Genomic DNA, 114442 nt, shown 5'->3' with positions numbered 1-114442 from the left:
ATATTGAGCCTACGGCAACATTTCCAGTAGCACGGTCGACTTTGACAGCTTCGCGCCAACTGCCGACATCATCGCCAACCTTGATGCTGAAATTATTGTCGCCATTGAGTCCCATCTCTGCATGCCCGGTCCAGCCTGACTGGAATAAAAGACTTGCCGTATTTGTGGCCGCCTGTTTGTTGACTTTGATCTGATGACCGGCGCCCGCATTGTTAAAGAGGCTTGCTTCTGACGAAATTGCAAAACGGTTGATTGCATCCGCTGTGGCCTGCACACCAAGCATGGACAGCGACAGGTTATCAGGCACAGAACCTGTGACTTCCCACGCGGAGCCATTGAACACCAGCAATCTGCCTTCATCCTCGACATAGGCAAGCCAGCCTTTTGCGACTGCGACAAAGGACCAGCCGTCATCAATGAAGAAGGCTATCATTCCTTCTCGTCCCGCCCACTGTCCGGTAGCTTGGCTCGCAACAATATGCCGCTCCCCGGATAGAGGCGTGATCGGCGCGCCAGTCTGCACCCGCGACTTCACACTGAGATGTACGACCGCATCAAGCAATCGCAGTGCCTCATTATGCGTGACGTGCTTCTGCGCCTGACTGGGCATGATATAGGGAAGTTTGAGATTTGGTGTTTGATCCATAAAAAGCTCCTCGCGTTGGTAATGCGGGGAGCTTAATGGCTTTCAGGCAGAGGGGGATAAGTCAGCTTCCGCGATAGGTCGAATAAGACCAGGGACTGACCAGAAGTGGCACATGGTAATTACCGTCTTCATCCGCTATCGCGAAACGGATTGGTATCAGATCGAGGAAGGGAGGATTGGCAACGTCGGCGCCGCGCGCTTCAAAATATTCGGCAACATGAAAATGCAGCTCATAAATACCTTCCTGCATTTCATTACCGCTCAGCAACGGCTCATCTGTGCGACCATCGAGATTGGTCACAATACGTTTGATCAATTCCGTCTTTCCCAAAGCTCCAAGCCGATAAAGCTCAATCCGCATTGCTGCCGCCGGGCTACCGTGCGCAGTGTCGAGAACATGTGTGGATAGCTTGCCCATTTTGATCCTCAGATTTGCGTTTCGAAAGCCGGGATTGCCTCGATGCGATAGGCGACATCCGGAAGGAAATATTCCTCCAGATTACCCTCGTTGCCTGCACGGTCAACAATAAGAAAATCTGACGTCTGCTCAAGGGATACAAGCGGATGATGCCAGACATTACGCCAGTAGTTGACGCCCTGATCACCCCGCGCCAGAAACGCTTTCGGTCGCGCAGGCTTGCCTTCGACATCTTCTGCAACTACGACCAGAAACGGCCTGCCATTCAAGGGCACGAAAGCCTGCGATCCGAAAGGGTGTCGCTCCATCATCACGATGTCGACTGGAGCTGCGAAAGATTGTCCGCGAAAGATATTGATCAGAACACGCGCATCAGTACCGGTAGCCTCGACGCGGGCAAGATCGTGAAAGCGTTCCGTCGTGCCATTATTGATGAGACGCCGCTCAGCGCCGTCCACCTCTATAACATCCCCAAAAGGCGCAAAAGCCGCCTTTGTCAGCGGCTCAACTTCCAGCACTTCAAACTTCACGCTTTTCTCCCCACAAACCCATTTCACACGTTTCGAGACGCACTCTTACAAAGCTTTGCAGCCGACAGATTGTCAATCGCAAAGCAGTTTCAACAAAGTTATGAAAAAGGCCTAAGCCGTTCAAAGCATCAGAGCGGCCCAATTTAGAATGGACCGTTGTAGCCACTCTAATTGTTTGCTTTTTGCTCATCACCCCACACAAAACCGCTTCGCACTTTTGCTAAAAATGCTTTAAACCGAAGATGAACCGGCAAACCAAAACGAGTTGGATTATTCAATGGCGCTTGATTTCGACGGCAGCTTCTCCCCTGAATACGGGGAACCGGTTGCCTTGCGTGAAGACCTGCTCCGCCTGACTGCGAATAATCCGAGCGCTTTTACATTTCATGGCACAAACAGCTATATCTTAGGGACCGATACGCTCGCCGTTATCGATCCGGGTCCAGAGGACGAAACGCATTTTCAGGCTCTTCTCGCCGCAGTTGCCAAGCGTCCGGTAAGCCACATTTTTGTAAGCCATACCCATCGCGACCACTCCCCCCTTGCAAAGCGGCTGAAGGAACAAACCGGTGCTCTTGTCGTTGCCGAGGGTCCGCATCGCCCCGCCCGTCCTTATTATAGCGGCGAAGTGAACTTGCTTGAGGCGAGCGCTGATACCGACTTCGTACCCGATCTGGCATTATCAGATGGGGAGACGATAGACGGTGACGGTTGGGTGCTGCGGGGCATCCACACGCCCGGCCATGCAGCCAACCACATGGCTTTCGGCCTCGAAGGCACAGGCATCCTGTTTTCTGCCGATCACGTGATGGCATGGGCGACGTCCATCGTCGCGCCGCCAGACGGTTCGATGAGCGATTACATGGCTTCGCTTGAGAAGCTGCTTGAACGCGATGATCATATCTATCTGCCGGGCCACGGAGGTGCAGTCACCAAGCCAGCAGCGTTTGTGCGAGGATTGCGCGCACATCGTAAAATGCGCGAACGCGCAATATTGGAGCGGATTATTCAAGGCGATCGCACAATCCCGGACATGGTCAAAGCGATCTATCGCGATACCGATCCGCGTCTGCATGGCGCTGCGGCGCTTTCGGTACTGGCACATCTGGAAGATCTGGTCGGGCGCGGTGAAATTATCACTGATGGCAACCCATCCCTAAATGGTATCTATCAGCCGCGATGATCATTCAACATCGGCTGGTGCTTTATTGACCTCACCTTCGAGCGCGGACAAGAACTCGGTAATGAAAGCCGCATTCAGCCCCATGTCCCGCTTTCCATAACGTGACAAGGACCGCATATCGACGTAAGTGGTTTCGCCTTCATCAAGCAGACGGATAACCACATCGCTCTTCAAGCCAAGAAAAGGGCTGTGGGCCGTCGCAGCAAAACGCGTTGCATTCTGTTCCGGCAAAGGAATATCGCGACTAATTTGCGTCCAGCCAAAGGCTTTGAGGGTATTCTCAACCCCTTGCGCAACCCGATCTGGAGCTGCCGGATAGCGGCGTCCCATCACATCCGGATAAGCCGACATTTGCCCCAGCATATCGCCGTCGACGTCAACCAACAGCGGGTTCATACGTGGCAAGCGCGGCGGCATTGTCGATGGAAACTGCGGCGGCGTCTCAAAATCAGTTGTCAGATCATAAAGCCGTGGTGAGCCATACCAAAGAGAGCCTGCAAAACAGAGCGGCAGCAGCACCGCAAATGCCAGAAAACTGCCACAGAAAGAGCGCGCACCGCCCTTATCGCCATTGACCCACAAATTACGCAGCCCTTTTGCTGCACATAGCAGCGCGAGTATCGCAAGAGCACCACTGAGTGCAGCAACCAGAACAAAGTCAGGCGTTTCCAGCCTGCCGAACCTGTGCAGGATAAGCCCCAGTGCCAAAAGCACGGCCGCAAATACGCCAAATCGCAAAGCCCAAATGGCTGAGCGCGACTGTCGGCGTTGATAGCGAAGTTTTCTCATGCAGGGTCCCAACTGCGTTTCAGAGTGCTTCCATGCATAACAGAGACAGCTCAGCCGCAAAGGAAAAAGGCAGGGCGCGCACTGTCAATTCATCCAGTTACAAAGAGTGAGCGGGAAAAATAGAGTGAAATCAATATAAAAGCTATTGCAGCAACTTCTAACGAAGGGCATGATCGCGTATATGGGGGCTTTTTTCGGATTCGTCGGAGAGGACGACATGGATCGCACCCTTCATAATGGCCATGCGCCAGCTACATCCAGTGCTGTTGAAGCGGAACAGGATGTCATGACGCTGGAAGCAGTCGAGCTTGAATTCGCGCTCGGAGCCATCGACGTTCTGATCGAAGGATTTGACACTGCCCTTGCCAAGGCAGCAGAACGTGTAGGCGGAGAAGTTCTGTTCAACATGCCTGCACTCGACACCAGTGAAGCACAGCGCATTGGCGCAATTGCCATTGCAGGCCAGCCGCAGGATCAGGTTGTCTTTGTCACATTAGGCAATGACGGCACGACGCTTTCCGTTGCTCCACTGACTGGCGAGAATGCTTTGTTTGAAAGCCTTGGCCGCAACTATGCAGCAGTCATGAAAAGCCTGTCCCCAAAAGACAAGACTAACGGCGGTTGAGATCTCAAACCATCACTTGCTTGCGGGTGGCTTTGCAAGCGCCGCAGGCGCACCCGCATGCAGATTATGTGCAGGCACCGGGTTAAGCGTCATGGACGTCTCAACATCTCTTAGCTTCACAAACTTCATGCCCTTGGCCTGGAGTGCCAGAATGCCTTTGGCCACGCCCTCACCTGCCGAGCGCGTTGGCTGGTTGATATGCGAAATGATGACATCACCATCGCGTGCAGCCGAAATGCGCCGTGCAACGACAGGCGCGAGCAGTGATGCACCCTGATCGCCATTCAATGAATAACCGCCGATTTTGTAACCCATGCTTTCCGCGAGTTTAACCGCATCGGTCGAATAGCGGGCCGTTGCATCACGATACCATTGCGGTTTTGATCCACCTGACTTCGAAATTGCATCAGCACCACCATCAATCTCTGAACGAACGGCATCAAGTGAACCTGCCGTTTTGATATTATACATGGTCTGCACATTGGTTATGGCTGGCACATGCATATTGCCGTGGTTCTCGATGTCGAAGAGGTCAGGATGGGCCTTCATCACCGCAAAGGCTTCCGCATTCTGCTTCAGCCAGCGTCCAGTGACAAAGATCGTCGCTGGAATGCGGTTCTGCACCAGCATATCGAGAATACGGTGATCCGTTTTCCCCATACAGGCATCAAGTGTGAGCGCCACTTGCGGCGCAGCCGCCCCACCCTTTGCGATACGTAATTGTGGTTCCACAATACGGACTTTTTCGCTGTTTTCCGGCTGCGGCAGCGCGTCATATGCGCGGGCTGCAGTGCTGAAACAAATAAGCGCGACCCCCGCCGCAAATAACTGACGCAACATACCTGCCCCGATAAATAAAAGTTCTGGCGATAAGACTTACAGTCTACAGCGCCAGAACCAAAGCCGAATTATGGCAACTAATTTTAAGGCCCATCTGATTCAATCAGATGGGCCTTCTAAAGTCTTCACTTGACGCACATCTTATTCGAAAACTGTTTCACACTTTTCAGGATGCGCTATTGCGTGCTGCGGCTTGGGCTGCCGCCAGACGTGCAATCGGCACACGAAAAGGCGAGCAGGACACATAATCAAGGCCGGTCTTCTCGCAGAAAGCTATCGACGTCGGATCACCGCCATGTTCGCCACAGATACCGAGCTTGAGCTTGTCGCGTGTTTTACGTCCACGCTCTGCTGCGATCTGGATCAGTTCGCCCACACCGTCTAAATCAAGCGAGACGAACGGATCCTGCTCGATCACACCGCGGCTCTGATAAGTCGAAAGAAACGGAGCAGCATCATCGCGCGAAATTCCGAATGTCGTCTGCGTGAGATCGTTGGTGCCAAATGAGAAGAATTCTGCTGTCTCTGCAATCTCGGCAGCACGCAGAGCCGCACGTGGTAGTTCAATCATCGTGCCGACCATATAGTCGATCTGAACGCCAGCTTCGCTGATAACCTCTTTTGCCACAGCATCAATGCGTGCTTTGACAAAATCAAGCTCTGCCTTGAGGCCAACCAACGGCACCATGACTTCCGGCACGACTGGTTCACCCGTCTTTTTACCAGCTTCGACTGCCGCCTCAAAGATCGCCCGCGCCTGCATTTCCGCAATCTCTGGATAGGACACTGCCAAACGACAGCCGCGATGGCCCAGCATCGGATTGAATTCGTGCAGACTCTCGGAACGCTCGCGCAGCTTGTCGGCATCGACACCCATAGCACTTGCCACTTCCGCGACTTCTTCGTCCGTGCGTGGCAGGAACTCATGGAGCGGCGGATCGAGCAAGCGGATTGTAACCGGCAGCCCCTTCATGATCTCGAACAGTTCGACAAAGTCCGAGCGCTGCATCGGCAGAAGCTTGGCCAAAGCCACGCGTCGCCCCTCCTCTTTATCGGCAAGGATCATTTCGCGCATTGCGATAATGCGCTCGCCTTCGAAAAACATATGCTCGGTACGGCACAGTCCGATACCTTCCGCACCGAACGAACGTGCTGTGCGGGCATCTGCAGGTGTTTCCGCATTGGCCCGCACTTTCATGCGACGTGTCTTATCTGCCCATTGCATCAGCTGACCAAAGTCGCCGGAAAGCTCTGGCTGCAACATGGCGACCGCCCCCTTCAGCACCTGACCGCTGCCGCCATCAACAGTGATAATATCGCCTTTTTTGAACGTCTGACCTGCAGCCAGCATCGTGCCGTTGCGGTAATCGACACGCAGCGATCCTGCGCCAGAGACACATGGCTTGCCCATACCGCGCGCGACAACCGCCGCATGGCTGGTCATGCCCCCGCGTGTCGTCAGAATGCCTTCGGCCGCGTGCATGCCGTGAATGTCTTCCGGGCTCGTTTCAACGCGCACGAGAATAACATTGCGACCTTCAGACTTGGCCTGCTCCGCGTCTTCTGACGAGAACACGATCTCACCCGTCGCAGCCCCTGGCGATGCTGGCAGGCCTTGCCCGATGACAATACGCTCTGCGCGAGGATCGATGGTCGGATGCAAAAGCTGGTCAAGTGCTGCCGGATCAATGCGCAGCACGGCCTCTTCTTCTGTAATCAGCCCTTCGGCGGCCATTTCGACAGCCATTTTAAGGGCTGCTTTGGCCGTTCGCTTGCCTGAACGGGTTTGCAGCATCCAGAGCTTGCCCCGTTCAATCGTGAATTCGAGGTCCTGCATGTCACGATAGTGACGCTCAAGTCGATCAGCGACTTTCAGAAACTCGGCAAATGCTTCCGGCATTACCTTCTCAAGCGACGGCTTGTCGGAACCAGCGGCAATGCGCGCCTCTTCTGTGATATTCTGCGGCGTGCGAATGCCTGCAACAACGTCTTCGCCCTGCGCATTGACCAGAAACTCGCCATAGAGCTTCTTTTCGCCGGTGGAAGGATTACGGGTAAAGGCGACGCCGGTTGCAGAGGTCTCGCCCATATTGCCGAAAACCATCGCCTGAACATTGACCGCTGTCCCCCACTGAGCGGGGATATTGTGCAAACGGCGATAGGTGATGGCGCGCGCATTCATCCAGCTTGAAAAGACTGCACTGATCGCACCCCAAAGCTGTTCGCGCGGATCTTGCGGAAATGGCGCACCCAGTTCTTCTTCGACCTTAGCCTTATAAAGCCCGATGACTTCCTTCCAGTCATCCGCGCTCAACGCTGTATCGACTTCGACACCAAGGTCGGCCTTCTTGTCTTCCAGAATTTCTTCAAAGAAGCCATGATCGACGCCCAAAACCACATCTGAATACATCTGGATGAAGCGGCGATAGCTGTCATAAGCAAAACGCTCGTCGCCCGCCTCGCGCGCGATAGCCTGAACGGTCTCATCATTGAGGCCAAGGTTCAGAACCGTATCCATCATGCCCGGCATGGAGGCACGCGCACCGGAACGCACAGAAACCAGCAACGGCTTTTCCGTGCCGCCGAATGCGCGACCGGTCAGCTCTGCAACATGGTCCAGTGCTTTTTGAACTTGTTCGTCGAGTTCATCCGGATAGGAGCGTTCATGGTCGTAATAGGAGGTGCATACTTCAGTCGTGATTGTAAAACCGGGCGGCACTGGCAGACCAAGGCTGCTCATTTCAGCCAGGTTCGCTCCTTTGCCACCCAGAAGGTTGCGATCGCTCGCAGCACCCTCTGCCTTACCATCACCGAATGCGTACACCCACTTCGCCATGCTGGCCTCCCTTGCGCAGGTAATGGTCCGCAATGTCTGTGCTTTTTCCACAGGCCTGCAGAAACTATCTTCGTGCTTATGCGATCAAGTCGTTACCTGCCAATCAAAAAAGACAAAGCACCGTAATAGAATCGATTAGACCTCACAGGTTAGCCATGATGCGCAAATTTAATTGCAGAGCCAGACAAATAGGGATTGTTTTTTTGCAATGGCTGACTGCGTGTTGAGCGGTTAGGCTCCGGAACCGTATTCGTCGGAGGCCCCATGATTTCAGCACCAGTTTCACTCACGTTTCGCGCACCTCGCATAGAGGATGCAGAAGAAATATGCGCAATAACCAATATGCCCAAGTTTCGGGCGAGTACATCCCGTTTGCCGTTCACACGCGTTGAAAACACGCGCCAATGGCTTTCAAACCTCAAAGATCGACACACCGTCATATTGGCCATTCTCGACGGAAAAATTGTTGGATGCTGCGATATTTGTCGCGCGGACGGACGGCGAATACACGCAGGAACAGTTGGTATCGGCGTGCATGATGACTATCAGGGCCAAGGCATCGGTACTGGTCTTATGCACCAGATCATTGATGTGGCAGACAATTGGCTTAACCTCCACCGGCTGGATCTGACGGTCTTTGCTGACAATCATCATGCCATTCGGCTTTATGAAAACTTCGGCTTCGAACGTGAAGGCGTTTTACGGTCCGATGCCTTCCGAGACGGGGAGTTTGTCGATTGCATCATGATGGGGCGGCTGCGCTTTTAATAACCAAAACAGCCTGTTAATCGAAATCGGATATCACTTGACAAAGTGGCGCGTCTTCTCTCAATATAAGAACAAATATAGAACATTTGGAGTTAGACATGCGTATCACTGGCAAGCTTGATTATCTTGAAATGCCTGCGGCCAATGGGTCGCTCGACACCGCAAAAAGTTTCTATGCACGTGCCTTCGGCTGGTCGTTCGTAGACTATGGCCCAACCTATTCTGCATTTGCCGAAGGTTTGGATGGTGGCTTTGACGCTGACCCGCAAGCCACCTCAAAACCTTTGCCAGTGCTTTATTCGGCAAAGATTGAAGAAACGCTGGCTTCCGTGACCGAGGCTGGGGGAACGATTGTGAAACCCATTTTTGCCTTTCCCGGTGGGCGTCGCTTTCATTTCACCGATCCTGCGGGCAATGAGCTTGCTGTCTGGAGCGACAAGTAGCAACTTTCATTGTCACTGGTTGACAGCAGCGACCATATGGAAATGATGCCGCGTATCTTATTTAGTTCAACATAGAATTCGGTGACATGCGCTTCATCCTTCCAACTGTCCTGCTCTCCTTCGCCGCCACGTCAGCATTTGCTCAAACGACCGCGCCTGCACCCGACAGCGCACCGCTTAGCCGGTGCGAAGAATTTCTCAAGGGTATGAGTATTCTCAAGCCCGGCAAGGATTATACGGTCAGAGATATTCCTGATGGCTGCGTTGTTTCGAACGGCATTTATCAAGCCATGAGCATTATGGGGTGGACAGTCGAAAGAGCCGTTCTGGAAGTTGATCGCCTGCAGGACTATCTTTCTGAAGCCCCTGATTTGAGCAAAACTGCACCGCAGTGGGGGCGCTTAGCGGTGGATGGCGTGCGCATGACGCTGCAAAGCGGTAGCAAAGTATCGGATTACATCACTTCAATTCAGCAATGGCCGATGGATTTCGCAGCTTCTTATCGCTTCAATCCGGAAAGCGGATATCTGCACATTCAGAACGCAGAAATCAGCAGCATAAAGATGGGTAAGGCTTCAGTTTCTGCGGAAATCAACCTGCCCGTCGATTCATCCGTTGCGAGCCTTACGGTTAATCCAACTGCAACGCTTTCGCATCTGCGCTTGCGCCTTGATAATCAGGGACTGTGGGAGAGTATTGCCCTCCCCGTCCTTGCCAATTACGCCGCACTGCCATCTGAAACCGGTGAAAGCGACCCGGAAGTCGACATTGCGCGTCTGCGCGATATAGCAAGCAAAGGCATTGACGCCCTGCCCGACAGCCAGATCGATGCAGATTCCAGAAAAGCGCTGGCTCGTTTTGTTCAGGACATGCCAAATCCTACCGGCTTTTTCACAATGGATATACATTTCGACAAGCCGTTGCCAATCGGTCTCAAGGACCTGGAGCCGGGCAAACTTGCAGAACACGCGCTGACAGGCGCAAAGATCAGCGTAACCTATAAGGCTCGCTAATCAGACAAAACGCGAAGCGAGAGCATTTCCAGTTTTGATTTAAGTGTTGGAAATGCTCTATCTATCTGTTTTAGAGCGCGTTTCGATCTGATTGGATCAGATCGGCGCTCTAAATATTTGTTTTAACGCGCATCTTTGTCCGAAAACCGTTTCACACTTTTCGGGATGCGCTCTAAGCGCATCTTGCCAAACAAAGCAGTATCAACCGCCATGTCCACATCTCTATCATCACTTGAAGCCGCCGCTAAATATCTATCGCAATCAGACAAAGATCAATTCTTCAAAATTAAGCGCGAAATGGAAGCGTCAGGTGCATCCAGAGCAAGCATTGAAGAACGTCTTCATGCATTCATCTGGCAAGTCATTGAAGCCGATGATGATGACGAAAGCGAAAATGAAGAGTGATATTGTCACTCAGCAATTAGAGCACCAATCTGATTGGATCAGATCGGCGCTCTGACCATTTGTTTTAACGCGCATCATGTTCCGAAAACCGTTTCACACTTTTCGGGCTGCTCTCTAGCTTGCTTCGCGCAACTGCTCTGCGGTTTGAAGATCAACCGAGACAAGCTGGCTCACACCCTGCTCGCCCATGGTCACGCCGAACAGGCGGTTCATACGGGCCATGGTGATCGGATTATGCGTGATAACAACGAAACGTGTTTCGGTTGAAGCCGCCATTTCATCCATCAGATTGCAGTAGCGCTCGACATTATGATCGTCGAGCGGTGCATCCACTTCGTCCAGCACACAGATTGGCGCTGGGTTGGTCAGGAACACGGCAAAGATCAGCGCCATGGCGGTTAGGGCCTGCTCACCACCTGATAGAAGGGTCATGGTCTGCGGCTTCTTGCCGGGAGGCCGAGCAAGGATTTCCAGCCCGGCATCAAGCGGGTCATCGCTTTCGATCAGCTGCAACTCTGCCGTTCCGCCACCAAAAAGATGCGTAAACAGGCGCTGGAACTGCACATTCACCACATCGAAAGCAGCCAACAGGCGCTCGCGACCTTCGCGGTTGAGGCTCTGGATCGCCTGACGCAGCTTCTTGATCGCTTCAATGACGTCTTCGCGCTCGGAGATGATCGCCTCAAGGCGAGCAGAAAGTTCCTGACTTTCCTCTTCCGCGCGCAGGTTGACTGCACCCAACCGTTCGCGCTCAATCCTGAGCCGCTCAAGCTGGCGTTCGAGCTGATCGGGATCGGGCATGCGATCTTCAGGCTTGAGACCCGTATGACGGATGGCATCATGCGGCGCGCAGTTAAGTGCTTCTGTGATGCGCGCTTCCGTATCTTTGCGGCGCTCCTCGGCAGCAGTCAGACGCTCTTCAGCACGTGCGCGTTGCTCACGGCTGGTTGCAAGTTGCTGGATCGCCAGTGTCGCAGCCTTGTCGAGTTCAGCCTGCACCGCCTCCGCCTCGGCCAAAACGTCGGCGGCCTGTTTGCGGCGCTCATCAGCTTCAGAAAGCTCATTAAGCAATGCGCGGCGACGGCTTTCAATCTCTTCCGGAGCTTCGGCCAGAACTTCCGCTTCATCGGCGGTTTCTGCCCGGCGATCATTCAAAGCCGCGATTTGTTGCTCTGCATTTTGCGCGCGTGATGCCCAGCTGCGCCGTTCCATGCCGATCATCGCCAACCGTCTTGCACGATTGTCTGCTTCGCGTCGCTGACCTTCATAGGCCGCCCGCGCTTCTGCCAACGTCACACGATCCGATTGTACTTCTGAAGTCAGAGCCGAATGACGCTCGCCGATTGCGTCCATATCCGGCATTTCGTTGAGTCGATCTTCGGCCTCAACCACACGAATTTGTGCTTCTTCAAGGCTTTCCTCAAGGCGTGATTTGGCTTCTTCGAGGCCTGCACGTTTGGTTGCCAGTTGCCCGGCAGCACGTTCAACAGCAGCCAGTGCTTCACGCGCTTCATCGAGCTTGCGCTGATGGGCACGCCAGGCGTCGCGCGCGACACGCTCATGTTCAACGGCTTCGCGTACGGCCATTTCAAGACGCTGCACGGCTTGCTCAACATCCTGCACACGGCGGGCAGCAGTAATTGCCTCCTGCTCGAGTTCGGCTAGCCGGTTCTTCTGCGCAAGCCGCTGTGCAGCCGGCGTTGGCGCATCGGCACTCGCCGTATAACCATCCCAGCGCCACAGAGCACCGGCTTTGCTCACCAGTCGCTGGCCGGGACGCAGAGATGCCTGCAGACGCGGGCCATCAATGTCCGAAACGACGCCCACCTGTGCCAATCTGCGGCGTAATTGCTGCGGACCTTCCACCAGACGATCAAGCGGCGTTGCTCCTGCTGGCAATGCCGGGTCTGTTTCCGAGGCCGGATTATAAGCCCAATAGACAGGTGCGTGATCATCGCTGGCCGCATCAAGGTCTTCACCAAGTGCTGCGCCAAGGGCTATTTCATACCCCTTCTCAACCCGTAATTCCTCAACAACAGGTGGAAACTGGCCCGTCTCACCGGCATTGAGAATGCGCGCCAGCGTTTGTGCTTCGGTCTCGATACGATTGAGTTCCGTGCGAGCTGCGTTCAACGGCTGGCGGCTCGCCGCTTCCTGTTCACGTGCAGCAATCACGAGTTCTTCGGCGGCGACCACAGCCTCTTCGGCAGCAGCCAGCGCTTCAGTCGCTCCTTCAACGAGAAGTCGCTTTTCAGAAGGATCAAACAGCCCGCCGATCTGCTCGGCAACCGCTGCGATATCACGCTCGATCATTTCCATCTGGTTTGCCAAACGGTCACGACGGCTTTGCGTTTCCTGCAATCCCCGCTCGATCTGTGTGCGTTCTGCAGCCGCTTCCGCCCGTTCCGCAGTTACACGAGCCAGCGCGTTTTCGCTGTCCTGCAGTCGGACTTCTGCTTCCTCAAAGATCGCGCGCAATTCTTCATCGCGCTCGCCAGATGCTTCATTCGAAGCAATCAGTTCCTGCTCTTCCTCATCAAGACGCGCCAGAATATCGGCGTTCTCACGCACCATCTGCTCTTCGCGGGCAATGTCAGCGGTCAACTGTTCGAGACGCTTCATAAGCTCGGTGCGGCGGGCGCGAATACGACCGTCTTCTTCATCAAGCTGCGTGCGAGCGATGGACAGGCGCTGCAAAGCGGCGGCGGCTTTGGCTTCCGCCTCGCGCATTTCGGGCAGTTTATGCGCACCAACGGCTTGGTCGCGCGCAGCATTCATTTGCGCCTGCGCCATGTCGCCAACAACTGACGTTGCCTGTGCAAGTGCGCTTTGCGCTTCGCCTTCCTGCGCTTTCGCCTGCGACCAGCGCAGATGAAGCAACGACGCCTCGGCGCGGCGGATATCAGCAGAAAGCGCTTTAAAGCGATTGGCCTGACGCGCCTGACGTTTCAGGCTTTCTATCTGGCTTCCAAGTTCACCCACCACGTCTTCGAGGCGCTCAAGATTGCCTTCGGCAGCACGAAGGCGCAATTCCGCTTCGTGACGGCGGGTATGCAGGCCAGAAATACCTGCTGCTTCTTCGAGCAACGCACGCCGCGCCTGTGGCTTGGCCTGAATAAGTTCACCGATACGGCCCTGTCCAACCATGGATGGCGAACGAGCACCGGTTGATTGATCGGCGAAGAGCAGCTGCACATCCTTGGCGCGCGCTTCCTTACCATTGATCCGATAGACGGAACCGGCTTCACGTTCAATGCGGCGAGAAACCTGCAACTCGTCCTGATCATTATAGGCAGCGGGCGCTGTGCGGTCGGAATTATCCAGAAAAAGGGTGACTTCCGCCGTATTGCGCGCAGGCCGCGTGGCGGAACCAGAGAAGATCACATCATCCATGCCGGAAGCGCGCATGTTCTTGTATGAGTTTTCACCCATCACCCAGCGCAGCGCTTCAACAAGGTTGGACTTACCGCAGCCATTCGGCCCGACAACGCCCGTCAGCCCACCTTCAATGACGAACTCCATCGGTTCGACGAAGGACTTGAAACCGACAAGGCGCAGCTTGGAGAAGCGCATCAGCAGGCTCCTCTCTCAGAAACGCAAAAAGCGGACGCAATGAAGCGTCCGCTTTTCTTGCCGAAAGGCGGCTTAGAGCAGCTTGTCAATGATTGCCGACATCTCGTCAACCGAAAGGGCTCCAGCGTATTTCTGTCCGTTGATGAAGAATGTTGGCGTGGCGTTCACGCCAAATTCCGTCGATCCACGTTCCATGGTCGCATTCACATCACCGAGAACTTGCTGGTTCGTCAAGCAAGCCTTGAACGACTCCTGTGTAAAACCTGCAAGTTTCGCAATTTGAAGCAGTGCAGCTTCGCCATCTGCAGCGCCAGCCCATTGCTGTTGCTGTTTGAAGAACACTTCGATCATTGGGAAGTAGCGGTCTTCCGGGGCGCAACGAGCCAGCATGAAAGCCGCAGTTGCGCGTGGATCAAATGGGAACTCGCGGAAGATCAGCTTCGCCTTGCCGGTATCAATGTACTTTTCCTTGATGGTCGGAAAAGTATTGACCGCAAAATCAGCACAATGCGAACAGGTCAGCGATGCATACTCAACGATCGTAACAGGCGCATCGGCCTTGCCATAAACCATGTCCTTGAGCTTGCCAGGTTCTGCAACCTTGGCAGCATCGACAGTGGCTTCAGCGCTGCGTGACTGTGCGCTCGCATTGCCGGCAAAAGCAAGTCCTGCGGCAGCTGCGCCAGCAAGAGAAATAACATGTCTGCGGTTAAGCGGTGCAGGCATACGAATCATCCAGTCCTGTTTAAATGTTGACGTTTAAGCACAATTTAGGGTCGCGGATCACTAATCACCAGCCCTGTTGTGATCAAATGCAGTTCAGCACCAATCTTGAATCAAATTTAAGGCAGATCGCTCACTTCTTCGTGGACCGTTTCTCTGCAAGAATATTTTTGCCGAGCCGTGCGAGGGCAGCGCGCAACGCATCGTCTTCGATCCCGTCTGTTGCTTTGTCTATCCGGCGTTCCTCGGATGGAGCCAAAGCCGCCAAACGTTTGGGACGACGTTTGAAATCAAGTGCGGGAGGTTTCTGCTCGATCTTGATGCGACCGATAGCGGAAAAGCCAAGAAATCCGTTTACACGGCTGATGATTTCACCCGTCTCATGCTGTATCTGCAAGGCTGCGAAACCTTCGCATGCAATAATTAAGGTAGCAGGACTAAAAGGATCGTCTTCGTGCAGCCTTCTTGGCCATAATATGCGCAAGGGACGAGACGACGCTCCGATTGCTGGGCCGACAATATCCTCCCAGGATTGCAGCAGAGAAAGATTGATACCAGCACGCTTCTGCAACATCGGGTCCATCAGACGCGACGTCATGTCAGCCAGCGGGCGAAAGCCCCGTTTTGATTTTGGTTCGCTCATCGCGTCCCATTATAACCCCGAAACCACTCAACAAACAAAGGGATACCTTCATCGAGCGTGGTTTGAGGGCTAAAACCGAGATCGCGGGTCGCGAGCGCTATGTCAGCATAAGTGCGCGGGACATCGGCTGCGGGCATTGGCTCCAGCTTGCGGACTGCCTCTTTACCGCAAGCTTTTTCAATGGCCGCGATGAAATCATTAAGCATGACCGGGCGGTTATTGCCTAGGTTGTAGACTGGCGCAGTTTGTTCAGGGTGTTCAAGAATGCGCTTTACCGCACCCAGTACGCCGCTCACGATATCATTGATGAAGGTGAAGTCGCGCTGCATTTCGCCATTATTGAAAACGCGGATCGGCTCCCCCTTGAGGATCGCCGAGGTGAAGAGCCATGGCGCCATATCCGGACGCCCAAATGGCCCATAGACGGTGAAAAAACGCAGTCCAGTCGAGTGCAGGCCATGAACATGCTTATAGGAGGAGGCCAGAAGCTCGCCTGAGCGTTTGGTCGCCGCATAAACCGAAACTGGATGATCCACTGGATCACTTTCGGAAAACGGGATTTTCTCATTCGCGCCATAGACCGACGACGAGCTGGCATAAACGACCGGCGGGCGTTTTTCGAGCTTTAGCGCCGTCTCGAAAACAGTAACCTGCCCCATGACATTTGCCGAGACATAGGCTGCAGGATTTTCGATGGAATAACGCACTCCAGCCTGCGCCGCGAGATGCACAATTACATCGGCATCACGATCAGCACCTACAGCTGCATTGAATACATCGGAATCAGAAATATCGGCCTGTGCAAAACGGAAACCATTACGCGCATTCAGCTTGGCGAGACGGGTTTCCTTGAGATCCACCTGATAATAATCGTTGAGATTATCGATGCCAATGACTTGCCAGCCTTCATCCAAAAGGCGCGCCGCAGTGTGAAAGCCGATGAAACCAGCGGCACCCGTCACGATTGCTTTCATAAAACCTAATTCCCGCGAATATAGTTTGAGAGGCCTGCTCGACGCAAAGCCATGATGCGACGTGATGAAGCTGCGTTTAGTGCCGCAATGAAGAACATTACCGAAGAAATAGTCACTTCATGCAAGAGCGGATTATGCAGCATGCCATAGCTTCCGGACACCACAGCGAAGTAAATCAAGGCGCGCCGCATTCCCCAGCTATCCGAATTCCGCCAGAGGTGCACAAAAATCGAAAGAAAGGCCGCAAACATGAAAAACAATCCGATAATGCCGTCATTCAGCAGTTCATCAAGGATCGTATTGTGAACATGTCGGAAACCATCGAGCATGGATGCCTGTTCGCCAGCCTGCGCACGAACGACATCCATTTTTGAATAGGAGCCAACGCCCGCTATGGGATTATGTTCAATGACTTTTACAGCATTCTTCCACATAACCTCACGGATATCTGCTGAGATTTTGTCTTCCCACTTGGAACTATCACCGCTGTCATAATATTCGACCATACCTGCAAAACGTTTGGAGATGATATCTCCTACCGGCCCTACGATCACGAGGGCAGCAAGCGCAGCCACAACTGCAGCGTATGCTGCTCCCTGCTGTCGTATGCTGAAGCGTTTGAGAAAAAGAATAATCTCAATGGCTGCGAAAATGGGCAAAACGACGATCACAGCGCGTGTCTCTGATGCAAGAACAGCAACGAGACCCAGTATCAGCCAGTGTGGCCCATTTGGAAGATAACGCGGCGGTTTACTAATGGGAATGGCTGCTGAGATTGCTGAGACGCCAGCAACAAATGCGAACACTGCCTCGTTTCCACCAACACCTATGCGACCACCTTGCGTCAATACAAGGTAAAGCACAGCGAACACAGCCATCACAACACCGACGCGTGCACCCAATACGTAGGCTCGCAAAGGATTGCGCACCAAAAGCATGCCCGGACCTGCAAATGCAAATATCGCGATGAGTAACGTATAACCAATCTGGCGGTTATTGCTGAAAGGCTCTCCCCTAAACAGAATAAGTCCTAATGACCAAGCTGCATACAGTAGAATGAATATATAGAATTTCTTTGCAAAAAGGCGGGTCGCCGCATGGCGAGCCAAACTAAGATAGATTCCAATACATGAAAACACGAAAAGAATGATTGGGCCCAATCCTAATCGGATAGGCATAGCGGCAGAAGCGGCACCAAGAACCCAATGGTCTATTCGCCGCCGTACAAGAAATGATTTTTTGAGAAAAGCCACTTACACCTCTTTTAGGCCACTTCGCCTGAGAGCGTATGCGATTCGCCTGACATAGTCAGTTGATCGAAAGAAAAGAGTAGTTAGTCTTTTGTATGCTGGCAGGCGTGCTTTGGCGTACCCTTTTCTACCTTGTGCAATCGTAGAGATCGCCACGTCAGAAAGAGCTATCACCGGTTTGTCGGTCGTGAAAATTTCATAGCTGCCTGCCCAACCGCGCTCTAAAGCAACATCATAGGGAAGGCACATCGGCTTGATCCCTGCAAGAAGGCGCCTGGCACCGTCTAATGTGACAATATAGGCAGCAGAACTACCTGATGGCCCATGTAGGCAACGCCCAATGGAAAAGCGCTTATCGACAGGACTAAACCCTCGGAAAGCCGCCGTACGATGGTTGACGAGTTTAATGACGTCCCATCCTTTCAATCTGCTCGCTTCGGTAATAAATGGCGTGAACTCAGGTGTGAATTCGACATCGTCTTCCACAATAACCGCAAAAGGCTCATCCGCAGCGATAATTGCCTCCAGTGCCCTGATGTGACTGAAATAGCAGCCGATTTCGGCAGGCAGTGCAATTTTTCCATGTCTACGACGAAAGCCAGCCTCGTCAAAATCCGCCAACTCGTCATCGGTCAGTAATTTACCTTCGACTGCCTCAACACGACGGACATCAACTGAAAACTTATTGGCGCTCGCTCGCAAAGCATCCCATCTGTCCTGGGAGCGTGCGAGATTGATGACATATACCGGGACAGAACTAGCCACGGATTCTCCTTATTTCACATCTGCTTCCCGCCTCACTGCCGTGAGATTTATCGCATGCGCATAAAAGCACAAGAAAGCGATGCTATGCATTAATTTCTATCAATTCTAAACAAAGGTCTTTAATCAGATTAGAGACAGTTTCCCAACGTTTAAATCATACCGATCAAATGCTCCACACTCCCGATACTACCAGAACTGCACAAATTCTTGACTGGTATGACCGGCATCACCGAATTCTACCGTGGCGTGTATCACCAGTTGAGCAATCGCGCGGCATGAATTCAGATCCTTACCGGGTGTGGCTCTCAGAAATAATGCTTCAACAAACCACTGTTGAAGCGGTCAAATCCTATTTCAGCAAATTTGTCGAACGCTGGCCGAACGTAGCGTCTATGGCTAAGGCAAGCGAAGACGATATTCTACGTGCGTGGGCCGGGCTCGGTTACTATTCACGTGCGCGCAATCTCAAAAAATGCGCCGACCTTATTGTCGCAAATTATGGTGGAAAGTTTCCCTCTACTGCGGTCGGCCTGAAAGAGCTTCCGGGTATCGGTGATTACACTTCAGCAGCCATCGCAGCTATCGCTTTCGGCGAACCTGCAGCAGTGGTCGATGGCAATGTTGAACGCGTAATTTCAAGATTATTTGCGATCGACACACCTCTACCCGCTGCCAAGACTGAGATTCGTGCCCGCATGGGCGAAATGACACCCGCCGACAGGCCAGGCGATTTTGCGCAAGCCATGATGGATCTCGGCGCAACTATTTGTACGCCGCGTCGTCCCGCCTGCGCAATTTGCCCAGTGAATGACAATTGTGAAGCGCTCGCTACCCGCGACCCGGAAGAGTTTCCCGTCAAGGCACCGAAGGCTCAAAAGCCAATAAGAACGGGTGCCGCTTTTATCGCAGTCGCAGACGACGGTTCAGTTTTGTTGCGTAAACGGCAACGCGAAGGCCTGCTTGCCGGAATGACGGAAGTACCGGGAAGCAGCTGGACCGCGCGCATCGACGGCGATTCCAGCATAGACGCCGCCCCATTTATCGCCCCTTGGGTGCCATCAGGCAGCATCACGCATGTGTTCACACATTTCGAATTGCGCCTCTCTGTCTATTCAGTCAGCAATATTGCCAAACACACGACCAATGATAGCTGGTGGTCCTCTCCTTCAGAATTAGAGGATGAAGCACTGCCAACCGTCATGAAAAAGGCCATCTCGGCCGCCATTCCAGATGCTTTCAAACGGGGGAGGAAAAGCCGTTGACCAGACCAGTCCAACACGTCGTCTTCGATATCGGCAAAGTGCTGCTGCATTATGATCCGGAGCTCGCTTACCTTGATGTGATCCCTGATGCCACCGAGCGCCGCTGGTTCCTGGAGAATATCTGCACCGGTGCCTGGAATATTGAGCAGGATCGCGGTCGCAGTTGGGAAGATGCCGAAGCACTGTTGATCTATGCCCATCCTGACCGCAGCGACCACATCCGTGCATTCCGCCAAAACTGGAACTTGATGGTACCGCATTCCTACGATGACAGCGTTGCGATCCTGCGAGGGCTTATTGCACAAGGCAATGACGTGACCATGCTCACAAATTTTGCTTCCGATACGCTGCGCGAAGCGCAAAGCCGCTTTCCGTTCCTCACTGAAAGCCGCGGCGTGACCGTTTCCGGCGATATTCACATGTTGAAACCGGACCGCGAAATCTACGACCATCATGTCGCGAGCTTTGATCTAGACCCAGCTGTAACGCTTTTCATCGACGATAGTCCCGCCAATGTCGAAGGTGCGAAGGCTGCGGGTTGGCAAGCCGTGCATTTCACTGGCGCACCCAAACTTGCAAACGATCTCAGAGGCCTGGGCCTCTCTTTCTGATCAAAACATCTCCGACAACGAAAAAGACCCCCGAAGCAATCCACTTCGGGGGTCTTTTCATCAGACTTTGTTGGAGGTCGTCCGATAGTAGTAGGCTATTTCCATTTCAGATTTACGCGCCTGCAGCTGCCATCTGATCACGAATAATCGTGCGCAGCTCATCAATTGGCTTCAAAACACCATTTTCTTCAAAGTGCCAGAACGTCCAGCCATTGCAGGCATCAAAGCCCTGCACCTTGGCACCAATACGGTGGATGGAACCGGCTTCGCCGTTGGCAGCCAAAGTACCGTCAGCCCGAACAATCGCAGCATGGCGGCGGCGCGCATCGGAAAGAACTGTGCCCGGACGCAGAAGGCCTGCTTCCATGATCGAGGTGAAAGCCACGCGTGGTTCCGCGCGCTTGCCTGTCATCACTGTAAGTTCGGCCTTGCCCAGTGGTTCAACCGCATCAATGCGTGCAGTTGCCGCATCGATATAGGTCTGCTCGCGTTCAATGCCGACAAAGTGACGGCCAAGACGCTTTGCAACGGCACCGGTCGTGCCTGAGCCAAAGAATGGATCAAGAATGACATCGCCCGGCTTGCTCGAAGCCATCATGATGCGAGCGAGCAATGCTTCCGGCTTTTGTGTTGGATGCACCTTGTCGCCGTTTTCATCTTTCAGACGTTCAGAACCCGTGCAGATAGGGAACAGCCAGTCAGAGCGCATCTGAACATCGTCATTGGCAGCTTTCATGGCATCGTAATTGAACGTGTAGCCTTTGCCCTTTGCATCACGCGAAGCCCAGATCAGTGTTTCATGCGCGTTCTGGAAACGGCGACCACGGAAGTTCGGCATCGGGTTGGTCTTGCGCCATACGATGTCGTTCAAGAGCCAGAAGCCGATGTCCTGCAGCTGCGTGCCGACGCGGAAAATATTGTGGTAGGAACCAATGACCCAGATAGTGCCATTTGGCTTCAGCACGCGGCGGCAAGCAAGCAGCCATGCGCGAGTGAAAGCATCATAGGCCTGGAAGCTTTCAAACTGATCCCAATGATCGTCAACAGCGCTAACCATTGTCTGATCAGGGCGGTGAAGATCGCCGCCAAGCTGGAGATTGTAAGGAGGGTCGGCAAAAATGACGTCCACCGAGTGATCCGGAAGGCGTTCCAGTGCAGAAACGCAATCACCCTTGATGATAGAGTCGAGCCAAGCGGTACGCGGGGCCTCAATAGGCAACTCATGTGCAAGACGTACTAGGGACATGGGATACTCGATTACCTGTGAACGCTAAAAACTTGTCCTTATGGTTACTGAGTAGGGTAAATATGCGGTTAACGCCAAGTGATTGAAATTGTAAATCTTTTCTTAATTCCCCTCTAAAAGCCCGTATTTCCGGCACTTTGTGCAACCAACTGGCTTTGACAGTTTTGTTCCAGCCATATTAAAGCCGTCAACAAATTGCAGTTCGAGGCTCTCAAATGGCGCAATCAATAAGGCTTGGTTATTCGTTTACCTCTATGATTGCGCTAACACCCTCAACTGATTTGCGTGTCCTTTTATGTGTCTGACATGAATATCAACGAACTGCGTCACAACCGGTATTTGCGGGTTCTTTTCGTACCCTTCCGCATGCGCGCACTGGTGCGTGGAAGTGAAATCGGCCTCGCCATTGCCGGCGTAGTCATCGGTATCATTTCAGCCCTTGCTGTCGCCGCCATTGGCGGCATTTCGCAATGGATGCATCAGGCGCTCTTCGGGCTCGCAGAGGGTGAGAGGCTTAGTTCTGCATCGCAACTTAATCCAAGCGCCTATATCGCGCCCCTGGCTGGCGGTATTCTTATGGGCGTTGTCATATGGATACTGGCACGCTGGCGCAAAAAGCCCATCGTCGACCCCATTGAAGCCAATGCGCTTCACGGCGGACACCTGTCGCTGACAGACAGTTTTATTCTTGTGGGACAGAACCTCATTTCTAATGGTTTTGGTGCCTCGGTCGGACTTGAGGCAGCTTATACGCAGCTGGCCAGTGGCTTTGCATCACGCATTGGTCGCGCGCTGAAACTACGGCGTGCCGATTTGCGCACTTTGGTCGGTTGCGGTGCTGCCGCAGCTATTGCAAGCGCGTTCAATGCGCCGCTTACGGGTGCGTTCTATGCATTTGAGCTGATCATCGGCGTTTACTCTATCGCAACGCTGGCACCGGTCGTGGTCGCAGCCATTGTCGGCATGCTGGTTACACAGGCGATTGGTGGAGCTCCATTCGTTATTCAAATCGGACCACTGGATGGTATTGCGGCGCGCGATTATGTACCTGCGCTGGTGCTTGGCTTTCTGGCGGCAGGTATCGCCATTCTCATCATGCGTGGTGTTACCACGGTTGAACGCATTGCACGAAAAAGCATCATACCGACTGTGATGGCTCCGGCTATCGGCGGTGCGATTGTCGGGATGATTGCTTTCGTTTCACCGCAGGTTCTGGCTTCCGGTCATGGCGCTTTGCATCTCGATCTGAATGCCAACCTAACCATTCCAGTGCTGCTGCTGCTGATTTTCAGCAAATCACTTGCCTCAGCGATTTCGATTGGTTCAGGCTTTCGTGGTGGCCTGTTCTTTGCCTCGCTGTTTCTCGGTGCGCTGACGGGCAAGCTTTTCGCAGCCGTGACAGGCATGGTTTTGCCACTTTCGCTGGAGCCGGAAGTCTACGCCGTGATCGGCATGAGTTCGATGGCGGTGGCCATTGTTGGTGGCCCTCTCACCATGGCTTTTCTCGCGCTTGAACTGACCGGCGATTTCCCGATTGCAATGCTGGTTCTGGGGGCCGTCGTTTCATCATCACTTATGGTCAGAAAGACTTTCGGCTACTCATTTGCAACATGGCGCTTCCACCTGCGTGGCGAAGCCATTCGCTCTGCGCACGATATCGGCTGGGTTCGCAATCTCACTGTCAACCGCATGATGCGCCACGACGTACGCACCGTCCTCATCGACACCGACATTGAAACGTTCCGTCACGACTTCCCGCTCGGTTCAACCCAGCGCGTTATCGCAGTGGATAACGAGGGGCACTATGTTGGTATGATCCCTGTCCCGGAAGCCTATTCGGAAAGTTTCGATACGACCGATGGAACTCGTGGCATCAGCGATCTGCTGCGCTATCAGGACCAGTTCCTGCTGCCACAGATGAATGCCAAGGAAGCCGTTGCGCGTTTTGACCGGGCAGAGGCCGAAGCACTCGCGGTCATCAACAACGCGCAGGAGCGTAAGGTGCTTGGGCTTTTAAGTGAAGCACACACGTTGCGTCGCTATAGCGAAGAGCTGGATCGCCGCAGACGTGAGGTTTCAGGGGAAGTGTAATACCAAAGTTCATTGAGTGAACTCATTGGACTTTGGTTAAGCCTGAGTGGCGCTTGAACTTTTGTCAAGGCGCGATGCGTTAGCATCTTAGCGCCTTTGTATGTGATTGAAAGATCGGGTGCTTACTGAGACGTGTCCGTTACGGGCTCGGTTCCACGGTTCTCAGGCGATACGCTGTAATAATAGGGTGTCGCAAGAATGAATGCCAGAACGACGACAATTGCGAGAATGAACAGCACAACAGACTTTCGCATAAACTTCTCCTTCACCAGAGGAAGGAAACGGTCGGCCCAGCATATCGTTCCGACACATACGGCAAGTTGAACGGCCATAATTTGACGCGCAAGTCATAAAAGTGTAGCTCATCGGCGGTATTTCGGCGGATAATCTCCCCCTCGTCTCCCAATAGTGCGTGGTTTGATCCGAGTGGACAAAATCAGCGTTCTAACATTCTGATGTAACGCGCATCTTACCCGAAAATCGTTTCACACTTCGGTATGCGCTCTAAAAGGCTTGTAAAATGGCGGCTCCTTCCCTGATTATTTTTGACTGCGATGGCGTATTGGTGGATTCGGAAGTCATCGCAGCGCAAGTCGATGCTGTTCTTCTGACAGAAGCCGGATATCCGATTGAAGCGGAAGAAGTAGGCGAGCGCTTCGCCGGCCTCACCTGGCAGGACATTCTTCTGACAGTGGAACGCGAAGCAGGCATTCCGATTTCCGCGTCTCTTCTCGACAAGTCGGAAAAACTGCTTGATGAGCGCTTGAAAAATGAGGTGCAGGCGATTGAAGATATCGTCGAGGTTGTTTCTGCACTTGGGCTACCAAAGTGCATTTGCTCGAACTCGACCAATGCACGCCTTGAACTCATGTTGAAACGCGTCGGTCTCTATGATCTTTTCGCGCCAAATATCTTCTCATCGCGCGAAGTAGGCACAAAAAAGCCGAAGCCTGCACCCGACGTTTTCCTCTATGCTGCAAAGCAATTTGGTGTCGATCCAGCGGATGTCATCGTGATTGAAGATTCAGCGCATGGCATTCATGGCGCGCGTGCAGCCGGAATGCGTGTTATCGGTTTTACCGGTGGCGCGCACACCTATCCCGGTCATGCCGACAAACTGACGGATGCAGGTGCTGAAACCGTGATCCATCGCCATAAGGATCTGCCGGGCGTAATCGAGGCCTTATCAATCTGGACCGACGCCTGAAGCTTGTGATTTCTCCCGAAACACACGCTTTCGGGAGAACTATCAATTAAAAAGCGCTGGTTCAGCGCTTTTTACTTCGCAATGCCAAAGCATCGAACAGTCAGGGCTCACCCTGCTGGCTTGCAATACAGCGCTACGCAGCGCTGCGCTTATTCTTGCTCTTCGCGGCAGCATTGAGTGTGGCGAGCAATTCTTCCGATTCGCTTTCGCTCAGACCAATCATCAACCTGTCGCCGATCGATGCGGGCTCGTCCGTCGTGACGTCGAAGATCGCCCAGGTGTCTGTCGGCTCAAGAACGCGTTCATATTTTGGTTTCATGGGCATAGACCAGAGCGGTTTCTATAAGCCGCCCTATCCTCTTGGTTCGTTGCAGTTTCAATCGGAGACGACCAGCCCTTCACCAGACACAATCATCCCTGCTGAAATTGTTGTAATGCAAACCTCTTGCTTTTCACTTCACAGAAGCAGTCTAATTTAATTAGAATCTTATAGATTTGTTCTATAGTTAAATATCTATTTCGCCGCCGACGCTCTGCTGCGCCCGCGTTTTTTGGATGGAGTAATGTTTCCGACAAGCGCCTGTACCGATGTTGCGTCAACAGGCCTGCCGAAAAACCAGCCCTGCCCGGATAGCTTATCGCTAATGCCGCGGAAATAGTTGACCTGAGCTTCCGTCTCAAGGCCCTCAACGACAATATCCAGACCGTGTTCATGTGCCATCGAAATAATCTGGGGCACGATTGATACCGTTCCACGTTCATCACCGACTGTACGCGTGAAAGCCTTGTCAATCTTGATGGCATCGACCTGCAGCTCGCCCAAATAAGCGAGATTGGAATAGCCTGTACCAAAGTCATCGATATAAATCCGATGCCCGCGCTCACGCAGTTGCCTGATACCTTCGGTGGCCCTGGCAAAATCGACAGCTGTGCGTTCCGTCAATTCCAATCCGATTTGCTGAGGCTTAATATCAAATTCCCCAAGGCGCTGTTCGAGTGCAGCCATAAATGCCGGGTTCTGCACGTCACCTGCCGTCATATTGATATTGATGCGCAAAGAAAGTTGCTGCCGTAAAAGCTCGCCCATCTCCAAAATCACCTGATCAATGACATATAAGGTGATGCGATCCGCTATACCGGCCGCTTCCGCGCGGGCAATAAATAAATCAGGCGGCACGAAATCGCCCTTCGTTATCTCCCAACGGATCAACGCCTCGAAGCCTGTAATCTTACCATTTCCGATATTAACGACCGGCTGATAAACCAGTGTGAGACTCTTCGCCGCCAGCGCCTTTTCCAAAAGAGAAATCAAAGATTGGTCGCGATTTCGATAATAAATCCAGGCTGCACCAAGACCACCACCAACAAACATTCCGAGAGCAGTAAAAACGAAAGGCAGAAGCTGGTCCGCCTCGGCATACCAACTCTGCGATGTCACAACCGAAATACAGATTCCAGTAACAGGATCACAGGTTTTCTCGCGCAGAATATCGTCTGAAATGCCAAACGACCGACTGCTGCCAGTCGGAACAAAACTGTTTTCAATATTGCCGGGAAACGCCTCTGGGAAACTGTAGAGACGGGCAAATTGCGTTTTGTCCGTGTTTGTCAGGAAAACAACGAAATTATACTGAGAAACGTGCAACGCATCAAAAGCGACCGAGCTCAACACAACATTCGCCTCGCCACGTCCAATGACGGGGCCGTGACTACCGGGTGTAATCAGCTTATGATCACCATAGATATAAGTGCCGTCCATTAACTGCACCTCTTCGGTGGAACGCACTTCGTCAGTGTCAACGTCGTTCAGGAGAGTGGAACACTCAAGTCGATCATTCACGAGACGACCAATATCCTTGACATGATAGCCACCAAACAGCAGCTCGCGTAAATAACGTTTATCCTCGTCAGAGCAGATTGCATAAGGAGAACGGTTGGCCTGTTCCAATGTTTTCTGTGCGGATGTAATGATGCGATTGGCCTGCGACATAAGCACAGACATATAGGCATCCATATCCCGCTCTTCTTCGTGCAGCTGAAACCGATTACCAGCCCATTTTCCAGCAATCGCACCTAGCAGCAGCATAACGGCGATCAGGACATAAACAGGCGATAAAAAAGACCTGCGCTGAAGCACCATCAGAAAACCTGCCGTTCCAATATCGACGATCGGGAAACCAGTTTAAAACATTTTTCTCATGCTACTATGACGCATAAAAATAAAGGAAATGGCTACTATTTCCAATAGTCTCTATAATAATACCAAATTTATATTCTCAGAAGCTATATAAAAATAATGTATAATATAAAGCTGTGACAATTATCAGCACTATAAATAACAAGCGCGATCAAACTGCAAGATAAAAAAAAGGCGCACGCGATAGCAGCGTGCACCCCTTATCATCTCAGCTTCATGCACAGCATCAGCGCCGAAACATGCTCTCAAGCTCAACACTTATTTCGTGTTATACGGACCTTCATCAAAGCCCACAAAAATCTGGACACTACGAGCGCTATCCGACGGGATCGAGATTCCCTTGTCATTAAATACGAATTGCGTCGCACCACCGCCGGTCACATTCACGGTCTGCTTATGCAGCTTGGAATAAATCACCTTGTCACCCTGAAGGACCGCAACGCGGACTGGCATGGTGATGTTACCGCTCTTGTATTTTGGACCGGGCACGACCTTGCCTGCCGCAGCAACGTCAAGAGTGATTGTTCCATCAGTGTACTGGCAAGAACGGGTAGTATCGGTCAACGCCGCCTGATAAATGACGCGGCTCGCATCCTTATCGCCACCCTTTTCATAGGTGTTGAAATAGGCTGTGCCGTCACGCAACGAAACGGTTGGGCAGAAAGCGCGCAACTCCGATTCTTTGATACGTGTCTGGCCGGCGTCTGCCTGTGCGCCATCCGCAGATTTCTGCGTGCCACTTGTCGTGCAGCCTGCGAGTGCTGCGAGCAAAACCGTTGCAAAGACTGGAAACAACGATGAACGATTCTGTAATGCTTTCTGCATAAACCGGGCTTCCCTGCACTGATCGACCTGTTCTATACCACTATGCGATGCGTAGCGTGAGGGTGTTTTCCTGTTTTTTGTCGCCAAGAGCAACCCCCATCCCTACAAGGATGCTTTAATTCTTGCGGCTTTTTTAGGGACGCTCTATTGCATTATGCGGCTAAAATCCGCCTCGACCCGAAATGAAGGCCTTTGAGATGAAATATATCAGCACGCGCGGCGAAGCACCTGTTCTGGGGTTCAGCGACGCTTTGCTCGCCGGACTTGCCCGCGATGGCGGCCTCTATCTTCCTCAGGAATACCCACAATTCACCCCGGAACAAATTCGCGATTTGCGCGGAAAATCCTATGTGGATATCGCGCTGGCTGTACTGACACCTTTCATCGACGGTGAGATTCCACAGGCTGATTTCGAGCGCATGGTGCGTGAAGCCTATGGTTCGTTCCGTCACGATGCAGTCTGCCCTCTGGTTCAGACGGGTTCGAATGAGTTCATTCTTGAACTGTTCCATGGCCCGACGCTTGCCTTCAAAGATGTCGCCATGCAGCTTCTTGCTCGCATGATGGATTATGTGCTGGCCCAACGCGGTGAGCGCGCCACAATTGTCGGCGCCACTTCCGGCGACACAGGCGGCGCGGCTATCGAGGCTTTTGGCGGCCGCAACAATACAGATATCTTTATTCTCTTCCCGAATGGCCGCGTGTCACCGGTGCAGCAGCGCCAGATGACCAGCTCCGGCTTTTCCAACGTTCATGCCCTTTCCATCGAAGGTAACTTCGATGACTGCCAGAATCTGGTCAAAGGCATGTTCAACGATCTCGAATTCCGTGATGCGATTTCGCTTTCCGGTGTGAACTCGATCAACTGGGCGCGTATCATGCCACAGGTGGTCTACTATTTCACAGCAGCGCTGAGCCTTGGTGCGCCTGACCGTGCCGTGTCCTTCACGGTGCCAACCGGTAATTTCGGCGATATTTTTGCAGGCTTCGTTGCCAAGAAAATGGGCCTTCCAATCGATCAGCTCATCATCGCCACCAACGACAACGACATTCTCTCACGCACGCTGGACGGTGGCGCTTACGAAATGCGTGGTGTCGAACAAACAACCTCGCCTTCGATGGACATCCAGATTTCGTCCAATTTCGAGCGTTTATTGTTTGAAGCACACGACCGCGATGCGGCGGCTGTGCGTGGTCTGATGCAGAGCCTGAAGCAGTCGGGCGGCTTCACTATCTCCGAAAAGCCGCTTTCCGCCATTCGCAACGAGTTTTCAGCGGGCCGTTCTACGGTCGAGGAAACTGCGCAAACCATTAAGTCTGTGCTTGAAGCAGATGGTTATCTGCTTGATCCGCACTCGGCGATTGCTGTTAAGGTCGCTCGCGAAAAAGTATCCGGGAACGCACCAATGGTGGTTCTGGCAACAGCCCACCCGGCGAAATTCCCCGATGCCGTAAAGGCTGCGAGCGGTATCAACCCGGAACTTCCGGCATGGCTTTCGGACTTGATGCAACGAAAAGAAAGTTTCACAGTTCTTCACAACGACCTGAAAATCGTGGAAGAATACGTTCGCCGTCATTCTCGGGCATAAAATGCGCGTGCTCTTCTACCGCATCGGCCCAAAAATCGGAATCGAGTTTTGGAAAGCAAGATGCGTAGTTTAAAAGAGTTAGAGCGTCCTTTAGCGTCCAGAAGGACGCCCGGCGCTCTAAGGGAATTAAGAACGGGAACCCGAATGGGACTATGGGAGCATTGTGCTTATGGGTGTTGAAGTAACGCGTCTTTCCAATGGCTTGACCATTGCTACAGATAACATGCCGCATGTGGAAAGCGTCGCGTTGGGTATCTGGGTCAAGGCAGGCGCACGAAACGAAGCTCCGGATCGGCATGGCATCGCCCATCTGCTTGAGCATATGGCTTTCAAGGGCACGGAAAAGCGGACGGCCTGGCAGATCGCCTCGGACATCGAAAATGTTGGCGGCGAGATCAATGCTGCGACGAGCGTCGAGACCACGTCTTATTATGCGCGTGTTCTACGCAACGACATGCCTTTGGCGATCGATATCCTCTCAGATATTCTGACCGCTTCGAAGTTCGATGAAGCGGAGCTTGAGCGCGAAAAGCAGGTCATCATGCAGGAAATCGGTGCTGCGCACGATACGCCTGATGATATCGTCTTCGACCGCTTTACCGAAACCGCTTATCGCCATCAGCCAATCGGACGCGCCATTCTTGGCGAGCCCGATACGGTCATGTCCTTCACTTCGGACGACCTGCGCCAGTATATCGATGAACAGTACAGCGCTGACCGCATGGTGGTGACGGCAGCAGGCGGCATTGATCACGATCAGTTCGTGAAGGAAGTGGAAAAGCGTCTCGGCGGCTTCCGTGCGCACAATACCGCGCCAACGCTTGATCTCGCCACCTATGTTGGCGGTGATTTCCGCGAAAATCGCGAATTGATGGATGCGCAGGTACTGATCGGCTTTGAAGGCCGCGCCTATCATGTGCGCGATTTCTATGCCTCACAGCTTCTTTCCATGATCCTCGGCGGCGGCATGTCTTCGCGGCTGTTTCAGGAAGTGCGTGAAAAGCGCGGCCTTTGTTATTCGGTCTACGCTTTCCATTGGGGCTTTTCCGATACGGGTCTGTTCGGCATCCATGCTGCGACTGGTCGCGATGAACTCGTAGAGCTACTGCCGGTCATTATCGACGAGCTGCACAAAGCAGCGGATTCCATCAGCATTGAGGAAGTCAATCGCGCTCGTGCGCAGTACAGCGCAAGCCTGCTCATGTCGCAGGAAAGCGCTGCAAGCCGCGCGGGACAGATCGCACGCCAGTTCCTGCTCTATGGCCGTCCAGTTGCAAACAGCGAACTGATGGATCGCCTCTCGCTGATCACTCCGGAACGACTGAGCGATCTTGCCGGACGCCTGTTCCTTGACAGCAAGCCGACGATTGCAGGTGTTGGCCCCGTTGGACGTCTGATGGGCTTTGAGGGGCTCACCGATGCTCTCTCGACCAGCGCACATACAAGGAAGATTGCTGTGTAAGGCAGCAAGGATAAGAACGCAGGTGACACGGAATAGTACAACAGGTTTCAGGCGATAAACATATTGCCCCAATGCCTCGCTGTCCTATTTCCCTCACCGCCCTCCTTAAAACAGGAACCCGCATGATCGGCCTGCCATTCCGGCGCAGCAATCCGACAATCCTTCGTGGGAAGCGCATTTATTTGCGCGAGCCATTGATGACCGACTTTGCAAGTTGGGCCAATGTGCGCGAGCAGAGCCGCGCCTTTCTTACCCCATGGGAACCGACCTGGGCCGATGACGACCTGACCAAAAGCGCTTTCCGCCATCGGCTGCGACGCGTACAGGAGGAAATGTCCGATGGCACCGGCTATCCGTTTTTTATTTTCCGTAACGGTGACAACCGGCTTTTAGGCGGAATTACCCTTGGCAACATCAGACGCGGTGTCGGCCAAAGCGGCATGATCGGCTATTGGAGCGGTGTATCCGTCGCCGGCCAAGGCTATATGACCGAAGCCTTATCAATGGTTATCCCCTTTGCTTTCGGGGAACTGAGGTTGCACCGGATTGAAGCTGCCTGTATTCCCCATAATGTACGTTCGATACGGCTTCTCGAAAAAGCCGGATTTCAGAGAGAAGGACTGTTGCGTTCCTATCTCAAAATAAACGGCTTCTGGCAGGATCACCTGTTATTTGCCCTTTTAGAAAGCGACATACGCATGACCAATGGCAAGGTTGAACGCTCGTGAACGGTCTTACAGACAGGTTTTTTTCAGCCTTCGCGCGGATTATCTCCGCGTTCATTGCCATTGTGTTCTTTTCAACGGTTCATGCTTTTGCTGTCGAGCCGATAAAAATCTCAAAAGAAGACACAGCCCTTGACCTTTCGCGCGCTGTTGAGCTGCTGCGCAATCAAGGTGAGAGTGTACAGGTTTCCACCGCCCCCGGTGCAGATGGCATTGTACGCCGTATCGAGGTGCAAGCCGATCCTAATTCCAACGCATCTGGTGACTGGGCCGCTTTTTCCATCGCCAATCCCACGGACGAGCAGATTGACCGCCTGATCGTGGCTCCCCACTTCCGTCTCGTCGGTTCAGGCGTGATCTGGCCTGATCTGGGCTCACAACGTATTTCATCGATTACACCGAGCGAGGGCTTTGCGCTCGACCGCCAGCCAAGTGCGGATGCCGACGTTTTTCGCATTACGCTTAATCCGGGTACGGTCGTCACATTTGTTGCGGAACTCTCGTCACATAATCTTCCCCAGCTCTATCTGTGGGAGCCTGAAGCGTACAAGGATGCGGTCAACTCCTACACGCTTTATCGTGGCATTCTGCTTGGTATTTCCGGCCTTCTCGCACTGTTCTTGACGATCCTCTTCGTTGTTAAGGGAACCTCGCTATTCCCGGCAACTGCCGCGCTTGCATGGGCTGTACTGGCCTATATCTGTGTCGACTTTGGCTTCTGGAACAAGCTGATGGAGATCACGCCCGGCAACGAGCAGGTCTGGCGAGCGGGCACGGAAGTGGCACTCGCCGCCTCTCTGGTGATTTTTCTGTTCACATATCTCAATCTCAACCGATGGCATGATCATTTCAGTTATGGCGCGGTGACATGGGTGTTGGGGCTCATTGCGCTCGCAGGCGTAGCAGTATTCGATCCACCGGTCGCATCGGGCATCGCACGCATGTCGCTGGCGCTCACCGTCGTATCCGGTGTCTTCATCATCGGTTATCTGGCAGTCAAAGGTTATGACCGAGCGGTGATGCTTATTCCCGCCTGGCTGCTTACGCTCATATGGCTGCTCGGTGCCTGGATGGCAGTCTCTGGCCAGCTCGACAATGATATTGTCCAACCCGCTCTCGGCGGTGGTCTGGTCCTCATTGTGCTTCTGATCGGCTTCACTGTCATGCAGCACGCTTTTTCCGGTGGTGCGCTTCAACAGGGCTTGCTCTCAGATATGGAACGGCAGGCGCTGGCTGTCATTGGCGCCGGAGACATTGTCTGGGACTGGGACGTGCCACGTGACCGCGTTGTGACGACGCCAGACATTGCTAATTATCTTGGAAACACCGCAAGTTCGCTGCAGGGGCCTGTGCGAAACTGGCTACCCGCCATGCATGCCGATGATCGTGACCGGTTCCGTTCAACGCTCGATGCCATTCTCGAAAACCGTCGCGGACGCATCGGGCAAATTTTCCGCCTGCGCGCCAATGATGGCCACTATCATTGGTATGCTCTGCGCGCCCGTCCTGTCATCGGTTCGGATGGCGAGATCGTCCGTTGTGTCGGTACGCTGGTCAATGTGACAGAGCAGAAAAAAGCCGAAGAGCGCCTGTTGCACGATGCTGTGCACGACAATCTGACCGGTCTGCCCAATCGTGAGCTATTTCTGGATCGTCTCAGCAACGTGATGAATATGGCGCGCGGCGAGAGCAGACTGCACCCGACCGTTTTCATCATCGACATCGACCGCTTCAAGCAGGTCAACGACAGCCTTGGCATGTCAGCTGGTGATACGATCCTGCTTACCATCTCGCGGCGCCTGTCACGCCTTATGAAGCCACAGGACACGCTTTCACGTTTGTCGTCTGATCAATTCGGCCTTCTGCTCGCGTCTGAAAGCGATCCGGGTCGTATTGCATCTTTTGCTGAAGCTCTGCGTCAGGCAGTTCGTTCGCCGATTGCCTATGCCAAGCGTGAGATTGTGCTAACGGCATCGGTCGGCCTGATCACCTGGACGAAAACCGCTGCCTCAGCGGAGGATTTTGTCAAAGACGCCGAACTGGCCATGCATCAGGCCAAACGCTTCGGCGGCGACCGCATTGAGCCGTTCCGTCCGGCATTCCGTGCAATCGGCAGTGACAAGTTACAGCTGGAATCCGATTTGCGCCGTGCCCTTGAGCGCGATGAAATCAGCCTGGTCTATCAGCCGATTGTCCGGCTTGATGATGGCACCATTGCGGGCTTTGAAGCATTGATGCGCTGGGAGCATCCGCGCCGTGGCGGAATTTCTCCGTCCGAATTTATTCCGATTGCCGAAAGCTCTGGCCTGATCGTGCAGCTTGGACTGTTCGCCATTCAGCGTGCGGCAGAAGATCTGTATGCATGGCAGGAACAGTTCCCCAAGCTTGATCTGTTTGTGTCCGTTAATCTGTCGAGCACACAGTTGATCCGGCAGGATCTGATCAATGATGTGCGCTCGGTTCTCTCGCGCATTCATCTCACGCCCGGCAGCCTCAAGCTGGAATTGACTGAATCCGTGCTGATGGAAAATCCTGAACAGTCGGCCCATGTCCTCGCACGGCTCAAGACCATGGGTGTAGGCCTGTCACTTGACGATTTCGGCACCGGCTATTCTTCACTTGCCTATCTGACGCGCTTTCCGTTCGATATCATCAAGATCGACCGCTCGTTCGTTAAAGGCGATCAGCCGCAAAAGACGACGCTCCTGCGCTCCATCGTCAGCATGGCGCATGATCTCGGTCTTGCCGTTGTGACTGAAGGTGTTGACAGTGAAAGTGATGCTCTTCAATTGCGCCAGATGGGCTGCGAATATGTACAGAGCTTCATGTTTGGCGAACCATCAAGTCGGGAAGATGCAACGCGCATGATCCGGGAACAGCTGGACGCAGCTGCGGCTTAAAGCATTTCCAGCATAAAGTGCGAAGCACTTTTGCGTAGGATAATGCGTACAAACAAATAGTTAGCGGCTCCAACGATTCAGTCTTAACTGGAGCCGCTCTAAGTCTTATTTTTACACGATAATCATTCAGGCATGACCGGCTTCGGAAACGAGCCGCGTCATGTCGATCCCCATCCGGGTCATCAGCCTGTCGTATTTTCCGACAATATCGCTATCAAACAGCATGTCCATCGGCGCCGGGCATGTCAGCCAGCCGTTCTCTGCAAATTCCAGATCGAGCTGTCCGGGTGCCCAGCCCGAGTAGCCCAGGGTCATCAATGCTTGCGTTGGCCCATTGCCTCCATAGATCGCACGCAGAATATCGACCGTTGCTGTGAGACAAATGTCTTCTGTGACCGGCATAGTGGAATCGACCATGTAGTCGTCGGTATGCAACACGAAACCGCGGGTTCGATCGACCGGTCCGCCATCGCGGATGACCATATGCTGCGCGCGCGCCGGTAGCATAATCAGATCCTCATCACCAATGACGCCGATCTGACGAAGGAGATCGGGAAACCCAACCGGCTGGACCTGATTAATGATGAAACCCATCGCGCCCTCTTCAGAATGGGCACAAATATAGACCACTGCGCGGGCAAAACGCTCGTCGCTCATTCCGGGCATTGCGAGCAGGAATTGCCCGTTCAAGAAACCCTGCTCCTGGTTTGGCTTCCTGAGAATTGTCATAGATATGAAGGTAGCAAGACTGCGGCAAATGACAATGAAATTCGTGCAAAGTTTCTTATTGCTTCGAACGGGCTTGATTTTGGATTGCATATTGAAGCAACCTCCCCGCGAATAAATGCAATTAAAGATTGAGAAGAATCATCAGCATGTTGATGTATATAGTTGTAATTTCGGCAGCAGCCTTCTTGGCTTATTCTATATACGCGCAGGTCAGACTTTCTCCGCTTATCGATTTCATCAGGCAAAGCCCGTCAATGACAAAGGCGATCGGAGATGTGTCTGATCTTTATTACATTTTCACCATGCAACGCGGTAATTATCGCTTTGCGTTATATCTTTGGCGCAACCCCACACCGCCAGATGAGATCGCCACAAATTTTGCTGATTATGACGCGCTGCGCATCATATCCAATATTGCTTTTCTGTTTCATCTCGGCCTGGGTTTTGTCATCGTTTCGAGCGTGACACTACAATTGTTGCTGAAACTCTGAACTACAATTTACAGACTTAAACTCAGCCTTGATAGAAACATGATTTTCCATCAATCTCGCCGCATGAGATCAATTCAGTTTCTTGTCCTCCCTCTGCTCTTGAGTGCGGCAGTTGCCGCGCAGGCTGCCACGTCTGACTGGTCGGAAACGCCGGGCGGCAAAGTCCGTGTTATTCTTGAAGACGCAAAGCCGCACGGCGAACTGCGCGGAGCATTGCAAATCGATCTCAATCCCGGATGGAAAACCTATTGGCGCAATCCGGGTGATGCAGGTGTGCCACCGCAGCTCAATATAGAAGGCGGCACTTCTGCGCGGATCGACTATCCGGCCCCCGTATATTTTGATGCCGGTGACGAAGGCGGTATCGGCTACAAACATTCAGTATCGTTGCCACTAACCTTCCACGTAAAACCTGGCGAACAGCGGCTGAAAGGGCATGTCTTTCTCGGCGTCTGTGAAAAAATCTGCATTCCCGTTCAGGCTCAGTTTGATTTTCCATTGAAGGTAACACCAGAACAATCGCCACAGGCCATCGCCGCGCATACGATTGTCGAAACCGCCTTTGGTCGCCTGCCAGCCCCCGCATCCGCCGAGTTTGGCGTAAAAAGCGCAAAGCGAGAGGAAAGCAAAGCGGTTTTTGAGATTGCGCTTCCCGACGCCCACGCACCTGCCGAACTTTTTATCGGAAGCGACCAGCTAAGCCTTTCCGAGGCAAAGCCCGAGAAAGATACTGGTCAATTGCGCTTCGCAGCCACGCTTCATGGCAAAGCTGAGGGCGGCACGCTGATAGACTATACGCTGGTTCAGAATGGCAAAGCAGTTTCCGGACAGGTCAGGCTGGATTAACTTGTAAGATCCGTAATTTGAAATTGTCGAACGGATCATTATCGGCTTAAGTGTCGTCGCCATGTTTCATGCACTGGCAGTCGAAATTCAGCGATTCATACAGGTGGGCAATGACGGCACACGCTCATCTTCAGGAGAAAAACGATGACGATCAAAGTTGGTGACAAGCTGCCCGCAGCAACCTTCAAGATAAAGACCGCAGACGGCGTCAAGGAAGTGACGACTGACGAAGTCTTTGCTGGCAAAAAGGTCGTTCTGTTCGCGGTTCCCGGTGCTTTCACACCGACCTGCAGCCTCAACCACCTGCCGGGCTATCTTGAAAATCGCGATACCATCCTCGCGAAGGGCGTCGATCAGATCGCAGTCGTTGCAGTGAATGACGCTTTCGTTATGGGCGCATGGGCGCAGAGCACTGGCGGCGAAGGCAAGATCCTGTACCTCGCTGATGGTTCCGCCCTTTTTACCAAAGCTCTTGGTCTTGAACTGGATGCAACCGCAGGCGGTCTTGGCATCCGCTCGAAGCGTTATTCGGCTATCGTTGAAGATGGCGTCCTCAAAACCCTCAACATCGAGGAACAGGCTGGTCAGGCCGCTACTTCAAGTGCTGCGACACTAATCGAACAGCTTTAATTTATTCAAAGTTAGCGCCACCGATCTCAACAAATTGCAGCAAGGCAAATAACTTGCCTGAAAATCAAAAAGCCGCGCTGTGCTCCAGCGCAGCCTTTCCTTATTCACAAACCCGATAATCGCTACTTCACTTGAAGCGACTTGTATCCGTTGTATTTAAACGGCTCCATACCTTCACGAGCAAGCTCGTCAGCGCGTTCATTCTCCGGATGACCTGCATGCCCTTTGACCCAGTGCCACGTCACCTTATGCGGCTTGCGCGCCTCATCCAGCGCCTGCCAGAGTTCGGCATTCTTCACCGGCTTCTTGGCTGCGGTTTTCCAGCCATTGCGCTTCCAGCCCTCAATCCAACCAGAAATGCCGTCACGCACATAGACACTGTCAGTGTAAAGATCGACTTCACATGGCTCTTTCAATGCAGATAGCGCCGAAATTGCTGCCATCAGCTCCATGCGATTGTTGGTGGTGTCGGCCTCGCCGCCCTTCAACTCTTTCACATGGCCATTCCAGCGCACAATAGCGCCCCACCCACCGGGACCGGGGTTGCCCGAGCACGCACCGTCGGTGAAAGCCTCTATATGCTTCACGCGGCAGCTCCCGCCAATTCAAGCCCGTATTCTGTTGCAGATGTAACCTGTCGGTGAAAGCGCATACGACGCACATATTCCATAGGGTCTTTTTTCATCACGAAACTGCCGTCGGGAACGGTCAGCCAATCATAGAGACGGGTCAACATGAAACGCACCGCGGCACCTCGGGCCAGAACCGGCAAAGCGTCGATTTCAGCAAGTGAGAGCGGACGCACGGAATTATAGCCGCGCAGGAATGCAGCACCCTTTGTGATATTGAAGGAGAAATCCTTCTCAAAACACCAGGCGTTCAGGCAGACAGCCACGTCATAAGCGAGAATATCCGTGCAGGCGAAGTAGAAGTCGATGAACCCCGACAGCCGATCACCAAGGAAAAACACATTGTCCGGAAAAAGATCGGCATGAATGACGCCTTCCGGCAGTCCAACCGGCCAGCTCTTTTCCAGATAATCGAGATCGCCCTCTGCCTCGGCAACCAGCCCCTGCTCGACACTATCGGCACGTTCTTTCGAAAGATCCCACAGCGGGCGCCAGTCAGGCAATGTCAGACCATTGCGGCGGCGCATAGTGAAGTCTTCACCAGCCAAATGCATTTCAGCCAGCCCACGGCCAACTTCTTCACAATGTGCGACGGTGGGTTTGCGCATCCACATGCCTTCAAGGAAGGTCACGATAGCCGCCGGACGGCCTGCAAGCTCACCGATCATCGCACCATCGCGGCGCACCACCGGCTGTGGGCATTCCAGACCGCGTTTGGAGAGATGCTGCATCAAATTCAGGAAAAATGGCAATTCGTCGCGATTAACACGCTTCTCATAAAGGGTAAGAATGAAAGAGCCTATCGTCGTGTGCAGAAGGTAATTGGTGTTCTCGACCCCTTCTGCAATGCCCTTATATGAGGTCAGAGCACCGATGTCATACTGTTCAAGAAAAGAACCAAGCTCGATTTCATTGATATCTGTATAGACGGCCATGCCGCTTATTTCCCCATATTCACACCGCGAATCTTATCCGAAAACCGTTATGCAGTTTTCGGGATGCGCTCTAATTTCGGTATGCCGACCACCCGGTTTTCACCGTTGACGAATGCCATATCCTGCACCGTCAGCTCCACATCGCGTATTTCACGATTTACAAGGAAGTTTTCGGTTTCGATTATCGTTTCTGCCAGTTCGATTTTGACAGTGAAGCGCGCCTTGAAGGCATCCATGATCTCATCGACGATGATTTCAGGCGCAGATGCGCCAGCCGAAAGACCAACCACTGAAATATCGCCGACTTTGTCCCATTCGATGTCGCTTGCGCGCTGCACGAGCATCGACATGCCCGCGCCAGCCTTTTCGGCTACTTCGACAAGGCGCTTGGAATTGGATGAGTTCGGAGCACCCACAATGAGGAAGAGATCGCAACCGGGAGCGGCTGCGCGCACCGCATCCTGACGATTTGTCGTGGCATAACAGATGGATTCTGCAGCCGGTGCAGTCAGGTTTGGGAAACGCTGCTGCAACTCCTGGATAATTCCCGCAGTATCATCAACCGAAAGCGTCGTCTGTGTAACGAAACCAAGATTATCCGGATCGGTAAACTCGATCTTGCGCGCGTCTTCAACTGTCTCAATGAGCGTCACGGTTCCGTCAGGCAATTGCCCCATCGTGCCGATCACTTCGGGATGGCCGGAATGGCCAATCAGGATCACATGACGGCCAAGGCGCTGATGGCGCATCGCCTGTTTGTGAACCTTGGAAACCAGAGGACAGGTCGCATCAAGATAAAAAAGGTTCTTGGCTTCCGCATCAGCAGGCACCGACTTTGGTACACCATGGGCAGAAAAGACCACAGGCTGATCGCGATGTTCTGCCGGAATTTCATCGAGTTCTTCGACAAAAATTGCGCCGCGTGACTGCAGGCCTTCAACAACATAGCGATTATGCACGATCTCGTGGCGCACATAGACCGGAGCACCATATTTCTTCAATGCCAGCACGACGATCTGGATCGCCCGGTCAACGCCCGCGCAAAAACCACGCGGGCCGCAAAGACGGATTTCCAAAGGGGGACGTGTATCAGTCATAAATCGTGCTCGCTGGGTTCGGCATGGGGCGCGAATAGTTATATAGGGCCGGAGTTGGGCTGCAACGAGACCTTTGTCAACCCTTGTCCATCTTTCGATAACGCCAGAACCAGGTTCCGACAACCCCTAACAGTGCCAAAGCAAGGCCATACCACGTGACTGCATATTGCAGATGGTTGTTGGGAAAATCGATGATCGTGACGCCGCCAATCGGTAAGCCACCAAAATTCGGTTTGTTATCCGCATCGATAAAGAACGGGACCGCATCGTCAAGCGACGGAATATCCGCGCTTTCAGCCATGGCCGACCAATCCTTCCAATAGAATATATTCTTTGCAATATCGTTGTCCGGAACGAAATAGCCGGGCTTAGCACTTAACGGATCGCGGGCCAGTCCGGTAACCGTCACCGGGCCATCCAATTGCCCATCGAGGCGAGTTTCGGCATCCTTTTTCTCATAAGGCACAAACCCACGATTAACGAGGACAAATCGGCCATCTTCAAGCATTAGCGGCGTATAGACATTAAAGCCCGGCTTGCCGTCATAGGTTGAAAGAAAATGTCGCTCGCCCTGATGCATGAAAGTGCCTGAAACCGTCACAGGCCGGTATTCAACCGTTCCTTCTTCACGATAGATTTTTTCCATTTCGGCCAAAGGAAGCGGGGGTTCATGAACCCGCTCTTGTGTGGAAGCAAGCAGGGCTTCTTTCCATTGCAGCCGCTCAACCTGCCATGTTCCCAGCCCGAGCAGGATCACCAACGCGATAAGGGATGCAATCAGTATCCCCCATGGAAACCGCTGCGACTTTTGTACTTCGGTCATTTTCCATCATCCAGACGCCCCTGAGACGCCTTGTTGCGATATTGCATATTGATCAGAATACCCTTGATGCTGCGCATGGCAACAAGGCTTAAGATGATGGCCAGAGGCACCCACAGAATGAAATGGACCCAGAGCGGCGGTCCGTAATTGACCTCCATCCACAAGGCTGCACCAACCACTATAAAACCGATAATGAGAATAACGAAAGCGGCAGGACCATCGCCAGAATCTGCAAAGGAATAATCCAGCCCGCAAGCTCGGCATTTGGGGGCGACTGTCAGAAAGCCATTAAACAGCTTCCCTTCGCCGCAGCGAGGACAATGTCCAGTGATCCCGCTTTTGATCGGATCGACCGGCGGATAAAGATTGTGATCGGACATTGCATGCTCCCATCTAAGCCATCTTCTTTTCGTAGTCGCAAAAGCAGCTTCGTTCTGTTTACCAGACAAGCAAAAGGCGGCCATGTTTCCAAGGCCGCCCTGCAATCTTGACAACCGATAAATCAGCCGCCGTGCATTGGTGCGCCCCAACCGCCCCACACGTAAATCGTGAAGAACAGGAACAGCCAGACAACGTCCACGAAGTGCCAGTACCATGCAGCCGCTTCGAACCCGAAATGGCGTTCAGGTGTGAAATCACCACCCATCGCGCGGAACAGGATAACCAAAAGGAAGATCGTTCCGATGATGACGTGGAAGCCGTGGAAACCGGTTGCCATGAAGAAAGTCGCGCCATAGATCGAGTCTTTGAACTCGAATGGTGCGTGGATGTATTCATAGGCCTGAACGAACGAGAACAGCACGCCCAAAACAACCGTCAGCGCAAGACCTGTGATCATGCCCTTGCGATCCTTGTGGAGCAAAGCATGGTGCGCCCAGGTCAGTGTCGTACCTGAGAGCAGCAGGATAACGGTGTTGTAGAGCGGCAGATGCAGCGGATCGAGCACCTCGATGCCCTTTGGAGGCCACTGGCCACCGGTAAATTCAGCGCGCGCAACCTGATGCACTTCGTTCGGGAAAAGGCTCGCATCAAAGAACGCCCAGAACCATGCTGCGAAGAACATGACTTCCGAGGCAATGAACATGATCATGCCATAGCGCAGATGCAGCGACACGACGCGCGTGTGATGGCCTTCGTGGCCCTCCTTGATGGTGTCCGCCCACCAAGCGTACATGCAGTAAAGAACGATCGCGAGGCCGATGAAGAAAATCCATGGCGTAACAATGTTCAGACCGAAGAACTTGAGCTCGCCGGAATTGATATAGCGCATCCAGGCGATACCGCCGATGGCGAGCACGAAAGCGCCAACCGAACTTAGAAACGGCCATGGGCTTGGCGCTATAATGTGATAATCGTGATTTTTCTCGTGAACGTCAGCCATGTCTCTCCCCAAGGCTCCTCTCTGTGCCTTCCTGTCTAAGTTCCCCAAAAGAATCTCAGACAAATCCCTTAGTATCGCAACATAGAGCCGCTTGGCTCTTTTGTCTTTGCGGCATTGTGTGCCGCGTTATTCTCTACATTCAGCTTCCGTTATTACCCGTCGGTGCCACTTTGGCATTTGCAACAGGCTTTGGCTTATCAATCGGGAAGAACGTGTAGGACAGCGTGATCGTCTTCACATCCTTCAGGTCCGGGTCGTTGACGATCTCAGGATCAACGAAGAAAACAACTGGCATTTCCATGTCTTCACCCGGCTGCAAAGTCGTATCGGTGAAGCAGAAACACTCGACCTTGTTGAAATAGGCACCTGCACGACCTGGAGCGACATTGAAACTCGCGCGGCCATAAGTCGGTTCGTCAAAGAGGTTGCGTGCCTCATATTTTATCATGGTGGTTTCGCCGATGCGCACAGTCACTTCGCGCTCAACCGGCTTGAAATCCCAAGGCAGGCCATTGGCCGTATTGGCGTCGAAACGCACCTTCATCGTCTTGTCGAGAATGGTATCGGAATATTGCTCGACGCGTTGCGTCGTGCCGCCATAGCCTGTCACCTGACAGAAAATACGATAGAGCGGCACAGAGGCATAAGCTGCGCCAATCATGCAGACAAAGAAAGACAGGCACGCGATCGCAACGGTACGATTGGAGCGATTAAGGCGTTTCTGCTTTTCGTCAACCTTCTGCTGATCTGCCATTCCATCCTCCCAGATCGAACCCTTTATCAGTCCACTTAAAAATTAGAACGGACGCACCAGTGCATTCGCTCCCAGCTTGGCCATTGTGCCCACGTAGACGAGAACGACGAACAGAGCCAAAGCAATAGCAAGCCCCCAGGAACGGTTACGCTGAGCTTTTCGCTGCTGCGCAGTTGGTGTAACCAGTTCCAGTTCCTCGTGATGCGGCTTCTGTACGGAATTATCCATTAAATCACTCCAAAGGCTGTCAGCAGCCTGATTGCCAGCGCTTCCACGAGCAGAACCGCGAATACCGCCGACAAGTAAATCAGTGAGAAGCGGAACAGTTTGCGTGCAGCAAGCAGCATCTGCGTATGGCTTTCCGCGACCCACATACGCCATGCATAGTAGACAAATGCCAGACCGAGCAGCGTGGAAATCACCCCGTAAGTGATGCCAGCAAAGCCCATTATGTACGGTAGAACGCCAACCGGTGCCATGATCACGGCGTAGAACATTGCCTGTCGACGGGTTGAGAGTTCGCCCTTCACATTCGGCATCATCGGAATGCGTGCAGCTTCGTAATCATTGCTTGAAAACAACGAGAGTGCCCAGAAATGCGGCGGCGTCCACAGGAAGATAATCATGAACAGAACGACGCTGTCCCACGTGATCTCGCCTGTTGCCGCAGCCCAACCGATCATCGGTGGGAAAGCACCAGCCGCACCACCAATAACGATGTTCTGCGGTGTCGAGCGCTTGAGCCACATCGTATAGATGACGGCGTAGAAGAAAATGGTGAAGGCAAGAAGAGCCGCAGAGAGCCAGTTGACCATCAAACCAAGTGTGATGACCGAAAAGACCGACAAAGTCAGGCCGAAAGCCAAAACCTGATTGGGCGCGATCACGCCGGCAGGAATCGGTCGATTGCGCGTGCGCTTCATCACCGCATCAATATCGGCATCGTACCACATATTGAGTGCGCCAGATGCGCCAGCACCAACCGCAATGCAGAGAATGCTGATCGCAGCCAAAACCGGATTCATATGACCGGGCGCAAGCACCAGACCGACAAGCCCTGTGAACACCACCAGCGACATGACACGCGGCTTCAGCAGGACAAGGTAATCCCGTGCAGTCGCCTCTGAAAGAGCGAATGCGTCGTCGGAAACCGTGTTTTTTTCCACCAGAGACATTAACTTCAACAACCTCGAATTCACCGGACTGGCGCTGTGCTCGGCCCAGAGCACACACCAGCAATCCACTACGACTTTTACCTCCCGGAGATGCATTCACTCCGATCGGAAGCGTCGTTCCTGAACGTCAACCGGCTACGGACGGATCTGAATGCCGCCCGCACATATCACAGTTTTGCGCGAGGGCGAACCCCTTTCAGGGATCGCCCTTTGCACAATTACTTTATACGCGGCAGTTGTTCCCACTGGTGGAACGGCGGAGGCGAAGAAAGCTGCCATTCCAGCGTCGTTGCACCTTCACCCCAAGGGTTTGCACCCGCTTCACGCTTCTTCGCGAATGCCTCGAAGACATTGTAGAGGAAGATCAGCACGGCAAAGCCCGAAATGTAGGAGCCGTAAGACGACACCATGTTCCAGCCTGCATAGGCATCCGGATAGTCGATATAACGACGCGGCATACCGGCAAGACCCAGGAAGTGCTGCGGGAAGAAGACGAGATTAACGCCGATGAAGGTGACCCAGAAGTGCAGCTTCGCGGTGAATTCGTCATACATATAGCCGCTCATCTTCGGGAACCAGTAATACCAGCCCGCGAAGATCGCGAACACTGCACCCAGCGACAGCACGTAATGGAAGTGTGCCACAACGTAATAGGTGTCATGCAGCGCGCGGTCGAGACCGGCATTGGCGAGCTGGACGCCCGTAACACCACCAACAGTGAACAGGAAGATGAAGCCAATCGCCCAAAGCATCGGCGCACGGAAGGTCAACGATCCGCCCCACATCGTCGCGATCCAGGAGAAGATCTTGATACCCGTCGGAACCGCAATAACCATCGTCGCGAAGACAAAGTAGCGCTGCGTGTCGAGCGACAGACCGACCGTATACATGTGGTGCGCCCAGACGACGAAGCCGACAACGCCAATGGCAACCATCGCATATGCCATGCCGAGATAACCGAATACCGGCTTACGCGAGAAGGTCGAAATGATGTGGCTGACAATACCGAAGCCCGGCAGGATCAGAATATACACTTCAGGGTGACCGAAGAACCAGAACAGATGCTGGTAGAGGATCGGATCACCGCCACCGTCTGGCGTGAAGAAAGTCGTGCCGAAGTTGCGATCGGTAAGCAGCATGGTGATGCCACCAGCCAGAACCGGAAGCGACAACAGCAGCAGGAACGCCGTTACAAGCACAGCCCAGGCGAAGAGCGGCATCTTGTGCAGCGTCATGCCCGGAGCGCGCATGTTGAGGATTGTCGTGATGAAGTTGATTGCGCCGAGAATCGATGACGCGCCTGAAATATGCAGAGCCAGAATGGCGAAATCCACTGCAGGTCCAGGCTGACCGGATGTCGAAAGCGGCGGATAGAGCGTCCAGCCACCACCCGGCCCCCAACCGCCAGCCGGACCTGGCATGAACAGCGAGATCAGGAGAAGCGTAAGTGCAGGCGGCAGAAGCCAGAACGAAATATTGTTCATACGTGGAAACGCCATATCAGGCGCACCGATCATCAGCGGAATCATCCAGTTGGCGAAACCACCGATCAGCGCGGGCATCACCATGAAGAAGATCATGACCAGAGCGTGCGCCGAAGTGAACACGTTGAACATATGCTTGCCAGCATCGAGAGCCGCATCGCCCTCAACACCATAAACCATTTGTGCCAGACCATGGAAAATCTGGATGCCAGGCTCCTGAAGCTCAGCGCGCATCGCGATAGACAGCGCGCCGCCAATAATGCCGGCAATGATTGCGAAGATCAGGTACAGAGTACCGATGTCTTTATGATTAGTCGAGTAAACCCAGCGTACCCAGCCTTTTGGCTTGTGGTCGTCATGGGCTCCATGCTCGTGAGCTGCTGTGCCAGCCATGGAATTCGCTCCCGTTTTTCAACAGTCTTGCGTATCGAAGTCTTTAAAGACCCGCCGCAGCCACTTTATCGTTTGCATCGCCTTCAAGATCGGCTTGAAGCGCCTTGTTCGCACCCGGAACATCCGAGGCCGCAGCCGTCAACCAGGTGTCATAACGCTCTTTCGATACGACACGAACGGCGATAGGCATAAAGGCATGATCCTTGCCGCAGAGCTCGGAGCACTGGCCGTAATACAGGCCTTCCTTGTCAGCTTTGAACCAGGCCTCATTGATACGACCCGGTACGGCATCCATTTTCACGCCGAAAGCCGGAATAGTCCAGGAATGGATCACGTCGGCAGCTGTTACCAGAAGACGCACTGTCTCACCAATCGGCACGACGACTTCATTATCGACAGTCAAAAGACGCGGATAACGAGCGCGGTCTTCCTTGCCGGCAGCTGCACGGTCCGCATCCTTGAGAATGAGCGAATCAAAGCTGACCGGCGTTTCGGTCTGATATTCGTAACCCCAGTACCACTGATAGCCCGTAGCCTTGACCGTCAACGTCGGATCTTCGGGCGAATATTGCGCTGTCAGAAGCTGAAATGACGGCACTGCTAAGAAAAGCAGAATGATCACCGGACCCACGGTCCAGACCACTTCGACCGCCGTGTTGTGGCTGGTCTTGGACGGGTTTGGATTTGCGCTCGCGCGGAACTTAATCACGCACCAGATAAGCAAAGCCAGAACCAGCAATGTGATTGGAATGATAAACCAGAGCGTATAGCGCTCAAACCAATGAATCTGCTCGGCAATACCCGTCGCAGCTTCTTGAAATCTTATCTCCCATGGACGCGGCTGATCCGCAAAAGCGGCACCGCTCGTCCACAGCAATGCGAAAGCACCAACGACGGCACCCCTCGTTGTGGCAACAATTTTATCCACCAGAACTCTCTCCCTTTTCGCCCTTTCAGGCTGGACGCCGGACGTTTAGACGGCCGTATCCCCCGTCAGCGTTCAAACCACACCTTAACGCACACCGCAAGGAAGGCGAATATGTTCCTGTGCGGCATTTTTGCGCGCAACCCTGCGTCAGAGCCACGCATCCCGATCATTCAAGAAAGCTTCACAGGCACTAGTGTGGGGGATTTGAAGTTCCTATCATTTGGATGGCATCTGCGTTCAGGAACTTCAAATCCGTAAACCACACTAGCTAAACTTGGGAAAACTTGGGAAAATCACAGAAACACATAATGAAGCCATGATTTAGCAAGAGGTTTCCTCTAACGTGCCGCGTGATAATGGATGCAACTGCCGGGGACGCATCTGGGATGCAATGCCGGTATCACACTCCGATGATGGCTCGGAAGCGACAATAGCTTTTCACCGCCTGTTTTGGAGGGTAACGTCCCGGTGATTCGATCTGGAGATTTCATGATTTTCCGTACATCCGCCCGCCGCTCGATTTTCCAGCGCCTTGCCATCCTCGCAACGGGTGCCGCTGTGGTATTCGCAGCCGCCACAATGCCGTCTGCGGCGCAGGAAACACCAACGCAGCTTCCAGCACCAACACAGACCCCCTCGCAATCGCAATCTGCGACACCGCAGCAAAGCGGCACACTCAAGTCGCAGCATGGCGCGTGGGCGATCCTTTGCGACACGCCTGCCGGTGCGAAGACCGAGCAATGCGCGCTCATTCAGAATGTGGTTGCTGCCAAGCGCCCTGAACTCGGCCTTTCGGTCGTTGTCCTCAAGACCGCCGACAACAAGGCTCGCATTTTGCGTGTTCTGGCGCCGCTCGGTGTGCTGTTGCCGAATGGTCTTGGCCTGAATGTCGACGGCAAGGATATCGGCCGCGCCTATTTCGTGCGTTGTTTTGAAGACGGCTGCTACGCAGAGGTCATCCTTGAAGACGAACTGCTGAACACTTTCCGCAACGGCAAGTCTGCGACCTTCATCGTCTTCCAGACACCGGAAGAAGGCGTCGGCATTCCCGTAGATCTGAAAGGGTTTGGTGAAGGCTTCGACGCTTTGCCATAATCTCAAGGTTGTTCTCAACCGATTTAGCGCTTACATCCTGTGGCAAACACATGCCGCAGGATTATTTTTATGAAGAGCCTGATTGATAGCTTTGATGCCAACCGTGACGATATCGAACGCCTTGTTTCGCAGAGCCTGAAAGGCAGCGATGATGGCGAACTCTTCATAGAGTATCGCGAGGCGGAAGCGCTTGTCTTCGACAATGGGCGCCTCAAGACCGGCTCGTTCAATCAGGATCAAGGTTTCGGCCTGCGTGCCGTGGCTGGCGAAGCCATCGGCTATGCTCATGCAGGCGATCTGTCGCTTGCTGCACTAAAGCGCGCTTCCGATGCTGTTTCAGCCACACTAAGCGGTCACAGCGGTAGCTATGCGGCAGCACCCGCTGGCACCAATCGTCATCTTTATACAGATGAGAACCCAATCGGCTCGCCGACATTTGATGCAAAAGTCCAACTCCTGCAAAAGATCGACGCCTATCTGCGCGCGAAAGACCCAAAAGTTCGGCAGGTGTCTGTTTCCATCGCCGGATCATGGCAGCAGGTTGAGATTCTGCGCGCCGACGGACATTTCGTGCGCGACATTCGCCCGATGGTGCGACTGAGTGTTTCGGTTGTTGCAGGCAACGGCGACCGCCAGGAATCCGGCTCGCATACGCTTGGCGGTCGTAAAGGCTTTGGCGATTTCATCACCACTGAAAGCTGGCAGAGCGTAGCAGACGAAGCCCTGCGTCAGGCCCTCGTCAATCTCGAAGCAATCCCCGCCCCTGCTGGCACCTATGACATCGTTCTCGGCAATGGCTGGCCGGGTGTAATGCTGCACGAAGCTGTGGGCCATGGCCTTGAAGGTGATTTCAATCGCAAGAAGACTTCGGCCTTTGCTGGCCTGCTCGGACAACAGGTGGCATCGAAAGGTGTCACCGTTGTTGATGACGGCACCATCTCGGAGCGTCGTGGTTCGCTCACAATCGATGATGAAGGCACACCGACCAATCGCACGGTGCTGATTGAGGATGGCAAGCTCGTCAATTACATGCAGGACCGGCAGAATGCACGTCTGATGGGCATGGAAGCAACTGGCAACGGACGCCGTGAATCCTATGCGCATGCACCCATGCCGCGCATGACCAACACCTATATGCTGTCAGGCGACAAGTCGCCGGAAGAGATCATCTCATCCATGAAGAAGGGCATTTATGCCGTTTCCTTTGGCGGTGGTCAGGTGGATATCACCTCTGGCAAGTTCGTCTTTGGCTGCACGGAAGCCTATATGATTGAAGACGGCAAAATCGGTGCACCGATCAAGGGCGCGATGCTGATCGGCAATGGTCCGGATGCCATGCAACGCATTTCGATGATTGGTAACGATATGAAGCTCGATACCGGCAGCGGCAATTGCGGCAAGGGCGGACAGTGGGTGCCAGTAGGTGTGGGCCAGCCACATCTGCGCATGGATCAGGTTACGGTCGGCGGTACGGCGGTTTAAAATTCCGCCATGCAACTGATCGATAAATATCTGCCTGAATATGGCTTCAGCGAAATCCATGGCTGCGATGTGAACGCCTCGCCCGAGGTAGTCCTGCAGGCAGCCATTGCTTATCGGCCTGAGACAGATGTATTTTTCCGCAGCATGATAGGCTTGCGCGAATTGCCAATGCGCGCCATCGCACGCCTGCGCGGGCGTGAAAGCTCGGTTTCACAACCCTTCGGCCTGCATGAGTTTACATTGCTCGAACATCAACCCGGTCAGGCACTGGTTTATGGGCTTGTAGGGCAATTCTGGAAGGCTGATTTCGGCCTCTTTAAAATCGAAAACGCAGAGGCCTATCTGACTTTCCGCACGCCGGGCGTTGCAAAGCTGGCGCTCACCTTCACCGTAACCGAACAAGGCGGGAAAACGCGTCTTGTCACCGAAACGCGGGTATTTTGCCCTGACCGCACCAGCCATCTTCGTTTTCTGCCATATTGGTATCTGATCCGCCCCGTCAGCGGCCTGATCCGGAACAGAATTCTCGGTTCCATCAAGAGGGCAAGCGAGACGTCGCACTGAGTTGGGAGAGCCTATATGAACATCATCGCCCATGTCGAAATTCCGGTTACAGATATAGACCGTGCCATTGCGTTTTATTCCGATGTTTTTCGTGTTGGTTTTGGCAAAATTGTCGAAATCCATGGCAACCGTATGGCTTATTTCCCTTTTGAGGAAGGCAAGGAGGGCGCAAGCTGCGCGCTGGCCGAAGGCGAAGTCTATGTGCCGACCGTCAACGGATCGATCATCTATTTCAGCGTGACCGACATTGATGCGGTCATTGCCCGCGCAACCGCAATTGGCAGTGATTTGCTGTTTCCAAAGACCGCCCTTCCGGACGGCGGATTTGTCGCCGAAATTCTCGATAGCGAAGGCAACCGCATCGCCATTCAGCAGCTAAAGGCTTAAAGGAACCGGCGTGTCACTGAAACATGTCACGGAAAACTCGAACGGGCGGCGTGTATAAAGATGCGCGCGGATATGACGTGCTGATCGTCATGGAATACCCCGACTGCAAATTTATGGCGCTCAGAACACGGTTTCTCTTGCAGACGGACGTAGTCATGTGCACGCTTATAAAGATCAGGACCCATGGAGACTGGTTGAAGAGATAAATCACGCCGGAGGAGAGAATGCCTGAAACGCCGTATGACTGGAGCGGAAAGCAGCCTGAAAAGCGTTCCCGGCAAAAGCGTATGATGGTGATTGCAGCCGCAGCCATGATCGCCCTGCTCTTCACGCTGGCCGTCGTGGATGCGATCCTCATTCTGGTCGACTGATGCAGCCAGTCTATGAAATCGACTGTACCGACATAAAATCCCCCAACGAACTCTGGCAGCGTTATCTCGACATCGTGCCCGTTCTGGATCCAGAATCTTTCGGTTACACACTCGATTCATTCTGGGACGGCGTGCAATGGGGTGGCCCCGGCTGGCCCGGCGAATGTGAACTCGTGTTCAAGAATATAGAAGCGCTAAGCGAACTAAAAACGCTCGGTGGCAAGCCATTTCTGGAGGCGTTTCGGCACTTAGTGGCTGATACGGATCGGATAAAGATCAGACTGGCGTGACGAGGAAACTCTATTTTCCAGTTGCATCATATTGGGCTGAAGCCGCAACAAGCGCATCAATGTCATCGGCACAGAGAATCGCTCTCAATGTTTCAAATTTTTGTTGATCCCAAGCATATATTTCGAGGCTCAGAAGGGTATCAACAATCGGTGCCGGAAACCGAGACCGAATAGGAACTGCTGGATTGCCCGCCACGATGGCATAAGGTGCAACATCTTTGGTGACGATTGCACCGGACGCGATGATGGCACCTTCTCCGATCGTGACGCCTGGCATGATCATCGCGCGCATTCCGATCCATGCGCCATTGCCGATATGGGTGTCACCCTTACCTTTGTATGCATCCAGAATAAGCTCGGGAAATGGATACAGGCTGAACCAATCTGTACGATGTGTGTGATTTCCACCCATCAGGATGACTGCTTCTGCACCAATACAAACGTAGTCACCAATATAAAGCTGATCGACTGGCCATTGGGATTCCCAAGCCTTCAGGCTATATTCATCACCGTACAGGTAACGAACAACACTCTCCTCAAATGAACCAGTCCAAGCATTGCTGTAATAGCTGTGTGTTCCTCGCACATGGATATTCGGGTTTTTGACCGTTTCATGCAGAAGTTCGACAACAGACCAGTGCTTGGTGGGAGGACTTACGAAAGACACAGTTTCTCAACTTTCCAGAAACTTATGGAGCAGTTCTTCTCGAAATGCCCCAAAACCATTCCAGTCGCGACCGAAAACTCCGGCGACAACATCAACGGATATTATCAGCTAAATTAAGCACTCAGCCCACCCGCAACTGTAATCACAGTTCCCGTAACGAATCCTGATTTATCAGAAGCCAGCCAGAGCGCGGTTTGCGCAATATCTTCCGGCTCGGCAATTCGCCCCATGGGTGTCATTGCAGCGATCCTTGCTGGCCTATCCGGGTTTCCGCTCAATGCATGAATGGACGTATTGGTCGTGCCAACCCGGATAGCATTCACTCTGATGCCTTCCGGTGCCAGTTCTTTTCCTGCGCCGATTGAAATGGTTTCAACCGCACCTTTCGACGCGGCGTAATGCACATACTCACCGGGGCTTCCCAGAACCGCAGCCACAGACGAAATATTGATAATCGTGCCGCCTGCACCACCATTAGCGGTCGACATGCGACGCGTTGCTTCCTGCGTGCAATACAACAATCCAAAAACATTGGTTCTGAATGTTTGCTCGAGTGCCTCGTCCTGAAGTCCCTGAATACGGGTATTCTGTCCGATGACGCCCGCATTATTCACAAGACAGGAAACTGGCCCAAGTTCCCTGTCGCAAGCAAGAAACAGGGCTTCAACGTTTTGGCGGTTTGCCACATCACTCTGCACAGCAATTGCTTTTGCACCAAAACCCTCGCAGGTTTTGACTATACCAAGCGCTGCGTCTGCATCGCTTAGATAACTGATGCAGACATCATAACCTTCACGGGCAAAGAGACTTGCGGTGGCAGCGCCAATACCCCGGCTACCGCCTGTCACGATAACAACTGGCCTCAAATCCCCGTCCTCCCCGCTTCCAAAGCCGCTACTTAAGCCGAAGGGTCTTCTTCCAGAAGTCCCGTGACAAAATCAAACAGGCCCGGACGACGATCGCGGCGCAAGCGTTCTGCAACGATGATCCCTTTGATACCCGAATAAGAGCGCTCAAGGTCTTCATTGATGACGATATAGTCGTATTTCACCCATTTCTGGATTTCAAAACGAGCATTCTGCAGCCGTGTCTCGATCACGTCCGCCGTATCTTCCGCGCGGCGGTTGAGGCGATTCTGCAATTCGCGCATGGTCGGCGGCAGAATGAAAATAGACACCACATCTGCAGGCATCTTTGCCTGCAACTGCTCAGCGCCCTGCCAGTCGATGTCGAACAGCATGTCCTGACCGTCAGCCAGTGCTTCCTCAGCCGTCTGGCGCAGCGTGCCATAGAAATTGCCGTGCACTTCCGCCCATTCAATCAGCTGGTCATTGTCGCGCAGTCGCTCGAATTCCCGCTTGGTGATGAAGTGATAATGCACGCCATTGATTTCGCTCTGACGGCGTTCGCGCGTCGTAACGGAAATTGACAGCGAAAGCTTCATGTCCGGATCGTTGAGCAACTGCCGCGCAATTGTGGATTTTCCAGCACCTGAGGGCGAGGAAATCACCACCATAAGGCCTCTGCGTGCAATGCCATGTTCAACCGAAGAGATGGCCATTTTCCGTTACTCCAGATTCTGTACCTGTTCGCGAAACTGATCGACGACTGCTTTCAGCTCAAGGCCGATTGCCGTAATCGATGCTGCGTTCGATTTTGAACACAATGTATTCGCTTCGCGATTAAATTCCTGTGAAAGAAAATCAAGCTTGCGCCCGATGGGACCGCCATCTGCAAGCAACTTGCGTGCGGATGCGACATGCGTTTCAAGCCGATCCAGCTCTTCCTGAATGTCCGCCTTGGTCGCCAGAAATGCAGCTTCCTGATAAAGCCGCGTCTCATCGAGATCGCGACCCGTATCCATCAACAGTGATACCTGTCCTGCCAGACGAGCCCGGATGGCTTCGACGCTACGCGACGGATCATTACGGGCCGCCGATGTCAGACGCTCGATCGCATCGACATGCCCGGACAGGATGGTGAAAAGTGACAGACCTTCATGGGTGCGAGCCTCGGCAATTGCCTTGAGTGCACCTTCAAAAGCCGCAATCACCGCAGCTTCAAGACCGGCGCGCGCATTGTCATCTTCCGACACCTGTGCCTGATCGATAACACCGCGCAGCGAGAGAATGCCATCCACACTTGCCGGAGCAAGCCCGTGTCTGGCTTGTAGTTCCGCGCCAAGCTTCAGCACTTCATCAAGCATCGCCTGATTGATGACAAAGCCAGCCTGGGCTTCTGCGCGCTCTACATTAAGGCTCGCCTGAAAATTGCCGCGCGAAAAGTAGCGTGCCAGCAGCGAACGCACGGCATGCTCGGCACCTTCCAGCCCTTGCGGCAAACGCAGGCGCAAATCCAGCCCCTTGCCGTTCACAGAGCGCACTTCCCATACGATGCGCGCTTCATTGTCGGCTGCGCCATACTGCATCGCGTGGCGCGCAAACCCTGTCATGCTCTGGAGCGCCATGCTTACATTCCTTTTTTCGGCATTCACAAAGTGAGAAACCGCCCAACTACTGGGCGGTGTTTTGCTGCTGTAGCTGGTTCTTTTCCTGCTCAACCGCACGCCACTTGCGCACATTGGCATTGTGTTCAGCCAGGGTCTTGGCGAAGACGTGACCGCCTGTACCATCTGCTACGAAGTAGAGATCTTCAGTATCGAGCGGATTGGCCACAGCCTCAAGTGCTGCGCGGCCCGGATTGGCAATCGGTGTCGGTGGCAGACCGTTGATGACATAGGTATTGTATGGCGTTGGCTTTTCGATGTCCGACTTGAAGATCGGGCGATCGGAAGGCTTGCCTGCACCGCCGAACAAACCATAAATGATGGTCGGGTCGGACTGGATACGCATGCCCTTGTTGAGACGGTTGACGAAGACAGACGCCACATGCGGACGTTCCGATGCGATGCCCGTTTCCTTCTCAACGATGGATGCCAGCGTCACAAACTCGTTCTTGTCCTTGACCGGCAGATCAGCACGGCGTTTTGCCCACGTGTCATCAATCAGCTTCTGCTGCGAAGCAATCATGCGATTGATGATTTCTTCGCGCGTTGTGCCACGTGTGAAATTGAGCGTATCCGTAAACAGCCCACCTTCGGACGGCATATCTTTTGGCATGTCGCCAGCCAGAATTGGGTCGGTAGAAATACGATCGAATACCTGCTTGACGGTAAGGCCTTCAGGAATGGTCAGCGGATACATGATCGACTTGCCGCTGATGAGAAGCTCCATCACATCGCGCATGGTCGCACCGGCCGGGATCGAATATTCGCCAGCCTTCAGATCGTTCTCATGACCGTAAGCACGCATGCCATAGCGGAAAATACGCGCATCACTGACGATTTCGCGACCTTCAAGACTGTTGGAGACTTCTGAAACACCAGCACCGCGCTTGACGAGGAACGTTGTCTCGGCGGTCAGCGGCCCCTTGGAATCAAACTGGAGCTTGCCGAAGTAAAACAGAGCCGAAGCGCCCAGCAATACCAGCACGATCAGCGACAACATGAAGTTCATGAAGACGACGATCTGGCTGCGCGCATGGCGCGAACGCTTGCGCGGCGGCGGCGTACCTGGTTCCGGGCGCAGGGCTTCAGAGGCGGATTTCGGCACGAAGGGCTTGCTCGCAGCGGCTTGCTCGGGCGTGGCTGCAGCTTGCGGCTGCTGCTCGGCAGGATTGGTTCCGGGTTTTTCTTCTGAACTCACACCATCACCTCGTCCTGAAACCCGTGCGAAAGGGCATACAAATCAAACAAATTCTGTCAGATCACACTAAACGCAATTATCAAGTTTAAACATTGCATCGGGTTATATTTTGGCAAAAACGCGGAGAAATCCCCGCGTTTTTGCATAGATCTATTTTTTAAGCTCATTCGCTCAAGAATAACGGCGCAGAACCAGCGAAGCGTTAGTGCCACCGAAGCCGAAAGAATTCGACAGGGCAACGTCGATCTTACGTTCACGCGCTTTGTGCGGCACGAGATCAATCTTCGTTTCAACCGCGGGATTATCGAGGTTCAACGTTGGCGGTGCGATATTGTCACGGATCGCGAGTGTCGAGAAAATAGCTTCGGCCGCACCGGCTGCACCCAACAGATGGCCAATCGACGACTTGGTTGAGGACATCGAAATCTTCGACGCCGCATCGCCAACAACGCGCTCAACCGCACCCAGTTCAATCGTATCAGCCATGGTCGAAGTGCCATGTGCATTGATATAATCGATCTGGTCAGGCGTGATGTCTGCGCGCTTCAAAGCTGCAACCATGCAACGTTCTGCGCCCTCACCGCTCTCGGTCGGAGCTGTGATGTGATAGGCATCGCCCGACAGGCCATAACCGACCACTTCAGCATAAATCTTTGCACCACGTGCCAGCGCATGTTCCAGTTCTTCCAGAACCACAACGCCCGCGCCCTCGCCCATAACGAAACCGTCGCGGTCACTGTCATATGGACGCGATGCAGCGGTTGGATCGTCATTGCGCTTGGTGGACAGAGCCTTACAGGCGGCAAAGCCTGCCAGTGAAATGCGGCTGACCGGCGATTCCGTGCCACCGGCAACCATAACGTCTGCGTCGCCGAAAGCGATCAGACGGGCAGCGTCGCCAATGGCGTGCGTACCGGTTGCGCAAGCAGTTACAACCGAATGGTTTGGACCACGAAGTCCATGCTTGATCGAGACATGGCCAGAAGCCAGGTTGATCAGACGCCCAGGAATGAAGAAAGGTGAAATGCGGCGTGGGCCTTTGTCGCGCAGCGTGTAGCCAGCTTCGACGATCCCTTCGATACCACCGATACCCGAACCGATCAAAACGCCGGTGCGAACCTGATCTTCATCGCTTTCAGGATGCCAGTTGGCATCATCCAGTGCCTGATCGGCTGCACCAACGGCATAAACGATAAATGGATCAACCTTGCGCTGTTCCTTCGGCTCCATGTGGAGGTCTGGATTGAAGGTGCCATTAGAGCCATCACCAAGGGGGATGCGGCAGGCGATCTGGCAAGCCAGATCATCGACTTCAAATTCCGTGACGCGGCGAGCACCGCTTTCACCGGCAATAAGACGCTTCCAGGTCTCTTCGACACCGCTAGCAAGCGGCGACACCAGACCAAGACCGGTGATGACGACACGCCTCATATCCACCCCTTAAATTTGATAAACTTCGTTGGAGACATCCCGCAGGCAAAAAATGCCTCATACGGACAATGCTCAATCTTGATCACCGGTACATTACCGGGCTGCAACTCGCAGCAGCCACAACCGGCTATGGCAGTTCATGTCTTCCAGACGACTGTGTACAACCGCTGACCAGAAGACAAGCAGGGCCGGGATTCGAAAGAATCCCAGCCCCGAAAGCTCAGATTAGGCAGAAGCCTTATCGATGAACTTCACAGCGTCGCCGACCGTGAGGATCGTTTCTGCAGCGTCGTCAGGAATTTCAACGCCAAATTCTTCTTCGAAAGCCATGACGAGCTCGACGGTGTCGAGGCTGTCTGCACCAAGATCATCAATGAAGCTCGCGCCTTCGGTGACCTTGTCTGCATCTACACCCAGATGCTCAACAACGATTTTCTTGACGCGCTCTGCGGTATCGCTCATGTCGGAACCTCGACCTGTTGTTAACTTGCTCTGCCTTGGTTAGCGGCATGCATGATTGTAATCAAGTTATAAGATGTCTGCCAAGTTTTGAGTTTACTCACCCTGACAATCACCCTGTGGATATTCCTTGCGGAACAGGAAAACGGCATCTCGCAATTGAAATGCCGAAACTCTCGTCGGGCGCATTACCATGCTTCTTGAGCAAGGCAAAGCGCATTTTGCTTTTCAGAGCCCGACTTTAAGACTTTATATACCGTAAAATGCCGATTCAAGAGCCCTTAAAAGGCTTTTAAATCATAGCCATACCACCATTGATGTGCAGGGTCTGACCTGTGACGTATGCGGCTTCATCGCTTGCAAGATAAACCACTGCAGCAGCAATATCACCACCCACACCCATGCGCTTCATCGGGATGCTGCCCATGATGGCTTCCTTCTGCTTTTCGTTCAGCTTGTCCGTCATCGCCGATTCGATAAAGCCGGGCGCTACACAGTTGACCGTGACATTGCGGCTTGCGATTTCCTGTGCAAGAGACTTCGAGAAACCAATGAGACCTGCTTTGGAAGCGCAATAATTGGCCTGACCCGGATTGCCTGTCACGCCAACAATCGACGTGATGTTGATGATACGGCCCTTGCGGCGGCGCATCATCGGGTGGGTCAGTTCACGCGTCAGGTTGAACACAGAAGTCAGATTGACGTTGAGAACCGCATCCCAGTCTTCGTCGCTCATGCGTACGAAAAGACCGTCGCGGGTGATGCCGGCATTGTTGACGAGAATATCAACGCCGCCCATTTCTTCCTCTGCCTTCTGACCGAGCGCCTTGACGGCTTCGCGGTCGGACAGGTTGGCCGGGAAGATAAAAGTACGGTCGCCGAGCTCTGCGGCCAGTTCTTTCAGCTTTTCTTCGCGCGTGCCATGCAGGCCAACAATTGCGCCCTGTGCATGAAGAGCACGCGCAATTGCTTCACCCAGACCGCCGGTCGCACCAGTAATAAGAGCCTTACGGCCCGTCAGATCAAACATCTCGGATCCTTTAAGCATTAAGCGCAGCAAGCGCTGCCGCAATTTCTTCGGCTGAACCAACAGTTACGCCGGTCACATCTTTGGAGATGCGACGCGCAAGACCCGTCAGAACCTTGCCTGAACCTACTTCATAAAGCGCAGTGACGCCATTGGCTGCAAACCATTCAACGGTTTCGCGCCAGCGCACCTGGCCCGTGACCTGCTCGACCAGCAGATCGGCAATTTCATTGGCATCCGTCACAGGTGCTGCACGCACATTAGCGATGAGCGGCACAACCGGATTGTGCTTTTCAACTTGAGCAAGCGCTTCACGCATCGCGTCGGCAGCAGGTGCCATCAGTGTCGAATGGAAAGGTGCAGAAACAGGGAGCATGATTGCGCGCTTGGCACCTTTTTCAGATGCAAGCGAAGCAGCAAGCTCCACAGCCGCCTTCGAGCCGGAGATCACAAGCTGACCGCCGCCGTTATCATTTGCAATCTGTACCGAGCCGGAAGCTTTTGCTTCCGCGCAGATGGCTTCAACATCACTATGCTCAAGACCGATGATGGCAGCCATTGCGCCTTCACCGACCGGTACAGCTTTCTGCATTGCATTGCCACGAATGCGCAAGAGACGGGCGGTATCTGCCAGCGAGAATGTACCAGCAGCGCAAAGTGCCGAATATTCGCCGAGCGAATGACCGGCAACATAGGCCACCTTGTCTTTGAGCGAAAAGCCCTGAGCTTCCAGGACGCGCAGCGTGGCAATTGAAACCGCCATAAGAGCTGGCTGTGCATTGGCCGTCAGCGTAAGAACATCTTCCGGACCTTCGAACATCGTGGCAGAGAGTTTCTCGCCCAGTGCCGCGTCCACTTCCTCGAAAACAGCGCGTGCTTCAGCGAACTGCTCGGCAAGGGCCTTGCCCATACCAACTGCCTGGCTGCCCTGTCCGGGAAAGGTAAATGCTACCGCCATGAATGCCTCTTTTTAAACAACAATTTCTCGCGATGTGCCCCATCACGGGTTGAAAAGTCAAGTATTTGTGGATTTTTGCCGGTCTCAACGCTTGCAAATCCGGGGAAAAGCACGTAATGAGCGCCCGTTCGTTGCTGGCATTAGCTGGGGGCTGAACGGAGGAGCATGTCTTCCTCACCGTTAAAAGTGAGAATGCATGTGGAAGTCTTAAGTGCTTCTGCCTCCCGTGTCTCCGCTCTCGATTGTCTTTACCCAGCGTCCTTTCTTCTCCGGTTTTCCGGTAAAAGAGAAGTCGCAGAGGCTTAGCCGTTAGTGCCAGCATGATGTAACAGAAGAAAGGCAAAGCCAATGGCTCTTTATGAACATGTGCTTCTTGCCCGCCAGGACATTTCCCAGCAGCAGGTCGACGCTCTCGTCGAACAGTACAAGGGTGTCCTCGAAGCTAATGGCGGCAAGGTCGGTAAGGTAGAAAACTGGGGTCTTCGTCCCCTCACCTACCGTATCAAGAAGAATCGCAAGGCGTATTACACGCTCGTAAACATTGACGCTCCGGCAGCTGCCGTTGCTGAAATGGAACGTCAGATGCGCATCAACGAAGACGTTCTGCGCTTCCTCACCGTTCGCGTTGAAGAACACGAAGAAGGCCAGTCGGCTATGCTTTCGCGCCGCGACGACCGTCGTGAACGCGATGGTGACGACCGCGGCCCACGCCGTCCACGCGAAGGCGGTTTCGACCGTGGTGATCGCGGCGACCGCGGTGATCGTGGCCCACGCCGTCCACGTGACAACGAAGCTGGTGAAGGAGCATAATCATGGTTGATATCAATCAGATCCCGACCCGTCGTCCTTTCCATCGTCGTCGTAAGACGTGCCCGTTCTCCGGCGCAAACGCTCCGAAGATCGACTACAAGGACATCAAGCTCCTGCAGCGTTACATTTCTGAACGCGGCAAGATCGTTCCTTCCCGTATTACGGCTGTCAGCCAGAAGAAGCAGCGCGAACTCGCCAAGGCGATCAAGCGCGCTCGTTTCCTCGGCCTGCTTCCATACGTTGTGAAGTAAGATCTGAGTTAAGACTTTTCGTGAGGCGGCAGCTTATGCCGCCTCACGATATTCCCCGGATGCGATGGGCGCGACCGGTGTACTAAAATCCCAAGTTGGGGTGAACGCGACTTTGTCCGCACCTCTAACTGCAAAACCGGAATAGCCGGAGCAGGACAGCGAGTTTATGAAATTCAATGGAACCATCATTGGTGTCGGCATATTGGCGGGGCTTGCCTCGGCATTGATGTCGTCCGGCGTCATTGCCCAATCGGGAATGGCGGTGGTTCTTTATTTCCTGACACCGCTGCCTATTTTTGTTGCCGCTCTTGGCTGGGGTTCGAGCGCAGGGCTTGTTGCCGCTGCTGCCGCCACTATTGCTGTCGGCATTTTTGCGGCTCCTATGGCCGCATTGCTCATGGCGCTCACAAGTTACGCGCCCGCTGCGATCGGTGCTTATCTTTCCGGTCTTGCTCGTCCCGCCTCCGAACTCGGTGGCCCTGAGGACGTTATGGTCTGGTATCCGCTTTCGGATATCGTCTTCCGTCTGGCGTTGATGGTTGCAGCAAGTTTTATCATCATCGGTTTCATTCTTGGTTTCGGGCCGGATATGGCGCGAGAACTCGCAAACACGCTGATCGACCGCCTTGCCGAAGCCGACCCGCAGTTCACTGCAAGCGATGACATGCGCCAGAGCGTCAGCGCGCTTCTGATGGTAGCACTGCCAGCAATCCAGCCAGCGACTTGCCTCGCCATTCTGGTCGGCAATCTCTATCTGGCCCTGCGCCTGACCGCTCTTTCAGGTCGCCTGCGCCGCCCACGCGATGACTGGCCCGCAACAATGCGTATGCCACGTCCAGCGCTGCTGGTTTTCGCCGTGGCTCTCGCAGTAGCATTTCTGCCCGGTGCCGCTGGACTCATCGCCACGGTAGTTGTTGGCGCACTGAGCTTCGGCTTCATGATTGCAGGCCTTGCGACATTCCATCAGCGCACCCGTGGCAAGCCATGGCGACCAGTCGTGCTGTGGTTCGTTTATGTGGCGATCATCCTGTTCGCATTCCTGCTTTTTGTCTTCATGGTTTTCGGCCTTTTCGATACGTCGCGTGGCGCACCAATTTCGAAAATACCGAATACCGATAACCAATAAATCCAAATTTAAATCTCGAAAGGAAACTCAAATGGACGTTATTCTTCTGGAACGCATCGCCCGCCTCGGTCAGATGGGCGACACTGTAAAGGTCAAGGACGGCTTTGCCCGTAACTTCCTTCTGCCACAGGGCAAGGCTCTTCGTGCCAACGAAGCCAACCGCAAGAAGTTCGAAGGCCAGCGCGCACAGCTCGAAGCTCAGAACCTTGAGCGCAAGAACGAAGCTGAAGCAGTTGCAACCAAGCTCAACGGCGAATCGTTCATCGTTGTTCGTTCCGCTGGTGAAACCGGTCAGCTGTACGGTTCGGTTTCGACCCGCGACATCGCTGAAATCATCACTGCAAATGGCTTCAACCTGCACCGCAACCAGGTTGAACTGAAGCAGCCGATCAAGGCAATTGGCGTACATGACATCGTCATCACGCTGCATCCTGAAGTGACTGTTACGGTTTCCGTAAACATCGCTCGTTCGACTGAAGAAGCCGAACGTCAGGCAAAGGGTGAAGACCTGACCTCGATCGAAGCTATCTATGGCATCGAAGAAGCACCACTTGCTGAAGAAGTCTTCGACGAAGACGAAGAAGGCGAAGACCAGGCTTAATCTGCCCTGCTCTTTCCTCCAGGGAAGCACTGCTCTTCGGCGATGTTTCCAATGGTGGTAAACTTTATATGATCATGCCCGGCGGTCTCCGTCGGGCATTTTCTCTTTTCAGATCAGAAATTTTGCCTATTCTCTTCATTAGTATTGGATTGGAGAGGGTGCTGACGGAAACGTCCGCGTTTGCTCAGGCGAATAGCCAGAGGCCGGCCAAAAACAGACTGACCAAAGGGAAATTGCCTGAAAATCTGATGACAGAGCGGCTATAGAGCGCTGTTCGCAATGACTGAAAACGACGCTCTACTTTTGTTTTAACGCATCATAACCGAAAACCGTTTCGTACTTTTCGGGAAGCGTTTTAATTCAGGCAACAAGCCGCCTGCCGTGCAACCGCATGGATGTTTGCACTAGCTCCGATCTCAGCAAGGAGATGGGGCCAATGTATGGAATGCTGCGTACAGTTCTTTCGCATATGATCAAAATCGGCGACCTGACGGTTACCGATTCTGATGGGACTGCCAATCAGTATGGAGACAAGACCGGTGAACCGGTTCATATCCGTTTTAATACCCGCCATGCCGAGCGTGCCGTTGCACTCGACCCGGAATTGAAGCTTGCAGAATGCTTCATGGATGGCGAAATCGACTTTCTCAATGGTGATATTTATACGCTGCTCAAAATTGTCTTTGAGAACACCGGGCCTACAGCGGCCACCGAACCCTGGATGAAAGCTGCGGGAAAGTTCCGTGTGTTGTTCCGTCGCTTCCAGCAGATGAATAATTTAGCTCGGTCATCGAGCAACGTCAAAAGCCATTACGATCTTTCAGGTGCGCTATACGACCTGTTTCTTGATCCCGACAAACAATATTCCTGCGCTTATTTTGAAACACCAAATGCGACACTCGCTGAAGCACAGCTCGCCAAGAAACGCCATATCGCAGCGAAACTTCTCGTCAACGAAGGCGACAAGATATTGGATATCGGTTGCGGATGGGGTGGTATGGGGCTTTATCTCGCCCGCTATCTCAAGGCCAATGTAACCGGCGTCACTTTATCGGAAGAGCAGCACGCCATCGCCAATAAGCGCGCTGTCGACGAAGGCCTTGCAGACCGTGCAAAGTTTCAGCTTACCGACTATCGCAATATCGACGACCAGTTCGACCGGCTCGTTTCAGTTGGCATGTTTGAGCATGTGGGCGTTGGACACTTCGCTGAATATTTCCAGCACGCGGCACGCTTGCTGAAAAAAGACGGCGTTTTCCTGCTTCATGCAATCGGCCGCGCGGATGGCCCCGGCGCTACCAATCCGTTTATCCGCAAACATATTTTCCCCGGCGGCTATATTCCGGCTCTTTCCGAGGTGTTGCCACATATCGAAAAAGCCGGGCTTTATGTCACGGACATTGAAATCCTGCGGCTTCATTATGCGGAAACGCTGAAAGAATGGCGGCTTGCCTTCATGGCGCGCCGAGATGAAGCAAAAGCACTTTACGACGAACGCTTCTGCCGCATGTGGGAGTTTTATCTGGCAGCCTCGGAAAGTGCTTTCCGCTGGCAGAATATGATGGTCTTCCACATCCAGATTTCCCACAAGCAGGAAGCTGTGCCGCTGACACGCAATTACATCGAGGCGGAAGAAAAGCGTCTGAAGCGGCTCGACAGTGCACCCAAAGGGGCCAACAGTGAAACGCAGGCACCAAGCAAGCGTGTAAAGGCGTGAGGAAAATCTACACAGAGACAAAGGGCTGCCTGGATAATTCCGGCAACCCTTTTCAGTTTATTCAGCCTTGGGTGCGCCCGCTTCCCACTTGTCCCAATGGGTCGCAATTTCATCGACCACTGGAGAACCAACCAGATAGATGTTCTTCACCGTTTCAGCAAAACCACCAGCGGTTTCGCCCGGTGCCGGATCAAGATGCTGCAACGTTGTTTCATTCGGGTTGCCCTGATCGAAATTCACTGCACCGCGCAGACTGAGAATACGATCCGTGCCGAACTGACGCTTGATGACGAGCGTGATCGAAGCCGCTTCCATTTCCGTGATCAGATAGTCGTCAGCACCATAGAGCTTTGCGATGTACTGTGCTTCCTTCGACAGGCCGGGACCATGGAAGAAAGTGTCGCCCGTCATATGGGTGCCCTCTTTCAAGGAAGGTGCGGCCTGTGCAGCCTTATCCGGGTAACGCATCCGGTAGGCTTGCGCTTCTTTCGAATCCTCAAGCTTCACATCTTTGCCAAGGCGCATCGCGGCGGCAATCAGATCAGGATTAAGTTTGAAGACGCGATAGTCCTCATAACCTTTACGTGGCATAAATACCGGCTCACCGGCCTTGCCTTCTTCTGGCATCCAGCGATGCCCAAGGTCATAATCGACAAGCCAGGTCGCCCAGCTCACATCGCCGATGGTTCCGCGAGAAGGTGGCGTTCCCGCTACGCCCGACAGAACATAATAGCTCTTCGAGAAGTCAAAAGCCGGGTCGAGCAGAATGGCCTGCATACTGGCCGATGAGTTGACTTTACCCATACCAAGAACCGAACCGCAAACACCATCGTCATTGCAATAGACCGGTTTCAAAGCACCCTTCACTTCAATAGGCTTGGCATCTTTCCAGTAGCGCTCAAACCAGTTCTGAAACTCGCCAGCGCGATCTCCACTATTCTGGCCGATCTCGAACATTGCGGCGATGAAAACCTTGACCTTGATCGGCTCAGATGCTGCCGCCGGAAAAGACAAAAATGACAAAGAGGCGATGGCCGCCAGCCACGCCGATATGAAACGAGAACGCATGAAAGAATCCCTCTGAAGCTTGTTTCGGGTTTCGTAGCAGCAGCCATTCTGCATCACAACGTTCGTCAAGTCCCGGTGCAAAAGTTTAAACCGCAAACTGTGGATGCCTGTGAATCATGGTATAGCTTATCTCTCCCGGCAGGAATCACCTTGAGGCTGCGTTGCGTTTGGCTTCACTTCAGGTCTAGCTGGGAAGATCAGAGACAGGACCAGAGAATCATGGCGGAAGCGGCGGTACGCAAACTTGATGATGCGCGCGAGCAAAAAGATGCGCTTTATCGTGAAGCACCCCACAATATTGAAGCGGAACAGGCACTTCTCGGTGCTATTCTGATCAACAACGACGCTTTTTACCGGGTTTCAGACTTCCTGAAGCCAACCCATTTCTTCGAGCCGTTGCATCGCCGAATCTACGAAATTTCCACAGATCTTATCCGTGTTGGCAAGATGGCCAATCCGGTTACGATGAAGACCTTCCTGCCTAATGAAGGCAAGATCGGTGATCTGACCGTGTTCCAATATGTTGCGCGTCTTGCGACAGAAGCAGTCACCATCATCAATGCCGAAGATTATGGCCGCGCGATCTATGATCTTGCGACGCGCCGTGCGCTCATTGGCATTGGCGAAGACATGGTCAATGTCGCCTATGATGCGCCAGTCGACAACGCACCGCAGGAACAGATCGAAGACGCAGAACGCCGCCTGTTCGAGCTTGCCGAAACAGGGCGTTATGACGGTGGCTTTCAGGCATTCAAAGATGCGGTCACAACCGCCGTCGATATGGCAAACGCCGCTTTCATGCGCGATGGTCATCTGTCGGGTGTTTCCACCGGGATTCATACGCTCGATGGCAAGATGGGCGGCTTGCAGCCTTCCGACTTGATCATCCTCGCCGGTCGTCCGGGCATGGGTAAGACCTCGCTTGCCACCAACATCGCTTTCAACATCGCCAATGCTTATGAAGCCGAACAGCAGGCTGATGGCACGATGAAAGCCAAGAATGGTGGAGTCGTTGGCTTCTTCTCGCTCGAAATGTCGGCGGAACAGCTCGCGACCCGTATCATTTCCGAGCAGACGGAAGTCTCCTCCTCAAAAATCCGTCGCGGTGACATCACCGAGACCGACTTCGAAAAGCTCGTTGCCTGTTCGCAGGTCATGCAGAAGATACCGCTTTATATCGACCAGACGGGTGGTATCTCGATTGCACAGCTTGCGGCGCGCGCGCGCCGCTTGAAGCGCCAGCGCGGCCTTGATGTTCTGGTTATCGATTACGTCCAGCTGATGACCGGTTCGTCCAAGGCTTCCGCGCAGAACCGCGTGCAGGAAATCACGGAAATCACCACCGGCTTGAAGGCACTCGGCAAGGAGCTCAATGTTCCAATCATTGCGCTATCACAGCTCTCCCGTCAGGTGGAAAGCCGTGAAGACAAACGCCCACAGCTCTCCGATCTTCGTGAATCAGGTTCGATCGAGCAGGACGCCGACGTGGTGCTGTTCGTTTTCCGCGAAGAATATTACGTCAAGAACCTCGAACCGCGTGACGAATTCGATCCCAAATACGAAGAATGGAAGCAGCACTTCGAAAAAGTGCGCGGCACTGCCGACGTGATCGTTGCCAAGCAGCGTCACGGACCAACCGGTACCGTCAAGCTTGCTTTCCAGGCCGAGTTTACGCGATTTGCAGATCTGGCCGAGGGGTCTTATATCCCGGAGCAGTATGAATAAAATCACGATCACGACGGAGCGTGCCTGATGGCCAAGGCACGCGTTCAGTTCATTTGCCAGAATTGCGGCGCGGTTCACACGCGCTGGGCGGGTAAGTGCGACTCCTGCGGCGAGTGGAACACGCTTGTCGAAGAAGGCACCAATAGCGGTATCGGCTCCGGCCCCGGCTCCATGCTTTCCAAACGCAAGGGTCGGGCTGTTGCTCTGACGTCGCTTTCAGGCGAAATCGAAGACGCGCCACGCATCATCTCAGGTATCAGCGAGCTGGACCGTGTAACGGGCGGCGGGTTCGTGCGTGGTTCCGCAGTCTTGATCGGTGGCGATCCGGGTATCGGCAAATCGACACTGCTGACGCAAGCAGCTGCAGCTCTTTCAAACCACGGCCACCGCATCGTCTATGTATCGGGCGAAGAAGCAGTCGCACAGATTCGTCTGCGTGCACAAAGACTTGGCGTGGCATCCAGCACAGTCGAACTGGCGGCTGAAACCAATGTCGAAGACATTCTCGCCACCGTTTCCGACGGCAAGCGGCCCGATCTGGTCATCATCGATTCCATCCAGACATTGTGGACCGATATGGCAGACTCAGCCCCCGGAACCGTCACTCAGGTGCGATCTTCCGCGCAGGCGATGATCCGCTATGCCAAGCAGACCGGTGCAGCGGTCGTTCTCGTTGGTCACGTGACCAAGGAGGGCCAGATTGCCGGGCCACGCGTTGTCGAACACATGGTTGATGGTGTTCTCTATTTTGAGGGCGAAGGCGGACACCAGTACCGAATCTTGCGCACCGTCAAAAACCGCTTCGGCCCAACCGATGAAATCGGTGTGTTTGAAATGTCGGATGGTGGGTTGCGCGAAGTCTCGAACCCTTCCGAATTGTTCCTCGGCGAGCGCAATGCAAAATCGCCGGGTGCAGCCGTCTTTGCTGGAATGGAGGGCACACGCCCGGTTCTCGTTGAGATACAGGCACTTGTCTCCCCCTCCTCGCTTGGCACACCGCGCCGCGCCGTTGTGGGCTGGGACGGAAGCCGCCTCGCCATGATTTTGGCCGTGCTCGAATCACATTGCGGCGTTCGTTTTGGCCAACACGATGTCTATCTCAATGTCGCTGGCGGCTATCGCATCAGCGAGCCTGCCGCCGATATTGCAGTGGCTGCAGCGCTTGTTTCGTCCATTGCCGGTATTGCCCTTCCGGCAGATAGTGTTTATTTCGGCGAAATCAGCCTTTCTGGCGCTGTTCGTGCGGTGTCACATGCAGTACAGAGGCTGAAGGAAGCAGAAAAACTCGGCTTCCGACAAGCAGTTGTGCCCGGCGGAAGTAGCGAGCTTTGGAAAGATCGCAACTTCGGACTTATGGAAACAACCGCCCTGTCGGACCTTGTTGTGCGCATTGCCGCATCAGGTCCAGGCAAGAAATAACCCTCGCCTGCAAACATCAGGTTGCAGATCATTGAATTTAATGGGATTTAACGGCGGAAGATTTCGTCAACTTTCCAGTGTTATGCTTAGCCAAGTTTGACTGCCCCGCAGGTGCTCGAATGCAAAAAGCCACGCTGCGTATAAATTAAGGACAGGCCAGAATGCCGATTACGTTACTTGATGGAATTCTACTCGGAATAACGCTGGTTTCGGCCGTTCTTGCGATGGTCCGCGGTTTTTCTCGCGAAGTGCTCTCCCTGGTTTCCTGGGCAGCAGCGGCCGCAGCGGCGTATTTGTTCTATATGCCCGTGCTGCCGTTCCTTCAGCCCTATATCAACAACGAGACCATCGCAAAGATCGCAGCCGCTGGCGCAGTTTTCCTTGTGGTTCTGATCGTTGTTTCGCTTATCACCATGAAGATTGCCGATTTCATCATCGACAGCCGCATCGGTGCCCTTGACCGCACACTCGGCTTTTTGTTCGGTGCAGCACGCGGCGTTCTTCTTGTTGTTGTTGCTATGCTGTTCTTCAACTGGCTTGTTCCAACCAACCAGCCAGCATGGGTCAACAATGCGAAATCCAAGCCGATGCTTGATTCCTTCGGCCAGCAGTTGATCGACCTCCTGCCGGCTGATCCGGAATCGGCAATTAAAAAGTTCAAACCCGGACAGGAAACTCCGGCCCCAGCTGGCGGCCAGACAGGTGATCAGACCGAGACGCCTGTACCGGACGATACACCGGCTGCAAACTGATCCTGAATGAACCTTTTTGAAACCGGCAGCATAAAGCTGTCGGTTTCATCTGTTTTTAGTCAAAGTGTTACACTAGAGCATTTCTGTTTTTCTTGAATCATTGGAAATGCTCTATCTCTTTGTCTTTTCGCATTATCCGACGCAAAACCGCTTCGCACTTTTGCTGGAAATGCTCTATATCAGCGGCTGAAACGCACAGCATGCAAGGGATCGCTTTTAAAACGCGGCCTTTTCCTGTAAATGTTGCTTTTAGTAACCGCAATCGAAAGGCCTTGCGGACAATGTTCCAACAATCGCATGATGAAACCTCCTTTATGCTGGACGATGATACGTTGCATGAAGAGTGCGGTGTATTTGGCATTCTTGGCCATGAGGACGCCGCAGCACTGACCGCTCTGGGCTTGCATGCTCTTCAGCATCGCGGACAGGAAGCTGCCGGTATTGTGTCTTATCACAACCGCCGCTTTCATTCTGAACGGCACATGGGACTGGTGGGGGATCACTTCACCGACGCCTCTACGCTGAACCGCTTGCCCGGCGATCGCGCCATCGGTCATGTACGCTATTCCACGACGGGTGAAACAATCCTGCGCAATGTGCAGCCATTGTTCGCGGAGCTGGAAGTCGGTGGCATCGCGATTGCGCATAACGGCAACTTCACCAACGGCATTACCCTGCGCAAGCAGTTGATCGCCTCTGGCGCAATCTTTCAGGCGACATCCGACACTGAAGTCGTGTTGCACATGATTGCGCGTTCGCGTCAGGCCTCGTCGAGCGCTCGCTTTGTCGATGCGATCCGTCAGGTCGAAGGCGGTTACGCAATGCTGGCGCTGACCCGCACCAAGCTGATTGCGGCTCGTGATGCAATCGGCATTCGTCCTCTCGTCATGGGCGAACTCGACGGCAAGCCAATCTTCTGTTCTGAAACCTGTGCACTCGATATCATCGGCGCGAAATATATTCGCGACGTCGAAAACGGCGAAGTCATCATCTGCGAAATCCAGAAAGATGGCTCGATCACCACCGAATGCATCAAGGCAGACAATCCGCAGCCGGAACGCCTTTGCTTGTTCGAATATGTCTATTTTGCACGCCCGGATTCGGTCGTTGGCGGACGCAGTGTCTACGTCGCGCGCAAGAATATGGGCATGAATCTCGCAGCCGAAGCTGGCGTCGAGGCCGATGTGGTTGTGCCCGTACCCGATGGCGGCACGCCTGCCGCACTGGGCTTTGCACAGGCCAGCGGCATTCCATTCGAATACGGCATTATCCGCAATCACTATGTTGGCCGTACTTTTATCGAGCCGACACAACAGATCCGCGCCCTTGGTGTGAAGCTCAAGCATTCAGCCAACCGTGCAATGATCGAAGGCAAGCGCGTCGTTCTGGTGGATGATTCCATTGTGCGCGGCACCACTTCGGTCAAGATCGTGCAGATGATCCGTGATGCGGGTGCGAAGGAAGTGCATATCCGCGTTGCAAGCCCGATGATCTTCCATCCGGACTTCTACGGTATCGATACGCCGGACCGTGAAAAACTGCTGGCAAACCAGCATGACAGCCTTGAATCCATGTGCCGTTATATCGGTGCGGATTCGCTGGCATTCCTTTCGATTGACGGTCTTTACAAGGCCGTCGGCGGACAGCCTCGTGATCCGAAGGCACCCGCCTTCACCGATCACTATTTCACGGGCGAATATCCAACTCGTCTTTTGGATCAGGAAGGCGAAAGCAACGTTCATACGTTGTCCCTGCTCGCCAGCAACGGCTGATCACTCATCTTTCACGCAGGCGGCCCCAAAGGCCGCCTCGCTTTTATTGCAAATCTCATGACTGAAATTGGGGACTGGAATGAGCATCGACCTTACAGGCCGTCTGGCTTTGGTAACGGGCGCATCGCGCGGCATTGGCTATTTTCTTTCACTTGAACTGGCAAAACGCGGCGCACATGTGATTGCTGTTGCGCGCACCGTTGGGGGACTGGAAGAACTCGACGACGAAATTCGCAAGCTTGGCGGCAGCTCTACGCTCGTGCCGCTCGACATTACTGACATGGAAGCAATCGACCGTCTTGGCGGCTCTATTCATGAGCGCTGGGGCAAACTCGATATCATGGTTGCGAATGCGGGTGTTCTTGGTACGATTTCCCCCATCGGCCATGTCGAAGCCAAGACTTTCGAAAAGGTCATGAACGTCAATGTTACCAGCGCATGGCGACTGATCCGCACCACTGACCCGCTGCTGCGCGCATCCGATGCGGGACGTGCAATCCTGCTTTCATCAGGTGTCGCCCATTCCTGCCGCGCATTCTGGGGCCCTTATGCGGCTTCCAAGGCTGCTGTCGAAGTGATGGCGCGCAGCTGGGCAGAAGAAACCAAGCAGATGAAACTCAACGTCAACTCGGTCAATCCGGGCGCAACCCGCACCGCCATGCGTGCACAGGCAATGCCGGGCGAAGACCCCGAAACCCTGCCAACGCCGCAGTCTGTTGCTGAGAAAATCGTCAAGCTTGCCGATCCGGCGCTCGACGTTACAGGTAAGCTGTTTGACGTCCGTCAGGACCGCTTCCTCGATTATCACATGCCATCCTGATTTTTACTTTTCCGGCCTTGTGCAATACCGAGGCCGGGACTATTCTTTTTTAAGTTTCCGCTCGCCGTATCTTTCGGCCTTTTTAAAAGCGGCCTCCCCCACCCGACCAAACTACTCCGTTGCGTGCTACCGCGCGCGCTTTTGTGTATTTTTACAAGGAGGATAGATGTCTCACGACCATCAACATTTCATTATTATCAGCGGCGGGCCTGGATCGGGCAAAAGCACGCTGATTGATGCCCTCGAAAAACACGGCTACTTCCGCATGGTGGAAGCTGGTCGCGCGATCATTCAGGATCAGGTCGCAATTGGCGGCACAGCGCTGCCATGGGCTGACCGCTCCCTCTTTGCCGAACTTATGCTGTCGTGGGAAATGCGCTCGCACAAAGTCGCGCAAACACTTGAAGGTCCGGTCTTTTTTGACCGTGGCGTGCCGGATGTCATCGGTTATTTGCGGCTTTGCGAACTGCCTGTACCGCCGCATATGTATGAAGCCGCTAAAGTGATTCAGTATAACAGAACGGTGTTTCTGGCTCCGCCATGGGCGGAAATTTTCGGGCAGGATGCCGAGCGCAAACAGGACTTCGATGAAGCTCTGCGTACCTTCGAGGCCATGGAGCAGACCTATAGAGAGCTTGGATATGAAATCGCGCTCCTGCCGAAATCATCGGTTCAGGAGCGCGTGCATTTCATCGGCAACTACTTGCAGTCAGACTTCCTCTGACGGCTCACTTTCAAGAGCAGCCTTGCGATCAGCTGCTTCACGACGGTTCCACGCAACCAGACTAAGCGGCAGGAACGCGACATAGGCCAAAGCAGTCAGCGCCAGTGTGTGCCAGGTAAAACTCATCAGGAAAGCCACGTAAATGACGACCATTAGAATGAGCGGCATGACGATATCACGGCGCACCAGACTGCCCGCAGACTTACCATTATAAACCGGAAGACGGCTCACCAGCAGGAAAGCAATCGCAACCGTATAAATTGCGACACCAAAAGCCAGCGCCTTGCCCGGAGTTAGCCCGAGAAAGCCCAGATAGACCGGCAGCAGAACCAACATGGCGCCTGCGGGTGCCGGAACGCCAATGAAGTAATTACTCTGCCAAGGGGGACGATTAGGATCCTCCAGCATCACATTGAAGCGCGCTAAGCGCAGGCAACAGGCAATCGCATAGAGAAGTGCTGCGATCCAGCCGAAAGACCGGGCCTGATCAAGCACATAGACATAGAGAACCAATGCCGGTGCAACGCCAAAATTGACGATATCGGCCAGCGAATCCATCTGCTCGCCGAACTTGGACGAGCCCTTCATCATGCGGGCAACGCGGCCGTCGATACCGTCAAGAAAGGCCGCTATCAGCACCATCGCCACGGCAAGTTCGAAACGATGCTCAAAGGCCAGCCGGATTCCAGTCAGGCCTGCACAAATGGCAAGGACCGTGATGACATTCGGAATTACGATACGCAGAGGTATCTGCGAAAGTCTTGGGCCGCGGGATGAATCCACACGGCCATTAGGCTCGAAGGGTGGGAACGGTGTTTCCATCGGCTTAGGCGATCCGCACCACAGGTTCAACGCGTTCGCTACCGAACTCAGCAAGAACGGTCTCGCCAGCTACAGCAGTCTGGCCGACAGCGACACGAACCGATGCACCGGCTGGAAGATAAACATCAACGCGTGAGCCAAAACGGATCAGGCCGAAGCGCTCACCGACCGAAAGATTATCGCTTTCGCGCGACCAGCAGACGATACGGCGTGCAACCAGACCCGCGATCTGCACAACACCGACTTTACCATTGGCACTATCGATCAAAACGGAATTGCGTTCATTTTCGGTGCTGGCCTTATCGAGTTCAGCATTCAGGAACTTGCCCGGACGATGGAAAATCTTCTCGATGCGGCCACGGACCGGCGCGCGATTGATGTGCACCGAAAACACATTCATGAAAACCGAAACACGCATCAGAGGCTCGGCACCAAGATCCAGTTCCGCAGGCGGGATTGCCGGACCGACAAAAGAAACCTTGCCGTCAGCAGGGCTGATGACGAGATCGTCAGCAATCGGCGTAACCCGCTCCGGGTCACGGTAGAAATAGATGCACCAGATGGTGAGAACGAGACCGATCCAGAACAGCGGGTTCCACAGCCAGCCCAGAATAAGCGAGACCACGAAAAAGCCCGCGATAAACGGATAACCTTCACGATGGATCGGCACGAAAGTGTTACGAATAGTATCAGACAGGCTCATCGCTTTTCCTTCTGGAGCGCAGCATGTCTAACGACGCGTCTTGCGCTCTAGTGATTTTATATGCGCATCGCCTTGCCGAAAATCTCCCCTGATCAACGGCACGATGCGACAGCTTGGCCCGGTTTTAACTCATCCCGTTTAAAATCGAAACGTATTTCGCAATTTATTCACGACTGTCAGGGTTCGTGAAGACACCCTGACAGTCGTCTGGTTACTCAGCCGCAGGAGTACCGCGAATGACCACACCCATATCGTCACTTTCGCGGACCTGACGCAGGCGTTCTTCTGCCTCATCAGCTTCACGCTGACGGTTCCACATCGAAGCGTAGAGGCCATCTTGCTTGAGCAACGCCCGGTGGGTGCCACGCTCGGCAATCAGGCCGTCTTTGAGCACAATGATTTCATCCGCGCCGATTACAGTCGAGAGGCGGTGAGCGATAACAAGTGTTGTGCGGCCACGGCTGACGATATCGAGCGCCGACTGGATTTCCTGTTCTGTCGCCGTATCAAGTGCTGATGTTGCCTCATCGAGAATGAGGATTGGCGGCGCCTTCAGGATCGTGCGGGCGATCGCCACACGCTGCTTTTCGCCACCCGAGAGTTTCAGGCCACGCTCGCCGACCATCGCCTGATAGCCTTCCGGCAGGTGCTTGATGAACCCGGAAATCTGTGCCATTTCGGCAGCCTTTTCCACTTCCTCGTCTATCGCATCCGTGCGTCCGTAGCGAATATTATATGCAATCGTATCGTTAAACAGCACTGTGTCCTGCGGCACCATGCCGATCACTTTACGCAAGCTTTCCTGCGTCACGTCACGCACATCCTGCCCGTCGATTGTGACGGAACCGGACTGAACATCATAAAAGCGGAACAGCAGTCGCGAGATTGTAGACTTGCCTGCACCCGATGGGCCGACAATCGCCACCGTCTTACCCGCTGGCACCTCAAAGCTGATGCCTTTGAGGATTGGGCGGTTGGAGTCATAGGCAAAATGCACATCGTCAAAACGGATTGCAGCCTTGTCGACCTTGAGCGGCTCGGCGCCCGGCTTGTCCTGCACTTCCTGCTGCACATCAAGAAGGTCGAACATCTGCTCGATGTCCGTGAGCCCCTGACGGATTTCGCGATAGATAAAACCGATGAAGTTGAGTGGAATGGAGAGCTGCATCAACATGGCATTGATGAAGACGAAATCGCCGAGCGACTGTGTGCCCGCCTGCACTTCACGTGCCGACATCACCATGACAATCGCCATACCAACGCCGAAAATGACGGCCTGACCGAAGTTCAGCCAGCCAAGTGATGTCCATGTCTTGGTTGCCGCATCTTCATAGCGCGCCATGGACGCATCGAAGCGCTTGGCTTCCATCGTCTCATTGCCGAAATATTTGACGGTTTCAAAATTGAGCAGCGAGTCGATGGCCTTGGTGTTGGCGTCCGTATCAGAATCATTCATCTCGCGACGAATATTAATACGCCAGTCACTCGCCTTGATCGTGAACCACGTATAAGCCCAGACCGTTGCAGCCACGACCAGAAGATAGGAAAAGCCGTAGGCAAAGGCGAAAATCACCGCCGTCAGCGCAAATTCGAGAATAGTTGGCAGCGTGTTGAGGATGGTGAACCGGACAATCGTTTCAATGCCCTTGGTGCCGCGCTCAATTACGCGCGAGAGCCCGCCCGTGCGCCGCTCCAGATGGAAACGCAGCGAGAGCTGATGCATGTGCACGAAGGTCTTGTAGGCAAGCTGGCGCACAGCATATTGGCCGACGCTGGCAAACAGCGCGTCGCGAAGCTGATTCAAACCGGCCTGAATAATCTTGGCCGCATTATAGGCCAGTACCAGCATAACTGCGCCGGTCAGGATAAGCGGAATGTAACCCGGCGCATCAAGCTGACCGTTCAGTGCATTCGTTACCCATTTGAAGAAATAGGGAACGAGGATCAGAACGATCTTCGAGATCACCAAATAGAACGTTGCCCAGACCACACGCATCCGAAGGTCCGGTCGTTCCGTTGGCCACATATAGGGCCAGAGATTTCGCAATGTTTTGAACGTCTCGCCGGAATCGGCAGAAACAGTTTTGGGGGAGCTCATGGTGTTTCTTTCAAATCAGACAGTTGTTTCGCAACAGCCGTTACGAAAGGCTGCGAGATGCGAACGAATGATAGTCAGTTGCTGCCAGTTGACGCTGTAGCGCGAGGTCTGGCGGTCGGGCCGGTAGTCAATGAGGCCCGCTTGTACGAGAACTTTGAGATGCTGCGAGACGGTAGACTGAGCAAGATCGAGACGCCCGACAATGTCCTTGCAGCAGCAGGCATCTTCAAAAATCAGCTGTCGGAGAATGTGAATACGAACGGGATGACCGAGCGCTGCATAAATGCGCGCCGCAAGATCATCATCTACGCCCGGGAAAATATCGGACATCGCTTCTGGAGAAATCTTCATCGTAAATCGACGATATACGATTATACTCAAAAAAGCAATATAACGCAGCGTCCTTTCTAAGGGACACTGCGTTCACAAAACAGATATTGCTGTTTTGCGTCAGTTCGAGGAATCTTGCAGGCGACGCTGCACTTCGTCATCACCCAGCGGCTGCTGTGGCATGACAAAGACCTGCCCAGGCAAAATCAAATCCGGATTACGGATCTGGTCGCGATTGGCGAGATAGATGGTCGTATAGCGTGTGCCCTTACCGTAAGTGCGCTTGGAAATTGTCCAGAGATTATCACCCTTGCGAATAATCACCGAGCCTTCCACCTTCTGCAATGGCACACTCGTGGAGGCATCCTCTGCGCTACCATTCTGGCCGCTTGTTTCGGAAGCTATCGCCGAAACATTCTCACCAGCTTCGCGACGGAAAGGTACGCGCGCGGTCGCAATCACCCGTCCACTGCTATCCATCAGATCGGCACGGATGATATAATCACCGACAGCAAGAGGCTTCTGGCTTTGCACCAGAAAACGACCTTCTGGAGAAATCGCGCTGGCACCAAGCATAATATCATTAGCGTTCACAACAACGCTGCTACCCGCTTTGGAGCCCTTGGCGTTGCCAGCAACGAAAACCTTATCGCCTTCGATTTCCACGGCCTCAATAGCAATCGGCGCATCCGGATCGGGTTTCACCTGAGGCACTTGCTCCGTTGTCGTTGCGCCAGCTTCCGGCGAAGATGTCGCCTGTTGTGCAGGAGCTTCCGGCTTGGTGATCAGGCGACTTGCCTGACCCGGCTCTTCGACAAGAGCCAAAACCTGACCAGTGCTGCTATCTGGCACGGACACAATGGCCGTTTGCGCCGATGTGGCAACGTCGCCACCTGCACCGCCTGCACGCAGCACCAATTGGTGATCGCCCGGCTCAAGCGGCTCATCAAGAACAATAGCGAAATCACCGTTCTCGCCGGCCTTGGTCGTTCCTAATACCTTTGAGCCAGAAATGACTTCGACAGCGGCATTGGCCGCAGCCTGACCTGCAATTACGACGGAGCCATCAGGTTCGACACGCAAAATATCGAACGCTGGCACCTTGGCCTCTTTAGGCGCTTCTGGGGTGGCCGGTTCCGGCATCACTTCGGCAGGTTTCTGCTGCTCCTGCACAGCCGCAGGCGCTTGCGCTTCGGCTGGCTTTTGCGCGTTGCCCGCTTCGGGAGCCGTTGCTACCACGTCTGAACCCGACGATGCGCCCTGCTCCTTTACAGAATTCCAATAATATGCGCCCCCGCCTAGAACGAGGACGAGAAGAACACCGATAACCCCATATCTGTAGTTTTGCATTTCGGCCCGGAACCCACATGAGATAAATTAATCAATGGGTTTACCGCCTTTTGCTTTGGCCTACAAGAAATCAGAGCAGAATTACGCAAGTTATGAGGCGTTTATTGCAGAAAAATTACTGTTCAACACAGCTGATTGGCTTTTCCTGCTCAGGATCGTCCATCAGATTATACAAATCTGCAGTTTCACCCTTGGTCCACCAAATGTAAATGCCACCTGCATATTTGGCACCGGAGCCGGAAATTACGTTGGCAGCCACCACTGTCTGGTCTTCCATTTCCAGCTCAGCGAGAGAAATATCGCCAGCATTATAGTAAGTGGCAGAGACATTCTTATCGCCGCAAGTGTAGAGGACGGAGTTGGTCGTCACCTCGATATCGTCGGGCAACGTGATGTTGATTTCACCTGCCGACGCGCTGGAAGCCGCCAGCGAAAGACCAAGCAATAGAATCCATTTGCTCATGAACAACTCAACTCCCTGTCAAAATTCCACCTCTCAAGAGATATAGTTATGCTCGAAAATGTCCAGCTAGAGCATTTCCGGTTTAAATGGAATCATTCGAAATGCTCTAGCTTTTTGTTTTTACACATGTCTCCCAAAACCGGTTTCCACTTTTGGGAGACATACTCTAAACCGACCAATTCACCACGCCAAAGCTTGACGCTGAAACGGCAAAAGCGCACAAGAAAATCATGTCTGAGATTCGATCCATTTGTGTTTATTGCGGCTCTTCAACGGGCCTGAACCCCATCTATCGCGAAGCGGGTGTTACGCTCGGCCGGTCCATTGCTGAACATGGCCTGCGCCTTGTTTATGGTGGCGGCACGCGCGGCATCATGGGCGCGGTTGCGCAAGGCGTTATGGAAGCTGGCGGCGAAGTCACCGGCATCATCCCGACCTTCCTGCTCAACAAGGAAGCAAGCCTTGAAAAAGCGCAGGAGCTGACCGAGCTTATCGTGGTAGGCGACATGCACGAGCGCAAGCATCTGATGTTCCAGAAGTCGGACGCGTTTGTCACCCTTCCCGGCGGCATCGGCACGGTTGAAGAAATCGTGGAAATGATGACCTGGGCGCAGCTCGGCAAGCATCGCAAGCCGATGGTTTTCGCAAACATCAACAATTTCTGGCAGCCTATGCTCTCGCTTCTTGAGCACATGACGGCGGAAGGTTTCCTGCACACCGCGTATCAGGTGAAGCCTCTGGTTATCGACAAGGCGGAAGACATCGTTCCCGCCATCATCGCCGCCAATGGCAAGGCACATGAAGGCGACCAGAAGATCATCGAAAAGATGTGATTGCGGCTTTCGCCCAAAACATATGACCGAATTACAGGGGCGGAGCGATCCGCCCTTAATTTTATCCGGGAGGGGTTGATGAAGACGATCGGGCTGATAGGCGGGATGAGCTGGGAAAGCTCGCAGGAATATTATCGCATCATCAATCAGGAAATCCGCGCACGGCTCGGCGGCACACATTCAGCCAAGAGTCTGATGTGGTCGATGGATTTTGGTGAAATCGAGCAGCTTCAGCATGAAGGCAAATGGGACGCGCTGACCAAGCTTATGATCGAGGCGGCGCAGAACCTTGAAAAGGGCGGCGCAGATTTCATCCTGATCTGCACCAACACCATGCATAAAATGGCTGCTGACGTCGAAAACGCCACATCGATCCCGCTTGTGCATATCGCCGACCCGACGGCGGAGAAGATCAAGGCCGCAGGCTTGTCCAAAGTCGGATTGCTTGGCACTGCTTTCACAATGGAGCAGGATTTCTACAAAGGTCGCCTCGTTTCAAAACACGGACTTGAAGTCCTTGTGCCTGACGATGCCGACCGCAAAACCGTGCATGACATCATCTATCAGGAACTGGTGGTGGGCGATGTGCGCGATGCATCACGCGAAAAATACCGCGCTGTCATCAATCGTCTGGTTGAGCGCGGGGCTAGAGCCATCATTCTCGGCTGCACCGAAATCATGCTGCTTGTCAGTCAGCAGGATAGCCCCGTGCCGGTGTTTGACACTACAAGGTTGCATGCAGAGGCGGCGGTAAATGCCGCTCTTTCCCCAAAATCCTGAGAAAGCCTCTCCATTTCCTCTATAGAAACGGCTTATTCTTCCTAAACTTCAACGCCATTCGCTTGCGTCGCGCGGGTGGTCATGCGTATATTCAACCATATGGTTGACTATTTTTAACAATGCAGTATATTCAACCTCACGGGTGAATAATGAACGATGATGCTCTGTCACATATTCTCAAAGCTGTGGGGGATGTTACCCGACGGCATATCTTGACGCTTCTCGTTCAGGAGGGTGCGTCAAGAGTGACTGCACTCGCCGCTCATTTCGACATGTCGCTCAACTCGGTCTCCAAACACATCAAGGTGCTGGAGGAGGCAGGGTTGGTCACCCGCAAGACTTTAGGACGCGAACATTTCATTGCCGCCGAACTTGAGCCCGTGCGGGAAGTGGAAGCATGGTTCGCGGAACTCAAGTCTGTCTGGGAACTGCGCCTAATGGCGCTGGAAGATGTACTCGTTTCGAAGGAACAGGAAAATGAGTGAGCTTGAACTGACAGTCAATCACAGGATCGCCGCTCCCCGGGAGAAAGTTTTCGACGCATGGCTCTCGCCCATGACGCTCGCGAAATTCATGCGTGCATCAAGCGACAGCACCGGACCGTCCGATGTCAGCACGGATGCTGTGAAAGGCGGACGCTTTTCCATCATCATGCACATGGTCGACCGCGACGTGCCGCATTCGGGCACTTATCTGGAAATCGATCCACATTCACGCTTGGCATTTACATGGAATTCGCCCCATTCGCTGGACGACAGCGTGGTGACGATAGACCTCAAGGAGGTCGACGCGAATACCACCGACATTACGCTGAAACAGGTCAAATTCCGCAGCCCTGAAGCGCGAGACGGCCACATCAAGGGCTGGACCACCATTCTGACGAACTTTGACGGACTGGCCAACTGACACCGCCGATAGAAATAGAAAAGCCGGGCTCAATCGCCCGGCTTTTATCCAACTTTACTTTTTCACCAGCATCACTACCGCTTCTACATGCGATGACCAGAGGAACTGGTCAATCGGCGTGACGCGGGTGATGCGGTAGCCGCCTTTCACCAGAATGGCGAGGTCACGGGCGAGTGTTACGGGGTTGCACGAGATCGCGACAATCTTCTCCACCTTGGATTTTGCCAGCTCAAGCGCCTGTTCTTCGGCACCCGCACGTGGCGGATCAAAGACAACCGCATTGTAAGGCAGCAATTCCTTTGGCATCAGCGGACGACGGAACAGATCACGCCGTTCGACCGAAACGGGCTTAAGCCCCTGCACGTGGCGCACGCCGCGATCAAGGGCAGCAAGTGCCGGTGCGTCGTTTTCAATCGCGTGGACCGCACTCTTTTCAGCAATGCGCAGTGCAAATGTACCAACACCGCAGAAGAGGTCTGCAACGCGTTTTGCTTTGCCAAGATGTGAAAGGACGAGCGACACCATCACTTCTTCTGCGTCGGCGGTTGCCTGCAGGAAGCAACCCGGTGGAACCGGAACCGGCACTTTGCCGAAATGAATGATCGGCTTTTTCGGCTCCACGATGATTTCGCCTTCATGCGAAAGGCGCGCAAAGCCCTTTTTCATAATGAGCGCAGTCAGTGCGCGGCGCTGCTCGTCGCTCAGCTTGCCGCAGCCGCTTGCTGCCAGATCAAGTCCTGATGCCGTAACCGTTGCAGCCAGTTTAAACGGCTTGGAACCAGGAGCAATCAGTGCCCCCACTTCGCGCAGATCATCAAGCCGTGCAATAATTTCAGGCACGGTGACAGCGCATTCAACGATATCGATAATCTCATGGCTCTGGTGGCGGTTGAAGCCTAACAGCACGCCTTTTTCCGTTTTGCGGGCAGCAAAGGTCGCACGGCGTCGCGAGCGCGGCTGACAGGCGACCAGCGGATCCACGTCAACATCGAGCCCTTTGCTTTTAAGCGCTGAAACGACCAGCTCACGCTTCCACAATCGATAGGGCTCATCCTGCCAATGCTGCAACGCACAGCCGCCGCAATCTTCAAAATGCTGGCAAGCCGGATCCTGCCGTTCAGGCGACGTTTCGAGAAGCGCCATAACCGTCGCACGGTTCTTGTCGCGCGCAACATTGGCCACCTCACCCGGCAGTGTGAAAGGCACATAAATCTGGCCATCGGGAAGATTGGCGACGCCATCGCCGCCCGCACCTATCGAGCGGATTGTAATTTGCGTCGTCATTAGTCCTTCTTTCCTGCCAATAAATATTCACGATTGCCGTCACTGCCCTCAATGGGTGACGGGCAGAGGCCGAGCGCGCGCCAACCGGGTTGCGTCTCAAGCCATGATCTTAGTTCTTCTGCTATGCGTTCGCCATCTGCCGGGTCGCGCAAAATGCCACCCTTGCCAATGGCCTCGCGGCCAGCTTCAAATTGCGGCTTTACGAGAAGCGCGCAGATAGCACCTTTTTGCGCAAAGGCCAATGCCGGGGGCAAAGCGAGTTTCAGCGAAATGAAACTGACATCTGACACCACGCAATCGATTTCACGTCCATCAAGGTGGCTGAAATCCAGCGCACGCGCATTGACACCTTCCTTGTTGATGACGCGAGCATCCTTGCGCAGGGTCTCATGCAACTGGTCGTGCCCCACATCAATAGCGATGACGTGGTTGGCACCGCGTTCCAGAAGCACCTGCGTAAAGCCGCCGGTCGATGCGCCAATATCAAGGGCAGTCTGCCCCTTCACATCAAGACCAAAGTGATCGAGCGCTGCTATGAGCTTTAGTGCCCCGCGAGAAACATAGGCGCTTGCCGGATCATCCACGGCGATCTTTGCCGTACGCAGAACCGTTTGGCCCGCCTTGGTGACGGGCTTGCCATCCACCGTGACCGTGCCGCGCTGGATCGCATCGCGCGCACGTGAGCGCGTCGCAGACAGCCCAAGTTCGACCAGCAACTGATCAAGCCGCAAGCTCTTATCGGACGAAATATCAGGCACGGAAGGACGCGGTTATTGCTTCACGCCCCAAGGCGGCAAAGACGGTGTGTACGATGCCTGCCCGGTCGAGACCGGCATTGGCATACATGACTTCCGGCTTGGCATGATCCTGATAGATGTCGGGCAATGTCAGCACGCGAACCTTGAGGCCACGATCCAGCAGACCATCGGTTGCAAGAAATTGCAGGACATGGGCGGCAAAGCCACCGACAGCGCCTTCCTCAACAGTCACCAGCACTTCATGTTCGCGCGCGAGACGACGGATGAGGTCATGGTCCAGCGGCTTGGCAAAACGCGCATCAGCAACGGTTGTAGAAAGCCCTGCGGCACCCAGCTCATCAGCAGCGCTCAGGCATTCCTGCAGGCGCGTTCCGAAGGAAAGCAGTGCAACCTTGGTGCCTTCACGCACAATGCGGCCCTTGCCGATTTCAAGTGCCGTGCCGCGTTCCGGCAATTCGACGCCGACACCATCGCCACGCGGATAGCGGAAAGAGATCGGACCTTCATCGTAGTCTGCAGCCGTGCGCACCATATGACGCAGTTCGGCTTCGTCCGATGCAGCCATCACCACGAAACCCGGTAACGCTGCGAGAAAGCCTGTGTCGAATGAACCCGCATGGGTCGGGCCATCTGCGCCCACCAGTCCGGCACGGTCGATAGGAAAACGTACCGGCAGATTCTGGATCGATACGTCATGCACGACCTGATCATAGCCGCGCTGAAGGAAGGTCGAGTAAATGGCGCAGAACGGCTTATAGCCTTCCGAGGCCAGACCGGCAGCAAAAGTGACGGCGTGCTGCTCGGCAATGCCGACATCAAACGTGCGGTTGGGGAAGACTTCGCCAAATAGGTCAAGGCCCGTCCCTGTTGGCATTGCAGCCGTGATCGCCACGATCTTGTCGTCGTGACGCGCTTCTTCGATCAGGCTCGTGCCGAAAATCTTGGTGTAGCTCGGCGCATTTGCAGGTGGCTTCGACTGCTTGCCGGTAATCACATCGAACTTGTTGACGCCGTGATATTTGTCGGCGGCAGCTTCGGCGGGCGCATAGCCCTTGCCCTTTTGCGTGACCACATGGATCAGCACAGGGCCTTCCTGTGCGTCGCGAACATTTTTCAGGATCGGCAGCAGATGGTCGAGATTGTGCCCGTCGATAGGGCCGACATAATAAAAGCCCAACTCTTCAAACATCGTCCCGCCAGTGAAGAAGGCACGTGTGAACTCTTCCGATTTACGGGCTTTATCCTGCAAAAATTTCGGCAGTTTCTTGGCAACCTGCTTGGCAGCTTCACGCACGCTGCGATAGGTCTTGCCGGAAACAAGGCGTGCCAGATAAGCGCTCATCGCACCGGTCGGTGGCGCAATCGACATGTCGTTGTCGTTGAGGATGACGATGAGGCGCGCATCGAGCGCACCGGCATTGTTCATCGCTTCGTAAGCCATGCCCGCCGACATGGAGCCGTCGCCAATGACGGCGATCACATTGCGCTTTTCTCCAGAGAGATCGGAGGCGACCGCCATGCCGAGGCCAGCGGAAATCGATGTCGATGAATGCGCAGCACCAAATGGATCATATTCGCTTTCAGCGCGTTTGGTGAAGCCGGAAAGCCCGCCTTCCTGACGCAATGTGCGAATACGATCACGGCGACCAGTCAGAATCTTGTGCGGATATGTCTGATGTCCGACGTCCCAGATGATGCGGTCATGCGGCGTGTCGAAGACGTGATGCAACGCGACCGTAAGTTCAACCACACCCAAACCTGCGCCCAGATGCCCACCTGTTGTGGAGACGGCATCGATCATCTCGGCGCGCAATTCCTGCGCAAGCTGCGGCAGATCTGCCTCCGGCAATGCACGCAAAGCGTCCGGCGTCGGCGCTTTATCGAGCAATGGGGTTATGGGTCGGGACATTGAAACAACCTGCTTCTGGTTCGATTTTGATTTGTCGGTATAGCAGCATCCTGCTCAGATCAAGCAGGCCAAAGCTTACATTACGCATAACGAGACATCGTGTCCTATGCGATGCTCATGCAAAATCATTCAGGCAAAGGTACGAATTCGTCCTCGTCACCAGGCACAATATCGAAGCGGCCCGTGCGCCATTCTTCTTTTGCCTGCTCAATGCGTTCTTTGGAAGACGACACGAAATTCCACCAGATATAACGCTTGGAACCAAGCGCCGCACCACCAAAAAGCATGAAATGCGCGCCTTCCGGCCCTGCTTGCACCACAATATCATCGCCCGGTCGAAATGCCAGCAGACGGTCAGGCGGGAACACCTCGCCTGCAATACCGACATTGCCGCGCAGCGTGTAAATTGCGCGTTCTTCTGTGGTTGGTGGAATATGAAAACGCCCACCCGGCAGCACTTCAATATCCGCATAGAGCGTTTCGGCGTGCTGGATGACTGGCGAATTAACACCATGCATCGAGCCGATGATAAGACGTCCCTTGAACTCACGATCCTCCATCAGCGGCAAATCTGGCGCGTTGGTGTGGAAGAATTCCGGGTTGATTTCTTCAAACTGCTCCGGCAGAGCAAGCCATGTCTGCACGCCCGAAATCGACAGCGGGCCGCTACGCTCTTCTTCAGGCGAGCGCTCGGAATGGACAATCCCCTTCCCCGCCGTCATCAGGTTTACATCGCCGGGCTGGATCACCATTTCGGTGCCAAGGCTATCACGATGCCGGATATGGCCGTCAAAAAGATAAGTCACGGTAGAAAGTCCGATATGTGGATGCGGACGCACATCAAGCGCATCGCCATCACGCAGAACCGCTGGCCCCATTCGGTCAAAAAAGATAAACGGCCCGACAAGGCGACGGCGAACCGTGGGAAGCGCACGCCGCACCTCCAGCCCTCCAATATCACTCGTCCGCGGAATCACCAGCGTTTCGATGGCATCCACAGTGGTCCTGTCGCCAAGAACCGGATCAGGGCATGGAAAGAAACTCATCGGGCTACCACCAAATTAAAGCGCACCGGCAAGCTGTATGCCGGTGCGTGATGCACACAGCGGTTCGAACCAACTTCAGATGTCAGAACCGCTGTCGCCATTTGCTTTACGCATTATCCGACGCAAAACCGCTTCGCGCTTTTGCTGGAAATGCTCTTAAAAAATAGAGCTGTGTCAGCGATTGTGCAACAGTCGCGACAATTCGTTCGTATCAGGCACCTGACCGTTGGTCGTCAGCTTATCCACCAGTCCCGGCAGAACCTGCGATAGCTGATTGAGCAGTTCCTGCTGGTCAATGCCGGCATGTGCTGCGATTTCGCTCAAGGTCTTCTGACCAAGTGCATCGCCAAGCTGGCCTGGTTCAATCTGATGATTGCTACCCTGCCCTACCCAGGAATCCACCTTGTCGCCAAGACCTGCCTGTTTGAGCTGGTCGAGCAAGCCACCAAGACCACCACCGAGTGAGCCGGGTGCTGCCGGAGCAGAAGATGCACTGCCGCTTGCAAGCGCTCCACCAAGCAAGCCCCCAAGGCCACCCAGAATGCCGCCGAGCAGACCGCCGCCGCTATCGGCCTGCTGAGGAGCAGACTGGTCCGGGATGGACGCAGGTTGTTCGGGCTCCTCGCTGTGCCCTTTCAGCATCTTGCCGACCAGAAGCGCCCCAAGTGCAATCAGAACCGGCTTGGCAAGACTGCCGCCGGGGATCGGCGAATTGTTGGAATTGTCGTCATAGCTTCCCATCACGCGATACTCCCTGTTGGACGCTGTGATTTTCTCACATGCGATAAGTTAAGGTGAAATAAGTTTCTTCTTTTGACAAGCATTATACCTTGCCAAATCGAAGCTATTGTGAAAATTTTCTAACTGCCTGATGCAAAAACTTATTTGCGCAATAGGAGATATTAGATGTCTGTTATAAGCTGGATTATTCTGGGTCTGATTGCCGGCTTCATCGGCAGCAAGATCGTCAATAAAAGCGGTCAAGGACTGTTCTTCGACATTGCGCTGGGCATTGTCGGGGCAATTGTTGGCGGCGTTCTTTCTTCATCTCTTTTCGGTCGTGGTGTCACTGGCGCCTTCGATCCAATCAGTCTGATCATTGCCATTATCGGTTCAATTATAGTTTTGTGGGCTTACCACAAGATCACCGGCAAACGTTCCATCGGCTGAAAAAACCAATTATATATGCTGGCTCCGGTTCGCGCCGGAGCCTTTTCATATCTTGTCTTCTGAAAGTGCCACTTTTTAATGATGAGCTTCATTGAGCCCTACATCACCGCCTACGGCGCGCTGGCACTTTTCATTATTGTCTATTTTGAATCTTTCGGCGCACCGCTTCCCGGTGAAAGTGCCCTCATCGCAAGTTCGCTTCTGGCACTGCATGGCACGCTGAATATCGAAATGGTTATTCTGGCTGTATTTGTCGGCGCGGTCTTGGGCGACTGCACCGGCTATGCCATTGGGCGCTTCGGCGGAAGAGCGCTCATCCTTCGCTATGGAAATTATGTAAAACTTACGCCTGAACGGCTCGATAAATTCGAGAGGATGTTTGAGAGCAAAGGCATTTACGTGGTCGCAACTGCGCGCTTCGTCGTGCTTCTGAGACAATTGAACGGCATTGTCGCCGGGTCCATGAAAATGAACCCGCTGCATTTTTTATGCGCCAATGTGGTGGGCGCTGCCGGATGGACGCTTGTATGGGGACTTGGCCCCTATCTTCTGAGCGGCGCGCTTGCGCCCTACGCCGCCCAGCTCAAGGCAATGTTTTAATTATTCAGCGTCGAGCGGCTCAGTGCCAGCAGGCTGACCATCGCGGCCAATGCGGATTTTCTCGACCTTGTCTTCAGCCGATTTCAGCAGCGTGTCGCAATGCTTCTTTAGCGCTTCGCCGCGCTCATAGATGCGAATGGATTCCTCCAGCGGCACATCACCCCGCTCCAGATCATCGACGATCTTCTCAAGCTGCTTCAAGGCATCCTCGAAGCTCATAACTGCAATGTCGGTGTTGGACGGTTCGGTTACCATGGTTTATCCTTTCAACAGCCGCGTAATATGAGAAGACGCGGACTGCGACAAGCCCTCAAGATCATATCCACCTTCAAGCACACTTACCAGTCGGTGATTGCAGAACCGTTCAGCACGTTCCATGAGCTTGCCCGTCGCCCAATCGAAATCCGCCTCATCGAGATTGATCTCGGCCAGAGGATCGCGGAAATGCGCGTCGAAGCCTGCTGAAATAAGGATCAAATCGGGCCGGAAGTTGTCCAAAGCGGGCAATACACGACTATTAAATGCCTCGCGAAATGCGCGGCTGCCGGTATTGGGTGAAAGCGGTGCATTGACAATATTGCCGACACCCACCTCATCTTTCCCACCCGTACCCGGAAAGAGCGGAAACTGATGTGTCGAGCAGTAGAGAACACTCGGATCGTCTTTGAAAATATCCTGTGTACCGTTGCCGTGATGCACGTCCCAATCGACGATTGCGACACGCTCGGCACCGTGATTGCGCTGTGCATGACGGGCGGCGATGGCAACATTGTTGAAAAGGCAGAAGCCCATCGCTGTAGAAAGTTCGGCATGATGGCCGGGTGGACGTGAAGCGACAAACACATTATCCGCCTGCCCGGAAAACACATCATCGACTGCAGCGTTGGCCGCACCAATTGCCAGCAGGGCCGCTTCCCAGCTTTTCGGGCTCACATAGGTATCGACACCGAGCTTGTTGATCGGTTGCGGTGCGTCTTCGTCATCAATGAGGTCGGGAATCTCATTGCGGATCGTTTCGACATAGCTTTCTGGATGCACAAGCAGAATGGCATCTTCCGAAGCAGCCCGTGCTTCCACACGATCAAGACGGTAAAAATCCGGTCCTTCCAGCTCACTCATCAGCGCACGAATGCGGTCGGGCCGCTCGGGATGTCCGGGCGGTACGCGATGTTCAAGATAGATCGGATGCCAATAAAGCCGTGTGGTCATGGCGCTCCTGTAGCATCTTTAACAGACAGCACTATGTCAGATGATTTCCGTGCGCGATATGTTGATGCCGAAACCTTCGAGCCCGACATAGTGACGCTCCCGCGATGCCAAAAGCACGATCGAAGTGATACCAAGATCTTTCAAAATCTGTGCACCCAGACCGATCTGACGCCATTCTTCCTCGCGGGCAACAGCTTCCGCATGAGCTTCATGTTCCGCCAGCAAAGCTTCACGCGCACGGGCATCGCGGTGATCAGAACGCACACCGACCGAGCCTTCACGCAGATAAACCAGAACGCCGCGGCCTTCCTTGCCCATACGCTTCATGATCTCGTCGAGATTGTTGCCACCTTTGCCGAAAACATCGCTCAGCACATCTTCGCGGTGCAGGCGGACAGGCACATTCTCACCATCACGAATATCGCCGAAGACCACCGCCACATGCTGCATCGGCTCCCATGGGAGTTCGTAAGTATAGGCATGCGCCGCGCCAGCACAGGTGCCGATTGTAGCGTCACCGACCCGCTTGACCAGCGTTTCCTTACGCTGGCGATAGGCGATGAGGTCCGCGACCGTTACGCGATGCAGCGCATGCTTTTCAGCAAATGCTGTCACGTCAGGACCACGCATAACCGTGCCGTCATCATTGATCAGTTCGCAGATGACGCCGATGGGCGGCAGGTTTGCAAGCTTGCAGAGATCGACTGCCGCTTCGGTATGGCCAGAGCGCATCAGCACACCGCCTTCACGCGCAATAAGCGGGAAAATATGGCCGGGACGTACGAAATCGCCAGCGCCAGCATTGGGGTTCGCCAGATTGCGCACCGTAAGCGTGCGGTCGTCAGCTGAAATGCCGGTCGTCGTACCGTGACGGTAATCAACGGTAACGGTGAAAGCCGTCGTATGAGCGGATTCGTTTTCAGCAACCATTGGCGCAAGATTGAGTCGCTTGGCCTCTTCACGTGGCATCGGCGTGCACACGATGCCAGACGTATAGCGCACAATAAAGGCCATCTTTTCGGGCGTGCAGTGAACGGCGGCAACGATCAGATCGCCTTCGTTTTCGCGTCCGTCATCATCCATGACCACAACGATTTCGCCACGTTCGAAAGCGCGCAGCGCATCAACGACCTGTTTCTGATTATAGCTCATTTCAGCCTCAATGGTTGTACCACAGCTTCAGTCGAAAACCGGCCCTCAGTTCCTGAAACTATTCTCTTCATACCAAGGCGCTAAGATGCTGACGCATCACGCCTGGAAAATGTTCAGTCGCCATACAGGCTTAATCAATACCCAACGAGTTGCACCGATGGGGTATTGGTCTTACCCGTCACACGCGCCCCGTCTGACCGCGATGACGCAGATAATGATCAGCAATTGCGCAGGCGACCATCGCTTCGCCAATCGGCACTGCGCGGATACCCACGCAAGGATCATGACGCCCCTTGGTCATCACGTCCACTTCCTTGCCGTCCTTATCAATGGATTTGCGTGGCGTGAGGATCGATGAGGTTGGCTTCACTGCAAAACGCGCAACAACTGGTGCGCCCGTTGCAATACCGCCCAGAACCCCACCCGCATGATTGGACAAGAACAATGGCTTGCCGTCATTGCCCATACGCATTTCATCAGCGTTCTCTTCACCTGTCAGGCGTGCAGCTTCAAAACCATTGCCAATTTCCACACCCTTGACGGCATTAATCGACATGAGCAGGCTTGCGATATCCTGATCGAGCTTGCCATAAATCGGCGCTCCGATGCCAGCAGGCACGCCTTCAGCGACAATCTCAATGACCGCGCCAACCGACGATCCGCTCTTGCGAATGCCATCGAGATAATCCGCGAACAGCTCGACCGAACCGGCATCGGGCGAGAAGAAAGGATTGTTGTCCACTTCCGACCAGTTCCAGCGGCGACGGTCGATGCCGTGCACACCCATGGCAACCAGCGCACCCTTGACCTCGAGGCCCGGCACAATCTTGCGAGCGATGGCGCCGGCTGCAACGCGTGCAGCCGTTTCGCGCGCAGAAGAGCGACCACCGCCGCGATAATCCCGAATGCCATATTTGACGTCATAGGCATAATCGGCATGGCCCGGACGATATTGGCGCGCGATATCGCCGTAATCTTTAGAGCGCTGATCGGTGTTTTCGATCATCATCGAAATTGGCGTGCCGGTGGTGGTCATGGTCACACCATCATCGCCCAGCAGTACGCCGGACAACACGCGCACCTGATCCGGCTCGCGGCGCTGTGTTGTGTATTTCGATTGGCCGGGCTTGCGCTTGTCGAGATAGGCTTGGATTTCGGCTTCCGTGAAGGTGATGCCGGGAGGACAGCCATCCACCACACAACCAAGCGCCGGACCGTGGCTTTCGCCCCAGGTTGTTACGCGGAAGAGATGACCAAAACTGTTATGAGACATTGCTAAGCCCGATTAAGGAATGCGCCTTTTCAGGCAGGATACGGGCTGGTTTTATTGGCCTTTTCAGCCATGGTCAAATTATAGCTCGTAATAGGAGCATTGAGATCGCAAAAAATCCTTCGGATCATCCACATACCGCATTCTTTTTGACACATTCCACCGACTAAAATGGGGGAAATAATCACATTGCGCTGCCCCTTTTCTACTCGTACAGTCAAGCAATACAACCAGAGGGAAAGTGATTGCGCAAAATGCAATTCGTGTCGAATCGGTCAGTTGACGGTCGGGCACTCAAACGGAGGATGACACCCATGCAGTATATTGTGGGACTGATCTTCATCATTGCCTCTCTCTTTTCGACCGTCGCCATGGCGGATGATGTCGAGGGTAAGATCACTGGCATTAATCAAGACAAAGAGACAATCACGCTGGATGATGGCAAGACCTATAAATTGCCCGGCGAGTTTGACTATTCCGCCATTTCCAAAGGCATGAAGGTTATCATTCTCTATGATGAGGCTGACAATACCCGCTTCATTACCGACATTCAGGAAGCGCCTTAAATATCACTTAGAGCGGTTCCCGCTCTAAGTATTTGTTTTTAAGCATTGACCTTACGCAAGACCGGTCTCCACTGTTACTGGGGATGCTTTAACCTCAAGCACCGTACCCGTGTCGTATTGACGAACAAAATCGACGCGGGCTCCGTTCCAGTGATAGCTGTAATGTCGTCCCTGAACGGGAATCGTTATAACATTCGGCCAAAAAATCCCGATACAGAACCCGCCGCGCATCCGCACACTTGGCCATAGCAGCCCATGGCTCCCCTGAGCGCGCAGTTCTCGCCCCTCGACATGTGAAGCCGTATAATCAACCGGATCAAGCACGTCCGGCACCTTGCTCACATCATCGAGTTCCCGGTCGACACTCCCAATCAGCGCCCGAAAGTCTGAGGTCCAGCCAGGTTCTTCATTGGTCGCGCGCATGAATTTTTCATGATGGTGGATGGTTTCAGCAACTGCCACATTTTCCCGGTCCGCAGCATAATAAATACCGTAGCTTCCGTCGCTAAAGCGACCGGGTCGCTGCGTGGAGCAATGCACGAACGGTGCCATCACGTATGATGCACCATGGCCCGCTACTCGCCGGTCGGCAGGCACTTTACCGAGATCACCGATCTCGAAACGAATACGCGGATTGGTTTTCTCTTCAACAGAAGCCAAGGCCTCCCAATCACGGGGGTCGGCAATATCTTCAAAAAGATCAATGGGGGGATGGATAGAGCGGATGATGCGATAAGTCTGCGGCCATTGAACTTGGCGCTTTACGGCCAACCCACTTACCATGCACCGCGCTCCGCATTCAGCCAGTCACGAAGGGCAGCGAGATCGGAGATTTCACCACGCAGCATGAGATCAAGCGCCGAAAGCCCGCCAAAGGCAGCATTCGGCTTCCTGATCCAGGCATAACCGCGCGCTACATCTCGAAACAGATAACGCAGGCCTTTGTGAATGCCCATGAGATGCGCCATCCGCATCCGCAGATCGCGATCAATGCGGCCTATAGTGCCTTCTTTCCAGCGCGCCCAGGTGCGCGGGGACATATCGCCCAAAAGTGTGCAGGCCTCAGCATCCGACAGCTTCCATGCCTTGAGCAAATTAACCGTGGTCCTTGCAAGTGCACCCGCTTCCTCGTCGGTGATCACGCTTGTCAGGCCGCCTGCGGGCGTTATGCTGATTGGTTGAAGTTCCATCGCTCACCTTCCTTATGGCGGAAAGATAGCATATTTTTGCCAAATGGCAATAAAGGCGTTTTACGACCTACAACCCTATGCCTTCCGAAGCCATCCGCTGCGGATGACACGAGCCCATTCCGGCCTGCCCGCTTGTTCGGCCAGCGAAGCCATACGTGCCGTATCATAGGGAATGCTACGGAACATGACCTGCCAGCCCAACGCGCTGCTTTCGATTATGGCATAAGAGGCATTCGGCGTTCCGGTCTCGACAATATGCGGCACCGGCTGGTCATCATCATAGCCCGGGCAGCCTACGCTTCCGGGATTGACGATCTGACGACCGTCACTCAAACGCACCACGCGCGGCATATGCGTATGACCGCAAAGAATAAGCGAGGCAGCAATATCTTCTGCTTCCGCTTCAATTTCATCACGGCCACGCAGAACGACATCGCCGGTTGCTGTAACGGTTTCCAGCCAGTAAGTCGTGTCGCTCGTCGGCGTACCATGGCAGATGAAAATCTGCCCATCCGCCAGTGTCAGCGTCGCGGGCAAATTGCGGAGCCATGCAAAGTGCTGCTCTTCGATTTGCTCAAAAGCAACGCGATCCGAAGGCCCCATCTCGGCAACAGGTTCTTCCACCAACCAGCGGTCATGATTGCCACGAATGGAGATTATCTCGCGCGCCATCAGCATGTCCGCCGTCTCACGGGCCGCGAGTGGCCCGCTCAGATGGTCACCAAGATTGATAATGGTTTCAATACGCAAGGCATCGATATCAGCCAACACAGCCGCCAATGCATCGCTGTTGCCATGAATATCTGCAATAACTGCAAAGCGCTTGAAGGGCATATTTTTCTCGCAAGATGAAGCTTTTCAGCGCGGATATAACGACACCGCTTCATAGACCTGAAAAGCTATCCGGCTTTTTAAACCCACTCAAGCTTGCCGTTTTCAAACTTCAGAATTTTATCCTGCGGAATGGAGAGGTTTGCGGCGGCGTGGCCGTCCATATCGCCATAGAGATAAAACAGGGTGCGTATGCAGCCGCCATGCGTCACGCAAACAGTTGGCCATTCCACGGCTTCGACCCAGCGACCAATACGCTGCGAGAGCCGCATATAGCTTTCGGCAGTTTCGCCCGGCGGGATGAAATTCCATTTATCGCGGGCGCGGGCTTCGACGAGATCGATGCTCTCCTTGGCAATATCTTCCATCATGAAGCCTTGCCAGTCGCCGAAATTCACTTCCATCAACTGCGGATCGGTGCGAAAGTCGTAAGGGTCGAGCCCCATGCGTAAACGAATACGTTCCATGGTTTCGCGCGTGCGGCGCAGCGGGCTTGCCACGAAATCGTAACCTGCCCCATTGCCGATCAGCGATTTCAGCATATCACCATTGCGATCGGCCTGCGTGCGACCATGGGCGTTGATATCGATATCGAGTTGCCCCTGAATGCGCTGCGAAACATTCCAGTCGGTCTCGCCGTGACGCGAAAAGTAGATGATCTCCCGAGCCAAAAGCCTACCTCTATCTGCCGCTTGATTTCATCGTGTGACGCGCAGTTTTGCGCATGTGCTCTTTACTCGATAGCCTTCCTTAACCGGAAAGACATAAGAAAAATCCCGAAAAGTCGGTCAACTTTTCGGGATTTGGTATTGTCCGGCTCAGTCCTTGACGACCGAGATATCCGGTGCATCGACCGCCTTCATGCCGATGACGTGATAACCACTATCGGCATGATGCACTTCGCCGGTAACCGAGCGAGACAGGTCGGAGAGGAAGTAGAGACCGACGTCACCTACTTCATCGATGGTCACGGTACGGCGCAGCGGCGCGTTATATTCGTTCCACTTGAGAATATAACGGAAATCGCCAATGCCGGATGCGGCAAGCGTCTTGATCGGGCCAGCTGAAATCGCGTTAACGCGAATATTCTGTGGTCCAAGATCAACTGCGAGATATTTTACGCTTGCTTCAAGTGCTGCCTTTGCAACGCCCATGACGTTGTAGTTCGGCATAACTTTTTCAGCACCATAATAGGTTAGCGTCAGAATAGAACCACCGTCAGCCATCAGCTTTTCTGCACGGCGCGAAATTGCCGTCAGCGAATAAACTGAAATCAGCATCGTGTTCTGGAAATTGGCTTCGCTTGTGTCGACATAACGGCCAGTCAGTTCATCCTTGTCGGAGAAACCAATCGCGTGCACGACGAAGTCGAGCTTGCCCCACTTCTTTTCAAGTGCTTCAAAAACAGCATCAATGCTTGCACCGTCAGCGACATCGCAATGTCCAGCGACGAAAGCGTCCAATTCTTCAGCCAGTGGCTCGACGCGCTTCTTCAACGCATCACCCTGATAAGTGAATGCGAGTTCCGCACCAGCTTCACGAGCAGCCTTGGCAATACCCCAGGCGATGGAACGGTTGTTGGCTACGCCCAGAATCAATCCGCGCTTGCCCTGCAACAAACCTGACTTTGCGGTCATTAAGGGTCCTCATCGAAATATAATCAACTAGATGCCCTATCGCACAGGCTTGCAACAGCTTCAAGCAATTGCGCGTAAAAAGCCGGGTATTGTGATTTTATCGCACAGCAGAGTTGTGCTCGTGCATCGGCTAAAGGTGGGGAATGTGCCAGCACGGGTAGTTTCCGGGGCTGAATGCAGCAACTGCTTCCAGCCCCGGTACAGTTTAGTCAGCCTTACGCTTGCGCAAAAACTCTTCCAGCTCTGCGTCGCCGCCTTCCGGCAGCATGATACGGACATGGACATAGAGATCGCCATGACCACCAGCTTTGAGTGGCAGGCCTTTGCCTTTCAGGCGCAGCACCTTGTCGGAACTGGACCATGCCGGCACCTTGACGGCGATGCGTCCGTTGAGTGTATCGACTTCCGCTTTGCCTCCAAGAACCGCATCGGCAAGCTCGACCGGAAGATCAACATGAACATCGCGGCCTTCAAGCTTGAAGCGCGTGCTTGGCTTGAAGTGGATTGTCACCAGAGCATCGCCGGGCGTACCGCCCACGATGTGTTCACCCTGCCCTTTAAGCCGGATAGTCTGACCATCTTCAACAAACTGCGGGAGCTTGATCTTCAGATGCTTGCCATTCGGAAATACGGCTTCGACCTTGTCGGCCCCGGCTGCCTGCTCAAGCGTAATGTTGATCGACGCAGAAAGATCACTGCCTTTCACAGGGCCGCGCTGCTGACGTGCGCCACCACGAGCGCCGCCAAAAGCACCACCGAACAGATCGTTCAATATGTCTTCCGCACCGCCAAAGCCGCCCTGCGGACCACCCCCACGCTGGCGAAAGCCTGCAAATGGATCACCGCCGCCGCCGAAGCCAGCATGCCCGTCAAAGCCGCCCTGCCCGGCAAAACCCTGAAAGACAGGCTTGCCTTCGGCATCAATCTCACCACGGTCAAACTGCCCGCGCTTGTCTTTGTCGCCAACGATCTCGTAGGCTTGGTTGATCTCCGAAAAACGCTCCTGTGCCTTTGGGTCATCCTGGTTCTGATCCGGATGGTGCTTTTTGGCCAGCTTGCGAAAAGCCGATTTTATTTCTTCGGGCTTCGCCGTTTTAGCGACGCCCAGCACGCTATAGGGATCGCGCATAAAAGTCCTCATTCAGGAAAAATGACTGTAATCTCAGTCGTTAGACTCAGTTTGCCATAATATGCGCACTAAGCTCAGAAACTTCCAGAGTTACAGAGGCCAGTTTCCCAAAAAGCTTAGAGCGGTTCTCGTTAAGATTGAAACGTTGGAACCCCTCTATCTATTTGTTTTGCGCATGTCCGAACGCAAAACCGGTTCCCACTTTTGCTGGAAATGCTTTAAATTGGTGCAAATGAAGTCACCGTCCACTGACCGCCGCGCTGCATGCAGGCTTCACCGCGATAGATGGAAACGCCGTCGAAGGCTTCACGCGACGTCTCAAACTGGCGGCACAGACCATCGCCAGACTTTGTCTCAGCAACCGTCGTGATTGTTCCCTGACTACCAGTATCCGGATTTGCCCACGGAACTGGCGTCTTGCCCCATTGGGTGAAATCGAGCGCCGATACGATACTCTTGATGGTCGACTGATCGGAGAGCTTGCCTGTATCCGTCTCAGTTTTCTGCGCAGGTTTCACTGACCCCGTGATCGTTGAAGAATCAGGCGCCGCCTTCTCGATACTGACTCCACCCATGGCACAACCAGCCAACGACAGAACAACCATAGCAAGAGCCGCATGACGCAGAAGTGCCATACCAGAAACTGTAGAGTCGTCATATTTTTCGCGGCGAGCGGATAGAGCAGCCAACGGTCTTCCCTTAAATACATCCTAAAGATGTAGGAATTATGGGGGATATGGAGTTAACAAGCGGTTCGCGGGCAAGGTAAACAAATCAATACCAAAGGACAACGGTATAAAATTGGTGAGCACAGCTTCTATCACTCAAACTCTATCCTTGTTTGGGAGCAGCTAAAGCCGTTTCACACTTCTAGGGATGTGCTCTAAATCTGCCATCATTGATTTTCAGATTGCAAAAATACCGATCCAAGGAGGAAAATGTGATTTCCCGCCGTGGCTTACTTTTTGGTGGCGCAGTCATTGCCACAACAATCAACATGCCTGCTTTGGTCGCAAAGGCACAAAGCACCAAGATTTCGCTCTGGCCCAACTCCCCACCCGGTGGTGGTGGCCCGAGCGGCTCTTCACAGGTCAGTGCAAAAGGTGCCGTCACGAACATTGCCGTGCCAGGTCTCGAGATTTTCGTTCCTGACCGTCCAAACGGTGCTGCTATGATCATTGCCGGCGGTGGCGGATATAAGCGCATCGAGGAAGGCAAAGAGTCCAACCCTGCAGCGCGCTGGCTTGCTGAAAGAGGCATTTATGCCTTTGTGCTGACCTATCGCTTGCCCATCGAGGGCTGGACAAATGGGCCACTGGCACCGCTGCAAGATGCGCAACGTGCTTTTCGTGTTGTACGTGCGCAAGCTTCAAACTGGAATATCGACCCGCACAGGATCGGTGCGCTTGGCTTTTCAGCGGGTGGCCATCTGATGGGCCTCACCGCCACGCGCTCAGCTTACGCATCCTACGAGCCCGTCGATGGTGTCGACATGCAATCTGCGCGGCCAGATGTTGCGGCACTCATTTATCCTGTTATCACACTCGAAGCGCCGTATGACCACACTTCAACACGGCGCTCCCTCGTAGGGAAGCATCCCAGCAACGAAGCGGTTCGGCAATGGTCGGTTGAGAGCCATGTGGGCAAAAACTGCCCGTCAATTTTTCTGACACAAGCCGACGACGATAAGATTTCAAACCCTGCAAACAGTCGCATCATGCAGCGGGCTTGCGAGCAGGCGAACATTGCAGTGGATTTTCACCCCATCATATCGGGAGGTCACGGCTTTGGCATGGGTCGCCCCGGAACGCCGACTGAAGTGTGGCCAAGCTTGTTTGAAAACTGGCTCCGCGCGCAAAACATGCTTGTGTAATCTGCCGCAACAACCAGGCATGGACAAAGCTTACGAATTGGACGAGGTTCCTAACCGCAAATAAGCGAACATGCTTTCCAATCGAACTGCGAAACAGAAGATATGACCAGCGCCACCGAAGATTTCACCCAAAGCTCAGAACCATTCAACCTCTTCGCTGAATGGCTCAATGATGCAACCAGGAGCGAACCGAACGATCCGAATGCACTGGCTCTGGCCACTGTCGATCCGGACGGCCTGCCCAATGTGCGCATGGTGCTGCTCAAGGATTTCGATGAGCACGGCTTCGTCTTCTACACCAATTATGAAAGCACGAAGGGACAGGAAATTCTGTCTGCCGAGAAAGCCGCGATGTGTTTCCATTGGAAATCATTGCGCCGTCAGGTGCGAGTGCGTGGCCCTGTCGAGAAGGTCAGTGACGCAGAAGCCGACGCTTATTATGCCTCACGCCCGCGCGGCAGCCGCATCGGTGCCTGGGCATCCAAACAGTCGCGACCGCTTGAAAGCCGCTTTGCACTCGAAAAGGCCGTTGCCGAATATACGGCCCGATATGTCATTGGTGATATTCCTCGCCCTGCTCACTGGTCTGGTTTCCGCATTCGCCCAACTTCCATTGAGTTCTGGCATGACCGTCCCTTCCGCCTGCATGACCGCGTGTTGTTTACGCGACCCACGCCGGATGGCGACTGGAACAAGGACAGGCTCTATCCATAAAGGAACAATAAAAAGGCCACCGTTTTGGTGGCCTTTTTATATATTCTAGACCAGCGGTTTGACCGCCACCCAAAGACTTCCCAGCACGAGGCCTAAAAAGATAATCAACCCGACAATGTTGTTCGATTTAAACAACCTCAGACACTGATCCGGGTTATCAATATCGAGCACAATGATCTGGCGATAAAGATGTGCACCTGCGGCAAGCAGACCTGCCAGCGCAGGCATTGGCACCTGAGCCACAGCGAAAGCCGCCGCGAAAAACCCGATCGCACCACCATAAAGCACCATCAGCGCTGTCTTCGTATGTTTTCCGAAGAGGCGCGCAGTCGAGCCGACGCCGACCAACGCATCATCTTCCTTGTCCTGATGAGCATAGATCGTGTCATAGCCGATCACCCACAGGATCGAACCAATATAAAGCAGCACAGGCGGAAGCGCGAGTGAACCTTCCACAGCTGCCCAGCCCATCAGCGCACCCCAGGAGAAGGCAAGCCCAAGCACCACTTGCGGCAGATTAGTAAATCGCTTCATGAAAGGATAGGCCGCGACGATCAGCAGTGAGCCAACCCCAAGCCCGATCGAGAACCAGTTGAACTGCAACACAACAGCCAGCCCGACCAGGGCCTGTAAGACCAGGAACAGCTTGGCCTGTTTGCGCGTCACTTGCCCTGACGGCAGCGGCCGCGACCGGGTACGATCAACTTTGTCGTCAATATCCTGATCGGCAAGGTCGTTATAGGTGCAGCCGGCACCGCGCATAGCGACGGATCCAATAAAGAATAATACGAGATGCCAGAGTGATGGCATGACCGCCCATGCACCGTCGCCCGGCTGTGCACCGGCGCCTGCAACCAGTGCCGCCGACCACCAACATGGCCACAGCAGAAGCTGCCAGCCTATTGGCCGATCCCAACGCGCAAGCTGAGCATAAGGCCAGAGCCATGGCGGCAGAATACGGTAGACCCAATGGCCAGATGGCGCGTCCTTGACCCTTCCGCGAGTTTCCCGCGACTGGACATCCGAATTTGCCCCTAAGTGCTGCATGATTGCCTGCTTTCCTGAAACTGCGACGGCCTCTCCCGCTTTTTATCGAAAAATTGCGATACTGCCCTTGCTCGCACGCGCGATGGGCAATAGAGACCCGAAGTAACTACAGCATCGGCCCAAAAATCGGAATCGATTTTTGGAAAGCACGATGCGTAGATTAAATAAGGTAGAGCGTCCTTGTGTAGCTCCCAAGAGGGCGCACGGCGCTCTAACTGGTTATTTACTTATCTCACGCGCAGGGAGCAAGGCATGAAAGTTCTGTTGATCGGTTCTGGTGGCCGCGAACATGCACTGGCATGGAAACTTGCCGCATCTGCAAAGCTCGAAAAGCTCTATTGCGCGCCCGGCAATCCCGGCATTGCTGAATATGCAGAACTCGTAGCGCTCGATGTGACCGACCACGCAGCCGTCATCGCCTTTGCCAAAGAAAAAGCCATTGATCTTGTTGTCGTAGGCCCGGAAGCGCCGCTTGTAGCAGGCCTTGCCGACGATCTCGCTGCGGCCGACATTCGCGTTTTCGGACCATCAAAGCTCGCAGCCCAGCTTGAAGGCTCCAAAGGCTTCACCAAAGACCTTTGTGCCCGCTTTGATATTCCGACTGGTGCTTACGGTCGCTTCAACAATGCGCCAAAAGCCAAAGCCTATGTCCGTGAAATGGGCGCCCCCATCGTTGTCAAAGCCGACGGTCTTGCCGCAGGCAAAGGCGTGGTGGTTGCCATGACACTTGATGAAGCGCTCGACGCCGTCGATGCATGCTTTGAAGGCGCATTCGGTTCCGCTGGTGCCGAAGTGGTCGTGGAAGAGTTTCTTGACGGCGAGGAAGCCAGCTTCTTCTGCATTTGCGATGGCAAGACCGCGCTGCCACTCGGCTCAGCACAAGACCACAAGCGCGTCGGCGATGGCGATACGGGTGTAAACACCGGCGGCATGGGAGCCTATGCCCCTGCCCCTGTGATGACACCGGAAATCGTCGAGCGCACCATGCGCGAGCTGATCGAGCCAACCATGCGTGGCATGGCAGAAATCGGTGCACCTTTCTCCGGCGTACTTTTCTTAGGGCTGATGATCGGCAAAGACGGACCCAAGCTCATTGAGTACAACACCCGCTTCGGTGACCCTGAATGTCAGGTGCTGATGATGCGCCTTGAAACAGACCTGCTCGACCTCATCAATGCAGCCGTTGATGGCAAACTCGATGAAGTTTCGCTTGAATGGAAAGACCAACCAGCGCTTACGGTCGTCATGGCTGCGGAAGGCTATCCAACCAACGTGAAAAAAGGCAGTGTCATTCGCGGCCTCGACAAACTCGAAGGCATTGACGGCCTGAAAGTCTTCCACGCTGGCACAGCAGAGAAAGACGGCAAGCTCATTGCCAGCGGCGGGCGCGTGCTTAACGTTACAGCTATTGCCGAAACGGTCGCTGAAGCACAGGCCAATGCCTATGATGCAGTCAAAAAGATCGACTGGCCGGAAGGTTTCTATCGCTCGGACATTGGCTGGAGAGCCGTTGAGCGAGAACGCTCAGGCAAGTAATTCAAGCGATATGGACGCGGTTTCGTCCTGCCTTTTTGGCCTGGTAGAGTGCTGCATCTGCGCGACGCATCGTCTCATAAAAGCCCTCGTCGTCCACTTGCTCAGCCACACCAAAGCTTGCAGTAGGCCCCCAATCCGGCGCCTTTCCTGCAAAACGCATTTCAGACAATGCCTGGCGCAGGCTTTGCGCCAGAGATTCGGCAGCAGCCATATCGCTATCTGGAATGAAGACAACAAATTCTTCTCCACCCATACGCGCAGCCACGGCTGATCGGGGCAATCGTGTTTTGAGCAATTTGCCAAAGGCCGCAATCACTCGGTCGCCGCCATCATGTCCGTAGGTGTCATTGACGCGTTTAAAGAAATCCAAATCGCTCATAATCACCGAGTAATGAATACGCGCGCCCTTACGCACCAGCACGCGGGAAACATGGCGATCAAAACCACGTCGATTATAAATCTGAGAAAGCTCATCGACTTCTGATTGCTCACTGGCCTCCCCCACCATGTGTGAAACCGTGCTCAACAGCAGCAATAGTCCGCGGGCGACTTGCACGAAAACGCCAATAGAAAGCGAGACAAGCACATGTAGTGTATTGGCTTCATCCTCAGGCCGCATATCAGATCCAGGCCAAGTGATGAGAAAGGCTTTCGACAGATAATGAAGGCAACTGAAGGTCGCGAGGGCCATCATCAGCTTATCAACCAGACGCGGCATTCCAGAGCGATAGATCACCCTGATCATCAGAAGCTGAACAAGACAGAGTGGCAACTGATAGAGAAAACGATGCAGGAACGATGTGCGGGGCAGATCGTAAATCAGAACATTACAAACAATGGCGGCAAGAAAGAACCCGCCAATAAGCTTCCAGTCCGTCTTTTGCCTGTAGATGCTTTGCAGGCCAAGAATTATTGCGAGAAAGGTTGCTATCAGAAGCGCGAATGAAACAGGCACAAGCAGCCGTGGATTGGTTGCAAGCGGAATCCAGTATCCGAAGATTGCGACAAGTGCGGAGGATATAGACGCGAGCGTGAACCAGCGTGGGGCAGAGTAATTGCGTTCCTGAATAGCAACAAAAGCAAAAGTCAGGATAAAGACGCATGAAACCGTCAGATTAACAGTCAGGAAGTACGGTACGAACGTCATATAACGGTCCCTTTGAACATGCTGATATTCTAATTTAAGACCAAGAAAATTTCGTAAACGCCGGAATTTCCATATGCCGTTATTCTGGTTGCGATTTACAACCCCCCATGCGTTAAGCTCGAAAAGCTATATAGTTGCAACGTTCCTTCCCAATATTCGGATTACAATATTTTATATTCATAATAGTATTTTTATGATTTTTGGAAAAGCGCCTTGTAAAAGCCGGGAATGCCGCATATATATCGGGCATCGATTTTGTTTTCGAATGTTGCGGCGTGCTTTCGCCACCCGGTATTTCTTTCAAACTCGTGAAATTCGGCGATGGATTTCGATCCATTATATTTTAACCGTGCGATTTGAAAGGAATTCAACATGGCAAACGGAACAGTAAAATTCTTTAATTCAACCAAGGGCTTCGGCTTCATTCAGCCTGATGACGGCGGCGTAGACGTGTTCGTACACATCTCGGCTGTTGAGCGTTCGGGCATGCATTCGCTGAACGAAGGCCAGAAGGTTAGCTTCGACGTGGTCGCAGACCGTCGTTCGGGCAAGAACGCTGCAGAAAACCTGCAGGCTCTCTAATTATTTTTTGGGCGAGGTTCTAAACAGCTTCGCCCAGATAATAGAGCAAAGAGATTTGTCTCCGACCTTTGACCACGGATGTACTGGCACTGATCGTTGAGACAATATGAAGGTCGGGTATTGCCCGGCCTTTTAATTTTTACCGCTGTTCTTTGCTGAGTCCCCAAAATTCCTCTGGAGCGCTTACAAAAAGGGTCAAGCGGTTTGCATGGGCAATGCGTGAAGACCAACAGTTTGAGCGCCAATCTGATTCAGCCAGACCCAGATGCCCTCCAGCACATTAGAGCGCAATGCATTTTATCATATCCGTGCGCTACACTTTAAGCCTTTGCTTTTACGCATGTCTTTGTTCCAGAACCCATTCCCACTTTTGAGAGACATGCTTCAAATGTGCCGCGTAACATCGCCTTCGATCTAACATGGTGTAAGGCATTGGGCTGAGGAAAATGGCGCAATCAAATATAGCGAAGCTGTAATAGGGTCTTTGGAGAACCACTCATGTCAGATAACGAAAAAGAAAACCTGACCAAAGATACGCTCTTCAAGTCCAATCCTTCGAGAATGGAAGCGAAGAACGCGACGACAGATAAGGCCGCCAAAGCCATTCTGCAGAGCGAACGTGATGCCGTAGATGCGAAGACCGCTCGGCTGCGTGCTGCACGTCTCAGTCGCGACCAAGCTGAATAATGCCACAACCATTCTTCAAACTATCGATAACTTCATCGTGTGAATATTGACGTTTACGTAATAAGCCGATAGCTCTTACTTATGACCAGCCATTGGGCTGAACGGATTGTCAGAGGTTTGCAGGCAATTCGGAGCCTTTTGAGGAAGAGGTTTTTAGGAGGAAAGATGTATCGCGCGCCGGTTTCTGAAATTTCGCATACGCTGATGAAGGTCGCAGGCCTTGAGAAGGCGATTGAAGACAACCGTTTTCCCGAATTTTCCGCCGATCTGGCGGAAGCTATTCTGGAAGAAGCCGGCAAGTTTGCCGCCGAGCGCGTCGAGCCGCTTCGCATTACCGGCGACAGGCATGGTGCGACCGTCAAGGACGGCGTTGTCACCACGGCGCCCGGCTGGAAAGAGCTTTATCGCGACTGGATTGATGGTGGCTGGAACTCGCTAACCGGAACCCCCGAATATGGTGGACAGGGCCTCCCGACGATGATGTCGGTCGCCGTCAGCGAAATGTGGAACTCCGGTACACTTGCTTTTGCTATCGCTCCCACGCTCACGATGGGCGCGGTCGAAGCCTTGGAAAAGCACGCTTCGAAAGAACTGAAAGACACCTATCTTGAAAAGCTCATCACCGGCGAGTGGATGGGCACTATGAATCTGACCGAACCGCAAGCCGGTTCTGATCTGGGTGCTTTGCGAGCACGTGCAGAGCGCAGCGACGATGGCAGCTACCGCATCTTTGGCCAAAAGATTTTCATCACCTATGGCGAGCATGACCTGACCGACAATATCGTGCATCTGGTTCTGGCCCGCCTGCCCGATGCGCCTGCTGGGACCAAGGGCATATCACTGTTCCTCGTACCGAAGTTCCTCGTCAATGCGGATGGTTCGCTTGGACGACGTAATGATCTGTTCTGCTCCGGCCTTGAGCACAAGATGGGCATTCACGCCTCCCCTACCTGCACCATGATCTATGGCGATGGGTTTGTGAAAGGCGAGGAAACAGGCGCTGTCGGCTATCTGATCGGCGAAGAAAATCGCGGTCTCGCCTGCATGTTCACCATGATGAACAATGCTCGCCTTCTGGTCGGTATTCAGGGGGTTGGTGTCGCGGAAGCAGCCTATCAGCAAGCTTTGAATTACGCCAAGGAACGCAAACAGGGCCGCGCCGTCGGCGCTGATCCAAAAGCTGGCATGAGCCCGATTATCGAACATCCGGATGTGCAACGCATGTTGCTCACCATGAAGGCGCTGACACAGGTTGCCCGCTCCGTTACCTATTCCTGCGCTCATGCTATCGATATGAGCCATGCAACCGAGGGTGCTGACGCGCAATTCTGGTCGGATCGTGCAGGTCTTCTCACGCCTTTGGCCAAAAGTTTTGCAACCGATGTCGGTGTGGATGTTGCTTCGCTTGGCGTGCAAATCCATGGCGGCATGGGCTTTATTGAAGAAACCGGCGCTGCACAATTGCTCCGCGATGCGCGTATTACCCCGATCTATGAAGGCACCAACGGCATTCAGGCTATAGACCTCGTGTTGCGCAAATTGCCGCTTGGTAATGGGGAGCATATTGCGGGCTTCTTCGCAGAATTGCAGAAAGAAGCAGACAAGGCCAAGGCCTCAAACCGTCCTGAGCTTGGTGAAACAGGATTGCGTCTGTCCACTGCCATCAATGAAGCCCGTGAAGCCACTGAATGGTTGCAGAAAGCAGCAAGCGAAGGCCGGACAGAGGAAGCGTTGGCTGGTGCCACGCCTTACCAGCGTCTGCTGTCGCTGGCCGCTGGCGGTGCTTATCTGGCGCGTGCAGCCCTTAACAGTGACGATGCAGGCCGTGCTGCCCTTTGCCGCTTCTTTGCCGAAAACATGCTAGCCGAAGTCAGCTCGTTGAAGGATACGGTCATCACCGGCGCATCCAGCCTCGCTGCGGCCAAATCTGCATTGGAGGCCTGATCATGAGCGAGCATGTTCTGATCGAACGCAAAGGTGCTGTGCAAATCATCCGGCTTAACCGCGCTGACAAGAAGAATGCCATTACACGTGCCATGTATGCCACCATGGCCAAGGCGCTTATTGATGGCGATGCGGATGAAGACGTGCGCGTACATGTGTTTCTCGGTGTTCCGGGTGCTTTTTCGTCCGGCAACGATATGCAGGATTTCATGGCTGCGGCTTCTGGCGGCAGCATGGGCAATGATATTCTGGATTTTCTTGGCGCCCTTTCGGGTGCGAAAAAGCCAATTGTCTCGGGCGTCGATGGCTTGGCCATTGGGATCGGCACAACAATTCATCTTCATTGCGATCTGACATTTGCCACCAGCCACGCGCTGTTCCGCACGCCATTTGTTGATCTTGGACTTGTACCGGAAGCGGCATCCAGCCTGCTTGCGCCGCCATTGATGGGCCACCAGAAAGCATTCGCACTTCTGGCGCTGGGCCATGGCTTCGACGCACAGGCAGCCCTCGAGGCAGGCATTGTCTATAAGGTCGTCGAAAGCGGCGAGCTGGAAACAGAAGTGCTAAGAGCGGCTGAAGAAATTGCCGCCAAACCTCCTCAGGCCATGCAGATTGCTCGCAGCCTGATGCGGATGCCTGCCGAGCCTGTCGCTGACCGCATTGCACGGGAAGCAAAGCATTTTTCCGAACGGCTTACCTCGAACGAAGCGCGCGAAGCCGTGATGGCGTTTCTTAGCCGGAAGAAATAAAACATCACCAAATCAAGTAAATAGAGCGGGGATTTGCCCGCTCTATTTGATCTTCCATCGACTATTTTTTCGTCGCCAGATGACCCCGAATTTCCGTCAAACGATCATATATCCTGAAAACCAGGATAATGCCTTCGCATATAACCCGCCATATGATCGCAGAGAAAACAAGCACAAACAAGCCACCAAGTATTCTTATGACCATACCTTCATTAGAAAGAAACCCTGCAGCGAAGATAACTGACAGAGACACATTCACCAAAAGCCCTAACCAGTAAATAATCGTCACAAGTGAAGTCGTTATAAATTTATCAAATAACAAACAATCTTTTAATTTCATGTATGCACATCCTAAAATATCAAGAATATTAATGTTTTATAAATTAATAAAAAAATAGCGAAATAACAATTTATCAATATAAATATTAGACTTGTCTAATAATACACGACCACTCAAATATGATTGTCACTTCAGAAAAAATTACCCGGATGGGGTTACCATCCGGGTGGCTTGCTGGAGGTCAGCCAAGTTGGTTGCTCCGGCATCGGGGCCTTTAATGTCTGGAAAGGTCCTTCATCTTTCCAGACGACCACCGAGCGGTGCGTTATTCTTTAGATAGTGTAGAAATCCGACGAGAACGTGTTCACACGTGAATGTGATGATTGCCTTAGAGCATTTCCTGTTTTTCTTGAATCATTGGAAATGCTCTATCTCTTTGTTTTTTCGCATTATCCGACGCAAAACCGCTTCGCACTTTTGCTGGAAATGCTCTAGTTTCATTTCAATTTCTAGCGATAATCTCACGGCCTTCAATGACCATGCGCACACCCAGCGAACCGGTCTTGCGACGAGCAAGGAAGCGTGGGCGACGGCGGCGCGGTTCCTGTCCCTGACGGCGTGCCTGTGGCTCTCCCGTGCGGACCGGACCAGTGCTTTCATAAAGCGGACGGGCAACGCCATCTTCTTCTACCAGCATCATTGGCAGGCTGAAGGCTGCTGCCCATGCACGCCAGTCAGCAGCAACATCGGTCAGATCATGAGCAACCAGCAGTGGCACGGAAAGCTGCGGATCTTCGTGCATCAGCTCGAGCGTTACGGTGATTTCACCAAACTCATCTTCCACAGCACGGGCAGCTACACCAACAAACGCATTAATCGGCAGTGCGATCGACATGGGCAGGCCGCTCGAAGGCAGTATCTGCCGAATGACTGCACCACGTTCACTGATGGTGAAGGTTACGTCTGCATCGCAATCCTCTGCCGCATAGGTCACGACCTGCGGAAGATGAAACGGATCGAGCCGAAGTTCCTGGCCTGCCCATTCTGGCTTCTTAAGTCCGCTGCTCATCATTTTGACGCCTCTGTCTATCTCTGCCTGTTTTAATTTTTTGAGAGCCAGTTATTCCGGCTTCTCTTTTTGAGCGATGGTTCGCTCTTGTTGATTTGGAGAATAGACCGCGATTATTACCGATGCGCTTAACGCGTTAGGTTAACTTTTCCCTGCTTTTTCATTTGGTTACCGGTTTGCAACCAGGTGTAAGAAGTCGGTAATTCTTGCTAATTTACGTTTACATAAATGAAAAGGCGGACAGTTTCCTGCCCGCCTCGATATTGCCTTATTTGCTGAAATTACAGCACTTTACCCGGGTTCATGATGCCCAACGGGTCGAATGATTTCTTAATACGACGCATCAATTCGAGCGCGACATCCTGCTTGAAGAAGGCAAGTTCCTCACGCTTCAAGACGCCAATGCCGTGCTCGGCGGAGATCGACCCGGTATAAGATGCAACAATTGTGTGAATGCGGTGATTAAGGTCATGCCAGCGATCAAGGAAAGCCTGCTTGTCGGCACCGACTGGCTGCGACACATTATAATGCAGATTGCCGTCGCCAATATGGCCAAAGCAGACAATACGCGAACCGGGAATCATTTCGAGCGTCGCTGCATTGGCTTCGTGGATGAAGGCCGGGATTGAAGAGACTGGCACAGAAATGTCGTGCTTGATCGAGCCGCCTTCCGGCTTCTGCGCCCAGGACATTTCCTCACGCATTTTCCAGAACATCTGCGCCTGCGCCACACTTTCGGCAATCGCCGCATCCTGAATGATGTCGTTCTCAAACGCTTCCGTCAGGATGGTTTCAAGTGTCGTGCGGGCATCGTCTTCCGAGCGCGAAGATGAAATATCAACCAGCACATACCAGTCATGCGGGCTTTCAAGCGGATCGCGAACGCCGTCCACATGGGCAACAGTGAACTCAACGCCCACGCGCGGCATCAGTTCAAAGCCGGTCAGCGACGGGCCTGCATGTTCGGTCGCAAGCTGGAACAAGCGCAGCACGTCTTCCGGGCTACGCAGGCCGGCATAGGCCACGCCCTTTCCCTTTGGCTGCGGGAAAATCTTGAGCACTGCAGCCGTGATAACGCCAAGCGTGCCTTCAGAACCGACGAACAGATCCTTCAGGTCATAGCCGGTATTGTCTTTCTTCACATAGCGCAGATCGTTGAGGATTTCGCCGCTTGGCAGAACCACTTCAAGACCGAGGCAAAGCTCACGCATATTGCCATAGGCAAGAACGGCAGTGCCACCTGCATTGGAACCGAGATTGCCGCCAACCTGACAGGAACCTTCGGCACCAAGCGACAGCGGGAACAGACGGCCCACTTTCTGCGCTTCATCCTGAAGGTTTTTCAGGATCACACCGGCTTCCACTGTCACCAGATTGCCAACCGGATCAACCGAGCGCACCTTGTTCATGCGGCCAAGCGACAACACAACAGTGGTGTTGCTTTCATCAGGCGTCTGACCACCAACAAGACCGGTATTGCCGCCCTGCGGAACGACCGGCGTTTTGGTTTCCGAAGCAAGCGTCATAATTGCGGAAACTTCTTCCACCGAAGCCGGGCGCAGAACCAGCGGCGAGCGGCCCTGATAGAGATCGCGCTGTTCGATCATAAACGGTGCGATGTCTTCCGGCGCGGTCAGCGCATTCTTTTCGCCAACGATGGCTGCGAAACGTTCGATCAGGGCGGTGTCGAGCATGTGCTTCTCTTAAGTCTTGGGGGAATTAGCGCGGCGCGGCCGCGCGTTTAAGACGATCATTGATGGCCTCACCGAGACCGTCAAAGGGAATGGGTTCAACGGCGATGGTGCGGGCGCCACTTGCATCGAGCCTGCGCATGAAATCAAACAGATTGCTGGCCGCTTCGCGCAAATCACCCGATGCGCTGAGGTTCAGCACTGCGACCGCCTTGTCGGCATCGGCTACGCGCAAAGGTCCAAAAGCCAGAAGCGCCTCGCCCTGCTCAACATTTTCAGCATTCAACCGCACGGCAGCATTGGGCGCATAATGCGATTCCATCATACCCGGTGCCTGAATTGCGGCCTTATGCTCAGCGCGTTCGAGCTTCAAACCTAACAGCGCTTCAATCTCTTCTGCAGCTAGACCGCCGGGACGCAGCAAACGCACACGCTCGCCTTCGACCTTGATGATGGTGGACTCAACACCCACGCCACAAGGACCGGCATCGAGGATCATATCGATCTTGCTGCCCAGATCATCGGCCACAGCCTTGGCCGAAGTCGGGCTGATCCGGCCTGATGTATTAGCGCTTGGTGCGGCAACAGGACTGTCGAGCTGGTTGATAACATCGCGAACCCGCCCGGTGGGCATACGAATGGCAAGCGTATCAAGCCCAGCCGTCACCAGCGGATGGATGGGACGCGACGTATCCTGCCTGGCCTTAAGCGGCAGAACAATCGTCAGCGGCCCCGGCCAGAAGGCTTCAGCGACTTTGCGTGATATCGGATCGAAAATCACATAGCGCTCAGCCATGGCGATGCTGTCGACATGGGCGATGAGCGGATTGAATTGCGGACGACCTTTGGCGGCGAAAATACCGGCCACGCCTTCGCCATGCGATGCATCGGCAGCAAGGCCATAGACCGTTTCTGTCGGAATCGCGACAAGTCCGCCACGGGTGAGCACAGCCACCGCACGCAAAACAGCTTTATCGTTGAATTCCAGAATATCGGCCAAGGTCATTCTCCTGCCGCCTTAGCTACACAAAGCGTCGCTTTTGAGCAAGGGACTCCGATGCTGAGTTGATGCAAGATCGGAATGAGTTACAAAAAGAAAGGGCGCTTGAAAGCGCCCTTTTGTTGTTTATCCGGCGATTTTCGAGAAATCGGCCACCTTGCTGGTGGCAGTGCGGATTTGTTCAAGCAATGCCAGACGATTGGCGCGGACGTTTTCGTCCTCGTCATTGACCAATACGCTCTCAAAGAATGTATCGACCGGACCGCGCAGCTTGGCGAGTGCCAGCATTGCACCGCCGAAATCTTCGCCGGCAATCGCTTCTTCTGCTTCGGTAGACGCGAGGTTCACAGCCGCATAGAGCGCCTTTTCCTCGTCGAGCTTCAACAGAGCCGCATCGACGCTGCTTGCTACCTTCGTGCCCTTCTTTTCTTCCGCAGCCAGAATATTGGCGGCACGCTTGGTGCCAGCCAGCAGGTTCTTGCCGTCTTCCTCATTGATGAAGACGATCAGCGCTTCCAGACGACGGGCAACCAGCAGAAGATTATCGGCATCCGATGTCAGAACCGCATCAATCGCATCGTAGCGTGCACCTTCGTCTTTCAGGTAGACCTTGAAACGGTCGTGGAAGAAAGAAAGAAGGTCTTTTGTTACCTCATCGCGAGCAACTGCCTCTTCGCGAAACTGGCTTACTGGCACTCCAGCCAATTCAGGAATAACCTTCGACAATGCCTCAAAGAGTGCATCTCCAGAAAGACCAGCGTTTGAGAGACCCTTCAAACCATCTATTAGCGGATTAAGTTTTTTCTCGTGATAGCGCTGTGCGTGATAAATGGTGGCAGTCAGAACAAAGAGCGGCTGCAAAGGAAGACGTAAATCGTTTTCAAGTAGCAACCTAATGACACCAAGCACTGCACGACGCAAAGCATAAGGGTCTTTCGAGCCGGTTGGCTTTTCATCAATCAACCAAAAATCAACCAACGTGTCGAGCTTGTCCGCCAGTGCTACCGCTACCGAAATAGGATTCTTAGGAACAAAATCAGACGGACCCTGCGGCTTGTAATGCTCTTCGAGAGCGCTCGCCACGGCTTCGTCTTCGCCTTGAAGAAGCGCATATTTGCGACCTATTGCGCCCTGAAGTTCGGGGAACTCACCGACAACTTCCGTTGTCAGATCGGCCTTTGCCAGAACTGCCGCGCGCGAAGCAAGCTTCGGATCAGCAGCAATCAAAGCAGCCAACATCCGAGCAAGATCGCGAATGCGCTCAACGCGTGCGCCTTGCGTGCCGAGCTTGGCATGGAAAGTTACATTGAGGTTGTCGAGGCGCGCCATGCGCTGATCGAGCGGCTTTTTCAGATCAAGGCCGAACTTCTCACCCGATGCCGCAAGCTTGTCGAGGTCAGGCAGGTCATGCTGATCGGTATTCCAGAAATAGAGCGCATCGGATAGGCGTGCGCGCACAACCTTGCCGTTGCCATAAGCGATTTCCGTGCCGCCATCGCGCGCCGCGATGTTCGACACCAGAATGAACTTGTTCGACAGCGCTTCTGTCTCGCCCTGCTTGCGGGTGACGAAGCACTTCTGATTCACACGGATAGTGAGCTGAATAACTTCCGGCGGGATCGCGAGGAATTCTTCCTCAAACTCGCCCATCAGCACAACCGGCCATTCGACCAGACCGGAGACCTCTTCAAGAAGCCCGGCATCTTCGACCAGTTCAAGACCGGAGGCGAAAGCGAGATTATGTGCGTCCTGCGAAATGATTTCCTTGCGGCGCTCGGCGTCCAGCACAACGAAAGCCTTTTCAAGCTTATCGACGTAATCCTCAAAACGGCGCACTTTGATCGCCTGACCATCGCTCAGGAAACGGTGGCCATAGGTGACATTGCCCGACTTGATGCCGTCAACCTCAAACTCGACCACAACCGTTTCTTCGGTTTCAGGGCCGAAAGTGCAGAGGATCGACTGCAGCGGACGCACCCAACGCAACGCACCCGGCTTGGATGACGCAGCACCCCAGCGCATGGACTTTGGCCATGGGAAGTTGCGGATCGTTTGCGGTACGAGTTCAGCGATAATTTCTTCGGCAGCGCGGCCCGGCTTGGTCAGATGAGCGACGTAGAAATCACCCTTCTTTGGATCGGAATGCACATGCGCCTGAGAAACATCGGTCAGTCCGACTTTCTTCAAAAAGCCGACAATCGCCTGTTCGGGTGCAGTAACTGACGGACCCTTCACGTCTTCATGCACGTCTTTTGAGCGCACAGTCAGGCCACGAATATCAAGCGTCAGACGGCGTGGAGTCCAATAGGCCGTCGTCGCCTCATAGGTCAGCCCCGCTTCCACCAGACCGTCGGTGATCATCTTCTTGAAATCACCCGCAGCCTTACGCTGCATACGGGCCGGGATTTCCTCGGAGAAAAGTTCGAGCAACAAATCAGGCATAATAATTACTCGCCCTCACGCTTGAGATTAAAACCACCGGCATCCGTCAACAGAAATGCTTCGCCGCACTGACGCGCGAGATTGCGCACGCGCAGAATATAGCTCTGGCGCTCTGTGACCGAGATCACGCCGCGCGCATCCATCAGGTTGAAGACATGGGATGCCTTGATGCACTGGTCATAAGCCGGGAAAACGCATTTATGCAGCGAACCTTCGCCCGTGCTGCCTGCCTTCAGAATGGCTTCGCATTCGCGCTCTGCATCGATGAAGTGCTGATGCAGAATTTCGGTGTTCGCCATTTCGAAATTGTAGCGGGAATATTCCTGCTCGGCCTGCAGGAAAACATCACCATAAGTGAGTTTTTCTTCGCCTTCCAGACCATTGAAGTTGAGGTCATAAACATTGTCCACGCCCTGCACATACATGGCGAGGCGCTCCAGACCGTAGGTCAGCTCACCTGCAACCGGCGAGCATTCAATGCCGCATACCTGTTGGAAATAGGTGAACTGCGACACTTCCATGCCATCACACCAACATTCCCAGCCAAGGCCCCATGCGCCGAGCGTTGGGCTTTCCCAGTCGTCTTCCACAAAGCGCACATCATGCAGGGTCGGATCAAGACCGATAGCGCGCAGCGAACCGAGATAAAGATCCTGGAGGTTCGGCGGCGATGGCTTGATGATCACCTGATACTGGTAATAGTGCTGCAAGCGGTTTGGATTTTCGCCATAGCGCCCATCCTTTGGGCGGCGCGATGGCTGCACATAGGCAGCTTTCCAAGGCTTTGGCCCGAGCGAACGCAGCGTCGTCGCCGGATGGAATGTACCCGCCCCCACTTCCATGTCGTAAGGCTGCAAAATAGCGCAACCATGTTCCGCCCAATAGTTATGGAGCGTCAGGATCAGGCCCTGAAAGGAACGGGTGGGATGCATATGTGCTGGCAACGTACTGGACACGGGGTCAGGCCTTGTTATTGAAATGATGGCCCGGTCTAATTTGTCCGTCACGCAGGGTCAAGCATGCGAGCCATTGCGCGCGGTAAAATCAACGCGCAATGGATGGTTTGTGCCTGATCTGCGTTAGTTTGCAGCAGGTTTTTCTGTTTCAGGCTTTGCAGCGTCTGGCTTGGCAGCATCAGCTTGCGCAGGATTGGCTGGATCAGCAAGGCCCGACTTCAGCTTTTCCTCGATCTTGGCGAGTTCTTCCGGCTCCGGCTTACCTGCAATGGCATGGTTCCACTGGAACGTTGCCTCAAGCTGACGATCCGCACGCCAGTAAGCGTCACCAAGATGGTCATTGATCGTCGGATCTTCCGGGCGCAGCTTGACGGCTTTTTCAAGCTCCACGACGGCTTCCGGATAACGACCAAGCTGATAATAAGCCCAGCCGAGTGAATCGACGATATAGCCATCCTGTGGGCGCAACTCGACAGCCTTCTTGATCATCAGCAGCGCCTCATCGAGGTTCTCGCCGCGATCAACCCATGAATAGCCGAGATAGTTCAACACCTGTGGCTGGTCAGGATAAAGCTCCAGCGCCTTCTTGAAATTCGGCTCTGCCTGATCCCATTCCTTCAAACGCTCATGTG

At 53.7% G+C, this 114442-nt stretch carries 118 protein-coding genes and 1 pseudogene (2 of these 119 running past the window's edge); 48 read left to right on the top strand and 71 right to left on the bottom strand.

Annotation, left to right across the window (positions count from 1 at the left end):
* The 3 genes from C9380_RS03595 to C9380_RS03585 all read right to left on the bottom strand — a co-directional run.
* On the bottom strand, positions 1-646 hold the 5' portion of the coding sequence (locus C9380_RS03595; RefSeq protein WP_024897235.1) for a DUF2793 domain-containing protein. 191 nt of this gene lie to the left of the window's left edge; the window shows 646 of its 837 coding nt (coding positions 1-646); its start codon is at positions 644-646; the stop codon falls past the left edge of the window.
* Positions 647-707: 61 nt separating this feature from the next.
* Positions 708-1064: a hydroxyisourate hydrolase gene (gene uraH / locus C9380_RS03590; protein ID WP_128093005.1), complete on the bottom strand. Its 357-nt coding sequence runs from the start codon at positions 1062-1064 to the stop codon at positions 708-710.
* Between the two features lie 8 nt (positions 1065-1072).
* The gene (locus C9380_RS03585; RefSeq protein WP_128093004.1) at positions 1073-1594 is read right to left on the bottom strand and encodes an ureidoglycolate lyase; all 522 of its coding nucleotides are present in this window, start codon (positions 1592-1594) and stop codon (positions 1073-1075) included.
* 277 nt (positions 1595-1871) lie between these two features.
* Between C9380_RS03585 and C9380_RS03580 the strand changes: the two genes are divergently transcribed.
* Positions 1872-2777: an MBL fold metallo-hydrolase gene (locus tag C9380_RS03580; RefSeq protein ID WP_128093003.1), complete on the top strand. Its 906-nt coding sequence runs from the start codon at positions 1872-1874 to the stop codon at positions 2775-2777.
* Here C9380_RS03580 and C9380_RS03575 read toward each other — a convergent pair whose 3' ends face one another.
* On the bottom strand, positions 2778-3566 hold the full coding sequence (locus C9380_RS03575) for a DUF1499 domain-containing protein (protein WP_100559512.1): 789 nt from the start codon (positions 3564-3566) through the stop codon (positions 2778-2780).
* Positions 3567-3783: 217 nt separating this feature from the next.
* Between C9380_RS03575 and C9380_RS03570 the strand changes: the two genes are divergently transcribed.
* Positions 3784-4191, top strand: a complete 408-nt coding sequence (locus C9380_RS03570; RefSeq protein WP_024897230.1) for a hypothetical protein — start codon at positions 3784-3786, stop codon at positions 4189-4191.
* Between the two features lie 12 nt (positions 4192-4203).
* On the opposite strand, the gene C9380_RS03565 is transcribed toward C9380_RS03570, so the two are convergent.
* Together C9380_RS03565 and ppdK are read right to left on the bottom strand one after the other, a co-directional pair.
* On the bottom strand, positions 4204-5031 hold the full coding sequence (locus C9380_RS03565; RefSeq protein ID WP_128093002.1) for a polysaccharide deacetylase family protein: 828 nt from the start codon (positions 5029-5031) through the stop codon (positions 4204-4206).
* 166 nt (positions 5032-5197) lie between these two features.
* Positions 5198-7867 carry a pyruvate, phosphate dikinase gene (gene ppdK, locus C9380_RS03560; RefSeq protein ID WP_128093001.1) on the bottom strand — a complete coding sequence of 890 codons (2670 nt, stop codon included), beginning with the start codon at positions 7865-7867 and terminating at the stop codon, positions 5198-5200.
* Between the two features lie 264 nt (positions 7868-8131).
* On the opposite strand from ppdK, the gene C9380_RS03555 reads away from it, so the two are divergent.
* The 4 genes from C9380_RS03555 (at position 8132) to C9380_RS03540 (ending at position 10496) form a co-directional block, all read left to right on the top strand.
* On the top strand, positions 8132-8635 hold the full coding sequence (locus tag C9380_RS03555; protein ID WP_128093000.1) for a GNAT family N-acetyltransferase: 504 nt from the start codon (positions 8132-8134) through the stop codon (positions 8633-8635).
* A gap of 98 nt (positions 8636-8733) precedes the next feature.
* Entirely contained in the window at positions 8734-9078 is a 345-nt protein-coding gene (locus C9380_RS03550) for a VOC family protein (RefSeq protein WP_024897226.1), read from the top strand.
* An 86-nt stretch (positions 9079-9164) separates the two neighbouring features.
* On the top strand, positions 9165-10091 hold the full coding sequence (locus C9380_RS03545; RefSeq protein ID WP_111786264.1) for a hypothetical protein: 927 nt from the start codon (positions 9165-9167) through the stop codon (positions 10089-10091).
* Between the two features lie 135 nt (positions 10092-10226).
* On the top strand, positions 10227-10496 hold the full coding sequence (locus C9380_RS03540; RefSeq protein WP_247877557.1) for a hypothetical protein: 270 nt from the start codon (positions 10227-10229) through the stop codon (positions 10494-10496).
* A 114-nt stretch (positions 10497-10610) separates the two neighbouring features.
* Here C9380_RS03540 and smc read toward each other — a convergent pair whose 3' ends face one another.
* From smc to C9380_RS03510, 6 genes are all read right to left on the bottom strand, one after another.
* A complete protein-coding gene (gene smc, locus C9380_RS03535) occupies positions 10611-14069 on the bottom strand; it encodes a chromosome segregation protein SMC (RefSeq protein WP_128092999.1) in 3459 nt (1152 codons plus the stop codon).
* 72 nt (positions 14070-14141) lie between these two features.
* Positions 14142-14795 carry a DsbA family protein gene (locus tag C9380_RS03530; RefSeq protein ID WP_024897222.1) on the bottom strand — a complete coding sequence of 218 codons (654 nt, stop codon included), beginning with the start codon at positions 14793-14795 and terminating at the stop codon, positions 14142-14144.
* Positions 14796-14925: 130 nt separating this feature from the next.
* Positions 14926-15435: a DUF721 domain-containing protein gene (locus C9380_RS03525; RefSeq protein WP_024897221.1), complete on the bottom strand. Its 510-nt coding sequence runs from the start codon at positions 15433-15435 to the stop codon at positions 14926-14928.
* Positions 15432-16409, bottom strand: coding sequence for an SDR family NAD(P)-dependent oxidoreductase (locus tag C9380_RS03520; RefSeq protein ID WP_128092998.1), 978 nt, complete (start codon positions 16407-16409; stop codon positions 15432-15434). Before C9380_RS03520 ends, C9380_RS03525 begins: the two co-directional genes overlap by 4 nt.
* 5 nt (positions 16410-16414) lie before the next feature.
* Positions 16415-17662: an O-antigen ligase family protein gene (locus C9380_RS03515; protein WP_100559528.1), complete on the bottom strand. Its 1248-nt coding sequence runs from the start codon at positions 17660-17662 to the stop codon at positions 16415-16417.
* Positions 17663-18424 (bottom strand): glycosyltransferase family 25 protein, encoded by a 762-nt coding sequence (locus C9380_RS03510; RefSeq protein ID WP_128092997.1) that lies wholly within the window; start codon positions 18422-18424, stop codon positions 17663-17665.
* 167 nt (positions 18425-18591) lie between these two features.
* Here C9380_RS03510 and mutY point away from each other — a divergent pair, with 167 nt between their 5' ends.
* Both mutY and C9380_RS03500 read left to right on the top strand, forming a co-directional pair.
* A complete protein-coding gene (mutY, locus tag C9380_RS03505) occupies positions 18592-19686 on the top strand; it encodes an A/G-specific adenine glycosylase (protein WP_128092996.1) in 1095 nt (364 codons plus the stop codon).
* Positions 19683-20297 (top strand): HAD family hydrolase, encoded by a 615-nt coding sequence (locus tag C9380_RS03500; RefSeq protein ID WP_100559533.1) that lies wholly within the window; start codon positions 19683-19685, stop codon positions 20295-20297. Before mutY ends, C9380_RS03500 begins: the two co-directional genes overlap by 4 nt.
* 112 nt (positions 20298-20409) lie before the next feature.
* Here C9380_RS03500 and C9380_RS03495 read toward each other — a convergent pair whose 3' ends face one another.
* Positions 20410-21543, bottom strand: coding sequence for a site-specific DNA-methyltransferase (locus C9380_RS03495; protein WP_094541626.1), 1134 nt, complete (start codon positions 21541-21543; stop codon positions 20410-20412).
* Positions 21544-21849: 306 nt separating this feature from the next.
* Here C9380_RS03495 and C9380_RS03490 point away from each other — a divergent pair, with 306 nt between their 5' ends.
* A complete protein-coding gene (locus C9380_RS03490) occupies positions 21850-23634 on the top strand; it encodes a chloride channel protein (RefSeq protein WP_128092995.1) in 1785 nt (594 codons plus the stop codon).
* A gap of 122 nt (positions 23635-23756) precedes the next feature.
* Here C9380_RS03490 and C9380_RS28320 read toward each other — a convergent pair whose 3' ends face one another.
* Positions 23757-23888, bottom strand: a complete 132-nt coding sequence (locus C9380_RS28320) for a hypothetical protein (RefSeq protein WP_268877364.1) — start codon at positions 23886-23888, stop codon at positions 23757-23759.
* A gap of 266 nt (positions 23889-24154) precedes the next feature.
* Between C9380_RS28320 and C9380_RS03485 the strand changes: the two genes are divergently transcribed.
* Complete coding sequence (locus tag C9380_RS03485) at positions 24155-24841, top strand: HAD family hydrolase (RefSeq protein ID WP_095446207.1); 687 nt, start codon at positions 24155-24157, stop codon at positions 24839-24841.
* A 133-nt stretch (positions 24842-24974) separates the two neighbouring features.
* Here the strand turns inward: C9380_RS03485 and C9380_RS03480 are convergent, their stop codons facing one another.
* The 3 genes from C9380_RS03480 to C9380_RS03470 all read right to left on the bottom strand — a co-directional run bounded on the left by C9380_RS03480 (position 24975) and on the right by C9380_RS03470 (position 27863).
* Positions 24975-25160: a hypothetical protein gene (locus C9380_RS03480; protein WP_100559535.1), complete on the bottom strand. Its 186-nt coding sequence runs from the start codon at positions 25158-25160 to the stop codon at positions 24975-24977.
* 195 nt (positions 25161-25355) lie between these two features.
* Positions 25356-26981, bottom strand: coding sequence for an EAL domain-containing protein (locus C9380_RS03475; RefSeq protein ID WP_128092994.1), 1626 nt, complete (start codon positions 26979-26981; stop codon positions 25356-25358).
* A gap of 315 nt (positions 26982-27296) precedes the next feature.
* Positions 27297-27863 carry a hypothetical protein gene (locus C9380_RS03470; protein ID WP_024897210.1) on the bottom strand — a complete coding sequence of 189 codons (567 nt, stop codon included), beginning with the start codon at positions 27861-27863 and terminating at the stop codon, positions 27297-27299.
* Positions 27864-28060: 197 nt separating this feature from the next.
* Between C9380_RS03470 and thrC the strand changes: the two genes are divergently transcribed.
* From thrC to C9380_RS03450, 4 genes are all read left to right on the top strand, one after another.
* Positions 28061-29452 carry a threonine synthase gene (gene thrC / locus C9380_RS03465; protein ID WP_128092993.1) on the top strand — a complete coding sequence of 464 codons (1392 nt, stop codon included), beginning with the start codon at positions 28061-28063 and terminating at the stop codon, positions 29450-29452.
* Between the two features lie 169 nt (positions 29453-29621).
* Positions 29622-30914, top strand: a complete 1293-nt coding sequence (locus tag C9380_RS03460; RefSeq protein ID WP_024897208.1) for a M16 family metallopeptidase — start codon at positions 29622-29624, stop codon at positions 30912-30914.
* Positions 30915-31036: 122 nt separating this feature from the next.
* Positions 31037-31642 carry a GNAT family N-acetyltransferase gene (locus tag C9380_RS03455; protein ID WP_024897207.1) on the top strand — a complete coding sequence of 202 codons (606 nt, stop codon included), beginning with the start codon at positions 31037-31039 and terminating at the stop codon, positions 31640-31642.
* A gap of 38 nt (positions 31643-31680) precedes the next feature.
* Positions 31681-34539, top strand: coding sequence for an EAL domain-containing protein (locus C9380_RS03450; RefSeq protein ID WP_374844393.1), 2859 nt, complete (start codon positions 31681-31683; stop codon positions 34537-34539).
* Between the two features lie 126 nt (positions 34540-34665).
* Here the strand turns inward: C9380_RS03450 and C9380_RS03445 are convergent, their stop codons facing one another.
* Entirely contained in the window at positions 34666-35268 is a 603-nt protein-coding gene (locus C9380_RS03445; protein WP_024896209.1) for a YqgE/AlgH family protein, read from the bottom strand.
* Positions 35269-35522: 254 nt separating this feature from the next.
* Here C9380_RS03445 and C9380_RS03440 point away from each other — a divergent pair, with 254 nt between their 5' ends.
* From C9380_RS03440 to C9380_RS03430, 3 genes are all read left to right on the top strand, one after another.
* Positions 35523-35759 (top strand): hypothetical protein, encoded by a 237-nt coding sequence (locus C9380_RS03440; RefSeq protein WP_128092991.1) that lies wholly within the window; start codon positions 35523-35525, stop codon positions 35757-35759.
* A 63-nt stretch (positions 35760-35822) separates the two neighbouring features.
* Positions 35823-36605, top strand: coding sequence for a protein-disulfide reductase DsbD domain-containing protein (locus C9380_RS03435; protein WP_024896207.1), 783 nt, complete (start codon positions 35823-35825; stop codon positions 36603-36605).
* A gap of 144 nt (positions 36606-36749) precedes the next feature.
* Complete coding sequence (locus tag C9380_RS03430; protein ID WP_105705316.1) at positions 36750-37235, top strand: peroxiredoxin; 486 nt, start codon at positions 36750-36752, stop codon at positions 37233-37235.
* Between the two features lie 122 nt (positions 37236-37357).
* On the opposite strand, the gene rnhA is transcribed toward C9380_RS03430, so the two are convergent.
* From rnhA to coxB, 11 genes are all read right to left on the bottom strand, one after another.
* Positions 37358-37822, bottom strand: coding sequence for a ribonuclease HI (rnhA, locus tag C9380_RS03425; RefSeq protein ID WP_024896205.1), 465 nt, complete (start codon positions 37820-37822; stop codon positions 37358-37360).
* A complete protein-coding gene (locus C9380_RS03420) occupies positions 37819-38799 on the bottom strand; it encodes a homoserine kinase (RefSeq protein WP_024896204.1) in 981 nt (326 codons plus the stop codon). The genes rnhA and C9380_RS03420 overlap by 4 nt, the downstream gene beginning before the upstream one ends.
* Before the next feature lie 47 nt (positions 38800-38846).
* Positions 38847-39896: a 4-hydroxy-3-methylbut-2-enyl diphosphate reductase gene (gene ispH, locus C9380_RS03415; RefSeq protein ID WP_024896203.1), complete on the bottom strand. Its 1050-nt coding sequence runs from the start codon at positions 39894-39896 to the stop codon at positions 38847-38849.
* A 76-nt stretch (positions 39897-39972) separates the two neighbouring features.
* A complete protein-coding gene (locus C9380_RS03410; RefSeq protein ID WP_128092990.1) occupies positions 39973-40719 on the bottom strand; it encodes an SURF1 family protein in 747 nt (248 codons plus the stop codon).
* Positions 40716-41099, bottom strand: a complete 384-nt coding sequence (locus tag C9380_RS03405) for a DUF983 domain-containing protein (RefSeq protein ID WP_100559552.1) — start codon at positions 41097-41099, stop codon at positions 40716-40718. Before C9380_RS03405 ends, C9380_RS03410 begins: the two co-directional genes overlap by 4 nt.
* 122 nt (positions 41100-41221) lie before the next feature.
* Positions 41222-42100 (bottom strand): cytochrome c oxidase subunit 3, encoded by an 879-nt coding sequence (locus C9380_RS03400; RefSeq protein WP_024896200.1) that lies wholly within the window; start codon positions 42098-42100, stop codon positions 41222-41224.
* Between the two features lie 139 nt (positions 42101-42239).
* The gene (locus tag C9380_RS03395; protein ID WP_095446190.1) at positions 42240-42854 is read right to left on the bottom strand and encodes a cytochrome c oxidase assembly protein; all 615 of its coding nucleotides are present in this window, start codon (positions 42852-42854) and stop codon (positions 42240-42242) included.
* Positions 42855-42896: 42 nt separating this feature from the next.
* Positions 42897-43082, bottom strand: a complete 186-nt coding sequence (locus C9380_RS03390; protein WP_128092989.1) for a cytochrome c oxidase system small membrane protein — start codon at positions 43080-43082, stop codon at positions 42897-42899.
* Entirely contained in the window at positions 43082-44029 is a 948-nt protein-coding gene (gene cyoE, locus C9380_RS03385; protein ID WP_128092988.1) for a heme o synthase, read from the bottom strand. The genes C9380_RS03390 and cyoE overlap by 1 nt, the downstream gene beginning before the upstream one ends.
* A 218-nt stretch (positions 44030-44247) precedes the next feature.
* Positions 44248-45906: a cytochrome c oxidase subunit I gene (ctaD, locus tag C9380_RS03380; RefSeq protein ID WP_024896196.1), complete on the bottom strand. Its 1659-nt coding sequence runs from the start codon at positions 45904-45906 to the stop codon at positions 44248-44250.
* Between the two features lie 43 nt (positions 45907-45949).
* Complete coding sequence (gene coxB / locus C9380_RS03375; protein ID WP_024896195.1) at positions 45950-46834, bottom strand: cytochrome c oxidase subunit II; 885 nt, start codon at positions 46832-46834, stop codon at positions 45950-45952.
* Between the two features lie 489 nt (positions 46835-47323).
* On the opposite strand from coxB, the gene C9380_RS03370 reads away from it, so the two are divergent.
* The 6 genes from C9380_RS03370 (at position 47324) to C9380_RS03350 (ending at position 51023) form a co-directional block, all read left to right on the top strand.
* A complete protein-coding gene (locus tag C9380_RS03370; protein ID WP_128092987.1) occupies positions 47324-47929 on the top strand; it encodes an invasion associated locus B family protein in 606 nt (201 codons plus the stop codon).
* Positions 47930-47998: 69 nt separating this feature from the next.
* A complete protein-coding gene (tldD, locus tag C9380_RS03365; RefSeq protein ID WP_128092986.1) occupies positions 47999-49411 on the top strand; it encodes a metalloprotease TldD in 1413 nt (470 codons plus the stop codon).
* Positions 49412-49420: 9 nt separating this feature from the next.
* The gene (locus tag C9380_RS03360; protein WP_128092985.1) at positions 49421-49975 is read left to right on the top strand and encodes a hypothetical protein; all 555 of its coding nucleotides are present in this window, start codon (positions 49421-49423) and stop codon (positions 49973-49975) included.
* 15 nt (positions 49976-49990) lie between these two features.
* A complete protein-coding gene (locus tag C9380_RS03355; protein ID WP_024896192.1) occupies positions 49991-50362 on the top strand; it encodes a VOC family protein in 372 nt (123 codons plus the stop codon).
* Between the two features lie 224 nt (positions 50363-50586).
* On the top strand, positions 50587-50733 hold the full coding sequence (locus C9380_RS26735) for a hypothetical protein (RefSeq protein ID WP_157803353.1): 147 nt from the start codon (positions 50587-50589) through the stop codon (positions 50731-50733).
* A complete protein-coding gene (locus C9380_RS03350; RefSeq protein ID WP_111786253.1) occupies positions 50733-51023 on the top strand; it encodes a hypothetical protein in 291 nt (96 codons plus the stop codon). The genes C9380_RS26735 and C9380_RS03350 overlap by 1 nt, the downstream gene beginning before the upstream one ends.
* Positions 51024-51033: 10 nt before the next feature.
* Here the strand turns inward: C9380_RS03350 and C9380_RS03345 are convergent, their stop codons facing one another.
* The 9 genes from C9380_RS03345 to fabD form a co-directional block, all read right to left on the bottom strand.
* Complete coding sequence (locus tag C9380_RS03345; protein WP_111786252.1) at positions 51034-51690, bottom strand: CatB-related O-acetyltransferase; 657 nt, start codon at positions 51688-51690, stop codon at positions 51034-51036.
* A gap of 113 nt (positions 51691-51803) precedes the next feature.
* A complete protein-coding gene (locus C9380_RS03340; RefSeq protein ID WP_024896188.1) occupies positions 51804-52556 on the bottom strand; it encodes an SDR family oxidoreductase in 753 nt (250 codons plus the stop codon).
* Positions 52557-52588: 32 nt separating this feature from the next.
* Positions 52589-53251, bottom strand: a complete 663-nt coding sequence (gene gmk, locus C9380_RS03335) for a guanylate kinase (RefSeq protein WP_036566699.1) — start codon at positions 53249-53251, stop codon at positions 52589-52591.
* A gap of 6 nt (positions 53252-53257) precedes the next feature.
* Positions 53258-54157, bottom strand: coding sequence for a YicC/YloC family endoribonuclease (locus tag C9380_RS03330; RefSeq protein WP_128092984.1), 900 nt, complete (start codon positions 54155-54157; stop codon positions 53258-53260).
* Between the two features lie 46 nt (positions 54158-54203).
* Positions 54204-55394 (bottom strand): endolytic transglycosylase MltG, encoded by a 1191-nt coding sequence (mltG, locus tag C9380_RS03325; protein WP_111786251.1) that lies wholly within the window; start codon positions 55392-55394, stop codon positions 54204-54206.
* A gap of 171 nt (positions 55395-55565) precedes the next feature.
* Positions 55566-56825, bottom strand: coding sequence for a beta-ketoacyl-ACP synthase II (gene fabF, locus C9380_RS03320; protein WP_024896184.1), 1260 nt, complete (start codon positions 56823-56825; stop codon positions 55566-55568).
* 225 nt (positions 56826-57050) lie between these two features.
* Positions 57051-57287 (bottom strand): acyl carrier protein, encoded by a 237-nt coding sequence (locus C9380_RS03315; protein ID WP_002963616.1) that lies wholly within the window; start codon positions 57285-57287, stop codon positions 57051-57053.
* A gap of 289 nt (positions 57288-57576) precedes the next feature.
* The gene (fabG, locus tag C9380_RS03305) at positions 57577-58314 is read right to left on the bottom strand and encodes a 3-oxoacyl-[acyl-carrier-protein] reductase (RefSeq protein ID WP_024896183.1); all 738 of its coding nucleotides are present in this window, start codon (positions 58312-58314) and stop codon (positions 57577-57579) included.
* Positions 58315-58324: 10 nt separating this feature from the next.
* Positions 58325-59269 carry an ACP S-malonyltransferase gene (gene fabD / locus C9380_RS03300; RefSeq protein ID WP_128092983.1) on the bottom strand — a complete coding sequence of 315 codons (945 nt, stop codon included), beginning with the start codon at positions 59267-59269 and terminating at the stop codon, positions 58325-58327.
* Between the two features lie 348 nt (positions 59270-59617).
* On the opposite strand from fabD, the gene rpsF reads away from it, so the two are divergent.
* The 5 genes from rpsF (at position 59618) to C9380_RS03270 (ending at position 63774) form a co-directional block, all read left to right on the top strand.
* On the top strand, positions 59618-60079 hold the full coding sequence (gene rpsF, locus C9380_RS03290; protein ID WP_024896181.1) for a 30S ribosomal protein S6: 462 nt from the start codon (positions 59618-59620) through the stop codon (positions 60077-60079).
* Positions 60080-60081: 2 nt separating this feature from the next.
* Positions 60082-60330, top strand: coding sequence for a 30S ribosomal protein S18 (rpsR, locus tag C9380_RS03285; protein WP_006466219.1), 249 nt, complete (start codon positions 60082-60084; stop codon positions 60328-60330).
* Positions 60331-60496: 166 nt separating this feature from the next.
* Positions 60497-61456 carry a DUF2232 domain-containing protein gene (locus C9380_RS03280; RefSeq protein ID WP_128092982.1) on the top strand — a complete coding sequence of 320 codons (960 nt, stop codon included), beginning with the start codon at positions 60497-60499 and terminating at the stop codon, positions 61454-61456.
* Positions 61457-61487: 31 nt separating this feature from the next.
* A complete protein-coding gene (gene rplI, locus C9380_RS03275; protein WP_024896179.1) occupies positions 61488-62057 on the top strand; it encodes a 50S ribosomal protein L9 in 570 nt (189 codons plus the stop codon).
* 436 nt (positions 62058-62493) lie between these two features.
* Positions 62494-63774 carry a cyclopropane fatty acid synthase gene (locus C9380_RS03270; RefSeq protein WP_024896177.1) on the top strand — a complete coding sequence of 427 codons (1281 nt, stop codon included), beginning with the start codon at positions 62494-62496 and terminating at the stop codon, positions 63772-63774.
* 57 nt (positions 63775-63831) lie between these two features.
* Here the strand turns inward: C9380_RS03270 and C9380_RS03265 are convergent, their stop codons facing one another.
* Positions 63832-64842, bottom strand: coding sequence for a purine-nucleoside phosphorylase (locus tag C9380_RS03265; protein WP_024896176.1), 1011 nt, complete (start codon positions 64840-64842; stop codon positions 63832-63834).
* A gap of 219 nt (positions 64843-65061) precedes the next feature.
* On the opposite strand from C9380_RS03265, the gene C9380_RS03260 reads away from it, so the two are divergent.
* The 6 genes from C9380_RS03260 (at position 65062) to C9380_RS03235 (ending at position 72054) form a co-directional block, all read left to right on the top strand.
* Positions 65062-66567 (top strand): replicative DNA helicase, encoded by a 1506-nt coding sequence (locus C9380_RS03260; RefSeq protein ID WP_024896175.1) that lies wholly within the window; start codon positions 65062-65064, stop codon positions 66565-66567.
* A gap of 27 nt (positions 66568-66594) precedes the next feature.
* Positions 66595-67986 carry a DNA repair protein RadA gene (gene radA / locus C9380_RS03255; RefSeq protein WP_024896174.1) on the top strand — a complete coding sequence of 464 codons (1392 nt, stop codon included), beginning with the start codon at positions 66595-66597 and terminating at the stop codon, positions 67984-67986.
* Between the two features lie 161 nt (positions 67987-68147).
* On the top strand, positions 68148-68738 hold the full coding sequence (locus C9380_RS03250; protein ID WP_024896173.1) for a CvpA family protein: 591 nt from the start codon (positions 68148-68150) through the stop codon (positions 68736-68738).
* A gap of 281 nt (positions 68739-69019) precedes the next feature.
* The gene (gene purF, locus C9380_RS03245) at positions 69020-70510 is read left to right on the top strand and encodes an amidophosphoribosyltransferase (protein WP_024896172.1); all 1491 of its coding nucleotides are present in this window, start codon (positions 69020-69022) and stop codon (positions 70508-70510) included.
* Between the two features lie 79 nt (positions 70511-70589).
* Positions 70590-71330, top strand: coding sequence for an SDR family NAD(P)-dependent oxidoreductase (locus C9380_RS03240; RefSeq protein ID WP_128092981.1), 741 nt, complete (start codon positions 70590-70592; stop codon positions 71328-71330).
* 166 nt (positions 71331-71496) lie between these two features.
* On the top strand, positions 71497-72054 hold the full coding sequence (locus tag C9380_RS03235) for an AAA family ATPase (RefSeq protein WP_128092980.1): 558 nt from the start codon (positions 71497-71499) through the stop codon (positions 72052-72054).
* Here the strand turns inward: C9380_RS03235 and pssA are convergent.
* The 6 genes from pssA to C9380_RS03205 all read right to left on the bottom strand — a co-directional run bounded on the left by pssA (position 72040) and on the right by C9380_RS03205 (position 77820).
* A complete protein-coding gene (pssA, locus tag C9380_RS03230; RefSeq protein ID WP_024896169.1) occupies positions 72040-72876 on the bottom strand; it encodes a CDP-diacylglycerol--serine O-phosphatidyltransferase in 837 nt (278 codons plus the stop codon). The genes C9380_RS03235 and pssA overlap by 15 nt on opposite strands.
* Before the next feature lie 4 nt (positions 72877-72880).
* Positions 72881-73579 (bottom strand): phosphatidylserine decarboxylase, encoded by a 699-nt coding sequence (locus C9380_RS03225; protein ID WP_024896168.1) that lies wholly within the window; start codon positions 73577-73579, stop codon positions 72881-72883.
* 211 nt (positions 73580-73790) lie between these two features.
* Complete coding sequence (locus tag C9380_RS03220) at positions 73791-75677, bottom strand: ABCB family ABC transporter ATP-binding protein/permease (protein WP_128092979.1); 1887 nt, start codon at positions 75675-75677, stop codon at positions 73791-73793.
* A 15-nt stretch (positions 75678-75692) separates the two neighbouring features.
* Positions 75693-76028 carry an ArsR/SmtB family transcription factor gene (locus C9380_RS03215; RefSeq protein ID WP_105705322.1) on the bottom strand — a complete coding sequence of 112 codons (336 nt, stop codon included), beginning with the start codon at positions 76026-76028 and terminating at the stop codon, positions 75693-75695.
* 99 nt (positions 76029-76127) lie between these two features.
* Positions 76128-77357, bottom strand: coding sequence for a LysM peptidoglycan-binding domain-containing protein (locus C9380_RS03210; RefSeq protein ID WP_105705324.1), 1230 nt, complete (start codon positions 77355-77357; stop codon positions 76128-76130).
* A gap of 115 nt (positions 77358-77472) precedes the next feature.
* Entirely contained in the window at positions 77473-77820 is a 348-nt protein-coding gene (locus C9380_RS03205) for an MliC family protein (protein WP_024896164.1), read from the bottom strand.
* Between the two features lie 230 nt (positions 77821-78050).
* Between C9380_RS03205 and C9380_RS03200 the strand changes: the two genes are divergently transcribed.
* From C9380_RS03200 to C9380_RS03185, 4 genes are all read left to right on the top strand, one after another.
* On the top strand, positions 78051-78653 hold the full coding sequence (locus C9380_RS03200; RefSeq protein ID WP_105705326.1) for an LOG family protein: 603 nt from the start codon (positions 78051-78053) through the stop codon (positions 78651-78653).
* Between the two features lie 78 nt (positions 78654-78731).
* Positions 78732-79433: an aspartate/glutamate racemase family protein gene (locus tag C9380_RS03195; protein ID WP_105705327.1), complete on the top strand. Its 702-nt coding sequence runs from the start codon at positions 78732-78734 to the stop codon at positions 79431-79433.
* 149 nt (positions 79434-79582) lie between these two features.
* Positions 79583-79918 (top strand): ArsR/SmtB family transcription factor, encoded by a 336-nt coding sequence (locus C9380_RS03190; protein WP_024896162.1) that lies wholly within the window; start codon positions 79583-79585, stop codon positions 79916-79918.
* Positions 79911-80339, top strand: coding sequence for an SRPBCC family protein (locus C9380_RS03185; RefSeq protein ID WP_024896161.1), 429 nt, complete (start codon positions 79911-79913; stop codon positions 80337-80339). Before C9380_RS03190 ends, C9380_RS03185 begins: the two co-directional genes overlap by 8 nt.
* A 54-nt stretch (positions 80340-80393) precedes the next feature.
* On the opposite strand, the gene C9380_RS03180 is transcribed toward C9380_RS03185, so the two are convergent.
* The 5 genes from C9380_RS03180 to C9380_RS03160 all read right to left on the bottom strand — a co-directional run bounded on the left by C9380_RS03180 (position 80394) and on the right by C9380_RS03160 (position 86077).
* Positions 80394-81623: a class I SAM-dependent RNA methyltransferase gene (locus tag C9380_RS03180; protein WP_128092978.1), complete on the bottom strand. Its 1230-nt coding sequence runs from the start codon at positions 81621-81623 to the stop codon at positions 80394-80396.
* Positions 81623-82381 carry a TlyA family RNA methyltransferase gene (locus tag C9380_RS03175; protein WP_128092977.1) on the bottom strand — a complete coding sequence of 253 codons (759 nt, stop codon included), beginning with the start codon at positions 82379-82381 and terminating at the stop codon, positions 81623-81625. The genes C9380_RS03180 and C9380_RS03175 overlap by 1 nt, the downstream gene beginning before the upstream one ends.
* Positions 82374-84290 (bottom strand): 1-deoxy-D-xylulose-5-phosphate synthase, encoded by a 1917-nt coding sequence (dxs, locus tag C9380_RS03170; protein ID WP_128092976.1) that lies wholly within the window; start codon positions 84288-84290, stop codon positions 82374-82376. The genes C9380_RS03175 and dxs overlap by 8 nt, the downstream gene beginning before the upstream one ends.
* A 125-nt stretch (positions 84291-84415) precedes the next feature.
* Positions 84416-85336, bottom strand: a complete 921-nt coding sequence (locus C9380_RS03165; RefSeq protein ID WP_128092975.1) for a pirin family protein — start codon at positions 85334-85336, stop codon at positions 84416-84418.
* A 174-nt stretch (positions 85337-85510) separates the two neighbouring features.
* Entirely contained in the window at positions 85511-86077 is a 567-nt protein-coding gene (locus C9380_RS03160; protein ID WP_024896156.1) for a YidB family protein, read from the bottom strand.
* A 165-nt stretch (positions 86078-86242) separates the two neighbouring features.
* On the opposite strand from C9380_RS03160, the gene C9380_RS03155 reads away from it, so the two are divergent.
* Positions 86243-86506 carry a GlsB/YeaQ/YmgE family stress response membrane protein gene (locus tag C9380_RS03155; RefSeq protein ID WP_024896155.1) on the top strand — a complete coding sequence of 88 codons (264 nt, stop codon included), beginning with the start codon at positions 86243-86245 and terminating at the stop codon, positions 86504-86506.
* A gap of 81 nt (positions 86507-86587) precedes the next feature.
* Positions 86588-87106 (top strand): DedA family protein, encoded by a 519-nt coding sequence (locus tag C9380_RS03150; protein ID WP_128093622.1) that lies wholly within the window; start codon positions 86588-86590, stop codon positions 87104-87106.
* On the opposite strand, the gene C9380_RS03145 is transcribed toward C9380_RS03150, so the two are convergent.
* The 4 genes from C9380_RS03145 to aroC all read right to left on the bottom strand — a co-directional run bounded on the left by C9380_RS03145 (position 87107) and on the right by aroC (position 90740).
* Positions 87107-87361: an exodeoxyribonuclease VII small subunit gene (locus tag C9380_RS03145; protein WP_007873761.1), complete on the bottom strand. Its 255-nt coding sequence runs from the start codon at positions 87359-87361 to the stop codon at positions 87107-87109.
* Positions 87362-87364: 3 nt separating this feature from the next.
* Positions 87365-88315 carry a histone deacetylase family protein gene (locus tag C9380_RS03140; protein ID WP_128092974.1) on the bottom strand — a complete coding sequence of 317 codons (951 nt, stop codon included), beginning with the start codon at positions 88313-88315 and terminating at the stop codon, positions 87365-87367.
* 36 nt (positions 88316-88351) lie between these two features.
* A complete protein-coding gene (gene ribB, locus C9380_RS03135) occupies positions 88352-89467 on the bottom strand; it encodes a 3,4-dihydroxy-2-butanone-4-phosphate synthase (RefSeq protein ID WP_100559596.1) in 1116 nt (371 codons plus the stop codon).
* Positions 89468-89645: 178 nt separating this feature from the next.
* Entirely contained in the window at positions 89646-90740 is a 1095-nt protein-coding gene (gene aroC, locus C9380_RS03130; RefSeq protein ID WP_128092973.1) for a chorismate synthase, read from the bottom strand.
* A 311-nt stretch (positions 90741-91051) separates the two neighbouring features.
* Between aroC and C9380_RS03125 the strand changes: the two genes are divergently transcribed.
* Positions 91052-91303, top strand: a complete 252-nt coding sequence (locus C9380_RS03125) for a DUF1344 domain-containing protein (protein ID WP_024896150.1) — start codon at positions 91052-91054, stop codon at positions 91301-91303.
* A 51-nt stretch (positions 91304-91354) separates the two neighbouring features.
* Here the strand turns inward: C9380_RS03125 and C9380_RS03120 are convergent, their stop codons facing one another.
* The 7 genes from C9380_RS03120 to C9380_RS03090 all read right to left on the bottom strand — a co-directional run bounded on the left by C9380_RS03120 (position 91355) and on the right by C9380_RS03090 (position 96779).
* Positions 91355-92086, bottom strand: a complete 732-nt coding sequence (locus C9380_RS03120) for an RES family NAD+ phosphorylase (protein ID WP_128092972.1) — start codon at positions 92084-92086, stop codon at positions 91355-91357.
* Positions 92080-92493 (bottom strand): MbcA/ParS/Xre antitoxin family protein, encoded by a 414-nt coding sequence (locus tag C9380_RS03115; RefSeq protein ID WP_024896148.1) that lies wholly within the window; start codon positions 92491-92493, stop codon positions 92080-92082. The genes C9380_RS03120 and C9380_RS03115 overlap by 7 nt, the downstream gene beginning before the upstream one ends.
* Positions 92494-92568: 75 nt before the next feature.
* Positions 92569-93327 carry a metallophosphoesterase family protein gene (locus C9380_RS03110; RefSeq protein WP_128092971.1) on the bottom strand — a complete coding sequence of 253 codons (759 nt, stop codon included), beginning with the start codon at positions 93325-93327 and terminating at the stop codon, positions 92569-92571.
* 77 nt (positions 93328-93404) lie between these two features.
* Positions 93405-93995 (bottom strand): histidine phosphatase family protein, encoded by a 591-nt coding sequence (locus C9380_RS03105; protein ID WP_094541566.1) that lies wholly within the window; start codon positions 93993-93995, stop codon positions 93405-93407.
* A gap of 147 nt (positions 93996-94142) precedes the next feature.
* Positions 94143-94961: an enoyl-ACP reductase FabI gene (gene fabI / locus C9380_RS03100; RefSeq protein WP_007873744.1), complete on the bottom strand. Its 819-nt coding sequence runs from the start codon at positions 94959-94961 to the stop codon at positions 94143-94145.
* A 205-nt stretch (positions 94962-95166) separates the two neighbouring features.
* Positions 95167-96090 (bottom strand): DnaJ C-terminal domain-containing protein, encoded by a 924-nt coding sequence (locus C9380_RS03095; RefSeq protein ID WP_111786235.1) that lies wholly within the window; start codon positions 96088-96090, stop codon positions 95167-95169.
* Between the two features lie 218 nt (positions 96091-96308).
* Complete coding sequence (locus tag C9380_RS03090; RefSeq protein WP_235822326.1) at positions 96309-96779, bottom strand: RT0821/Lpp0805 family surface protein; 471 nt, start codon at positions 96777-96779, stop codon at positions 96309-96311.
* A gap of 251 nt (positions 96780-97030) precedes the next feature.
* Here C9380_RS03090 and C9380_RS03085 point away from each other — a divergent pair, with 251 nt between their 5' ends.
* Entirely contained in the window at positions 97031-97963 is a 933-nt protein-coding gene (locus C9380_RS03085; protein WP_128092970.1) for an alpha/beta hydrolase, read from the top strand.
* Between the two features lie 102 nt (positions 97964-98065).
* On the top strand, positions 98066-98677 hold the full coding sequence (gene pdxH / locus C9380_RS03080) for a pyridoxamine 5'-phosphate oxidase (protein ID WP_024896141.1): 612 nt from the start codon (positions 98066-98068) through the stop codon (positions 98675-98677).
* Between the two features lie 45 nt (positions 98678-98722).
* Here pdxH and ubiA read toward each other — a convergent pair whose 3' ends face one another.
* Positions 98723-99724 carry a 4-hydroxybenzoate octaprenyltransferase gene (ubiA, locus tag C9380_RS03075; protein WP_128092969.1) on the bottom strand — a complete coding sequence of 334 codons (1002 nt, stop codon included), beginning with the start codon at positions 99722-99724 and terminating at the stop codon, positions 98723-98725.
* 252 nt (positions 99725-99976) lie between these two features.
* Here ubiA and purD point away from each other — a divergent pair, with 252 nt between their 5' ends.
* Positions 99977-101260 (top strand): phosphoribosylamine--glycine ligase, encoded by a 1284-nt coding sequence (gene purD, locus C9380_RS03070; protein ID WP_128092968.1) that lies wholly within the window; start codon positions 99977-99979, stop codon positions 101258-101260.
* A gap of 1 nt (position 101261) precedes the next feature.
* On the opposite strand, the gene C9380_RS03065 is transcribed toward purD, so the two are convergent.
* A complete protein-coding gene (locus C9380_RS03065) occupies positions 101262-102407 on the bottom strand; it encodes a GGDEF domain-containing protein (RefSeq protein WP_100559614.1) in 1146 nt (381 codons plus the stop codon).
* A 372-nt stretch (positions 102408-102779) separates the two neighbouring features.
* Here C9380_RS03065 and C9380_RS03060 point away from each other — a divergent pair, with 372 nt between their 5' ends.
* The 4 genes from C9380_RS03060 to C9380_RS03045 all read left to right on the top strand — a co-directional run bounded on the left by C9380_RS03060 (position 102780) and on the right by C9380_RS03045 (position 106372).
* Positions 102780-102989 carry a cold-shock protein gene (locus C9380_RS03060; protein WP_024896137.1) on the top strand — a complete coding sequence of 70 codons (210 nt, stop codon included), beginning with the start codon at positions 102780-102782 and terminating at the stop codon, positions 102987-102989.
* 498 nt (positions 102990-103487) lie between these two features.
* Entirely contained in the window at positions 103488-103676 is a 189-nt protein-coding gene (locus C9380_RS03055) for a hypothetical protein (protein ID WP_100559616.1), read from the top strand.
* 165 nt (positions 103677-103841) lie between these two features.
* The gene (locus tag C9380_RS03050; protein WP_128092967.1) at positions 103842-105620 is read left to right on the top strand and encodes an acyl-CoA dehydrogenase family protein; all 1779 of its coding nucleotides are present in this window, start codon (positions 103842-103844) and stop codon (positions 105618-105620) included.
* A 2-nt stretch (positions 105621-105622) separates the two neighbouring features.
* Positions 105623-106372: a crotonase/enoyl-CoA hydratase family protein gene (locus tag C9380_RS03045; RefSeq protein WP_105705331.1), complete on the top strand. Its 750-nt coding sequence runs from the start codon at positions 105623-105625 to the stop codon at positions 106370-106372.
* Between the two features lie 61 nt (positions 106373-106433).
* Here C9380_RS03045 and C9380_RS03040 read toward each other — a convergent pair whose 3' ends face one another.
* The 8 genes and pseudogenes from C9380_RS03040 to C9380_RS03010 form a co-directional block, all read right to left on the bottom strand.
* Positions 106434-106712 carry a DUF4282 domain-containing protein gene (locus C9380_RS03040; protein ID WP_111786230.1) on the bottom strand — a complete coding sequence of 93 codons (279 nt, stop codon included), beginning with the start codon at positions 106710-106712 and terminating at the stop codon, positions 106434-106436.
* 442 nt (positions 106713-107154) lie between these two features.
* Positions 107155-107724, bottom strand: coding sequence for a DUF6101 family protein (locus C9380_RS03035; protein ID WP_024896133.1), 570 nt, complete (start codon positions 107722-107724; stop codon positions 107155-107157).
* A gap of 278 nt (positions 107725-108002) precedes the next feature.
* Complete coding sequence (locus C9380_RS03030) at positions 108003-109415, bottom strand: FAD-binding oxidoreductase (protein ID WP_100559622.1); 1413 nt, start codon at positions 109413-109415, stop codon at positions 108003-108005.
* A gap of 25 nt (positions 109416-109440) precedes the next feature.
* A complete protein-coding gene (locus tag C9380_RS03025; protein WP_374844370.1) occupies positions 109441-110418 on the bottom strand; it encodes an L-threonylcarbamoyladenylate synthase in 978 nt (325 codons plus the stop codon).
* Positions 110419-110538: 120 nt separating this feature from the next.
* Entirely contained in the window at positions 110539-110883 is a 345-nt protein-coding gene (locus C9380_RS28845; RefSeq protein WP_374844392.1) for a DALR anticodon-binding domain-containing protein, read from the bottom strand.
* Between the two features lie 147 nt (positions 110884-111030).
* Positions 111031-112806 (bottom strand): annotated as a pseudogene (glyS, locus tag C9380_RS03020) (glycine--tRNA ligase subunit beta); the annotation flags it as partial.
* A 53-nt stretch (positions 112807-112859) separates the two neighbouring features.
* Positions 112860-113786 (bottom strand): glycine--tRNA ligase subunit alpha, encoded by a 927-nt coding sequence (locus C9380_RS03015; RefSeq protein ID WP_094506580.1) that lies wholly within the window; start codon positions 113784-113786, stop codon positions 112860-112862.
* A gap of 147 nt (positions 113787-113933) precedes the next feature.
* Positions 113934-114442, bottom strand: the 3' end of a protein-coding gene (locus C9380_RS03010) for a tetratricopeptide repeat protein (RefSeq protein WP_100560226.1). The gene runs 1294 nt beyond the window's last position; only the last 509 of its 1803 coding nucleotides appear in the window; its start codon lies off the right edge, out of view — the gene reads right to left on this strand; its stop codon occupies positions 113934-113936.

This window comes from Brucella pituitosa, assembly GCF_003049685.1.
Classification (GTDB): domain Bacteria; phylum Pseudomonadota; class Alphaproteobacteria; order Rhizobiales; family Rhizobiaceae; genus Brucella; species Brucella pituitosa.
Note: the sequence above shows the minus strand (reverse complement) of the source record. Positions and strands in the feature narration are given on the sequence as shown.

Excerpts from the sequence above, each read along its gene's own strand:
- uraH (WP_128093005.1), bottom strand. The coding sequence starts at position 1,064 with ATGGGCAAGCTATCCACACATGTTCTCGACACTGCGCACGGTAGCCCG.
- C9380_RS03580 (WP_128093003.1), top strand. The coding sequence starts at position 1,872 with ATGGCGCTTGATTTCGACGGCAGCTTCTCCCCTGAATACGGGGAACCG.
- C9380_RS03575 (WP_100559512.1), bottom strand. The coding sequence starts at position 3,566 with ATGAGAAAACTTCGCTATCAACGCCGACAGTCGCGCTCAGCCATTTGG.
- C9380_RS03570 (WP_024897230.1), top strand. The coding sequence starts at position 3,784 with ATGGATCGCACCCTTCATAATGGCCATGCGCCAGCTACATCCAGTGCT.
- C9380_RS03565 (WP_128093002.1), bottom strand. The coding sequence starts at position 5,031 with ATGTTGCGTCAGTTATTTGCGGCGGGGGTCGCGCTTATTTGTTTCAGC.
- ppdK (WP_128093001.1), bottom strand. The coding sequence starts at position 7,867 with ATGGCGAAGTGGGTGTACGCATTCGGTGATGGTAAGGCAGAGGGTGCT.
- C9380_RS03555 (WP_128093000.1), top strand. The coding sequence starts at position 8,132 with ATGATTTCAGCACCAGTTTCACTCACGTTTCGCGCACCTCGCATAGAG.
- C9380_RS03550 (WP_024897226.1), top strand. The coding sequence starts at position 8,734 with ATGCGTATCACTGGCAAGCTTGATTATCTTGAAATGCCTGCGGCCAAT.
- C9380_RS03545 (WP_111786264.1), top strand. The coding sequence starts at position 9,165 with ATGCGCTTCATCCTTCCAACTGTCCTGCTCTCCTTCGCCGCCACGTCA.
- smc (WP_128092999.1), bottom strand. The coding sequence starts at position 14,069 with ATGCGCTTCTCCAAGCTGCGCCTTGTCGGTTTCAAGTCCTTCGTCGAA.
- C9380_RS03530 (WP_024897222.1), bottom strand. The coding sequence starts at position 14,795 with ATGCCTGCACCGCTTAACCGCAGACATGTTATTTCTCTTGCTGGCGCA.
- C9380_RS03525 (WP_024897221.1), bottom strand. The coding sequence starts at position 15,435 with ATGAGCGAACCAAAATCAAAACGGGGCTTTCGCCCGCTGGCTGACATG.
- C9380_RS03520 (WP_128092998.1), bottom strand. The coding sequence starts at position 16,409 with ATGAAAGCAATCGTGACGGGTGCCGCTGGTTTCATCGGCTTTCACACT.
- mutY (WP_128092996.1), top strand. The coding sequence starts at position 18,592 with ATGCTCCACACTCCCGATACTACCAGAACTGCACAAATTCTTGACTGG.
- C9380_RS03495 (WP_094541626.1), bottom strand. The coding sequence starts at position 21,543 with ATGTCCCTAGTACGTCTTGCACATGAGTTGCCTATTGAGGCCCCGCGT.
- C9380_RS03490 (WP_128092995.1), top strand. The coding sequence starts at position 21,850 with ATGAATATCAACGAACTGCGTCACAACCGGTATTTGCGGGTTCTTTTC.
- C9380_RS28320 (WP_268877364.1), bottom strand. The coding sequence starts at position 23,888 with ATGCGAAAGTCTGTTGTGCTGTTCATTCTCGCAATTGTCGTCGTTCTG.
- C9380_RS03485 (WP_095446207.1), top strand. The coding sequence starts at position 24,155 with ATGGCGGCTCCTTCCCTGATTATTTTTGACTGCGATGGCGTATTGGTG.
- C9380_RS03480 (WP_100559535.1), bottom strand. The coding sequence starts at position 25,160 with ATGAAACCAAAATATGAACGCGTTCTTGAGCCGACAGACACCTGGGCG.
- C9380_RS03475 (WP_128092994.1), bottom strand. The coding sequence starts at position 26,981 with ATGGTGCTTCAGCGCAGGTCTTTTTTATCGCCTGTTTATGTCCTGATC.
- C9380_RS03470 (WP_024897210.1), bottom strand. The coding sequence starts at position 27,863 with ATGCAGAAAGCATTACAGAATCGTTCATCGTTGTTTCCAGTCTTTGCA.
- thrC (WP_128092993.1), top strand. The coding sequence starts at position 28,061 with ATGAAATATATCAGCACGCGCGGCGAAGCACCTGTTCTGGGGTTCAGC.
- C9380_RS03460 (WP_024897208.1), top strand. The coding sequence starts at position 29,622 with ATGGGTGTTGAAGTAACGCGTCTTTCCAATGGCTTGACCATTGCTACA.
- C9380_RS03455 (WP_024897207.1), top strand. The coding sequence starts at position 31,037 with ATGATCGGCCTGCCATTCCGGCGCAGCAATCCGACAATCCTTCGTGGG.
- C9380_RS03445 (WP_024896209.1), bottom strand. The coding sequence starts at position 35,268 with ATGACAATTCTCAGGAAGCCAAACCAGGAGCAGGGTTTCTTGAACGGG.
- C9380_RS03440 (WP_128092991.1), top strand. The coding sequence starts at position 35,523 with ATGACAAAGGCGATCGGAGATGTGTCTGATCTTTATTACATTTTCACC.
- C9380_RS03435 (WP_024896207.1), top strand. The coding sequence starts at position 35,823 with ATGAGATCAATTCAGTTTCTTGTCCTCCCTCTGCTCTTGAGTGCGGCA.
- C9380_RS03430 (WP_105705316.1), top strand. The coding sequence starts at position 36,750 with ATGACGATCAAAGTTGGTGACAAGCTGCCCGCAGCAACCTTCAAGATA.
- C9380_RS03420 (WP_024896204.1), bottom strand. The coding sequence starts at position 38,799 with ATGGCCGTCTATACAGATATCAATGAAATCGAGCTTGGTTCTTTTCTT.
- ispH (WP_024896203.1), bottom strand. The coding sequence starts at position 39,896 with ATGACTGATACACGTCCCCCTTTGGAAATCCGTCTTTGCGGCCCGCGT.
- C9380_RS03410 (WP_128092990.1), bottom strand. The coding sequence starts at position 40,719 with ATGACCGAAGTACAAAAGTCGCAGCGGTTTCCATGGGGGATACTGATT.
- C9380_RS03405 (WP_100559552.1), bottom strand. The coding sequence starts at position 41,099 with ATGTCCGATCACAATCTTTATCCGCCGGTCGATCCGATCAAAAGCGGG.
- C9380_RS03400 (WP_024896200.1), bottom strand. The coding sequence starts at position 42,100 with ATGGCTGACGTTCACGAGAAAAATCACGATTATCACATTATAGCGCCA.
- C9380_RS03395 (WP_095446190.1), bottom strand. The coding sequence starts at position 42,854 with ATGGCAGATCAGCAGAAGGTTGACGAAAAGCAGAAACGCCTTAATCGC.
- C9380_RS03390 (WP_128092989.1), bottom strand. The coding sequence starts at position 43,082 with ATGGATAATTCCGTACAGAAGCCGCATCACGAGGAACTGGAACTGGTT.
- cyoE (WP_128092988.1), bottom strand. The coding sequence starts at position 44,029 with ATGTCTCTGGTGGAAAAAAACACGGTTTCCGACGACGCATTCGCTCTT.
- ctaD (WP_024896196.1), bottom strand. The coding sequence starts at position 45,906 with ATGGCTGGCACAGCAGCTCACGAGCATGGAGCCCATGACGACCACAAG.
- C9380_RS03370 (WP_128092987.1), top strand. The coding sequence starts at position 47,324 with ATGATTTTCCGTACATCCGCCCGCCGCTCGATTTTCCAGCGCCTTGCC.
- tldD (WP_128092986.1), top strand. The coding sequence starts at position 47,999 with ATGAAGAGCCTGATTGATAGCTTTGATGCCAACCGTGACGATATCGAA.
- C9380_RS03360 (WP_128092985.1), top strand. The coding sequence starts at position 49,421 with ATGCAACTGATCGATAAATATCTGCCTGAATATGGCTTCAGCGAAATC.
- C9380_RS03355 (WP_024896192.1), top strand. The coding sequence starts at position 49,991 with ATGAACATCATCGCCCATGTCGAAATTCCGGTTACAGATATAGACCGT.
- C9380_RS26735 (WP_157803353.1), top strand. The coding sequence starts at position 50,587 with ATGCCTGAAACGCCGTATGACTGGAGCGGAAAGCAGCCTGAAAAGCGT.
- C9380_RS03350 (WP_111786253.1), top strand. The coding sequence starts at position 50,733 with ATGCAGCCAGTCTATGAAATCGACTGTACCGACATAAAATCCCCCAAC.
- gmk (WP_036566699.1), bottom strand. The coding sequence starts at position 53,251 with ATGGCCATCTCTTCGGTTGAACATGGCATTGCACGCAGAGGCCTTATG.
- C9380_RS03330 (WP_128092984.1), bottom strand. The coding sequence starts at position 54,157 with ATGGCGCTCCAGAGCATGACAGGGTTTGCGCGCCACGCGATGCAGTAT.
- fabF (WP_024896184.1), bottom strand. The coding sequence starts at position 56,825 with ATGAGGCGTGTCGTCATCACCGGTCTTGGTCTGGTGTCGCCGCTTGCT.
- C9380_RS03315 (WP_002963616.1), bottom strand. The coding sequence starts at position 57,287 with ATGAGCGATACCGCAGAGCGCGTCAAGAAAATCGTTGTTGAGCATCTG.
- fabG (WP_024896183.1), bottom strand. The coding sequence starts at position 58,314 with ATGTTTGATCTGACGGGCCGTAAGGCTCTTATTACTGGTGCGACCGGC.
- fabD (WP_128092983.1), bottom strand. The coding sequence starts at position 59,269 with ATGGCGGTAGCATTTACCTTTCCCGGACAGGGCAGCCAGGCAGTTGGT.
- rpsF (WP_024896181.1), top strand. The coding sequence starts at position 59,618 with ATGGCTCTTTATGAACATGTGCTTCTTGCCCGCCAGGACATTTCCCAG.
- rpsR (WP_006466219.1), top strand. The coding sequence starts at position 60,082 with ATGGTTGATATCAATCAGATCCCGACCCGTCGTCCTTTCCATCGTCGT.
- C9380_RS03280 (WP_128092982.1), top strand. The coding sequence starts at position 60,497 with ATGAAATTCAATGGAACCATCATTGGTGTCGGCATATTGGCGGGGCTT.
- rplI (WP_024896179.1), top strand. The coding sequence starts at position 61,488 with ATGGACGTTATTCTTCTGGAACGCATCGCCCGCCTCGGTCAGATGGGC.
- C9380_RS03270 (WP_024896177.1), top strand. The coding sequence starts at position 62,494 with ATGTATGGAATGCTGCGTACAGTTCTTTCGCATATGATCAAAATCGGC.
- C9380_RS03265 (WP_024896176.1), bottom strand. The coding sequence starts at position 64,842 with ATGCGTTCTCGTTTCATATCGGCGTGGCTGGCGGCCATCGCCTCTTTG.
- C9380_RS03260 (WP_024896175.1), top strand. The coding sequence starts at position 65,062 with ATGGCGGAAGCGGCGGTACGCAAACTTGATGATGCGCGCGAGCAAAAA.
- radA (WP_024896174.1), top strand. The coding sequence starts at position 66,595 with ATGGCCAAGGCACGCGTTCAGTTCATTTGCCAGAATTGCGGCGCGGTT.
- C9380_RS03250 (WP_024896173.1), top strand. The coding sequence starts at position 68,148 with ATGCCGATTACGTTACTTGATGGAATTCTACTCGGAATAACGCTGGTT.
- purF (WP_024896172.1), top strand. The coding sequence starts at position 69,020 with ATGTTCCAACAATCGCATGATGAAACCTCCTTTATGCTGGACGATGAT.
- C9380_RS03240 (WP_128092981.1), top strand. The coding sequence starts at position 70,590 with ATGAGCATCGACCTTACAGGCCGTCTGGCTTTGGTAACGGGCGCATCG.
- C9380_RS03235 (WP_128092980.1), top strand. The coding sequence starts at position 71,497 with ATGTCTCACGACCATCAACATTTCATTATTATCAGCGGCGGGCCTGGA.
- pssA (WP_024896169.1), bottom strand. The coding sequence starts at position 72,876 with ATGGAAACACCGTTCCCACCCTTCGAGCCTAATGGCCGTGTGGATTCA.
- C9380_RS03225 (WP_024896168.1), bottom strand. The coding sequence starts at position 73,579 with ATGAGCCTGTCTGATACTATTCGTAACACTTTCGTGCCGATCCATCGT.
- C9380_RS03220 (WP_128092979.1), bottom strand. The coding sequence starts at position 75,677 with ATGAGCTCCCCCAAAACTGTTTCTGCCGATTCCGGCGAGACGTTCAAA.
- C9380_RS03215 (WP_105705322.1), bottom strand. The coding sequence starts at position 76,028 with ATGAAGATTTCTCCAGAAGCGATGTCCGATATTTTCCCGGGCGTAGAT.
- C9380_RS03210 (WP_105705324.1), bottom strand. The coding sequence starts at position 77,357 with ATGCAAAACTACAGATATGGGGTTATCGGTGTTCTTCTCGTCCTCGTT.
- C9380_RS03205 (WP_024896164.1), bottom strand. The coding sequence starts at position 77,820 with ATGAGCAAATGGATTCTATTGCTTGGTCTTTCGCTGGCGGCTTCCAGC.
- C9380_RS03200 (WP_105705326.1), top strand. The coding sequence starts at position 78,051 with ATGTCTGAGATTCGATCCATTTGTGTTTATTGCGGCTCTTCAACGGGC.
- C9380_RS03195 (WP_105705327.1), top strand. The coding sequence starts at position 78,732 with ATGAAGACGATCGGGCTGATAGGCGGGATGAGCTGGGAAAGCTCGCAG.
- C9380_RS03190 (WP_024896162.1), top strand. The coding sequence starts at position 79,583 with ATGAACGATGATGCTCTGTCACATATTCTCAAAGCTGTGGGGGATGTT.
- C9380_RS03185 (WP_024896161.1), top strand. The coding sequence starts at position 79,911 with ATGAGTGAGCTTGAACTGACAGTCAATCACAGGATCGCCGCTCCCCGG.
- C9380_RS03180 (WP_128092978.1), bottom strand. The coding sequence starts at position 81,623 with ATGACGACGCAAATTACAATCCGCTCGATAGGTGCGGGCGGCGATGGC.
- dxs (WP_128092976.1), bottom strand. The coding sequence starts at position 84,290 with ATGTCCCGACCCATAACCCCATTGCTCGATAAAGCGCCGACGCCGGAC.
- C9380_RS03165 (WP_128092975.1), bottom strand. The coding sequence starts at position 85,336 with ATGAGTTTCTTTCCATGCCCTGATCCGGTTCTTGGCGACAGGACCACT.
- C9380_RS03160 (WP_024896156.1), bottom strand. The coding sequence starts at position 86,077 with ATGGGAAGCTATGACGACAATTCCAACAATTCGCCGATCCCCGGCGGC.
- C9380_RS03155 (WP_024896155.1), top strand. The coding sequence starts at position 86,243 with ATGTCTGTTATAAGCTGGATTATTCTGGGTCTGATTGCCGGCTTCATC.
- C9380_RS03150 (WP_128093622.1), top strand. The coding sequence starts at position 86,588 with ATGAGCTTCATTGAGCCCTACATCACCGCCTACGGCGCGCTGGCACTT.
- C9380_RS03145 (WP_007873761.1), bottom strand. The coding sequence starts at position 87,361 with ATGGTAACCGAACCGTCCAACACCGACATTGCAGTTATGAGCTTCGAG.
- C9380_RS03140 (WP_128092974.1), bottom strand. The coding sequence starts at position 88,315 with ATGACCACACGGCTTTATTGGCATCCGATCTATCTTGAACATCGCGTA.
- ribB (WP_100559596.1), bottom strand. The coding sequence starts at position 89,467 with ATGAGCTATAATCAGAAACAGGTCGTTGATGCGCTGCGCGCTTTCGAA.
- aroC (WP_128092973.1), bottom strand. The coding sequence starts at position 90,740 with ATGTCTCATAACAGTTTTGGTCATCTCTTCCGCGTAACAACCTGGGGC.
- C9380_RS03125 (WP_024896150.1), top strand. The coding sequence starts at position 91,052 with ATGCAGTATATTGTGGGACTGATCTTCATCATTGCCTCTCTCTTTTCG.
- C9380_RS03120 (WP_128092972.1), bottom strand. The coding sequence starts at position 92,086 with ATGGTAAGTGGGTTGGCCGTAAAGCGCCAAGTTCAATGGCCGCAGACT.
- C9380_RS03115 (WP_024896148.1), bottom strand. The coding sequence starts at position 92,493 with ATGGAACTTCAACCAATCAGCATAACGCCCGCAGGCGGCCTGACAAGC.
- C9380_RS03110 (WP_128092971.1), bottom strand. The coding sequence starts at position 93,327 with ATGCCCTTCAAGCGCTTTGCAGTTATTGCAGATATTCATGGCAACAGC.
- fabI (WP_007873744.1), bottom strand. The coding sequence starts at position 94,961 with ATGACCGCAAAGTCAGGTTTGTTGCAGGGCAAGCGCGGATTGATTCTG.
- C9380_RS03095 (WP_111786235.1), bottom strand. The coding sequence starts at position 96,090 with ATGCGCGATCCCTATAGCGTGCTGGGCGTCGCTAAAACGGCGAAGCCC.
- pdxH (WP_024896141.1), top strand. The coding sequence starts at position 98,066 with ATGACCAGCGCCACCGAAGATTTCACCCAAAGCTCAGAACCATTCAAC.
- ubiA (WP_128092969.1), bottom strand. The coding sequence starts at position 99,724 with ATGCAGCACTTAGGGGCAAATTCGGATGTCCAGTCGCGGGAAACTCGC.
- purD (WP_128092968.1), top strand. The coding sequence starts at position 99,977 with ATGAAAGTTCTGTTGATCGGTTCTGGTGGCCGCGAACATGCACTGGCA.
- C9380_RS03065 (WP_100559614.1), bottom strand. The coding sequence starts at position 102,407 with ATGACGTTCGTACCGTACTTCCTGACTGTTAATCTGACGGTTTCATGC.
- C9380_RS03060 (WP_024896137.1), top strand. The coding sequence starts at position 102,780 with ATGGCAAACGGAACAGTAAAATTCTTTAATTCAACCAAGGGCTTCGGC.
- C9380_RS03055 (WP_100559616.1), top strand. The coding sequence starts at position 103,488 with ATGTCAGATAACGAAAAAGAAAACCTGACCAAAGATACGCTCTTCAAG.
- C9380_RS03050 (WP_128092967.1), top strand. The coding sequence starts at position 103,842 with ATGTATCGCGCGCCGGTTTCTGAAATTTCGCATACGCTGATGAAGGTC.
- C9380_RS03045 (WP_105705331.1), top strand. The coding sequence starts at position 105,623 with ATGAGCGAGCATGTTCTGATCGAACGCAAAGGTGCTGTGCAAATCATC.
- C9380_RS03040 (WP_111786230.1), bottom strand. The coding sequence starts at position 106,712 with ATGAAATTAAAAGATTGTTTGTTATTTGATAAATTTATAACGACTTCA.
- C9380_RS03035 (WP_024896133.1), bottom strand. The coding sequence starts at position 107,724 with ATGATGAGCAGCGGACTTAAGAAGCCAGAATGGGCAGGCCAGGAACTT.
- C9380_RS03030 (WP_100559622.1), bottom strand. The coding sequence starts at position 109,415 with ATGCTCGACACCGCCCTGATCGAACGTTTCGCAGCCATCGTTGGCGAA.
- C9380_RS03025 (WP_374844370.1), bottom strand. The coding sequence starts at position 110,418 with ATGACCTTGGCCGATATTCTGGAATTCAACGATAAAGCTGTTTTGCGT.
- C9380_RS03015 (WP_094506580.1), bottom strand. The coding sequence starts at position 113,786 with ATGCATCCCACCCGTTCCTTTCAGGGCCTGATCCTGACGCTCCATAAC.